This window comes from Bradyrhizobium sp. (assembly GCF_004799405.1).
Classification (GTDB): domain Bacteria; phylum Pseudomonadota; class Alphaproteobacteria; order Rhizobiales; family Xanthobacteraceae; genus Bradyrhizobium.
The window spans coordinates 1-115,343 of record NZ_SSMW01000151.1; the positions used below are offsets into that span (position 1 = coordinate 1).

A 115,343-nucleotide genomic window follows, 5' to 3' on the forward strand; every position below is an offset into this window, starting at 1 on the left:
AGACGTTCACCTGGTTGGTGTTGGTCAGCTTGCCGCTGTTCAGCGACGCCGTCGTGCCCTCAAGGTCCAGCGTCCCCTTGTTGGTGACCTGGCCGCCCGTGATCGACGCCCCGTTCAGGGTCAGTATCGCACCAAGATCGATGGTGACCTGGCCGGAATTGGCGACATCGACCAGAACATTGAGCGTGCCGCCGGATACTTCGATGGTCCCCGAGCTAAAATTCGTGATCGTACTTAGACCTTTGAAGTCGCCGCCATCCTGCAGCGTAAGCTGGCCGTAATTCTGCAGCGAGCTCTGATCCAGCACTTCCATCAAGCCGCCAACGGTGATGGTCCCGTAATTATCGACAATGGAGTCGGCGCCGAGACTGATCCCGACCCCGTCGACGCCGGCGCCAACCGTCAGAGTGCCGTTATTGATCAGCGTCGGAGAATTGGTGAACAGAGTGCCGAAGTCATTCATCGTCAGCGAATTGGCGTACGCCACTGTCGTTGCGTCGATCGTGACCGGGTAATACGGCGTCTTCCCTTGCAGCTGATCGGTAATGATGATGACATCACTGCTTGCGGTCGGAACCGTTCCGGTTTCCCAGTTCGACCCTTCGTTCCAGTCCCCCGGATTGGGTAAGCCGTTTCCAACGGTGTCGATCCAGACAACTGCGGCCGCGTCGGTACCAGTAATCGTGACGACGACGTCCTGAGTGGAAGTTGCGCCCTGTGAATCCGTCACGATCACCGTATAGGTGAGGGTCAGCGTCTCTCCCAAGGGAATGAAATCCGCGAGGAAGGCTTTGAGTTCGGCCAGCTGCCAGGTGATGGTTCCCGTACCCGTTCCCGTGCTGTCGGTGGTGACGGATGCGGAGAGGGCCGTTTCAAAAACCGCGAACGGGCCCGGGAAGTCGGCCTCGAGTGCCGCCAGAGTGAGGGTGGTGCCGCTCAGCGACGCACCCGTCAGGTCCGTCGAAACAATCGTATGGGTGTCGGTCAGGTCGGGGTCGGTGAACGTGAACGTTCCCGACTCTGTATATGTCAGCGTTCCCGGCGCATTGTTCACATTGACGCCAGTGGTCTCCGACGTGGGGGCGAGGTCGCCGCCTGGCGTGAACTTGCCGCCGGCAAAATTGATGGTTTGCGGCCCGGTGGTAATGACCGGAGCGTCATTGGTGCCGGTGATCGTGATCGTGAACGTAACGAGTGTCTTTAAATTATCCGGCGCGAAATTCGAATCGACTTCCGCCGTGTAAGTCAGCGTCAGCGTCTCGCCGGCGGCTAGGAAGTCGAAATTCTTGTCGGCGAGACTGTAAGTCCAGGTCGCCGTACCGACATTGCTGTTCCCCCGGGTGGCAACCACGACAAGCGGGGTTTCCACCGCGACGATGTCTGGGGCGATGTCCGCCAGTACCTGTGCCAACTGCGATGGCGAGAGGTTCGCGGTGTTGCCCTGGTAGGTGAACGAGGTGAACGCTGTCGTGGCCGTCGGATGGTCGCCGCGGTTAATGTCATTAAACTGGATTAGACCGGAAACCGTATCCAGTGCCGGACTGCCGGTAACGTGAACGCCGAGGAGCTCGCTGAAGGCGTTACCGGAGACGAGGACCGTGGGCGCAATAGGGACGTGATTAAGGGTGTTGTCCGGCGGCGTCACGCTTGTGCCGCCCGATGATTTGCCCGTGAAAACGAGAGTGGGGAGCACAACGTCTTGCTGACCGGGGGGGACAAAATTGATTGGTTGCAGCGAAGGTGGCGTGCTCGATCCGGTTCCGCCTGTGCCGGTTGGATTTGCGTTAGGCCCCGCCGCGTAGGAATGGAGCGCCTCCTGCTGGAACTTCCGTAATTCCTCCATTCGCGCGGGACTATTTGCAAGGACGCTGATGGACCCCTTCCCAACGATCACTGTTTGTCCAGGATCATCAAGGGTGTAGTGTCGACCATCCCTCATAAGGAGATCTACTACGCCGTTCAGCTGCAGGTCTTTGGCCGTTATGTCGTCGTCATCCAGGGAATCCGACGGTGGGAGTTGCGCGGCCTCGACTTCCTCCAGAAGCGATAAAATCAGCGCGGTGAGGGACAGCATGCCGATCCCGCCGGTACGGGCGCGGCTCCGAATGGTTCCAACAGGCGTGTCGATACTGACGCAACTGGTCTTGGGAACTTGGCCGACAGCGAAAGCGAAGGACCCTTGGACCAGACTGAGCAGCGAAGAATCGCCCGACCCGTTCGGGTCGTAAGCCGTTTCGTTGAGCACCATTCTCGCGTTCGACGAAAGTTCGAACACAGCATCGGTGAAAGTGATGCCCAGTTGCGAGTCCGATCCAGTCTGGACGATGTCGCCCTTATGAACATTGCAGCCCATGCTCAGGACGATGGACACTCCGTTGCGGATGACAGTCGCGCTTCCGGTGAGTTTCGTTACATGGCCGATGACCTTGGCGGCATCCGACGCGCCTCCTGCCTCGGCGTACTCAACCTGCCCTGTCAACGCGTTGACAAGATCGCCGTTGAGGTGGGCGCCGTCGGGAGACGCCAACGCAGCGCGCTTCTCGCCCTTGAAGTAATCCTGCAGAACCAGTTCGTGGCCGTCCTTGGAAAGAATGAGGTCGACGCCGGACCGCTTGAAATCTGCGTTGAAAAGCAGCTCCGCATCAGAGACGATAATTGCATCCGAAGGAACGGGCGAAACGGTCTCGAAATGGCTGAGCGCGCCGGAATGCGAATGCGCACCCAGACCGTCCTCAGGCAGCTTCGCGTCAAATTTGCCAACGAAGTTCAATGTGACGCCACCGTATAAGGTTAAAATTTATATAATTTTCCCAAGTCTAAAGCTTTCGTACCACCGGGAAACGGATTGCGAAACCATCTCGTGCTTTTTGGAACCCTCGTGCAGACCTATCCTGTAGAACCGCTGGCAAACTGTCGACCCTCGAAACCTAGAACAGACGCGGTATTCCGGACCACTGTCATCAATAGACGACGGTATTGTCAGGAAAAACGAAGTTTAGTGGATTCACTTTAATGTATAAATTAAACGCCAATACTTTTACTAACTTTTCAAACCTCCCCTTGCAAAGGATATTGGGCCGATTTTTCCGATAAAACTGTGATCTGGATAACCAAAAGTGATGATTGCGATTAAATTAGCTATGTCCAACGAAAGCGCTGAAAACAACCATCGCACCGCGACTCCCTGCCTCCCTCATTGGCGGGGGGGGCTTTGGCCTCCGGAACCGAAGGTCCGTAAAATCTTCAACAAATTGGCGAGACTGATTTCAGCCTGTTTCATGCTTTCCGGCCCAACGGAGCAGACTTTAAGCAAAAGAAAAGTTCCGCCGCTCATCATCCGCTGCGAAACGATCCGGTCACGAGCTGGCTAATCAAGGCCTCGCCGATGCTCCGGACATGGGGCGTCAGATGATGGGGATTTTCGGTCATTCGCACGCGTTGCGTGCCGTCATGCTTGCTTTGGGCATCGCCTGGTTCGCGCCAGCAGCGGAGCTTACAGCCGGAACGTTGTTTACGCCCGGCGCGGCGGCCCTGGTCAGGAAGTCGGCCGAGCCCTTCGGAGTGTTTACCACGCACGTGTACGGCGGCGGCTTGCTCGAAAAATGGCTCACTGTCGAGCGCGAACTTGATGACGAAAGGGTGCAACTGGCACTGTGCGACGGCGACCGCGAGCGCTGCGTATCTACCGCCGCGCTTCAATTTCTGGCCATTGTGGACGCCGGAAGGGCTCGGGAGGGCCGTACCCGTCTCGGCGAAATCAATCGCGCGATCAATCTGGCGATCAGGCCGATAAGCGATCTGGCCCAGTGGGGCGAAGTCGATGTGTGGAGTCCGCCGCTGGTCACGTTCGCGCATGGCGCGGGAGATTGCGAGGATTACGCGATCGCAAAATTGGTCGCATTGCTTATGGCCGGCGTTTCGCCCGACGACCTGCGGATCGTGGTCATGCACGACACCATTCACGACGAGGATCACGCCGTCGCCGCGGCGCGGCTAGACGGCCATTGGCTCACGCTGGACAATCGCCACATGGCTATGGTCGAGGACGCGTCCGTCAGGAACTACCGGCCGTTGTTTGTCATCGATCAACACGGCGTCATGCAGTATGTCGACACAGATCTGCAGCTCGCGCAATCCGCAGCGTCTAACTCGGATGTTCAGCGCGACTTGATCTCATCTTCCAACGACGTGATCTCATCCTCCAACTAAGGAAGCCGGATTGGGACGGTCTGCAGCGAGCCGCGGTTAGGCGCCTGAAGGCGGCCGTTCGACGGGATGTTGGCGTAGCAACGCTTTATCGAGGCTTGGTTTACAAGCAAAGCGGGGGCTAGCCGTACTGTTTCTTGCCAAATTGTCTAAGTCTCTGATAATAGGGCGATTTTAGCAACTCTCTGGAGTAAACTCATCTTTTGATGAAGCCGATGAAGTCAATTTGCGGCTATTTGTTGATGAAACATTACTATGCTACAGTCCCGCTGCATATTTTATCGTAAGTTCAGAAGGCTAGGATAGAATCGAATTTTTTGTACCCGATATGCTCCCTTCTCAAGGAGGAGGAGGATCATGTATTTGCATACGATTACCGTGCTGGCCTTTGTTTCGCTTGCCCCCGGTTTTTTACCTGGTCCGGCTCAAGCGCAAAGCGATCCTGCCCAACCCGCCGTTCAGAACGCGGCATCGAGCCCCATTGGAAAAGTTATAGCCGCCACGGGTTCGGTCACAATTGAACATGTAAACGCGGTGGTAGTTCAGGCGAATGTCGGCAGTCAAGCCGGCCAGGCAAAAGTTGGCGATCTCGTCTACCAGGGCGATGTGGTTCGGACCGGAGCCGATGGCCGGGTGAGCATCAACTTTGCTGATGACACCTCATTTAATCTGTCGAACAACGCCAACATGGTTTTGAACGAGTTCGTGTACGATCCAAAGGGGAAGTCCAATTCGACCTTGTTCAACCTGAGCAAGGGAGCGTTCACTTTTGTGGCTGGCAAGATAGCGAAGACTGGCGACATGAAAATTGACACTCCGGTCGCCACCATGGGGATTCGGGGCACCACGCCGCACGTCGAAATTTCGGAGGATGGTACAGCCAAATTCTCGACCCTTATTGAAGAGGGAAAGAGTAAGGTTGCGAAAAAGCTTGGCGCAGCGCCCCCGGCTCAGCAACTCCAGCAAAAACCCGATCAGAAATTGAATTTGAACATCTGTCGAGGGTGCTAGAACTGCCGCTGTGGCGCAGGCAGTTCTCGGTGCGAGAGTTGCCATATACGACGGGCTACAACGTACTGCTTGCCAAAGCCACTATCCGAAGAGTCGGGGAGTTATGGAATCTGTTGCAAGGGGAACAATCATCAACGGCGTGGCGCCTATCCTCATCCTGCTACTGCTTGGGACACCGGCAGCGCCGCAAAACCCTACCACCAGGAGCCTTCTCGAGAACCTCGCGTTGTGCAACGGAAGCGATCGCACCTCGCCTGAACCCCAAATCATTGGCTGCACGGCGGTGATCGATTCGGTGGGCGAACGCGCGCCGGCTGCGGCTATGGCCTACAATAATCGTGGCGATGCCTATACCACAAAGGGGGACTACGACCGCGCCGTTAAGGATTTCGATCAATCGATAAAGCTTAATCCAGCTGACGCCAAGCCCTTCAACAACCGCGGCGTAGCTTACTCGAAGACGGGCGAATACGATCTCGCGCTCAAGGATTTCGAAGAGGCGATCAGGCTCGACCCCAACTACGCAAAGGCCTTTATTAATCGTGCCGAAACCTACGAAAAAAAGAACGCATACGATCTCGCGGCCCGCGACTATGATGAGGCGATTCGTCTTGACCCCGGCTTGAAAGCCGCCTGGAGTGGACGATGTTGGACCCGCGCCATCCTTGGTGAACTGCAGGCGGCGCTGGAGGACTGCAATCGGGCGCTTCAGTCGGAGCCGACCGATGCCGCGACATTTGACTCCCGAGCGTTGACCTACATGAAGATGGGCCGATTCGACCCAGCTATCGACGATTATAATTCTGCACTGCGGCTGGAGCCAAAGCTGGCCAGCGCGCTCTATGGACGTGGTCTTGCCAAGCGCAAGAAGGGCGACGCCGTGGGCAGCGATGCCGACATGTCAGCGGCAAGGAAAATCCGGGCGAAGATTGGCGACGACTTCGCACGCTATGGCGTGCAGTAATCGATCCAGCCTTTTGCTCTGACGCCCAAGCTCGTCGGCGGCTCCTGAGGCATCGGTGGGATTTGCCGCCCCCGATTCACCGCGCCGAAAGTTCTTGGGTCCATGGTTCGCAGCGAAACCAGAACCTGGAATGCTCCGACACCATGAAGCCCGGCGAATCCGCGCTGCAAGTGCGAGGGTTAACAAAGCGTTTCGATCGCCTCGCGGTCGACTCGCTCGACCTCACCATCCGCACCGGCGAGTTCTATGCTCTGCTCGGGCCGAACGGCGCCGGCAAGACCACGACATTGCGCATGGTGGCCGGACTGCTGCGGCCCGACGCCGGTTCGGTGTCGGTACTCGGCATCGACGCTTTGCGCGACTCCGTCGCCGCCAAGCAGGTCACGGCATGGGTATCCGACGAGCCGATGATCTACGACAAGCTGACGCCGCTGGAATACCTCGAATTCGTCGCCGGCCTCTGGGGCATCGATCCCGCGGTGTCGGAACCAGCCGCGCGCGATCTGCTGGTCTCGCTCGGGCTGGAGCTGCATCTGCATGAACGCTGCGAGGGATTTTCCAAGGGCATGCGCCAGAAGGTCGCGCTCGCAGGAGCGCTGGTGCACGACCCGCGCCTGATCATCCTCGACGAGCCCCTCACCGGCCTCGACGCCGTCTCCGCGCGCCACGTCAAGGGCTTGCTGCAGGAGCGCGTGCGCTCCGGCGGCACCGTCATCATGACCACCCATATCCTGGAAGTGGCCGAGCGGATGGCCGACCGCATCGGCGTCATCGCCTCGGGACGGCTTGTCGCCGAAGGCACGCTGACCGAGCTGCGCCAGCAGAACGGTCAGAACGACACCAGCCTCGAGGACATGTTCATCGCGCTGGTCGATGTCGAGGCCGCCGCGGCAAGAGCTCGGCCGCGGCCCTGACCTGGTTTGCCCGGCACGAGATCCGGCTGGCATGGCGCGAATGGCTGGCGATGATGACGGCCGGCCGCTGGAAAAAACGCAGCGCGCTGATAGGACTGATCGTGTTTGCCGCGGTCATGCATCTGCCGGCCTATGCCGTGATCGGCCGCTTTGCCGGCCCGCGAGGGCCGTTCGACAAATCCACCCTTATCGTCATCAGCGCGACCCTGTTCCTGGCCTGGGCCCTGATGCTGTCGCAGGCGATCGAATCCGTGACGCGGGTGTTTTATGCGCGCGCCGATCTCGACCTGATCATGTCGTCGCCGGTCAGGCTGACCAACGTGTTTTCGGTTCGCATAGCGGCGATCGCGCTATCCGTCATCGCGATGGCCCTATTGCTGTCGGCGCCCTTTGTCGATGTCCTCATGATCGGCGGCGGCTTCAGGTGGTTTTCGGCTTTCGGCGTCGTCATCGCCATCGGACTGTCGGCGGCGGCGATCGCGATCGCGGTCACCATCGTGCTGTTCTGGATGATCGGCCCGAGCCGGACGCGATTGGTCGCGCAAATTCTCGCCGCGATCATCGGCGCGGGTTTTGTGATCGCGTTGCAGATCGCCGCGATCCTGTCCTACGGCACGCTGTCGCGGTTTGCGGTTCTGACTTCGGACGCCGCGGCGGCGTTCGCACCGGACCTTGGGAGCGTGATCTGGTGGCCCGCGCGCGCCGCCCTCGGCGACGGCGAGGCGCTCGTGCTGTTGCTGTCCGCCGGACTCGTACTGCTCGGCGTTGTGATGGCGATTTTCTCGCCGCGGTTTGCCGATACCGTCGTCAGCGCTTCGTCGAACGCTTCGCCTGTTCAGCGCGGCTCGCGCGCTGCGCCGTTCCGTGCCGGTTCGCGGCAGCAGGCGCTGCGCTGGAAGGAATTCGTGCTGTTGCGGCGCGATCCTTGGCTGGTGTCGCAGACACTGATGCAATTGCTTTATCTGCTGCCGCCGGCGCTGATGCTGTGGCGGAGTTTCGCCAGCTCCGCCGCCATTGTGCTGGTCACGCCGGTTATCGTGATGGCGGCGGGCCAGCTCGCGGGTGGCCTCGCATGGCTTACGATATCCGGCGAAGACGCTTCCGACCTGGTGGCGACCGCGCCGCTGCAGCCATCGCGCGTGATCCGCGCCAAGGTCGAGGTGGTGCTGGTCGCGATCGGCGTGATATTCGCGCCGCTGATCGCGGCACTTGTATTTGCCTCACCGTTGCAGGCCGCGGTCACCGCGTTCGGCGTCGTGACCGCGGCGGCATCGGCGACCGCGATACAGCTCTGGTTTCGCGTGCAGGCCCGGCGCAGCCAGTTTCGCCGCCGCCAGACCTCGTCGCGGCTGGCGACATTCGCGGAGGCCTTCTCCTCGATCGGATGGGCCGCGACCGCGGCACTGGCGCTGTCGATCCCCATCGCCGCGTTGATTACCGGCCTGATGACCGCTGCAATATTGGCGGCGACCTGGAAGATCAGCCCGCGGCGCGGCTGATCGCAAGACGTCCTCTCCGACAAGTGATTGCCGCCGCAGGATTGCGCGATAGAGTACAGGCCTCACCGCGCGATGGGCCGTTGTCGATGTTGCGATTCTTCCCTGTCGTCCTTGCTGTTCTGGGTTCGCTGATCGCCTCCGCCGCGGCTGAGGATGTCCCGCGCAGCGAGTGTCTGGCGATGGCGAATGCGCCGCCGCGCGTCACGCCGGTCGGTTTTCGGCAAGCCGACGCCAACACCAGCGAAGTCGCAATCACCTATGCCGGTCATTCGACCTATTACATCGATACGCCCGGCGGCGTGCGGATCGTGACCGACTACAACGGCGCCTACACCATCGGCCGCCTGCCTGACGTCGTCACCATGAACCGCGCGCACTCCACGCACTACACGCTGTTTCCCGATCCGCGCATTCCCCATGTGCTGCACGGCTGGAACGATGACGGCGGGCCCGCAAAAATCAACCAACTGATAGGCGACGTGCTGATCCGCAATGTGACGACCGACATCCGCCGCTATTTCGGCGACGATCCGAACGCGGAAATGATCAAGGACGGCAATTCGATTTTCATATTCGAGGTCGCCGGCCTCTGCATCGGTCATCTCGGTCACCTGCATGTCAAGCTCGACGACACCCAGTTCGCGGCGATCGGCCGGCTCGATATCGCGATGGTGCCGATCGACGGCACCTACACCATGTCGCTCGACGGCATTTCCGATATCACGCGCCGGCTGCGCGCGTCCGTCGTGCTGCCGATGCATCGCTTCATGACACCGCTCGACGAATTCATGCGCCGGATCGGCGAGCAGTTCGCGATCGACGTCCGTACCGAGCGGACCCTGCGGATTTCGCGGGAGACGCTGCCGGGCACGCCGACGGTGATTATTCTGGACGGGGTTTGAACCCTCCCCTACAAATCACGCCAACAATAAAAAATCAGGGAGTGACGATTGATGGCCAGCACACTGCCCACCACCAGGAGCGGGCTCTATGCCGATCCGCGCGAGGATTGGCTCGCGCAACACACCGAGGAAATCATCGATCCCGCGCGCCCGATCGTCGATCCGCACCATCATTTATGGGATCGCGGCGGGCAACGCTACCTGATCGAGGAAATTACTGCCGACATCGCATCCGGCCACAACATTGTCGCGACCGTCTATGTCGAGGCGCGCTCGATGTACCGCGCCAGGGGACCCGAAGCGTTGCGCCCGGTCGGCGAGATCGAGTTCGCCAACGGCGCCGCGGCGATGAGCGCAAGCGGCGGCTACGGTCCCGCAGCGATCTGCGCCGGCATCGTCGGCCACGCCAATCTCCTGCTGGGCGAGGGCGCACGCGACGTTCTCGAAGCCGAGATCGCCGCCGGTGGCGGCCGTTTTCGCGGCATCCGGCATTCCTCGGCATGGGATGCCGACGCCGATGTCGCCGGCATGTATGCGACGCGCCCGAAAGGCCTGCTGCTGGACCCGACATTCCGCAAGGGCTTTGCCTGTCTCGCGCCGCTGGCCTTAAGTTTCGATGCGTGGCTGTTTCATCCGCAGATCGGTGAATTGACCGATCTGGCCCGTGCGTTTCCGCAGACGCGAATCGTGCTCGATCATTGCGGCGGACCGGTCGGCCTCGGCGGTTATGCCAACCGCGAGGAGGTTTTCAAGGTCTGGAAAGCGGCGATCCTCGAAATTGCAAAATGCCCCAATGTCGTGGTGAAGCTTGGCGGCCTCGCGATGCGCCTGCTCGGTTATGATTTTCACGAACGACCGAGGCCGCCCTCGTCAAAAGAGGCGGCCGAGGCGTGGCGTCCCTATATCGAGACCTGTATCGACGCCTTCGGCCCCGAACGCGGCATGTTCGAAAGCAACTTTCCGCCCGACAAGGGCCAGTGCAGCTATCAGGTGATCTTCAACGCCTTCAAGCGCCTCGCCGCGCAATACAGCGACGCCGAAAAAACCGCCCTGTTCTCGAAGACGGCAACGGATTTCTACCGGCTGAAGCTTGGGTGATGGCGATCGCGGCGGGCATGACTGCGGCGGGCTAACGCACGATCGCCGTTCGGCGCGCCGCCGCGCGATCGCGACGCCACGTCCCCAGCCACCAGTACAACCCTGCGGTTATCAGCCCGGCCAGGGGATACAGGACCGTGATCGGATCGGCGGCCCAGCGCAGGAAGAACGCCAGGAAAGTCTCTGTCGGCGGTCCCGAATCCGGACCGCTGCCCTTCCATTCCATCAATGTCAGCGGAACGAATACCGCCGCGCCCAGCACCAGGCCGAGCAGGCAGACCCTCATGCCCGTCATTGGCCGCCACCAGGAAAGCAGAAACAGCGAGGGCAGGAACAGGAATATGGTGGTTCCGTAGGAGACGATGCAACTCGGGACCAACAGGATCAGGAACAACAGTGCCGAACGCTCGCCCTGGAAAAAACCCAGCATCGCCGCGCAAAACAACAGCGGCACCGGCAGCGGCGCCAGGATCAGGCCGGTCCAACTGAAGCGCATCGCCTCTGCTACGCCAAGTCCTGGAAGAGCGGGAGCCCGCTGAAATCGTGATCGGACGTGCATTTAAAACTCGCCTGGTCGGCATAATAGTGTCCGAACACAGTCTTCGAGTTCAATAAACCGGCAAATGGCGCGCCCGAAGAGATTCGAACTCCTGACCCCCAGATTCGTAGTCTGGTGCTCTATCCAGCTGAGCTACGGGCGCGTGTTTCGCTGACATTTCAGGGCATAAAGCCCGCCGATGCCGCGTGCATTCGGAAAACATGTGAGAGGCCGCGAAAGCGCGCCATAGCTACCGGCTCCGGCCGAACTTGGCAAGGTCCGGAAGCTGTCATCTCCCGGTCCTTCCGCATCTCAAGAAGCCGCCAAAAAGCGGCAGGCTGCGCCGTGATTACGCCCGTGCCCGTTCATTGCGCACGCTCATCAGTTCCACCGGCCGATCCGGTATGGCGATCCGGAAGGTCGCGCCGATGGTGCCCTCCACCAGATGAATGTCACCGCCATGGGCGCGGACCAGTTCGGCGGCGATCGCCAGGCCCAGCCCGCTGCCGCCGATACGGCCCGAGGTCTGGAACGCCTCGAACAGATGATCGCGGGCCCTGGCCGGCACGCCGGGGCCGGTGTCGGACACCTCGATGATCGCGACCGAGCCCTCGCGGCGTCCGGTGATGCGAATCTGCATGGTCGCGGCATCACCGCGGGGCCGGCCTTCAAGCGCCTGCGCGGCGTTGCGCACGAGGTTGAGCAGGACGCGAAACAGTTGATCGGGGTCGGCATCGATGGTCAGCCCGCGTTCGATCGCGCTGATCCAGGTAATCGACGCATCCGAAGCAAGGCCTGCGGATTCGCGGACCTCGGCCACCACGGGTTCGACCAGGATCATGCGGCGGTCGGGTGCGGCCTCCTGCGCGCGGCCATAGGACAGCGTCGACTGGCAGAACGCGATGGCGCGCTCCAGCGAGCGCATCAGTTTCGGCGCGAAGCGCTGCACCCGCGGATCCGGTACGCTGGCGAGCTGGTCCGACAGCAGTTGCGAGGACGCCAAAAGGTTGCGCAGATCGTGGTTGATCTTCGATACCGCAAGACCGAGTGCTGCGAGCCGGCTCTTCTGATGCAGCATCGACACCAGGTCGCGCTGCATGTCGGACAATTCGCGTTCGGCGACGCCGATTTCGTCGCCGCGCTGGCTCGGCACGATGATCCGCGCCGAGCTTTCAGGATCCTCGTGGAAGCCGACCAGACTTGCGGTCAGACGCCGCATCGGCCGCACGAACAGGTAATGCAGCGCCAGATACACCAGCCCCGCGGTCAGCATTGCGATCCCGAGCGAGACCCCGAGCAGGTTGCGGGAAAACCGGTACATCGCCTGACGCAGCGGCAATTCATCGATCACGACCTCGATGAATTGCGCGCCGCCGGGCGCCGGCCCGATCACGCGGATCGCCTGATTGCCGTTTTCAAGCATGACCTCGAACGAATCGACGATCGCGGACCACACCGTCATGGACCGCATGTCGATGTCGTGATCGATCGCCGGCGGCAGATCGGCGCTGGCCAGCAGACGGCGTTGCTGCCCCATCTTGATGGCGACCGCGCGGGCGCCGATGCTGGTCAGGATTTGCCGCGCCAGCGAATCCGGAACCATGCCCGAGGGCGCGGCATCCAGCACCAGTGCTGCGGTGTTCGCCGCCGCCAGCCGGTCGTTGAGCCGGTTCATCCGGAAATTCGCAATCGCGGGCACGTAGATCAGGAACCCTGCGATCATCACCAGCGGAATGGTCAGCAGCAGGAGCTTGCCGGACAGGCCCAGCCGGCGCGGAGGCAGGGGCCGCCGCGGTGGAATTGTGGCCTGTTCGTCGATCACTGACACGATATCTATCTGCCTTCGACGCCAAATCCGGCTTCAACACCGGATGTTTTCGAGGATGCGTTTTGCACCACAACCGGTCAAATTACGGATCGCTAATGTCCGATGGTTCCAAGCCGCCATCCTCGCACGGAAAACACCGGAAATATTGATATATTCGAGCCAATTGCGCCGTTTCGAAGAACCTTGGCGACGATACCCGGCAACATTGACGAAAACGGGTCGCTCCCGTATAAGCCGCGCCAATTGTCCGCGATGGCCCGGTCCGACCGGGGCGGCTCATTTGGGCCGGAAATGGCCTGTTTTGGGCCGGCCAGCATCAACGGACTTATCTCAATATCAGGCATATTGCCCGGTCAGCGGAGAACGACCCGTGAAGCGGACTTATCAACCCAGCAAACTGGTGCGCAAGCGCCGTCACGGCTTCCGCGCCCGCCTTGCGACCGCCGGCGGCCGCAAGGTCCTCGCCGCGCGCCGCGCGCGGGGCCGCAAGCGTCTGAGCGCCTGAGCCGGGCTTCCCGGAGATTTCACCATGGATCGGTTAAGGCAGCGGGCGGACTTCCTCGCCGTTGCCAATGGCGCGCGGGCTGGCAGCGCTGCTTTCGTGGTGCAAAGCCGCCATCGCGACGATGACGGCCCGATCCGGGTCGGCTTTACCGTTACCAAAAAGAACGGCACCGCCACCGAGCGCAACCGCATCCGGCGCCGGCTTCGCGAATTGGTGAAGCGGCTGGACGTCATATCAATGCGACCGCACAGTGATTATGTGCTAGTCGGCCGTCGTGACGCGCTGACCCGCGACTTTGCGACCATGCTCGACGATCTCCGCTCGGCGCTCGATCGCCTCAAGCGGCAGCCCAAGATGCCGCGTGCCAAGATGCCGCGTGACAAGACACCGCGTGACAGGACCGCAAGCCGCAAACCGACCGAATGACGAGACCTTGAACGATGACCGATAATCGCAACACCATCCTCGCCGTCATTCTGTCCGGCCTCGTGCTGATCGGCTGGCAATACTTCTTCAACATTCCGCAGATGGAAAAGCGGCGCGCTGCGGAGCAAATCCAGAGCGAGTTGGTGAAGCCTACGCCAGACGGAGGCGGAACCACCCCGCAGACCGGTGCGGCGCCGACGCCATCCGCCAACGCCCCCGCGATGACCCAGCCCGCATCGACGGCGCCCGCGGTCAGCCGCGACACCGCCATCGCCGCAGCCCCGCGGGTCAAGATCGACACCCCGCGCCTTGCCGGCAGCATTTCGCTCAAGGGCGCGCGGATCGACGACCTTTCGCTGGTGCAATTCCGCGAGACTGTCGATCCGGCTTCGCCCGCGATCGTGCTATTCTCGCCCTCGGGCACGGCTGAACCTTACTATGCGGAATTCGGCTGGGTCCCAGCCAGCGGTTCGACGGTAAGGCTTCCCGACCAGAATACCGTGTGGCAGCAGGAAGGCTCAGGCAGTCTGGCGCCGAACAGCCCGGTGACGCTGAAATACGACAATGGCGACGGCCTCACCTTCCGCCGCACCATTTCGATCGACGAGCGCTATCTCTTTTCGATCAAGGACGAAGTCACCAATGTCGGCAATGCGCCGGTCACGCTGTATCCGTTTGCGCTGATCTCGCGGCATGGCACCCCGAAGGTCTCAGGCTACTACATCCTGCACGAGGGCCTGATCGGCTATCTCGGCGAACATGGGCTGCAGGAATTCACCTACAAGAAGATAGACGACACCAAGGAAGTCAAACTCGACGCTACCGATGGCTGGCTCGGCATCACCGACAAGTACTGGGCTTCGGCGCTGCTGCCGGACACCAACGCGCAGGTGCAGGCCCGGTTCTCGTCCAATCTCGTCGGCGCCATCCGTACCTATCAGACCGACTACCTGGAGAATCCGCAAACCATCGCGATCGGCGGCACCGGCAGCGCCAACGCGCGATTGTTTGCCGGCGCCAAGGAAGCCAGCGTTGTCGGCATCAACTTTCCGCTCGGGGGTCTCGGCGGCTACAACAGGCAGCTCGAACTCAACCACTTCGATCTCATGATCGACTGGGGCTGGTTCTATTTCATCACCAAGCCGATGTTCCTGGCGCTGGACTTCTTCTATCACCTGGTCGGCAATTTCGGCATCGCCATCCTGCTGGTGACGGTGCTGGTGAAGCTGTTGTTCTTCCCGCTTGCCAACAAGTCCTACGCGTCGATGGCGAAGATGAAATCGGTGCAGCCGCAACTGGCCGCGCTGAAGGAACGCTATCCCGACGACAAGGTGAAGCAGCAGCAGGAGATGATGGAAATCTACAAGAAGGAGAAGATCAACCCGATCGCCGGTTGTCTTCCCGTGGCGCTGCAGATTCCGGTGTTCTTCTCGCTCTACAAGGTATTGTTCGTCACCATCGAAATGCGCCACGCGCCGTTCTTCGGCTGGATTAAGGATCTGTCGGCGCCCGATCCGACCAATCTGTTCAACCTGTTCGGCCTGCTGCATTTCGATCCGACCGTGGTGCCGGTGTTCGGGCATTATCTCGCGCTCGGCGTCTGGCCGATCATCATGGGCATCACGATGTGGTTCCAGATGAAGCTCAATCCGACGCCGCCGGATCCTACCCAGCAGTTGATCTTCAGCTGGATGCCGCTGATCTTCACCTTCATGCTGGCCGGATTCCCCGCGGGCCTCGTGATCTACTGGGCCTGGAACAACACGCTGTCAGTGCTGCAACAGAGCTTCATCATGCGCCGCAACGGCGTGAAGGTCGAACTGCTGGACAATCTCAAGGCCACCTTCTCGTCCAAGAAGGCCGAGTCGAAAACCTGACGACCTGGCGCCAACAGGGCAAGAATCCCCTAAGCCGTCATGGCCGGGCTTGTCTGGCATGACGATGGAAAGCCCTTCGCATGACCACCAACACCGATGCGAAGCTGATTGAACAGGGGCGAAAACTGTTCGCCGGCGACTGGCAGTTTTTCTGGGCCTCGCCGTCGATCGAAACGCTGCCGCCGATGGCGGGCGTGGAGGTCGCGTTTGCCGGCCGATCCAATGTCGGCAAATCGAGCCTGATCAACGCGCTGACCGGGCGCAATGCGCTGGCGCGCACCTCGCATACGCCGGGCCGCACCCAGGAACTGATCTTCTTCGAAGGCCCCGAGAACAAGGGCTTCCGGCTGGTCGACATGCCCGGTTACGGCTACGCCTCGGCGCCCAAGGCCAAAGTCGCGTCGTGGACCGCGTTGATCCATAAATTCCTGCAGGGCCGCAGCAGTCTGGCTCGGGTCTATGTGCTGATCGATGCGCGGCATGGCTTCAAGGACGTCGATCTCGACGTGCTCAACACGCTCGATAAATCCGCCGTGAGTTATCAAATCATCCTCACCAAGGCCGATCAGGTAAAGCCGGCCGAGCTCGAAGCGCGCACCGCCGACACGCTGGCCGCCCTTGCCAGGCATCCGGCTGCCTTTCCGGAGCTGATTGTGACATCCTCCCACACCGGCGCCGGGATGCCGGAACTGCGCGCCGCCATGGTGCGCCTGCTCGGCGAGCGCAATTGATGATGACATCCCGCAGTTTGCGCATTCTCGTCATTCTGGCCGCCGTGATGGGCGGCGACGGCGTCATCCTGGCGGCGGCATCGGCGCATCAGCCCGACGCGACCAGGCTGGCGTCGGCTTCCTCGATGCTGCTGTTTCACGCCACCGCCGTGCTCGCGGTGGTGGCGCTGGCCGAACGCGGCGTCATTCACGGCCGAATCGGGATCGCGGCGGCATTCGGCTTTGTGGTCGCGGCGGTGCTGTTCGCCGGCGACCTGACGCTGCGGCAATACGCCGGTCACAGCCTGTTCCCGATGGCGGCGCCGACCGGCGGAACGCTTCTGATCGTGAGCTGGCTGGTGCTCGCGGTGGCGGCGGCCTGGCCCAGACGCACCTCCTGAAACGGCGGCGGACATGCTTTGCGCCGTGCCCGCCAATCAGATAGAACCCGCCCCATCCTGCTGACCATGAGACCCGCTTCATGACCGACGCGCCATATATCAGTCCGCTCGATCAGGCCCGCATCCTGTCCGAGGCGCTGCCGCATATGCAGCAGTATGACGAGGAAACCATCGTCATTAAATATGGCGGCCATGCCATGGGCGCCGAAGACCTTGCCAAGGCGTTCGCGCGCGACATCGTTTTGCTGGAACAGACCGCCATCAATCCGGTGGTAGTGCACGGCGGCGGGCCGCAGATCGCGCAAATGCTGCAGCGGCTCGGCATCAAATCGGAATTCGCCGCCGGCTTGCGTGTCACCGATACCGCCACCATCGAGATCGTCGAAATGGTGCTGGCCGGTTCGATCAACAAGCAACTGGTCGGCTACATCAATGAGGCCGGCGGCAGGGCCGTCGGCCTGTGCGGCAAGGACGGAAACATGGTGACGGCGTCAAAGGTGACGCGCACCATGGTCGATCCGGGTTCCAATATCGAAAAGGTGGTCGATCTCGGTTTCGTCGGCGAACCGGACAAGGTCGATCTGACATTGTTGAACCAGTTGATCGGCCATGACCTGATCCCGGTGCTGGCGCCGCTGGCGACCTCGAAGACCGGACAGACCTTCAACGTCAATGCCGACACTTTTGCCGGCGCGGTCGCGGGCGCGCTGAAGGCCAAGCGGCTGTTGCTCCTGACCGACGTACCCGGCGTGCTCGACAAGTCGAAGAAACTGATCCCTGAACTGTCGGTAAAGGACGCGCGCAAGCTGATCGCCGACGGCACCATTTCCGGCGGCATGATTCCGAAGGTCGAAACCTGCATCTATTCGCTCGAGCAGGGTGTGCAGGGCGTCGTCATCATCGACGGCAAGACCCCGCACGCGGTTTTGCTCGAACTGTTCACCAATCAGGGTACCGGCACGCTGATACACAAGTGACCCCAGCGATTTCCACGTTCTCATCGTTCCCGCGCCGGCTCGGCGCCGTGATGCGGCGATACTGGAGGCGGACGGCGTTCGCGCTGTCGGCTGCCGTGACCGCGTTCCTGGCTTCGTCAGCGCCCGCTTACGCCGACCTGAAGCTCTGCAATCACATGAGCTACGTGATCGAGGCTGCGATCGGCATCGACGACAAGGCCGCCACCGCCACGCGCGGCTGGTTCCGGATCGATCCGGCCGCCTGTCGCGTCGTCGTCCAGGGCACCCTGACCGCCGACCGCATCCTGCTCAACGCCCGCGCGCTCGGCGTCTACGGCTCGTCTCCGATTCCGCAGAACGGCGGCGATACGCTGTGCATCGCGTCCGACAATTTCGTGATCGCCGCAGCGCGTCAGTGCCGCGCCGGACAAACCCCGGCACCGTTCACCCAGATCGTCCCGACGGCGACCGACGACGGCAACCTGGTGGCCTACCTGGCCGAGGACAGCGAATATGACGACGAACAGGCGAAGCTCGCGGGCATTCAGCGGCTGCTGGTGATCGCCGGCTATGACGCAGCTCCGATCGACGGCGTCGACGGCCCGAAGACACAGGCGGCACTGGCGGCATTCCTGAAAAATCGCGGGCTGACGCCCGATATCGTCCAGGCGCCGAACTTCTTCGCCACAATGATCGACGCGGTGCAATCGCCGTCTTCCACCGGGCTCACCTGGTGCAACGACACGCCGCACAAGATCATGGCCGCGGTCGGCACCGACGACGGCAAGACCGTGATCAGCCGCGGCTGGTATCGTATCGATCCCGGCAAATGCCTGCATCCCGATGTCACCGGTCAGCCCAGGCAGATTTTCAGTTTCGCCGAAGCGGTCGATGGCGAAAACCGCACCGTGAAGTTCAAGGACAAGCCGCTGAACTGGGGCGGCGCCACCCAGCTTTGCACGCGTGAGAGCAAGTTCGAGTTCAACGAACAGGGCGACTGCGGCACTCGCGGCCTCGCCGCAACCGGCTTTGCCGCCGTCGACATGAGCAGCGGCGGCAAGACGCTGCGCTTCGCGATGCCATGACGGAGGCACAACGTCCCTTCACCCATATCGACACCTGGGTGTTCGACCTCGACAACACGCTGTATCCGCATCATGTCAATCTGTGGCACCAGGTCGACGCGCGGATCGGCGAGTTCGTCGGCGCCTGGCTCAAGATACCGGCGGATCAGGCGCGCGTCGTCCAGAAGGATTATTACCGGCGCTACGGCACCACGATGCGCGGCATGATGACCGAGCACGGCGTGCACGCCGACGACTATCTCGCTTATGTGCACCAGATCGACCATTCGCCGCTGCAGCCGAACCCGGCGATGGGCGCTGCCATCGCCAGACTTCCCGGCCGCAAGCTGATCCTGACCAATGGTTCGACCGAGCATGCCGACAAGGTTTTGCAGCGGCTTGGTCTGGCCAGGCATTTCGAGGCGGTGTTCGATATCATCGCCGCCGACCTCGAGCCGAAGCCGGCGCCGCAGACCTATCAGAAATTCCTGCGGGATCACGCGGTCAATCCGCAGGCCTCGGCGATGTTCGAGGATCTGGCGCGCAACCTCGTGGTGCCGCATCAGCTCGGCATGACCACGGTGCTGGTGGTGCCCGACGGCACCAGGGAAGTCGTCCGCGAGGAATGGGAGCTGGAAGGCCGTGGCGCAGCTCACGTCGACCATGTCACCGACGACCTGACCGGGTTCCTGGAAAGGCTGGTGCAAAGCTAGACGTCTGCTTTGCGGAGCATTCGGTCGTCATGCCCGGGCTTGACCCGGCAATGACGAGCCAGTGAGGTTCGACGGGACGACATGCCGGTGAGTCTTGACTCTCCCTCCCCAAATTCCGACAAAAGCTCGCGCCTGCACCACCAATTCCTCCAAGGAAACCGCGATGTCTCTCGCCTCCCTCGAATCCACCGTCAATGCTGCGTTCGATGCCCGCGACGGCGTTTCTACTTCGACCAAGGGCGAAGTCCGCGAGGCCGTCGATCACGCGCTCGAACTGCTCGACAAGGGCGAGGCGCGGGTGGCGGTGCGCGAGGCCGGCGGCAAGTGGAAAGTCAATCAGTGGCTGAAGAAGGCGGTGCTGCTGTCGTTCCGCCTCAACGACATGAGCGCGATCGGCGGCGGCCCCGGCAAGGCATCGTGGTGGGACAAGGTGCCCTCCAAGTTCGAAGGCTGGGGCGAAAATCGATTCCGCGACGCAGGTTTCCGCGCGGTGCCGGGTGCCATCGTCCGCCGTTCGGCTTTTATCGCCAGGAACGTCGTGCTGATGCCGTGCTTTGTGAATCTTGGCGCCTATGTCGATGAAAACACCATGATCGATACCTGGTCCACGGTCGGCTCCTGCGCGCAGATCGGCAAGCGCGTGCATATTTCCGGCGGCGTCGGGATCGGCGGCGTGCTGGAGCCGTTGCAGGCCGAACCCGTCATCATCGAAGACGACTGCTTCATCGGCGCGCGCTCGGAAGTCGCCGAGGGCGTGATCGTGCGCAAGGGCGCGGTGCTGGCGATGGGCGTGTTCCTGGGCGCGTCGACCCAGATCATCGATCGCGACAGCGGCAAGGTCTATATCGGCGAAGTACCGGAATATGCGGTGGTGGTGCCGGGATCGCGGCCGGCGCGGCCGCTGAAAGACGGCTCGCCGGGTCCGGCGCTGTCCTGTGCCGTCATCGTCAAAACCGTCGACGAGCAGACCCGCTCCAAGACCAGCATCAACGAGCTGTTGCGGGACTGAATCGGGCAAGCAATGACTGACGCCCTCTCCATTGCCCGCGACCTCCTGCGCTGCCGATCGGTAACGCCGGCGGATGCCGGCGCGCTCGGCGTGCTGGAAAATATCCTGGGCGCCGCCGGCTTCGAACTCCACCGCGTCACCTTCAGCGAGCCCGGCGCTGCCGATGTCGACAACCTCTATGCCCGTATCGGCGACAGCGCGCCGCTCATCACCTTTGCCGGGCACACCGATGTGGTACCGCCGGGCGACGAGGCCGCGTGGACCCATGGCGCGTTCGCGGGCGATGTGCAGGACGGTTTTCTGTACGGGCGCGGCGCCGTCGACATGAAGGGCGGCATCGCCTGCAGCGTCGCCGCGGCGCTCAACTATCTCGCCGACAACGGCGGCAAGCCCGGCAAAAATGGCAAAGGCTCGATCTCGTTTCTGATCACCGGCGACGAGGAAGACATCGCGGTCAACGGCACCGTCAAGCTGCTGCAATGGGTCGCCGCGCGCGGCGAGAAATTCGACCACTGCGTGCTCGGCGAGCCCAGCAATGTCGAGGAACTCGGCGATTGCATCAAGATCGGCCGCCGCGGCTCCCAGTCGGGCACGCTGTATGTCGACGGCAGGCAGGGTCATGTCGCCTATCCGCACCGCGCGTCGAACCCGGTGCCGGATATCGCCCGCCTGATCGTGGCGATCAGCGACGAGCCGCTCGACCATGGCAGCGCCCAGTTCCAGGCGTCGAACCTCGAATTCACCTCGGTGGATGTCGGCAACACCGCCGGCAATGTGATCCCCGGACAGGCGCGCGCGAAATTCAATATCCGCTTCAACGATCACCACACCCAGGAGACATTGCGGACCCTGATCGAGGAGCGCGTCACCAAGGCGGCGGGGAATCGCATCCACGCAAGGATCGTATGGGAGCCGTCGAACGCCAACGTGTTCGTGACCAAACCGGGTGCCTTCACCGATCTGGCGGTCGCCGCTATCGAGCACGTCACCGGCCGCAAGCCGGAATTGAGCACCAGCGGTGGCACCTCGGATGCACGCTTTATCGCCGGCTATTGCCCGGTGATCGAGTTCGGCCTGGTCGGCCAGACCATGCACCAGATCGACGAGCGCACGCCGGTTTCCGATCTGGAGAAGCTGACCAGGATTTATCGCGGCGTGCTGGATCGGTATTTCGGATAACTCTCTCTATCTCCCTCGCCCCGCACTTGCGGGGAGAGGTTAAGAAGCGCCAGCACCAACTTAATAATCCACCCGCACCAGATAGAGCCCGTCCGGCGGAGCAACAGGTCCGCAGGCGGCACGGCTGCGGGCGGCCAACGCTGCGGCAAGATCGTCGGCGCTCCAGCGGCCTTCGCCGACCCACACCAGCGAGCCGACCATCGAACGCACCTGGCTGTGCAGGAACGAGCGCGCCGAGGTCACGATGTCGAGGGCATCGCCGTTCCTGACGACGTCGAGCTGGTCGAGGGTCTTTTCCGGCGACTTGGCCTGGCACTCGGTGTCGCGAAACGTGGTGAAGTCGTGCTTGCCGACCAGTTTTTGCGCGGCGATGTGCATCGCGTCGGTATCGAGCGGCCGCGGCAGCCGCCAGACATGACCGATGTCGAGCGCCAGATTGGCCCGGCGATTGCTGATGCGATAACGATAATGCCGCCGCCTCGCCGAAAAACGCGCATCGAATGTATCCGGCACGATCTCCGCGGACAGCACCCCGATCGGATGCGGCCGCAGATGCGCGTTCAACCCGTCGCGAAAGCGTCCGGGCACGAAATGCTTGGCAATGTCGCAATGCGCCACCTGTCCCAGCGCATGCACGCCGGCATCGGTGCGCCCGGCGCCATGAACGCGAGCCGGCTCGCCGCAGATCGCCTTGACCGCGTTCTCCAGCGCGCCCTGCACCGACGGACCATTGTCCTGGAGCTGCCAGCCGCAGAACGGCGCGCCGTCATATTCGATGGTAAGTTTGTAACGGGGCATCAGGTGAGCCGTATCGGCGGCTTCAACGGGGTGCCGCGCAGAAATTCTTCCGCTTTCATCACGCCTTTGCCGGCGCGCTGCAGTTCGAGAAACCGCAATGCGCCATCCTTGCAGGCAATCTCAAGCCTGTCATCGAGCAGATCGCCGGGCGTGCCGGAACCGTCCGTCAATGCGCAGCGCAGGATTTTGACGCGTGCCAGTTCGCCCTCGATCGGCATCTCGCACCACGCGCCGGGAAACGGCGACAGCCCGTGAATATGGCGAAGCACCTGGCGTGCCGGTCTGTTCCAGTCGATCCGCGCTTCGGCTTTCTCGATCTTGGCGGCGTAGGTCACGCCGGCTTGGCTTTGCTTGCTGAGCTGCAGCCGGCCGCGTTCCAGTGCGCCCATCGCGCGCACCATCAGATCAGCCCCGAGCGGCGCCAGCGCATCGTGCAGATCGGCCGCGGTCATCGCATCGGTAATACCCAGCCGCTCGGCCATCGCCACGTCGCCGGTATCGAGGCCGGCGTCCATCTTCATCACCATCACGCCGGTCTCGGTATCGCCCGCCATGATGGCGCGGTTGATCGGAGCAGCGCCGCGCCAGCGCGGCAACAGCGAGGCGTGCAGATTGAAGCAGCCGAGCTTTGGTGCATCGAGAATGGCTTGCGGCAGGATCATGCCATAGGCCACCACGACGGCCGCATCCGCGTTATGCGTGCGAAATTCTCTAAGTGCTTCCGGCGCTTTGAGCGTGGCCGGCGTCAGCACGGGAATGCCGAGCCGTCGCGCCTCTGCTGCCACCGGCGTCGGCTGCAATTTCATGCCCCGTCCGGCAGGCTTTGCCGCTCGGGTGTAGACCGCTGCGATCGCATGGCCATGCGCGACAAGCTCGAGCAGCGTCGGCACCGCGAAATCGGGCGTGCCCATGAAGATCAGTCGGAGAGGCATAATGCTGGCTCGGTGCGTTCCCTCCCCCCTTGTGGGGGAGGGTTAGGGAGAGGGGTAAACCACAAGCATCGAACCCGCGGCACCCCCCCTCACCTCTCCCCCACAAGGGGGGAGAGAGCAGACCGAGCAAGGTGCGACACTGATGCTTTTCATTTACTCCGCGCGCTTGGCGGCCTTGGTGAACTTCTTCAGCACGCGGTCGCGCTTCAGCTTCGACAGATAATCCACGAACAGCACGCCGTTGAGATGATCGATCTCGTGCTGGATGCAGGTGGCGAACAGGCCGTCGGCGTCTTCCTCATGCACCTTGCCGTCGAGATCGGTGAAGCGTACGCGCACCTGCGCCGGCCGCTCCACTTCCTCGTAATATTCCGGGATCGACAGGCAGCCTTCCTCATAAACCGACAATTCTTCCGATGACGACAGGATTTCGGGATTGATGAAGACGCGCGGCCGCGGCTGGCTCTCGCCATCCTCGTCCTTCTTGGCGAGATCCATCGTAATCAGCCGCAGCGGCTGCGCGACCTGGATGGCCGCGAGCCCAATTCCGGGGGCGGCATACATGGTCTCGAACATGTCGTCGGCGAGCTTGCGCACCTGCGCCGTGACTTTTTCGATCGGCTTGGAGACGAGCCGCAACTGCTTGTCCGGCAGGACGATAATTTCACGAATGGCCATGTCGGGCGATTTAAGCTGCTGATTTGCCGGGGTCAATCCGGCGCGGTCGCCTGTTAACCCATCTCTAACCATGAATGTTAAGCCGGCATTAACCACGAAAATTAATCCATCATTTACCGGAAACGTTCCCTCTTCGTTCGCGCTTGCCTCCGAATCGGCTACAAGGGCGACATGAACGAGATTCTTTTCATGGTCGGCGACTGGCCGATTCGTACCGGCGCGGCGCTGATCGGCTTCGGCGCGCCGGCGCTGGTGTTGCTGCTGTGCATTGCCATCGCGGTCGCGCGGTCGGGCCGCCGCGGGATGCAACTGGCGATGGCGCAGGCGATGCGCGCCGACGAACTTGAAGACCGCCTGAGCGAAATGCTGCGAGCCCAGAGCGAGGCCACCGGCCGCGTCGATGCGATGGGGCAGGCGCTGGCGGGCCGCCAGGCCGACATGGCGCGCGCCGTCAACGAGCGGCTGGATTCGGTGACCCATCGCGTCGGCCAATCGATGGAACAGACCACGCGCAACACCATGGATAGCTTGCGCGTGCTGCATGAACGGCTCGGCATCATCGACAACGCGCACAAGAATCTCACCGACCTTACGTCACAGGTGACGACGCTGCGCGACGTGCTCGCCAACAAGCAATCGCGCGGCGCGTTCGGCCAGGCGCGGATGGAAGCGATCGTCCAGGACGGCATGCCCAAGGGTTCCTACGAATTCCAGTTCACGCTCTCGTCGGGCAAACGGCCGGATTGCGTGGTTTTCCTCCCGGACCAGCGGCCGCTCTGCATCGACGCGAAGTTTCCGCTGGAGGCGATGACCGCGCTGCACGACGCCCGCTCGGATGAGGAGAAGAAATCCGCCACCATGCGGCTGCGCACCGATGTGATGAAGCATGTCAGCGACATCGCCGAGAAATATCTGATCGCCGGCGAGACCCAGGATACCGCGCTGATGTTCGTGCCGTCGGAATCGGTCTATGCGGAGATTCACGACGGTTTCGACGACGTGATCCAGAAGGCCTACCGTGCCCGTGTGGTGCTGGTGTCGCCGTCGCTGCTGATGCTGGCGATCCAGGTGATGCAGCAGATCCTCAAGGACGCACGGATGCGCGACGCCGCCGATCAGATCCGCACCGAAGTGCTCAACCTCGGCGACGATCTGGGACGGCTGCGCGACCGCGTGCTGAAACTGCAGAAGCATTTTTCCGACGCCAACGAGGATGTCCGTCAGATCCTGATCTCAGCCGACAAGATCGAAAAGCGCGCCGGACGGATCGAGGAACTCGATTTCAGCAAGAGCGAAGGGCCTGCCGAACTCCCGCGCATCGTCAAACCAGGCGCGCCCGAGCTATTCCCGCTGCCGCGCAAGCTGCAGGCTGGGGAGTAGGTCGGCGCAGCACACCAATCCCAGTTGGGACGATCTGTGCCTAAGCATAGCCAGCTCTCAATTTTCCTTATCGTTCTCTCGGTTCCCGTCATGCCCCGCGAAGGCAGGCCATCCAGTAATACGAGGAGGCTGTTGGTGAACTCAGGCTGCGCGGAATGCTGGATCGGCCGCCGGAGCCTGTCGTCCGGCCGGACCGGATGGCGGATGATGACGGCGAACTAGCCGTCAAGCCGGGGGATGACATTGTCATTTGTTGCGTCCGAATCTGCTAGCACTGCGGCATGACCGGTGCGCCCGACGGCCTTCCCGAAATAAAACCTCGTGCCTCGTGGCGCGACAGTATCGCCGTCTACCTGCAGCGCCGGGTCCTGATCGTGTTGCTGCTCGGCTTTTCGTCCGGGCTGCCGCTGGCGCTGTCGGGATCGACGCTCCTGGTCTGGATGCGCGAATCCGGCGTCGATCTCGGCACCATCGGCCTGTTCGCGCTGGTCGGCACGCCCTACACGCTGAAATTCCTGTGGGCGCCGCTGGTGGATGCGCTGCATGTGCCGTTCTTCACGCGGCGGCTCGGCCGCCGGCGCGGCTGGCTGGTGTTCTCGCAACTGCTGCTGATCGGCGCCATCCTGCTGCTGGCGCTGACCGATCCGGCGCGCTCGCCTCTATTCGTGGCTCTCGGCGCGCTGCTGGTCGCCGCGATGTCGTCGACCCAGGACATCGTGGTCGATGCGTTTCGCGTCGAGAGCCTGCCCGAAAGCGAGCAAGCCGCCGGCATGGCGTCCTATGTCGCCGCCTATCGCATCGGCATGCTGGTCTCGACCGCGGGCGCCCTGTTCATGGTGAGCGGCTTCGAAAGCACCGGCATCGCGCGCGCCTCGGCGTGGATGTGGGGCTACGTGGCGATGGCGGCATTGGTGCTGATCGGTACCGTCACGGCGCTGGCCGCCACCGAGCCCGAACCGTCGGTGCGCGCGGAAGCCGCGACGCAGGCGGAGACCGCTTTCGTGCGGGTGCTGCATGCCGCGGTCGGCGCATTCTCGGAATTCCTGGTCCGGAAAGACGCGCTCGCAGCACTCGCCTTCGTGGTGCTGTTCAAGTTCACCGACGCGTTTTCCGGCACCATGACGGCGCCATTCGTGATCGACCTCGGTTTCTCCCGCAACGACTATGCCGCCATCGTCAAGGGCGTCGGCCTGGCCGCGACCCTGATCGGCGGCTTTGCCGGCGGTTTCGTGGCGCGGCGCTATTCGCTGGGCGTCAGCCTGTGGATCGGCGGCGTGCTGCAGGCGCTAGCCAACCTGTCGTTCTCGTGGCTGGCGCTGGCCGGCGTCAACGAATGGGCGCTGGCCTTCGCCATCACCGCCGAGAATTTCACCAGCGCCATCGGCACCGTGATCTTCGTCGCCTATCTGTCGGCGCTGTGCAGGAACCCGCTGCACACCGCGACCCAATACGCGCTGCTGACGGCGCTCGCCGCCGTGGGGCGCACTTATTTGTCCTCGGGCGCGGGCTACGTGGCAAAGGCGACGGGCTGGCCGTTGTTCTTTGCGATCTGCGTCGCGGTCGCGGTGCCGAGCCTGATCCTGCTGGCGTGGCTGCAGCGGCGCGGACATTTTGAGGGGCTGGAGACCAAAGTTTAGCTGTCGTTCGCCTCAATGCTTCGTCACCACGCTCCACTTGGTGACCACGGCTTCGCTGTACTGCCCGGCGTCCTGCGCGCAGGCGACCTCGTCGACTTTCACCGAGACTTCCTTGCCGACGAAACCCTTCAACTGCGCGGCCTGCGCGTCATTGCTGGTGACGATCTGAAAGGTTTCCGGACCGGTCTCCAGACCGCAAAGCCCGTTTGGCGGCGGCAGCCGGCGCGGTTCGCTGGTGAGCTGATAGGTCGCGACGCGTTTTCCCTTTTTGGCACCGCGCGTGCGCAGGGCATTGAGCTGGCCCGAAAGCACGTCACCCGCATTGATCAACCTGGCGCCCTTGGGCGCGCTCTCGGCCTGCTGCCCCAAGGCAGGCGCCGCGCACGCCGCCGCAATGACTGTCACCAAAACCAATCGCCTGCCTAGTCGCCGTCTCGTCATGTCGTTCATTTCCGTCCGTGATTGTCAGAACAATGTGCGCTGCCGCATGGCTGCGGACAGCGTGCCTTCATCGAGATAGTCGAGTTCGCCGCCGACCGGCACTCCATGCGCCAGCCGCGTCACCTTGACGCCCGCCTCCTGCAGGAGGTCGGTGATGTAGTGTGCGGTGGTCTGGCCGTCGACGGTGGCATTCAAGGCGAGGATGATTTCGCTTACCCGCGAATCATGCGCGCGCGCCACCAGCGCATCGATGGTCAGGTCCTGCGGCCCGACGCCATCGAGCGGCGACAGCGTCGCGCCGAGCACGTGATAAAGTCCGTTGGTCGCATTGGCCCGCTCCAGCGCCCAGAGATCGGCGACGTCGGCGACCACGACGATGATCGCCGGATCGCGCCGCGGGTCGGTGCATACCGTGCAGGGATTCTGGGTGTCGATATTGCCGCAGATCTTGCAAACCTGGATCTTGTCGATCGCCACCTGCAGCGCGCCGGCAAGCGGCGTCATCAGCGCTTCGCGCTTCTTGATCAGATGCAATGCCGCGCGGCGCGCCGAGCGCGGGCCAAGTCCCGGCAGCCGCGCCAACAACTGAATCAGACGTTCGATTTCGGGACCGGCAACGGCAGAAGGCATGTTTCAGCCAAGACCCAGGCCCGGCGGCAGCCCGAGGCCGCCGGTCAGCGACTGCATTTTTTCCTGCATCGCGGCTTCCGCCTTGCGGCGCGCGTCGTTGTGCGCAGTCACCAGCAAATCTTCGAGGATCTCGCGCTCGTCCACCTTCATCAGCGACGGGTCGATCTTGACGGCCTTCACTTCCATCTTCGCGGTCATGCGCACGGTGACCAGGCCGCCGCCCGAGATGCCCTCGACCTCGACATGGCCGAGTTCTTCCTGCATCGCCTGCATCTTCGATTGCAGTTGCGCCGCCTGTTTCATCATGCCGAGAAAATCAGCCATCAATCATTCCCTTGGAAATTGCTATTAATCGTCGCTGTCGGAAAGATCCGTCGGGTCTTCACCGCTAACATCGGATTCCGGCGGCTCGGGGGCAAGCTTGCGTACTTCGACCACCTTGGCGCCGGGAAATCGCGCCAGCACTTCCTTCACTCGCGGATCGGATTCGGCGGCGCGCTCGCGCTGGTTCCGCTCGCTCTGGTTCTGCGAACGCAATGTCGGTTGCCCGGCTTCGTTGGACACGATCACGGTCCAGCGCCGCCCCGTCCATTGCTCCAGCTTGCGGGAGAGATCGTTGATCAGCGTCCGCGCAGCACTGCGCTCCAGCGTCACCTCCAGCCGACCGTCCTCGATCCGGACCAGGCGGACGTCGGCCTCGAGTGCCGCCTTGGTCAGGAGATCGCGTTTTTCGCCGGCGAGCGCCACCAGTTCCGGAAAGCTGGCAATTTTCAGCGCCGGCGCGGATTGCACGTCCGGCAGCGGCGCGATCATTTGCGTCCGCGCGGATGCCTCGGCGACGGCACGCGGCGCAGAACTGGCGCGCGCGGGCGAGGATTGCATCGAAGCCACGGGTGCAGCCGGCGCGCTGCGGGGCGAGGCATTTGCCGCGATCACCGGCGAAGCGCCGCCATTCTGGTCGAGCATCCGGATCACCTCATCCGGCGTCGGCATGTCCGCGACATAGGCGATGCGCACCAGCACCATTTCGGCTGCCGCTGCCGGCCGCGTCGCAGCCTGCGCCTCGGTGATGCCCTTGAGCAGCATCTGCCACATCCGCGACAACACTCGCATCGAGAGCTTGGAGGCGAAGTCGCGGGCGCGCAGCCGTTCGGTTTCGCCAAAGGCGAGGTTATCCGCCGTCGCCGGCACGGCCTTGACCCGGGTGACGAAATTGACGAATTCGGCGAGATCGCTGAGCACCACGATCGGATCGGCGCCGGTGTCGTACTGCTCGCGAAATTCCCTGAAGGCGCTCGCAATATCGCCGCGAACCAGCGAATCGAACAGGTCGATGACGCGCGTGCGGTCGGCAAGGCCGAGCATCTGCCTGACAGCGTCGGCGCGCACCATGCCCGCAGCGTGCGCAATCGCCTGGTCGAACAGCGACAGCGAATCGCGCACCGAGCCCTCCGCCGCGCGCGCGATGATGCCGAGCGCTTCCGGCTCGGCTTCGACGTTTTCCTTAGCCGCGATATTAGAAAGATGTGCCATCAACACGTCGGCATCGACCCGGCGCAAATCAAAGCGCTGGCAACGCGACAGCACCGTCACCGGTACTTTTCGAATCTCGGTGGTGGCGAAGACGAATTTGGCGTGCTCCGGCGGCTCCTCCAGCGTCTTCAGGAACGCGTTGAACGCCGCGGTCGAGAGCATGTGCACTTCGTCGATGATGTAGACCTTGTAGCGAGCGCTGGCCGGCGCATAGCGCACGCTGTCGTTGATCTGGCGCACGTCATCGACGCCGGTATGGGAGGCGGCGTCCATTTCCAGCACGTCCATGTGCCGGCTTTCCATGATGGCCTGACAATGCACGCCCGGCACCGGCATATGGATGGTCGGCCCTTTTACCGAGCCGTCGGGCAGTTCGTAATTCAGCGCACGGGCGAGAATCCGCGCCGTGGTGGTTTTGCCGACGCCGCGCACCCCGGTCAGGATCCAGGCCTGCGGGATCCGCCCGGTCTCGAACGCGTTCGAAACGGTACGGACCACGGCGTCCTGGCCGATCAGGTCGTTGAAACTGGTGGGGCGGTATTTCCGCGCCAGCACGCGATAGTGCTTGCCGGCCGCGGGCGGCCCGCCGAGATCGAAGCCGCCTTGATCGGCGCTGTCGGAATCGTTGGGGGGAGTTACGGGAGCGCCAGCGTCGGTCATCGATCGATCCGCAATTGATTGTCTCTCGAAGCCGGCTTTGCGGGACTGACGAGTCAAATTCCGGCGCAAGGACAGATACCGGCTTTTGCGCGATTCGCTCGAAAAAACAGGTAGGAGACTGACGAGCGACCCGATCCGGACCTCGTTAGGGCTGCTTCCTTCCGGACCTGACCCGGTTGGCGAGTGGCTCGTCCACCGCCAATCTCCCGGTTCTTATTTGGGGCCAAAAGCGCCGGAAAGCAAGCGGGGTGGGGACCGCGAACACCATCAGTTTCGTCATGGCCGGGCGTAGCCGTCGGAAGGACGGCGTCGCTTCCGCTCGCCTATGCCCGGCCATCCACGTCTTGCTTCCCAGCTATGTGCAAAAAAGCCGTGGATGCCCGGGCCAAGCCCGGGCATGACGGGTGTTGTTTGCCGAACCACTCTCTGCAAGGCTATCGAACCGAATAGAGAACCGCCATGCCCTCTGACGCTCCCGCCTGGTCGCTGCATTCACGACTCAAGGAAGACACCATCGACATCGGCGACCTGCCGCTGTGCCGCGTGCTGGTGATCAAGGACGCGCACTACCCGTGGCTGTTGCTGGTGCCGCGCCAGGCCGAGGCTGTGGAAATCATCGACCTCGATGAAGTCCAGCAGGCGCAGTTGATGACGGAAATCAGCCGCGTCGCGCGCGCCCTGAAAGAGATCACCAGATGCGACAAACTGAATATCGCAGCCCTGGGCAACCTGGTGCCGCAACTGCACATCCACGTCATCGCCCGCCGCTCAAGCGACGTCGCCTGGCCGCGTCCGGTCTGGGGAGTGATGCCGCCGCTGGCCCATGACGCCGAAGAAGTTCAAACATTCATCAGCGCGCTTCGTCGCAAGATATGGCTTGGTTGAAACCATGAGTGCATTCGATTCATTTCCGTTGGGCCGGCCGGCCTTCGTCACCCATGTGCTAGATCGCGCCGCGCACCTGCGCACCGACGACTCGAAACTGCTGGCGCTCGAAGCGCGCCAGGATTCCCGGGCCTATGTGGTGCATCGCGACTCGCTGGTGGTGAAGAAGGCCGCAGAAGGTCCTCGAGCCTTGCTGACGATCGATGAGGCGCTGAAATTCGGCGCCAATCCCGGCACCATCTTTCTGGGGCTGCGCGACGGCGCGGCGATCTTCGGCATGGGCATCGCAGCACCCGCGGTGGAAAAGCTTTTGACCCGCGACGACGTCGCCGTGACCGAACTGCGCGGCATGGCGATGCAAGGCGTAGTGCCGCCCGACCAGCTCTCGGCGATCGCGATGGCGAAATCGATGGTGACCTGGCATCAGCGCCACGGCTACTGCGCCAATTGCGGAACCCGCACCGCCATGACCCAAGGTGGCTGGAAGCGCGACTGCCCCAACTGCAAGGCCGAGCATTTTCCGCGCACCGACCCGGTCGTGATCATGCTGGTGACCCATGGCGACAAGTGCCTGCTGGGACGGCAGAAGCAGTTCCTGCCCGGGATGTATTCGTGCCTTGCCGGCTTCGTCGAAGCCGCCGAAACCATCGAGGACGCCGTGCGCCGCGAAATCTTCGAGGAATCCGGGATTCGCTGCACCGATGTGACCTATTACATGACGCAGCCGTGGCCCTATCCGTCATCCCTGATGATCGGGTGCACGGCGCGCGCCACCAGCGAGGACATTATCGTCGATCGCTCGGAACTCGAGGATGCGCGCTGGTTCGACCGCGCCGAGGCGACCCTGATGTTCAAAAGACAGCATCCCGACGGTCTTGCGGGGCCGCATCCGTTTGCCATTGCCCATCATTTGCTCGGCCGCTGGCTGCATGAGGGGCCGGACGCGCATGCATAACGGGAACGCGAGCATGGCCCAAGCCATTAACCCCGGACCTTGGTTCCGGCACACCGCGGAACCGGCATGACGGATTCCAGCGTGAATTTCCACGACGGCGCACCCAGGATCCCGCCCCGCATCCTCTGCATCGGCATGCCGGTGCGCGACCTGACCTTCAACGTGCAAGCGGTGCCTGGACGCGGCCAGAAATTCAATGCCGATCGCTTCGCCCAGATCTGCGGCGGCAACGCATTGAATGCCGCGATCGGCATCAGCCGTCTCGGCGGCAAGGCCTCGCTCACCGGCCCGATGGGCGATGCCCGCGAGACCTCGAGCCGGTTCATTTTCGAAGACCTTGCCAGGGAAGGCATCGACACCTCGCATCTGGTGCATATGCCGGGATTGGTCACACCGATCTCCGCAATCATGATGGACCCCTCGGGCGAGCGCACCATCATCTCGTTTCGCGATCCCGGACTTTGGAAGGTGAGCCTGCCCGGCGCCGATCTGCTGCTGCGGGATTGCGACGCCATTCTGATCGAGAGCCGCTGCGCCGGTTTCGCAACCGGCCTGTGCCACGAAGCGCGCAACCGCGGCATCCCCGTCGTCGTCGATGTCGACAGCACGGTTTCGCAGCGTGAGGGGCTGTTGACCGCGTCGTCGCACCTGATCTTTTCCGATGAAGCCTTGCAGTCCACCGCCGGGATCTCCGACGACCTCAAGGCGCTGAAGAAAATCGCGACTCTGACCTCGTCCTTCCTGGCGGTGACGCGCGGCCCCAAAGGCACCATCTGGCTCGACGACAAAGGCGAGCCGCAGGAGACCCCGGCCTTCCCGGTCCACACCGTCGACACGCTCGGCGCCGGCGATATTTTCCACGGCGCGTTCACGCTGGAATTCGCGGGCAGGGCGGACATCAAGCACGCGCTGCGTTTTGCATCGGCCGCTGCGGCCCTGAAATGCACCCGTTTCGGGGGCGCCTTTGCTGCCCCGCAACGTGCTGAAGTCACAGAACTTTTGAGCCGAGCCTAGCCGTTTGATCGGCAACCGCCGACCAGAACTAGCCTTGATTTAGAAGAATTTTCTATATATGGAGGAGATCGACCCTTCTATTGGAAAGTTCTTCTCATGACCGACGCCGCCGTTCACGTTCTCGAACCCAACCGCCGCCTCGACGCCATCGACCGCAAGATCCTGACCGTGCTGCAGGACGACGCCTCGCTCTCCGTCGCCGAGATCGGCGACCGGGTTGGCCTGTCCTCGACGCCGTGCTGGAAGCGCATCCAGCGGCTGGAAGCCGACGGGGTGATCCTGCGCCGGGTCGCCCTGGTCGACCAGAACAAGATCGGGCTCGGCATCTCGGTTTTCGTGTCGGTAGAGAGCGCCGACCATTCCGAAACCTGGCTCAAGACCTTCGCCGAAGCCGTCAGCGCCATGCCCGAGGTGATGGAATTCTATCGCATGGCGGGCGACGTCGACTACATGCTGCGCGTCGTGGTCGCGGACATGCCAAGCTATGACGTGTTCTACAAAAAGCTGATCGGCGCGGTCTCGCTCAAGAACGTCACCTCGCGTTTCGCGATGGAGAAGATCAAATCGGTGACCGCGCTGCCGGTGCCGGCGGCGTAGCCGGACGGGGTCGCGAAACAACCACGGTCGTCGTCACCCGCGAAAGCGGGTGACCCAGTATTCCAGAGACGCCAGCGATGGAACCGAGAAGCCGCGACGTACTGGGTCGCCCGGTCAAGCCGGGCGATGACAGCGGCGGTGATGTCGCGTTCGCGTCTTATATCTTTTGGTTGTACGCGCCGACTTCCGGATGCGTACGCAAAACCTCATCCATCGCCTCGAACATGTCGCGCATGCGCTGTTCGCTGACCGGGCTCTCGACCACCACTACCAGTTCCGGCTTGTTGGACGATGCCCGCACCAGGCCCCAGCTGCCGTCCTCGACCGTGACGCGGACGCCGTTGACCGTGACGAGATCGCGGATCGGCTGTCCCGCAACCTTGCCGCCTCTATTCTGCGTCGCCTCGAAATGCTTCACCACGGCATCGACGACGCCGTATTTGGTCTCGTCGGCGCAGTGCGGCGACATGGTCGGCGACGACCAGGTCTTGGGCAGCGCATTCTTCAGATCCGCCATCGATTTGCCGTGGGCGCGATCGAGCATCTCGCAGACCGCGATCGCCGAGATCAAGCCGTCGTCATAGCCGCGGCCGAGCGGCGCGTTGAAAAAGAAGTGCCCTGATTTTTCAAAGCCCGCCAGCGCGCCCAACTCGTTGGTGCGGCGCTTCATGTAGGAATGACCGGTCTTCCAATAGCTGGTCGTCGCACCCTGCCTCTGCAGCACCGGGTCCGTCACAAAAAGCCCGGTCGATTTCACGTCGACCACGAACTTCGCGTTTTTGGTGATGGCCGACATATCGCGCGCCAGCATCACGCCGACCTTGTCGGCGAAAATCTCTTCCCCGGCATTGTCGACCACGCCACAGCGGTCGCCATCGCCATCGAAGCCGAGGCCGACATCGGCCTTGTGCGCCAGCACGGCGTCGCGGATGGCGTGCAGCATTGCCATGTCCTCGGGATTGGGATTGTATTTCGGGAAGGTGTGATCGAGCTCGGTATCGAGCGGCACCACCTCGCAGCCGATCGCTTCCATCACTTGCGGCGCGAAGGCGCCGGCGGTGCCATTGCCGCAGGCGACCACGGCCTTCAGCTTGCGCTTCAGTTTCGGGCGCTTGGTCAGATCGGCAATGTAGCGCGCCGGGAAATTGGCGTGAAACTCGTAGGAGCCGCCCACCCTGTTGCTGAACTCGGCATTGAGCACGATCTCTTTCAGCCTCGTCATCTCGTCGGGACCGAAGGTGAGCGGACGGTTGGCGCCCATCTTGACGCCGGTCCAGCCGTTGTCGTTATGCGACGCCGTCACCATCGCGACACAGGGCACGTCGAGTTCGAATTGCGCGAAATACGCCATCGGGGTCATGCACAGGCCGATGTCGTGCACCTTGCAACCGGACGCCTGCAGTCCTGATATCAGCGCGTATTTGATCGAGGCCGAATAGCTGCGGAAATCATGCCCGGTCACGACCTCTTGCTTCGCGCCGAGTTCGGATATCAGCGTGCCCAGCCCCATGCCCAGCGCCTGGACACCCATCAGGTTGATTTCCTTGCCGAACAGCCAGCGCGCGTCATATTCGCGAAAGCCGGTCGCCTTCACCATCGGCTCGGATTCATAAGCGTAGGTGTTCGGAACCAGGACGGATTTCGGCTTCGGAAACATCAAAGGCGGCCTCGTCGTAAAACGCGGAACGATTTACCGCAGGTTTAGTGAAAGTAACAACCGGTGTCATCGTCCGCGAAGGCGGACGATCCAGTATTCCGCGAAATATCGTGTATTTCCCCGACAGCCCGGCGTACTGGATGCCCCGGTTTCGCGGGGCACGACGACACTTACTGCTCCAGCACCATCTTGCCGTTAGCGTATTCGAAGCGCTTCAGCTTCGACAGGAACGACAACCCCAACAGGTTTTCCGACAGCGCCTCGTCGGGCAGCACCATGGCGTCGACATCGCGCACCACGAGACCGCCGACATCGACCATCGCAAGCCGCGTGTGCGCCGCCTTGATGGTGCCGTTGGCAGTGGTGACCGTGGCATTGTAGTCGCCGCGCGACGGACGCAAGCCGAACCGTGCCGCCGAGGTCTCGTTCAGCGCGATCATCGACGCGCCGGTGTCGACCATGAAGCCGATGCGCTGGCCATCGATCCGGCCTTCGGTCTGGAAATGACCGCGGCCATCACGGGGAATACTGATGCTGCGGATGCCTGCCGATGCCGTTTCCTGCACCGGCGCCTTTCGGGAGACGGTATTGGCGAGCGCGGGCGTCATCTTTTCCGCCATCTGCGCCATGAAGGTGCCGAGGACAGCCATCGCAGCCGCAAAAATCATCAGGTTACGCATTACGCCACACTCGATGGAAACACCGGCCATATCACCATGCCAGCCGCAAAGTGGCGACTAACGGCAAGGTCGAAGGCTGCCATTTCAATGAAAAGGATGAGCGAAGTGTTAACGCGGGTTCTCCCCGCAAGCGCGGGGCGAGGGAGCGGATCGAGCGAGGAGCGGAACTCTCACGTTCCCCGTGGCTTGACGCGGCGGGTCGGCATTGCGCCGGCCGGATCCTCCGGCCAGGGATGTCTCGGATAACGCCCGCGCAGGTCGGCGCGAACCGCGGCATAGCTGCCGCGCCAGAACCCCGGCAAGTCCCGGGTCACCTGCACGGGCCGATGCGCCGGCGACAGCAACTCCAGCACCAGCGGCACCGCACCCTTGGCGATCGACGGATGGCTGTTGAGCCCGAACAGCTCCTGCAGCCTGACCGCAATGGTCGGGCCCTGCTCGGCCTCGTAGTCGATCGGGAGCATGGTTCCGGTCGGCGCCTCGAAATGAGTCGGCGCTTCCCGCTCCAGCCGCGCGCGCAAATCCCACGGCAGCAGCAGCATCAGCGCATCCGACATCTCCTGCGCGGAAAATTCCTTGAGCGAAGTCTTGTCGGCGAGCGCCGGAACCAGCCATGCGTCACGTCGTGCGGCGAGCGCATCATCGGACAAATCCGGCCAGGGGTCGCCTTCGGCCTTGCGCAAGAACATCACGCGATCGCGCCATTGTTTCAGAGGTTTCGACCACGGCAATCCGTCGAGACCCGAGGCGATCAGGCCATCGGCCAGCACTCGCGCGGTCTCCAGAGATGGCGATAGCGCCATCGGCGCCTCCGACAGCGTGATGGCATGCAGCATCCGCTTGCGCCGCCCGCGCAGGGAGGTCGAAGCGCGATCGAAAGCGATTTCATCGACGTTCTCGATCTGATCGGCAAAACGCGCTTCGATATCGGCTTGCGCGATTGGCGCTGCCAGCAGAATCCGCCCGTTCGCCGCCGTACCCGTCAGTTCGGCAACCGCGATATAGGACGCGCGTGCCAGCGCAGAGGTCTGGTCCACCGCAGCGCCACGGCCATTGGCGAGCACGAAGCTGCCATTGCCGCGGTTGCGCGCGATGCGATCTGGGAATGCAAACGCCAGCATCAAGCCCGTGGAGAGCGACCGCTCTCCCCGGCCCTCTCCCACAGGGAAAGAGGCAGAGGGAGGCGCGGCTGCCTTCTCGGTAGCTTCAACCTGCGACGCCCAACGCTGCGCCAGTGCGCGGGCACTGCTGGCGCGTTGCGAGCGGTCGCGGCGGAATTGATCGAGCCGCGCCCCGAGATCCACGCTGTCGCCGCCAAGCCCTCGCTCGGTGAGCACAGCTGCGATCGCCGCGGCCTCCTCGCCCGCACCCAACCGATGCGAATCCACGATCATCCGCGCCAGCCGCGGCGGCAGCGCCAGCGCACGAAGGCTTTTGCCTTCGGCTGTAATCCGGCCGTCCGCATCGAGCGCGCCAAGTTCACGCAACAGACTGCGCGCCTCCTTCAGCGCCGGCGCCGGCGGCGAATCGAGAAATGAAAGCGTTGCGGGGTCGCTGACACCCCATTGCGCGAGGTCGAGCACCAGCGACGACAGGTCGGCGCTGAGAATTTCGGGCTGGGTATAGGCGGCAAGCGACGCAGTCTGCGGTTCATCCCATAGCCGGTAACACACGCCGGGCTCGGTGCGGCCGGCGCGACCGCGGCGCTGATCGACTGCGGCGCGCGACGCCCGCACGGTTTCAAGCCGGGTCAGGCCGATATCAGGCTCGTAGCGCGGCACCCGCGCCACACCGGAGTCCACGACAATGCGTACGCCTTCGATGGTCAGCGACGTCTCCGCGATCGATGTCGCCAGCACCACCTTGCGCCGCCCTTTGGGCGGCGGCGCGATGGCGCGGTCCTGTACCGCAGCGTCGAGCGCACCGAACAGCGGCACGATTTCGATCGAGGCATCGTGGATGCGCTCGCCGAGAAAATTCTGGGTGCGGCGGATTTCGGCCGCCCCCGGCAGGAACGCCAGCACAGAACCCGGATCGGCGCGCAGCGCCATCGCGATGGCATCCGCCATCTGGCGCTCCAGCGGCACATCCGCCTTGCGGCCGAGATAACCCGTCTCGACCGGAAAGGCGCGGCCTTCGCTGGCGATGACGGGCGCATCGCCCAGCAGTTTTGCGACCCGCGCGCCGTCGAGTGTCGCCGACATCACGAGAATTCGCAGGTCCTCGCGCAAGCCGGTCTGCGCGTCGCGCGCCAGCGCAAGCCCCAGATCGGCGTCGAGCGAGCGTTCGTGAAACTCGTCGAACAGCACCGCGGCGACACCAGACAGTTCCGGATCGTCGAGAATCTGCCGCGAAAAGATTCCTTCCGTGACGACTTCGATCCGGGTCGCGCGCGACACTTTCGAACCGAAGCGGACGCGATAGCCGACGGTTTCGCCGACACGCTCTGCCAACGTATGCGCCATCCGCTCGGCGCTGGCGCGCGCCGCGATTCGCCGCGGCTCCAGCACGATGATTTTTTTGCCTTGCAGCCACGGCGCATCGAGCAGCGCCAGCGGCACCCGCGTGGTCTTGCCGGCGCCGGGCGGCGCCACCAGCACGGCGGCGTTGTGGCTCGCGAGCGTGTGTCCCAGTTGGTCCAGCACGGCGTCGATCGGGAGCGGGATATCGAAGGTGCGCACGAATTTACCCAAAGCCGCCGGTGTTGCCCCTCTCCCCGCCCTTGCGGGGAGAGGGTTGGGGTGAGGGGCTGCTGCGCCAAACTCTGACATTTCGGATGCGGAGACACCCCCTCACCCGAAATTCGCTCCCCGAATTTCGACCTCTCCCCGCAAGCGGGGCGAGGTGAAGAAGGCGCCGCTAAACCTTTCCCCGGCCGACACTCTCGTAAATAAACCCGAGCGCCGCCATGTCCTCGGGGCGATAGATATTGCGGAGATCGACGACCACGGGCTGCGCCATCTCACCCCTGAGACGCTCGAGGTCGAGCGCGCGGAACTGGACCCACTCGGTCACGATGACAAGCGCATCGGCACCCCGGGCGCAGGAATAGGGATCGTCGCAATAGTCGATATCGGGCAATTCGCGCCGCGCCTGCTCCATGCCGACCGGGTCATGCGCGCGCACCTTGGCCCCCATGTCGAGCAACCCGGTCACCAGCGGGATCGACGGCGCCTCGCGCATGTCGTCGGTGTCGGGCTTGAAGGTGAGGCCGAGCACGGCAACGGTCTTGCCGCGCAGGCTGCCGCCGGCGGCGTTGGAGACCTTGCGCGCCATCGCGCGCTTGCGATTGTCGTTGACGCCGAGCACGGCCTCGACGATCCGCAGCGGCACGTCATGATCGAGCGCGATCTTGAGCAGCGCGCGGGTGTCCTTGGGGAAACACGAGCCGCCGAAACCCGGGCCGGCGTGCAGGAATTTGGCGCCGATCCGGTTGTCGAGCCCGATGCCGCGCGCGACTTCCTGCACATCGGCGCCGACCTTTTCGGCAAGATCGGCGATCTCGTTGATGAAGGTGATCTTGGTGGCGAGGAACGCGTTGGCGGCGTATTTGATCAGCTCGGCGGTGCGCCGCGCGGTGAACATCAGCGGCGCCTGGTTGAGCGACAGCGGCCGGTAGATGTCGCCGATCACCTTGCGGGCGCGCTCGTCGTCGGTACCGACCACGATGCGGTCCGGAAATTTGAAGTCGCGGATCGCCGCACCCTCGCGCAGGAATTCCGGATTGGAGGCCACCACCACATCGGCCGAAGGATTGGCCTCGCGGATCAATCGGTCGACCTCGTCGCCGGTGCCGACCGGCACGGTCGATTTGGTGACGACCACCGTAAAGCCTTTGAGTGCGGTGGCGATCTCGCGCGCCGCGGTATGAACGTAAGACAGATCGGCATGGCCGTCGCCGCGGCGTGACGGCGTGCCGACCGCGATAAACACCGCGTCGGCATTGGCAACCGCTGCCGCAAGCTCGGTGGCAAAATCCAGCCGCCCGGCCTTGGCGTTGGAGGCCACCAGCGCGTCGAGGCCCGGCTCGAAAATCGGGATTTCACCGCGGCGCAACGCCGCGATCTTGTCGGCATCCTTGTCCACGCAGGTGACGTGGTGGCCGAAATCCGCGAAGCAGGCGCCCGACACCAGCCCCACATAGCCCGTGCCGATCATGGCGATGCGCATCTCACAATCCGTCGATAATGGTTAACGCTGATTCCGGTCTTGGGGGCGGGTCTTAAAGCATTTCCCGGCAAAGAGGAAACCGGAAGGTTCCGAAAAGCCGGCATAAAAACCGGCATGTCATTTGAATGAATAAAGCAGAATGAAACCCATCCGGCCGAAGATGCGGCGCCATCGCGCCGAAAAGGGACACCGATGACCGTAAACGGCACATTTGCCATCACCGAGCGTATTGCGCCGTCAGCGCCTGGACGCGTCGAGTGGGTGGACTATGCCAAAGGCATCTGCATCGTCATGGTGGTGATGATGCATTCGGTGCTGGGGGTCGAACTGGCCGCCGGCCAAACCGGCTTCATGCATCCCCTCGTCGCCTTTGCCAAGCCGTTCCGGATGCCGGATTTCTTCCTGATCTCGGGCCTGTTCCTGTCGATCGTGATCGACCGCGACTGGCGCACCTATCTCGATCGCAAGGTGGTGCATTTTGCCTATTTCTACGTGCTGTGGATAACGATCCAGTTCTGCTTCAAGGCGCCGGGCTTCGCCGCGGAGATGGGCTGGACCCGTGTCGGGCTGCTGTACCTGGAATCTTTCATCGAACCGTTCGGCACGCTGTGGTTCATCTATCTGCTGCCGGTGTTCTTTGTCGTCACCAAGGCGACGCGGCGGATGCCGCCGCTGGCGATCTGGGGCGTCGCGGCCGTGCTGGAGATGGCGCATGTCGCAACCGGCTGGACCGCGATCGACGAATTCTGCGCGCGCTTCGTCTATTTCTACTCCGGCTACCTGTTCGCCGGCTATGTGTTCGCTTTGTCCGACCGGGCGCGGGCGAGGCCCGGCCTGGCGCTGGCGGCATTGGCGCTCTGGGCGCTGATCGACGGCGGCCTGGTCGCATCAGGCTCCAGCGAATGGCCGCTGGTCTCGCTCGGGCTCGGCCTCATGGGCGCAAGCGCCGTCGTCACGTCAGGCACGCTGCTGGCGCGAATGCACTGGCTCAACTTCCTGCGCTTTTGCGGCGAGCATTCCATCGTCATCTACCTGGCGTTCTTCCTGCCGATGGCGGCGTCCAGGACGCTGCTGGTGCATGCCGGCTTGATCCGCGACATCGGGATCATGTCCCTGATCGTCACCATCGTGGGCGTCATCGGCGCGCTGGCGCTATGGCGGATCGCACTTTTGGCCGGTGCAAATTTCCTGTTCGAACGCCCCGCCGCATTCTGGATCGCGCCGAAAAAGGCCGGCCCCGCGCTGCAGGCGGCGGAGTAGGCTCTCAAGCAGCGACCACCACAACTGTCATCGCCCGGCTTGACCGGGCGATCCAGTACGCCGTGACGCCAGTAATATATCTCGACTGCTCTGGAATACTGGGGCCCCGGCTTTCGCGGGGGACGACAACCTTTCGGTTTGCCGGCGCGATGGCCCACTCAATCGATCTTCACGCCGTCCTTCGTCTGCTTCATCTTCTCCCGAAACCCGTCGGCGTCGCCGAAATCGGCGAATCCCCGATAATGCGGGTGCGGGCCGAGGATCCGGCGGGCGTGTTTGATCGGGCACCAGTAAACTTCGGTGCGCGACGCCACTTCGCGCACAAACGCGATCGCGCCGTTGCAATAGGAGCAATAGGCGCAATTGATCTTCTCGATGGTGTTGAGATAGGCCAGATGGTGGCGATCGAAGATCAGGTAATCGCGGCGGCGCACCTTCGGGATTTTATAGGCCGGAAAGCAGATCGCCTGATACGCCATCACCCAGAGGTCTACCAGCGCGATCGGCACGATCAGCGAATAGATCACCGGCGCGGTCAACACGATCAACGGATTGGCGTCGATGAAATAGCGCGCCGAGCGTATCTTGAGCGCGCGGTGGAGGCGCTTGACCTTCTCTTCGAAAACGATCTTGTGTTTTTCGATCCGGAACCGGTATGCCTCCCGCTGCTTGGTCAATTCGGCCTCGATCTCGGCTTCGACCGATCGCAGCTTGTCCATCAAGAGGTCGAGTGTTGCGGTCATGAGGTTGTCCTTCCGGCCAAGGTTGCCGCAGGGGGTCATGGAACAGCCGCGGATGCAACTCAATCCGGGCCGCCGGGTCAGTGCAAAAATCACGGCACATCGTCTCGCGGAGGCTGTCAATCACCGCGAAAATCCCTAAGTTGCGGCCATGCCGAAAACATCCGAACAAGCTGCCGCAAAGCCTGCCGCCGCCAAGGCCCCCGCCAGGATTCCCGGCAAGGGCGACCACGTCTTTCTGGTCGACGGTTCCTCCTATATTTTCCGCGCCTATCACGCACTGCCGCCGCTGAACCGCAAATCCGACGGCCTGCAGGTCAATGCCGTGCTCGGCTTCTGCAACATGCTGTGGAAGCTGCTCCGCGACATGCCGCCGGACAACCGGCCGACGCATCTGGCCATCATCTTCGACAAGTCGGAAGTCACCTTCCGCAACAAGCTCTACCCCGATTACAAGGCGCACCGGCCGCCGGCGCCGGACGACCTGATTCCGCAGTTTCCGCTGATCCGCGAAGCCGTGCGCGCCTTCGACCTGCCGTGCCTCGAGCAGGCGGGGTTCGAGGCCGACGATCTGATCGCGACCTACGCGCGGCTGGCCGGCGAGCGCGGGGCGACCACGACCATTGTCTCCTCGGACAAGGACCTGATGCAGCTGGTCACCGACAAGGTGATCATGTTCGACACCATGAAGGATCGCCGCATCGGCATCCCTGAAGTAATCGAGAAGTTCGGCGTGCCGCCCGAAAAGGTGGTCGAGGTGCAGGCGCTGGCCGGGGATTCCACCGATAACGTGCCGGGCGTCCCCGGCATCGGCATCAAGACCGCAGCGCAGCTAATCGTCGAATACGGCGACCTGGAAACGCTGCTCAAGCGCGCCGGCGAGATCAAGCAGCCGAAACGGCGCGAGGCGCTGATCGAGAATGCCGAGAAGGCGCGGATCTCGCGGCAACTGGTGCTGCTCGACGACAAGGTTGCGCTCGACACCCCGCTCGATGAGCTCGCGGTGCGCGAGCCCGATGCCCGCAAGCTGATCGCATTTTTGAAGGCGATGGAATTTTCCACCCTGACCCGGAGGGTAGCGGAGTATTCGCGGATCGACCCGGCCGATGTCGAGGCGGACGCCGGCAACAAGAGCCGTGGGGCAAATGCTGCTTCGCCTGCATCTGCCGAAAAAACACAATCGACGGCAGCGAATGGCGATCTGTTCGCCGGTGGCGGCGCCCCCGCCGCCGCGACTTCTCCCGCAAGCAGCGGCGGCCGCAAAGGGGACAAGCCCAACAGCTTCAAAGGCACGCCAATATCGCTCGCGGCCGAGCGCGCGGAAGCTGTGCGAAAACTCGCTTTCGATCGCGGCAAATACCAGACCATTCGCAGCCTCGATCAACTCAAGGCATGGACCTCGCGCGTGCACGATGTCGGCCAGATCGCCGTTGAGGCGATGTCGGACTCGATCGATCCGATGCAGGCCGAGATATCCGGCATTGCGCTGGCGCTGGCGCCGAACGATGCCTGCTATGTCCCGCTCGGTCACAAGCAATCCGGCGGCGGCGCCGGGCTGTTCGATGCAGGCCTGGCACCCGACCAGATCAAGACGGATGACGCATTGGCGATATTAAAGCCGCTGCTGGAATCGGCCGGCATCCTCAAGATCGGCTTCAACATCAAGTTCAATGCCGTGATGTTTGCCCAGCATGGCATCACCATCCGCAACCAGGACGACGCGCAGCTGATGTCTTATGCGCTCGACGCCGGCCGCAATGCGCACGGGCTGGAGGCTTTGGCCGAGCGATGGCTGAGCCACGCCGTCGTCAACTATGGCGTACTCATCGGCAGCGGCAAGAACAAGCTTAGTTTCGACCAGGTCGCCATCGACAAGGCGGCCGAATATTCCGCCGAAAGCGCCGACGTCATCCTGCGGCTTTGGCGCATGCTCAAGCCTCGCCTCGTCGCCGATCGCATGACATCGGTCTATGAGACGCTGGAGCGGCCGCTGATCAGCGTGCTGGCGCGGATGGAACGGCGGGGCATCTCGATCGACCGCCAGGTGCTTTCAAGGTTGTCCGGCGAATTCGCCCAGACCGCCGCACGGGTTGAAGCCGAGCTCCAGGAGATCGCCGGCGAGCCGATCAACGTCGGCAGCCCGAAACAGATCGGCGACATCCTGTTCGGCAAGATGGGACTGCCCGGCGGCAGCAAGACCAAGACCGGCGCGTGGTCGACCTCGGCGCAGATTCTCGATGAGCTCGCCGAGCAGGGCCATGAGTTTCCGAAGAAGATCCTGGAATGGCGGCAGGTGTCGAAACTGAAATCGACCTATACCGACGCGTTGCCGACCTACGTGCATCCAGAGACCCATCGCGTCCATACCACTTACGCGCTGGCGGCAACCACCACCGGGCGGCTGTCGTCCAACGAGCCGAACCTGCAGAACATTCCGGTGCGCACCGAGGACGGCCGCAAGATCCGCCGCGCCTTTATCGCTTCCCCCGGCCACAAACTGGTGTCGGCGGACTATTCGCAGATCGAATTGCGGCTGCTGGCCGAGATCGCCGACATTCCCGTGCTGAAGCAGGCGTTCCGCGACGGGCTCGACATTCACGCCATGACGGCGTCCGAAATGTTCGGCGTGCCGATCAAGGACATGCCGGGCGAAGTGCGCCGCCGGGCCAAAGCGATCAACTTCGGCATCATCTATGGCATTTCGGCGTTCGGGCTCGCCAATCAGCTCGGCATCGCCAGGGAGGAAGCCTCGGCCTACATCAAGAAATATTTTGAGCGCTTCCCGGGCATCCGCGCCTACATGGACCAGACGCGGGATTTCTGCCGGGCGCACGGCTATGTCGAGACGCTGTTCGGCCGGAAGTGTCACTATCCCGACATCAAGGCCTCCAACGCCTCGATCCGCTCCTTCAACGAGCGCGCCGCGATCAACGCGCGCCTGCAAGGTACGGCCGCCGACATCATCCGCCGCGCCATGATCCGGATGGAAGAGGCGCTGGCGGAGAAGAAACTCTCGGCGCAGATGCTGCTGCAGGTTCACGACGAACTGATCTTCGAGGTACCCGACGACGAGGTGGCCGCGACCTTGCCGGTGGTGCAGCACACCATGCAGGACGCGCCGTTCCCGGCTGTACTGCTGTCGCTGCCGCTGCAGGTCGATGCGCGGGCCGCCAACAATTGGGACGAGGCGCATTGATTTTTTCCTTGCCTCTCCCGCTTGCGGGGGAGGTCGCCGCGCAGGGCGCGCACTTGCGCGCCAGAGCGCGGCGGGTGGGGAAATCTCCACAACAGCGGCGTCCGTTGCTGGGTTGGCACCCCCCACCCCACGCTCCCCCGTAAGCGGGAGAGGGAGCGCGCTGCCAGCGCGCAAATCGCTCCGAAATATTCGGTCAACAATGACGCCTATTACGAAATGGCATGGCGATGCCGTGTGCATTAAACTATTCACATCCCGCACGAGAATCATGATGCCCCATCTCTCCTCTTTGCTCGGCTTCGCGCTGGTCTCGCTTGGCCTGGTGCTGACACCAGGTCCCAACATGATCTATCTGATCTCGCGCTCGCTGGCGCAGGGCTCGGCCGCCGGGATGGTGTCGCTCGGCGGGGTTGCCCTCGGTTTCGTGTTCTACATGCTGTGCGCGGCGTTCGGCATCACCGCGCTGCTGTTCGCGGTGCCCTATGCCTATGACGGGCTCCGGCTTGGCGGCGCGCTGTATCTGTTGTGGCTGGCCTGGCAGGTGTTGAGGCCGAACGGCCGTTCGCCGTTTCAGGTGCGGGAATTGCCGGTCGACAGCCCATACAAACTGTTCGCGATGGGTTTTGTCACCAACCTCTTGAACCCCAAGATCGCGATGCTGTATCTGGCGCTACTGCCGCAGTTCATCGATCCTGCACTGGGCAGCGTGCTGACGCAGTCGATCGTGTTCGGAACGATCCAGATCGTCATCAGCGTCAGCGTCAATGCGATGATCGCGCTGACCGCGGGTTCCATCACCGGATTTCTTGGCTCCCGCCCGGCATGGCTGAGGGCACAGCGCTGGCTGATGGGCACCGTGCTGGCGGGCTTTGCGCTGCGCATGGCATTCGAGGCGAAGCGGGCGTGAGGTTGTTCCTTCACCTCTCCCGCTTGCGGGGGAGGTCGACGCGCTCGACAGCGCACTTGCGCGCCAGAGCGCGGCGGGTGGGGGAATTCTCTCGGTTGGCGCCGGGGCTTGCGGAGGCACCCCCACCCCGGCCCTCCCCCGCAAGCGGGAGCGGGAGAAAAACTCAATCGAGCTTCGCCTCCATGCCGCGCTTGACGCCCGGCCGCGCCATCAGCGCGTCGTACCAGCGGCCGACATTGGGGAAATCCGCAAACGACACCTTGTGGCGCTCGTGCCGCCAGGCCCAGCCGAGAATCGCAAAGTCGGCGACCGACAATTTGTCGGCGACGAACTCGTAGGCAGCGAGGCGGCGATCCAGCACGCCGTAGAGCCGGCGCGTCTCCGCCATGAAACGCTTGAGGCCGTAGGCGCGGTCCTGCTCGTTCTCCAGCGCGATGAAGTGATGCACCTGCCCCGGGATCGGCCCGAAGCCGCCCATCTGCCACATCAGCCATTCCAGCACCGGGATGCGCTCGATCAGCGGCGTGGGGAGGAATTTGCCGGTCTTCTCGCCGAGATAGAGCAGGATCGCCCCGGATTCGAACACACTGACGCGCTGGCCGCCGGGACCGTCGGGATCGACGATGGCCGGGATCTTGTTGTTGGGGCTGATCGCGAGGAATGCCGGCGCCATCTGCTCGCCCTTGGTGATGTTGACCGGGAAAACCTTGTAAGCCAGCCCCATTTCCTCCAGCGCGACGCTGATCTTGCGGCCGTTCGGCGTGTTCCAGGTGTGGAGTTCGATGGTCATGTTGGTCATCCCACTCTATTGGCGCCGCGAAATCGGGGTATTCAGTAACCCGGAACCTCGTGGTCTTACAACCTGGGCTTTCCGCGGGTGGTCCCCGCTGTTGACGGCGCGATATCGGCGCTGGAATGTGCGGCAAACCGCCGATAGATTGCCCGCCCCAGCCCCGAGAAATCAGCCTTGTCCAAATCAGCCTCCCGCGCCCGCCTCGCCGAGATCATCCGCAAGCGCTCGTTCGGCCGCGGCGAAATCACACTCGCCTCGGGGCGCAAGAGCGATTTCTACTTCAACCTCAAGCCGACCATGCTCGATCCCGAAGGCTGCGCTTTGCTGGCGGAGCTGACCTTCGAGGCGCTGAAGGACGACGGTCTCGATTACGTCGGCGGGCTGGAAATGGGCGCGGTGCCGCTCGCCGGCGCGATTGCGCAACTTTCCTGGCTCAAGGGCCATCCGATCGCGGCCTTCTTCGTGCGCAAGAAACCAAAGGAACATGGTGCCCGGCTCGCCGTCGAGGGACTGGCGAAGGGCGAGAGCCTGCAAGGAAAACGTGTCGTGATCGTCGAGGACGTCACCACCACCGGCGGCTCGGCGCTGAAAGCCGTCGAGGCGGTGCGCGATGCCGGCGGCAAGGTCGTGCTGGTGTTCACCATGGTGGACCGCGACGAAGGCGCGACTGAAACCTTTGCCCAGGCCGGGCTGCCGTTCCGTTCGCTCTACAAGGCCGGAGAATTCCTGAAGGATTGATTCTCCTCCCTCCCTCGCAAGCGGGAGAGGGAGCGGAGTTCGATTTCTTTTCGGCAATCCGGCGCTTGCTCATAGCTCGTTTACCATCCCGCACTAAGGTGAAACCGTGCTGAGGCGTTGATCGCACCAGCCGGTTTTGTTGCGTTGGGGTGGAGTTAGCGTTGCGTAAAGAGTTCGCTTGTCAGCGCATGCGGCGCCGCATGATGCTTGTTGCCGCCGTCGTGCTCGCAGCGCCCGTTGCGCTTGCGCCGCGCGTGGCGGCTGCCGAAGGCCTCTTCGACTTCCTGTTCGGCGGGGTCCTCAAACAGCAGCAACAGCAGCATCAGGCCCCTCCGCAAGCCAGTTTCTTCGCCGATCCGTTCGGCCTCACCCAGCAGCCGGCTCCGCCGCCACGCCCGGTTGCCTCGGCCGGCTCCGGGCCGGCATTTTGCGTCCGCAGTTGCGATGGCCGGTATTTCCCGCTCTGGCGGGGCAACGCGACGCCGGTCCAGATGTGCCAGGCGTTTTGTCCGGCCAGCCCGACCAAGGTCTTGTTCGGCAGCACCATCGAGGGCGCAGCCTCCAGCACCGGCGAACACTATGCCGACATGGAGAACGCCTTCGCCTATCGCAAGGCGCTGCGCGCCGACTGCACCTGCAACGGCCGCGACCCGGCCGGCCTCGCCCCGGTCGACCTTTCGCTCGACACCTCGCTGCGTTCCGGCGACGTGATCGCTACCGCCAGCGGGCTGGTGGCGTATTCCGGCGTCAGGGTCGGCGCCAACCAGACCGCTGAATTCACTCCGGTTGCCTCTTATCCGGGCCTGACCGCCGATGTCCGCGCGCGGCTCGGCGAGATGAAAGTGGCGCCGGTCAGCGCGGAAACGGTCGCCGAGGAGACGCCGTCGCGCGAACTGAGCCGCGACGTCACGCTGCCCGCGACCGTGGCGCCGAAACCCGTCTCGCCAAAGGCCAAGCGGGCTGAGCTGAACTAGGCTCCTTCCCTCATGGGGAGGAGCGCGCCACCTGTGCGCATTTCGGACCGTCTGAGTTTGCAGCTCAGCGTCCGACGATCACGCCGATCACGTTCGGCGCCGACAGATATTTCTCCTCGATGTCGGCGCGCGCCGCCGCCCGGTTTTCCGGCGTCAGGAGGCCGCGTTTCTCGGCGAGAATCATCCAGCAATAGCCCCACCAGTCGGTCAGCATGCCGTTGTCATCGACGAGGTCATAGCCCTGCTCGGCGGCGAAGATGCGCGCATGGGCTTCGTCGAGCGTATCGAGCCAGAGGTGGTCGGCGGCGGAAAACAAATCGTCGCTGAAATCGTCGGTGGTGTAGCCCCACACCGACATGCAGACCGCGTTGAACTCACGGTCGATCTGGTCGTCATCGACCGGCCGCCGGCGCGAGGCCAGATGCAGCCGCGACAGCGAGCGGGCAAAGTCGGCGATGCGGGTGAGCGCGAATTGATCGAAGGCGATGGTGGACATGTAGTCCTCTAAAGCTTGGATAGACCATAGATGTTGTGTCGGCATGACAACGAATCACTATGATATATCAAAGACTTGCTAAAGTGTTCTTAATTTGTTCCAGCGATTGAATTCGATATTAAGCGTGCTGTTTGACACTGGCTTGGTTTGCAAGGGAAACACGGCCCGATATTTTATGGCCATAAAAATTGTGAGATTCCTGGGAGAGCAAATGAAAATATTCGCCTTGGTCTTGATTGCCGCGGCCGCTCTAAACGGCAGCGCCGCCCCGCGCTTACGATGCACAGGGGTCCGGAAAAATTTCCGACGGCAACTGCAACTGTAAAAGCCAATGCGACCAGTTCGCCAAAGCGGGCCAGCTTGCGGGGGCGAAACTGGCGCAGTGCAAATCCGACTGCCAGCAAAAATTTGCCGGCTGCAACAAGGGCTCAGCACGGTGATCTACCCGTGCGGTCGCCGTCGGAGAGCCGCCTGAAGTTGGCGGCTTTGTGATTTCCTTTCACATCGCCGAGAGCAGTCTGTCTCCGCAATAATTGGCGTAGAATTTTCCGCCGCATTGCCGGCGGATCGCCGCACAACGCGCCGCGGGCGTGGCGGATTTCGCGACGCTGAAGGAGCAGCCCAGGCCATCCGCGCTTCGGCCGGCCTTGCCGGCGGCGAACGCCGCGCTGGTGGCGCTGATGCAGAATACCAGCAATGCAGCGGCGGCAATCTCGATCGTCAGTCTCATGGTCCGGTCTCCCCAAAGCTTCTTGCCAAAGTCATCCCGGCTAACATCGCGGGTTTACGCACTCTCACTATAGCACCAAGGCAGAACCCGCGCTGGTGCCGGAAAATCGGCCCGGTCCTTGCATCAAATCATGGCATCGCGCTACACAGACAGCACCGCGGGGCGGGTTTCGGACGGAACGTAACGCGCGTATCATTCCAACCGGACTTAAAGGAATTCTGGTTTGTCAGATCCATCGTTCAAGGGAAGCTTTCCGGCCGCCAATCAGCCTATCGATGAACTGGCGCTGGCCGAAATCAAGGGCGCCATTCTCGCCAAGCTGCGGCTTGCGATCGGCAAGGATACCGGGGCTGCCACCCGGCACGACTGGTACAAGGCCGCCGCATTGGCGTTGCGCGACCGCATCGTCCACCACTGGCTGACGGCGGAAAAGAAAAGTTACGACGCCGGCCGCAAGCGGGTCTACTACCTCAGCCTGGAATTTTTGATCGGCCGCCTGTTCACCGATGCGTTGAACAATATGGGGCTGCTGCCGGTATTCGCCGCCGCCCTGGGCGATCTCGGCGTCGATCTTGCCGAACTTCGCAAATGCGAGCCCGATGCGGCGCTTGGCAATGGCGGCCTTGGACGGCTGGCGGCGTGCTTCATGGAGAGCATGGCGACGCTGGCTATTCCCGCCATCGGCTACGGCATTCGCTATGATTTCGGCCTGTTCCGCCAGATCATCGCCCAGGGCTGGCAGCACGAATATCCCGACGAATGGCTGGGTTTCGGCAACCCCTGGGAATTCCAGCGCCCGGAGGTGGTCTATCAGGTCAATTTCGGTGGCAGCGTCGAACATGTCGACGACAAGGGCCGCGATCGCGCGACCTGGCGCCCGTCGGAAACCGTGCAGGCCGTCGCCTACGACACCCCGATCGTGGGCTGGCGCGGCCAGTACGTCAACGCGTTGCGGCTATGGTCGGCGCGCTCGCCTGACCCGCTCAAGCTCGATGTGTTCAACACCGGCGATTATCTCGGTGCTACCGCGGAGGAAGCACGCGCGGAATCGATCTGCAAGTTCCTCTATCCGAACGACGAAAGTCCGGCGGGGCGCGAACTGCGGCTGCGCCAGGAATATTTCTTTGTCGCCGCCTCGCTGCAGGACCTGATCAAGCGGCACCTCACCTCCGACGGCCAGTTGCGCAACCTGGCATCGAAGGTCGCGGTGCAGCTCAACGACACCCATCCAAGCCTCGCCGTCACCGAACTGATGCGGATATTGGTCGATCTGCACAATTTCCGCTGGGACGAAGCCTGGCAGATCACCGTGGCCGCGCTTTCCTACACCAATCATACCCTGCTGCCGGAAGCGCTCGAGACCTGGCCGGTCGAACTGTTCGAACGGCTGTTGCCGCGTCATCTGGAGATCGTCTATCGCATCAACGCCGCGCATCTAGCACTCGCCGATGCGCGGTGTCCCGGCGACGTCGATTTCAAGGCTTCGGTGTCGCTGATCGACGAGAGATCCGGCCGCCGGGTCCGGATGGGACAGCTCGCATTCGTCGGTTCGCACCGTATCAACGGCGTCTCGGCGATGCATTCGGACCTGATGAAGGAGACCGTGTTCCACGACCTCAATCATCTTTATCCGGGCCGCATCACCAACAAGACCAACGGCATCACCTTTCGCCGCTGGCTGATGCTGGCCAACCCGAGGCTGACCGATCTGTTGCGCGAAGCCTGTGGCGAAGCCGTTCTCGACGATCCCTCGCAGCTTGAATTGCTCGAAGCCCGCGCCAGCGACAACGCGTTCCAGCAGCAGTACCGCAACGTCAAGCATCACAACAAGCTCGCGCTGGCGCGGCTGATCGGCGAACGCAACAACATCAAGGTCGACGCCGGGGCATTGTTCGACGTCCAGATCAAGCGCATCCACGAATACAAGCGGCAATTGCTCAACATCCTGGAAACCGTGGCGCTCTATCAGGCGATCAGGGACGAGCCGCAACGCGACTGGGTGCCGCGCGTCAAGATCTTCGCCGGCAAGGCGGCGGCAAGCTATCGCTATGCCAAGCTGATCATCAAGCTGATCAACGACGTCGCCGAAATCGTCAACAACGATCCGGTCATCGCCGGACGCCTCAAGGTCGTGTTCCTCGCCGACTACAATGTCAGCCTCGCCGAGGTGATCATTCCCGCCGCCGACCTGTCCGAGCAGATTTCGACCGCCGGCATGGAAGCCTCCGGCACCGGCAACATGAAGCTCGCGCTCAACGGCGCGCTGACGATCGGCACGCTCGACGGCGCCAATATCGAAATCCGCGATCACGTCGGCGCCGAAAACATCGCGATCTTCGGCATGGAGGCGATGGACGTGGTGGTCCGGCGCAAGCAGGGGCTGGATGCCACCGATGTGATCACGCGGTCGCCGCGCCTGGCGCGCGCGATCACCGCGATCGACAGCGGCGAATTCTCGCCCGACGATCCCGGCCGGTTCGCTTCCGTCGCGCATGCGTTGCGCTATCTCGACCACTACATGGTCAGCGCAGACTTCGACTCCTATTTCGACGCCCAAAGGGGCATCGACGCACGCTGGCAGGTGATCCCGGCGTGGACGCGGGCCTCTGTCCTCAATGTCGCGCGGATGCCGTGGTTCTCCTCCGACCGCACCATCCGCGAATATGCCCAGGATATCTGGAATGTGCCGGTGCGCGGGACTGCGCCGCAGGCGCTTGAGCCGGGCGTGCAGCGCGGGGCGACGCGCTGATTGGAGCGCGCATCCGCCGGCCCGGCCCGACCAATCGATAATCCGCTACCTCCCAAATCATTGAATTCGTCCGCGGAGCAATGATACTGCGGCGAAGATTCGGAAGAATGTCATGCTTGCCAACAACCGGCACCTTTTCGATGAAGCCACGCGGGTGACCGCCGGCGACAGTTGCTGGCAAGGGCAGACCAGCGACGATTATTGGGCCTTCGTCGGTCCGTTCGGCGGGGTGACCGCCGCCACCATCCTGCGGGCGCTGATCGACCATCCGCAGCGGACCGGCGATCCGCTCGCGCTCACCGTCAACTTTTGCGCAGCGATCGCCCAAGGCGCGTTCGATCTCGATATCCGCCTGGTCAAGGCCAACCGCTCGACCCAGCACTGGTCGGTCGAGATGACACAAGGCGCCGAGGTCGCGACGCTCGCCACCGCCGTCTTTGCCGAACGCCGTCCGTCGTGGTCGCACCAGCAGGCGAAATTCCCGCAAGCCACGCCGGTCGAGCAGACACTGCCCTATACCAAAGTGTCGATACCCTGGGTCAAGCAATACGATTTTCGCTTTGTCGAGGGCGAACCTGATTTCAGCGGCAGGCCGCAGGCTGCGCCGGCAAGCACATTCTCCAAATTATGGATCGGCGACCGCATCCCGCGAAAGATCGACGCGCTGTCGCTGATGTCGATGTCGGATGCGTTCTTCGGCCGCGCCTTTCATGCCAGGCGCGAACTGATGCCGTTCGGCACGGTGTCGCTGACGACCTATTTCCACGCCGACGCCGACGACATTGCGGCCGAGGATGCTAGCCGCGTTCTTGCGCTCGCCGACGCCAAGATCTTTCACAAGAGCTACGGCGACCAGACCGGCGAGTTGTGGTCGCCCAATGGGCGCCTGCTCGCGACGACAACGCAGATTGCGTATTTCAAAGCATAGGGAAGGCCTGATGTCCGAACCCGACGCATCGAAAAAACCGCGCATCGCCCTGCTCGGCGTTCCCATCGAAATCGGCGCGTCGCAAATGGGTACGCTGATGGGGCCGGATGCGTTGCGGACGGCGGGTATCGGCCGCTTGCTGGAGCAGCTCGGATTTTCTGTCGAAGATCACGGCAACCTTGCCGCGCCGGGACCTTCGGCGGCCGAAAGCCCGCCGCCCGCCAATGCCAAATATTACGAGGATATCAAGGGCTGGATCCGCGCGATCAGCGAACGCGCTCTTGAGCTTGCGCGTTCCGGCGCGATCCCGATCTTCATGGGCGGCGATCACAGCCTGTCGATGGGATCGGTGAACGGCGTGGTGCGATACTGGCAGCAGGAAATGAACCGGCCGGTATTCGTGCTGTGGGTCGACGCGCATGCCGACTACAACACGCCGGAGACCACGCTAACCGGCAACATGCACGGCATGTCGGCCGCGTTCCTGTGCGGCGAACCCGGACTCGACGGCTTGCTCGGCAACCAGCCACGGGGCTCCATCGGTCCCGATCAGCTCGATCTGTTCGGCGTCCGCTCGATCGATCCCCTGGAACGCGAGCTGGTACGCGATCGCCGCGTCGCCATCGCCGACATGCGCGCGATCGACGAGTTCGGTGTCGGCGTGCTGATGCGTCGGGTGATCGAAAGGGTCAAGGCGCGCAACGGCGTCCTGCATGTCAGCTTCGACGTCGATTTTCTCGACCCGAACGTAGCACCCGGTGTCGGCACCACCGTGCCGGGCGGGGCCACCTATCGCGAGGCGCATCTGATCATGGAGTTGCTGCACGATTCCGGCCTGGTGCGGTCGGTCGACATCGTCGAGCTCAATCCATTTCTCGATGAGCGCGGCCGCACCGCGCGGACCATGGTCGAACTGCTCGGCAGCCTGTTCGGCCTGCAGATCACCGATCGTCCGACGCCCACCAACGCGGTATTCCCGGACGGCTCGTGAAGAGGCTACGCCGTCACTCCGCCGCGAGTTTCACTTCGGGTGCCGCGGCGCGCACTTCCGCGTCGACCTGCGCCTCGAACTTGGCAAAGTTCTTCTGGAACATGCCGACCAGAGCGCGCGCGGTCTTGTCGAACTCGGCCTTGTCGGCCCAGGTCTTGATCGGATCGAGAATATGCGGCTCGACGCCGGGCAGCGAGGTCGGCACCGCGAAGCCGAAATATTTGTCGGTGCGGAAATCGGCCGATCGCAGCGAGCCGTTCAGTGCGGCCGTCAGCAGCGCCCGCGTCACCTTGATCGGCATGCGGCGGCCGGTGCCGTATTTGCCGCCGGTCCAGCCGGTGTTGACCAGCCAGCAATCGACATTGTGTTTGGCGATCAGGTCGCGCAGCAGATTGCCGTACACGGAAGGGTCGCGCGGCAAAAACGGCGAGCCGAAGCAGGTCGAGAATTCCGGCTGCGGCTCCTTGCCGAGGCCCCGCTCGGTGCCCGCCACCTTGGCGGTGTAGCCGGACAGGAAGTGATACATCGCCTGCGCCGGCGTCAGTTTGGCAATCGGCGGCATCACGCCAAAGGCATCGGCGGCCAGCATCACCAGATTTTTGGGGTGCCCGGCGCGGCCGCTTCTCGACGCATTCGGGATGAAATCGAGCGGATAGGCCGAGCGGGTGTTTTCGGTCTTGGACCCGTCGTCGAAATCAGGCGCCCTGGTGTTCGGATCGAGCACCACGTTTTCCAGCACCGCGCCGAAGCGCTTGCTCGCCGCGTAAATCTCGGGTTCGGCTTGCTCCGACAGCTTGATGCATTTGGCGTAGCAGCCGCCCTCGAAGTTGAAGATGCCGTCCTTGCCCCAGCCGTGCTCGTCGTCGCCGATCAGCGTCCGTTTCGGGTCGGCGGACAACGTGGTCTTTCCCGTGCCCGAGAGGCCGAAGAAAATGGCCGCATCGCCATCGGGGCCGACATTGGCCGAACAATGCATCGGCATCACGCCCTTTTCGGGCAGGTAATAGTTCAGCGTGGTGAACACCGACTTCTTCATCTCGCCGGCATAATGAGACCCGCCGATCAGGACGATCTTGCGGGCGAAATCGATCGCGACAACGTTTTCCGACCTGCAGCCATGACGTTTGGGATCGGCCTTGAAACTCGGCAGATCGACCATGGTGAGTTCAGGCACGAAGCTCGCAAGCTCGGAGGCGTCGGGACGAATCAACAGCGTGCGGATGAACAAAGAATGCCAGGCCAACTCGGTGTAGACGCGGGTCTTGATCCGAAGGCTGGGATCGGCGCCGCCATAGAGATCCTGCGCGAACAGCGTCATGCCCTCGGCGTGCTTGAGGAAATCCGCATAGAGCGCCTGGAACTGTTCCGACGTGATCGACTGGTTGCCTGCCCACCACATGTTCTTTTCGGTGGTGGCGTCGCGAACCGTGAACTTGTCCTTTGGGCTGCGGCCGGTGAATACGCCGGTTTCCGCGCACAGCGCGCCATCCGATGTCACCACGGCTTCGCCGGCATTCAGCGCGTGCTCATAGAGTTGCGGCGCGCCGAAATTCCAGTTCACGCCGCCAAGATTTTTGAAGCCGAATTTATCGGCGCCGAAGGCACCGTTATGCACGCCCGTCTCTCGCACGGAAGATTCCTCCTCGAACCCGCTTGTCTCGATCGCGCTGATGTCACCAACGCGCGTCCGTCGCGGTGATCGTCAATATAGCCTTCCGGCTGCGGTCCGGCGACCTAATACTGACGAACGCCGGGCTTGCCAAGCCGATCCCGCAGGTTTTGGTTTTTTCGGAGGGGGTCATGACAGCGCTCCCATGGATGCTGCAGCGCGGGCCTGATCGGCAAGCTCGCTCAGCACCTGCCGCAGTGCGGCAGGAGTGACGATCCGCCGCGGAAAATCCAGCCGCAGCGTTATCGTGCCGGACTGCAGGTCCATTCCGTCGGGATCGCAGCCGGTGCAGTGCCAGTCTCCGGTTTTCGCGCCAAGCAGCCGCGTCGCGTAGAGGTTCATCACCTCGCGATGATCGGCATTCATGTGATCGATGGCGCCTTGTTCAGCCTCCAGCAGCGCTCCAGCATCGGAAATGTCGGTCAGAAACTGCTCAGACCCGAGGTCCACGATCCGCCCAAAACCCGCCACCACATGAGCGGCTGCCGGGATAATTCGAAAAAAGGAAAAATCCTTAAAATTTACAAAGACTTCCGCGGACGGATGAGCGTTGAGGTAGCGGCGGCGCAAAATCGCCATTTGATCGCCGCTGGCCTGCTCCGCCCGGCCCGCAAGCATGATTCGCGATCCTTCCAGCGGATCGCCTGGCCCACGCTCGTCCAGCATCAGCGAGACCCTGGCATCGGCGAGGATGTTCCTGGTATGCAGCGCGAGCCGCGAAATCAGCAGAATCGGCGAACCGTCGGCGTGGCTCGCAACGTTGACCAGCGAGCAATAGGGATCGCCGCTGCCGGCCATCAGGGTCGCCAAAGCCCCCTGCCGGCTGCGCCTGAGCAGCGAGCGGGCCAACCTCGCGGCATCGAAATCAGTGGTGGGCTGCATCGATCATTCCGGTACATCTCATTGCAATAAAAGCCTTTTTTCGGCTAAATCGATGTCTATATAGGCTCGGAACCATGGTTCGCTTAGGCGTTTTATGGGAACTCGGTCACACTTCAGCCCAGCTTGCATTGCTCGTTGACCTTGTTCGAAGCCGGTTTATACGGCGCATCAATGGATTACTCACCTTCCAGCCACTCCGTTTCGGAAAGCAGGCTCATGCCCACAATCGCCCTGGTCGACGACGACCGCAACATTCTCACATCGGTCTCGATCGCGCTGGAAGCCGAAGGCTATCGCATCATGACCTACACCGATGGCGCTTCGGCGCTTGACGGCTTCCGCACCAGTCCACCGGATCTTGCGATCCTCGACATCAAGATGCCGCGCATGGACGGCATGGAAACGTTGCGGCGACTGCGGCAGAAATCCGATCTGCCGGTGATTTTTCTCACCTCCAAGGATGAAGAAATCGACGAATTGTTCGGCCTCAAAATGGGCGCCGACGATTTTATCCGAAAACCGTTCTCGCAGCGCTTGCTGGTCGAGCGGGTGAAAGCGGTATTGCGCCGCGCCGCGCCGAAAGAGCCCGGCGCCGTACCGAAGGAAACCGACGCCAAGGCGCTGGACCGCGGGCTGCTGCGCATGGATCCGGAGCGTCACACCTGCACCTGGAAGAACGAGCCGGTGACGTTGACGGTGACGGAATTCCTGATCCTGCAGGCGCTGGCGACCCGCCCCGGGGTGGTGAAAAGCCGCAACGCGTTGATGGACGCGGCCTATGACGATCAGGTCTATGTCGACGATCGCACCATCGACAGCCACATCAAGCGGCTGCGCAAGAAGTTCAAGGTGGTCGACGACGATTTCGAGATGATCGAGACCCTGTACGGCGTGGGCTACCGCTTCAAGGAAACCTGATCTGGGGGCGTTTCACCGCGGTTTGTTTAACTGACGCCGCCGCCTGTCTGGGGTAGACTGCGAAAGCACCATGCTTCGCAGGACGCAACCCGCAACAACCGGCAGTTTTGGCCATTGCTTGATCGAACGCAGCCTGATCCGGGCCTGAATGCCGAGGACGCCTCCGCGTCGCTGGCGCCGGAAGCCGCTGCCCCCGAGAATCCATCTCCGCTCGGTTGGCAACGTCCGATGGACTGGCTGCGCCGGACCGGGCGGTTTTTCTTCGCGCTCAGCTTCTCCAGCCTGACCCGTCGCATCGTTTCGCTGAATCTGGCGGGCCTGATCGCGCTGGTGGCGAGCATTCTCTATCTCTCGCAATTCCGCGCCGGCCTTATCGATGCGCGGGCCGAAAACCTGCTGTCGACCGGCGAAGTCATCGCGCGGGCCATCGCCGCCACCGGCACCACCGAGAACAACGGCATCACCATCGATCCGGACCGTCTGCTCGACCTGAAACCCGGCGAGACTTTCGGCCCATCCGACGATGCCTTGTCCGGCCTCGATTTCCCGATCAATCCGGAACGGGTCGCGCCGGTGCTGCGCGGCCTGATCCAGCCAACCAAAACCCGCGCGCGCATCTACGATCGCGACGGTGTGCTGATCCTCGACAGCCGCAGCCTGTACGGTCGCGGCGACGTCATGCGCTTCGAACTGGCCCCGCCGTCGGTCGAAAAGCCGGGCCTTGCCGAACGGGCCCTGATCGCCGTCCGCACCTGGCTCAATCGTGGCGACCTGCCGCTCTATCGCGAACTGGGGCCGGAGAACGGCAAGGGCTACAATGAAGTTGCTCGTGCGCTCGACGGCATCAAAGGCTCGATGGTGCGCGTCAACGATCGCGGCGAAGTCATCGTCTCGGTGGCGGTGCCGGTGCAACATTTCCGTGCCGTCAACGGCGCCTTGCTGCTATCGACCCAGGGCGGCGATATCGACCACATGGTGACCGCGGAACGGCTTGCGATCCTGAAGATCTTCGCGGTCGCGGCCGTGGTGATGATCGTACTGTCGCTGCTGCTCGCGAGCACCATCGCCGGGCCGGTGCGGCGGCTGGCCGACAGCGCCGAGGGTGTGCGCCGACGCATCCGGACCCGGGTCGAGATTCCCGATTTCACCCGCCGCCGCGACGAGATCGGACATCTCTCCGGCGCGCTGCGCGACATGACCGATGCGCTCTACAATCGCATCGAGGCGATCGAGATGTTTGCCGCCGACGTCGCCCATGAATTGAAGAATCCGCTGACATCGTTGCGTTCGGCGGTCGAGACGCTGCCGCTGGCGCGCAACGAAACCAGCCGGGCGCGGCTGCTGGCGGTGATCGAGCATGACGTCAAGCGGCTCGATCGGCTGATCTCCGACATTTCGGATGCAAGCCGGCTCGACGCCGAACTGCAGCGCCAGGATATGGCGCCGGTCGATCTTCGCCGCCTGCTCAATACCCTCACTTCGGTGGCCAACGAAACCCGGCTCGGCCACGACGTTAGCGTCCAGGTCCGTTTCGAAAGCCGAACCCCCGATACTTTCTCGGTGCCGGGCCACGATTCGCGACTGGGACAGGTGATCTCCAATCTCCTGGTCAATGCGCAGTCGTTTTCCCAGGCCGGCGGCAAGGTGCGCATCGTCTGCCGCCGCGTGCGATCGGAAATTGAAATCATCATCGACGATGACGGACCGGGGATTCGTGAGGATGCGCTGGAGCGAATTTTCGAGCGTTTTTACACCGACCGGCCGCATCAGGGATTTGGGCAGAACTCGGGGCTCGGGCTGTCGATCTCAAAACAGATCATCGAGGCCCATGGCGGGCGCATCTGGGCGGAGAATCGCGCTGGCCCGCCGGACGCCGACGGCCAGCCCACGGTGGCCGGCGCACGCTTCGTGGTCAGGTTGCCGGCGCCATGACCGGCGCCCGGGTTGCGAGCGTCCACGCTTCGGCGGTCCTTACGGGCAATCGTGCGGTGCTGATCCGCGGACCCTCCGGCGCCGGCAAATCGCGGCTGGCGTTCGATCTCATCCTGGCGGGCCGCTCCGGGCAGATACCGCCGTCGCTGCTGGTCGGCGATGACCGCGTTCATCTGGAGGCCCGCAACGGGCAGCTCGTGGTCCGCCCGGCGCGCGAATTGGCTGGCCTGATCGAGATTCGCGGGCTCGGCATTCGCCGTTGCGACTTTGCCGGGGAGGCCATTGTCGGCCTGGTCGTCGACCTCGATGCCCCGGATGCCGAGCGGCTGCCACCCCCCGAAGCACTGGCGGCGAGGATAGATGGTATCGAAATACCTAGGATTCCAGTGGGCGCCGGCCATGCAGCGCTACCGTTGGTCATCGCCGCGCTAACGATGACCGCGAGTTCATCTTCCGATCGACCTTCGGCTGATTGCTCGAAGGGGATTGGTAACCATATAAGCTCCACACTCGCGACCGAATAGATCGGCGCCGGCTCCCCTCTCCGTCCTTAAATTCCGGGAGAATCGCGAAGATCCCCTCTTGCGCGGGGGCTCCGGATGGTCAAAGTGGCGCGTTCGTGCGGTGCACCAAAAAGCACCCGCGAGGAGTTTTCGATGATTGGTCTAGTACTTGTGACCCATGGGCGCCTTGCCGACGAATTCAGGGCGGCGCTCGAACATGTCATGGGCCCGCAAAAGCAAATTGAAGCGGTGACGATCGGAGCCGAAGACGACTCCGATTTGTGCCGCAGCGATATCATCGAGGCGGTCAATCGCGTCGACAGCGGCGATGGCGTCGCCATCCTCACCGACATGTTCGGCGGCACGCCATCCAATCTTGCGATCTCCTGCATGAGCCGCCCGAAAGTGGAAGTGCTCGCGGGCATCAATCTTCCCATGCTGGTCAAGCTTGCCAAGGTTCGCGAAGAACGGTCGCTTCCCGACGCCATCGCCATGGCTCAGGAAGCCGGCCGCAAATACGTCACCATCGCCAGCCGGGTTCTCGCCGGCAAATGAGCGGCGACGACGCGTCGCCTGAAAACGATGCCGGGCCGGTTGTCCCGCCGGGCGCTATATCTCGCGAACTTCCCATCATCAACAAACGCGGTCTTCACGCCCGCGCCTCGGCGAAATTCGTGCAAACGGTCGAGCGCTTCAATGCCGAGGTCTGGGTGACGCGCGGCGGCGAAACCGTCGGCGGCACCTCGATCATGGGATTGATGATGCTCTCGGCGGCGCCGGGGACCACCATCATTGTTTCCGTGGCCGGCCCCGAGGCGAACGCCGCGCTCGAAGCAATCACCGAACTGGTCGCCAGCAAGTTCAACGAAGAATCGATGTGACCCCGCCGTGGTGAAGGCCGGAACCTAGTTCGCCGGCGGCACGACATAGACCTGCCAGACGTTGGCCGGGCCGGGATGCCCCTGCAAGAAGCGCCGCGTCGTCATGGTGATATGCTCGGCATGTTCCCCATTCGCCGCCATCCACGCCTCGCAGGTCGGCAGCCTTGCATCCGATTCGTCGCAGATGCCGATGAAGCCCAGCCGCCTGGCCTCTTCGAGCGACGTCAGTCCCGACGGCCAAGGTGTATCCGGCTCGAGCGGCGCCGGATGATCCGGGCTGTAGAAGGTCGTCGGGTCGCCGATATCCGTCGCGCCCGCAACCACGGCCCATCTCGACAAGAACCGCGTGTGCCAGGCCCGGGTCAGTTCGCGCGCGAGTTCGGCGCGTGCGATGTAATTGGGCGCGGAGCCAGGAATTTTGCTTATCTCAAGCACGGGAATGTACGGCGATGCGGCAAGCACCACGAGCGCCGTCACAAGCCAGATCGCGGCGATTCGAAACAGCGCGATCTTTTGAACGCGCAGCGGCGGAATCGCAACCAGCGCCAATGGCGTCAGGAAGAACAGCGGGATTCCCCAATCGGTCTTCATATAGATCTTGAAAATCAGGCCGCCGAGCGGCGGCCCGAGCGCGACCACGATCTGGATGATCCAGATATTGAGCGCCTGTGAAGGATTCACGCCCGGATTCGCGCCATGTGACCAGAGGCGCGTCAGCGGCCCTCCCCATCGGTTCCGCCATGCCAACGCAAGTGCCGCGAGCGCCACCGGCAGCATCAGCAGCGCGATATTGTGACCGATATAATTGAGCATCGGTTGCAGGCTCTGCGCACGACTCGACGTCGTATAGAGGTCATCGGCGTAGGTCAGCGCCGCGAAATCCACTTCTTTCAGCCACCACAGATGCGGCAGCATCGCGATCGCCATTGTGACGATCGCAACCCACGGCGCCGGCGAGCGCAGGAACAGCAGCCGGTCGGGATGCAGCAGCGCGGCGATACCGACGGCGCCGATCATGGTCAGCGCCCAGTATTTCGTCAGCAGCGCCAGCGCACCGGCGAGCCCGAGCCAGAGGCCGGATCGCACGCTCCGTTTCTCGAATGCGTGCTGATAGGCCAGCACCACCAGCGGCAGTGTCACGAGCTGCAGCAGATCCGGATTGTACTTGAAGCCCTTGAAGTTGAAGATCGGATAGATCGCCAGCATCACGACCGTCAGGAAGGCGCGACGGCGGTCGACCACGCGCAATGCGATGAACCAGCAGATCACCAGCCCGCAACCGACCGTCGCCATCGCCAGCGCATAGGTAGCCCAGTCGGCGACCGGAAACAGCCTGAACCAGAGGCCGGCGACCCAACCCGACAGCGGCGGATGCTTGCCATAGCCCCAAAGGAATTTCTGGCCCCAGGCGTAGGCTTCCGCGACATCCGAATGGATGTCCTGCGCCGTCTTGAGATAGCTCAGGATGATGGTCCAGAGCACGGCATGTGCGGCGGCAAAGCCGATGACCAGCGACAGGCTCTGCTTTGGATCGCTGGCGAGCGCGGCAAGCCACGCCGCCACCCGCCGGATCGAGGGCTTGCGGCGCGTGCGCGAAGTCGCGGGCAAAAACGATGCAGTCGGCATGGTGCTGTGCGTAGCGTGTTTTCGGCAAAAGTGGAATCAGCTTGACGTGAACGGGCGCCGTTAAAATGCAGCAATATGGTTGCCGCACGGGGATGCGAATGCTATCCCGCGCCCATGACATCCATCCCTATTTCCAACATCCGCAACTTCGCCATCGTTGCGCATATCGACCATGGCAAATCGACGCTGGCCGACCGCCTGATCCAGACCACCGGCGGCCTGCAGGCGCGCGAGATGAAGGAACAGGTGCTCGATTCCATGGATATCGAGCGCGAGCGCGGTATCACCATCAAGGCCCAGACCGTGCGGCTGACCTATCTGGCCAAAGACGGCAAGACCTACATCCTCAACCTGATCGACACGCCCGGCCATGTCGATTTCGCCTATGAGGTCTCGCGATCGCTGGCCGCCTGCGAAGGTTCCTTGCTGGTGGTCGATGCCAGCCAGGGCGTCGAGGCACAGACGCTCGCCAACGTCTATCACGCACTCGATGCTGGGCATGAGATCGTGCCGGTGCTCAACAAGATCGACTTGCCGGCTGCGGAACCGGACCAGGTCAAGCAGCAGATCGAGGATGTGATCGGTATCGATGCGTCCGACGCCGTGATGATTTCGGCGAAGACGGGTCTCGGCATCGACGACGTGCTGGAAGCCATCGTGCACCGGCTGCCGCCGCCGAAAGGCGACCGCGACGCCTCGCTGAAGGCGCTGCTGGTCGATAGCTGGTACGACGTCTATCTCGGCGTCGTGGTGCTGGTGCGGATCGTCGACGGCGTGATGAAAAAAGGCCAGCGCATCCGCATGATGGGCACCAACGCCGCCTACGACGTCGAGCGCGTCGGCTTCTTCACTCCGAAGATGCAACAGACCGACGAACTGGGCCCCGGCGAGATCGGGTTCATCACCGCCGCGATCAAGGAAGTGGCGGACACTCGCGTCGGCGATACCATCACCGACGACCGCAAGCCGGTGACCGACATGTTGCCCGGTTTTAAGCCGGCGATCCCCGTGGTGTTCTGCGGCCTGTTTCCGGTCGACGCCGACGATTTCGAGACGCTGCGCGCGGCGATGGGCAAGCTGCGCCTCAACGACGCCAGCTTCTCGTTCGAGATGGAAACCTCGGCGGCACTCGGCTTCGGTTTCCGCTGCGGCTTCCTGGGGCTGTTGCACCTCGAGATCATCCAGGAGCGGCTGCATCGCGAATTCGATCTAAACCTGATCGCGACCGCGCCGTCCGTGATCTACAAGATGCATCTCACCGACGGCCGCGAGATCGAGATTCACAACCCGATCGACATGCCCGACGTGGTGAAGATCGCCGAAATCGAAGAGCCGTGGATCGAGGCCACGATCCTCACCCCCGACGAATATCTCGGCAGCGTGCTGAAACTGTGCCAGGACCGGCGCGGCTCGCAGAAAGAGCTCACTTACGTCGGCAATCGCGCCATGGTGAAATACGAGCTTCCGCTCAACGAAGTGGTGTTCGATTTCTACGATCGCCTGAAGTCGGTCTCGAAAGGCTATGCGTCGTTCGACTATCACCTGACCGACTACAAGCCGGCCGACCTCGTCAAGATGCAGATCCTCGTCAACAACGAGCCGGTTGATGCGCTGTCGATGCTGGTGCACAAGACGCGCGCCGAAGGCCGCGGCCGCGCCATGGTCGAAAAGATGAAGGAACTGATCCCGCCGCACATGTTCCAGATTCCGATTCAGGCGGCGATCGGCGGCAAGGTGATCGCGCGCGAAACCGTGCGTGCGCTGCGCAAGGACGTCACCGCGAAATGCTACGGCGGCGACATTACGCGCAAGCGCAAACTTCTGGAGAAGCAGAAGGAAGGCAAGAAGAAGATGCGGCAATTCGGCAAGGTCGACATCCCGCAGGAGGCGTTTATCGCGGCGTTGAAAGTGGATAGCTGAATTCTGTCATTCCGGGCTCGCTCGTTTCACTTGCACCCCGGAATGACGACTGAAAGCCGGACCAATTGCCGATGGCGCCCATGCCGAGCTCCATTCCGTCAGGCCAATCCAACCCTCCTCGATCTTGATCCAGAGCGTCAGATGGACCACCATGCCGACGTCGCCAATCAGAACCCCGAAAAAGGGCGAGGAAACGCATGAACAAGCTTCCCGATGTCGGTCTGGTCGAGCGTGCTCGCGCGCTGGCGCCGCTGATCGCTAGCGAGGCCGACGAGATCGAGCGGAGCCGCCGTCTCACCCAGCCGGTGGTTTCCGCCCTGATCGAGAACGGGCTTTATCGGGCGCTGATGCCGCAAAGCGTTGGCGGCGCCGAATCGCAGCCCGAAGTCTTCATGCAGATGCTGGAGGAAATCGCCAAGGCCGACGCCTCCACCGCGTGGTGCCTCGGCCAGTGCAACGTCTGCGGCATGACGGCAGCCTATCTCGATGCCGACGCGGCGCGCGAGATTTTCAGTGCGCCCGACAGCGTTCTGGCCTGGGGGGCGATTGCGCACGCGGTGCAGGTGGTTCCCGGCGGCTATCGCATCACCGCGCGCTGGGATTTTGCCAGCGGTTCCCGCCAGGCGAACTGGCTCGGCGCCCATGTCCAGGTCCTCGAAGCCGACGGCACCCGGCGGATGAAGCCGAATGGGGTACCGGAAATACGCACCATTGTGTTTCCGGCGGCTGATGCCACCATGCACGATGTCTGGGACGTGATCGGCCTTTCCGGTACCGGTACCGACTCCTATTCTGTCGACAACCTGTTCATCCCGGAAAAATTCTCGGCGCTGCGCGATGACGTCGCGGCGCTGCGCGAAAAGGGATTGCTGTACCGGTTCACCACCTACACCATGTTCGGCCTGGGATTTGCCGCGGTCTCGCTCGGCGTCGCACGCGCTACCCTCGACGCGGCGACTGATCTGGCGCGCGGCAAGACGTCGGTCGGTCAAAAAGCGATGCGCGAGAACAATGCCGTTCAGGGGTTGATCGGCCGCACCGAAGGCAACTGGCGGGCGGCGCGCGCCTATATCTACGGGACCGCCGCCGAGGTGTGGGCCGATGTGAGCCGCACCGGAAATCTCACCGAGGAGCACCGTCTGGCGCTTCGCCTTGCGTCGACCTGGACCATCCATCAGGCAATCTCGGTGGTCGACGCCGCCTACCACATGGCGGGCGCCACCGCGGTGTTTCGCTCCAACCCGTTCGAACGCCGCTTCCGCGACATGCACGCCATCGCGCAGCAGATCCAGGCCCGCGATACCCACTACGAAGACGCCGGCAGGGCGATCCTCAGCGGCAGTCCGGTGGCGCGCGGACCGACGACTTAAGCCCCCGCAAGATCATCTGAACCAGCGCAAAGCCGGGCGCGCGAGACAATCGTCGGTACAGCCGGCACGCTTCCGCTAGTTCGAAATCTCGATTCGCGTGTTGCGCGATCCATTGCGCTCGACCAGGGCAAACAACGCCGCGGCATGCGAGGGATGCAGCCTGACGCAGCCATGCGAGGCGGGACCGCCGAGCCGCGAGATGTCGTTGGTGCCGTGAATGGCGAAGCCGTAATAAAAGAAGATCGCGTGCGGCATCGGTGCGTTGTAATATTTCCGCGAGAAATAATGCCGCGCCATGCTCTGCGGATGGAAGGTGCCGCTCGGCGTGCCATAGCCGTCGCGGCCGGTCGAAACCGGCCAGTTGTACCGCATTTCGCCGTCAACGCTCACTGCCATGCGCTGGGACGACTTGTCGATCTGCACCACAACCTCGGCGCGTACAGGCGTCAGCGCTAATCCCGATACCATCACAAAACTCGCGAATGCCAGCCTCGCGAGCCCCATGCCCGACAGCCAATTCATGATCGTGCCCCTGCCGCTCAAATCTTGATGAGTCATGATGGCTTTTCAAAACGTGAATTGTAAAGGCCTGTCCCCGGTTAACGTTTTCGCTATAAACTGGCCCGATGAACCCGCGGCTGATTCTGATCCTGACTTTTCTGCTGTCCGCTCTCCTGTCCGCCCTTGGCGCCACCGGCGCGCTGGCGCAGGACAAAGGCACGGTCGATCCGAAACCGCTGCCGCCGCTGGCCAATCCCAAGGATCCCAAAGTGGCCGCCAAGGAGCTGTTCGCGCGCAAAGTGCTGCCGGCGGCGATGCCGACGCGCGTGATTGGCTTTTATTCCAAAGGCTGCATCGCAGGCGCCGAAGAGATGCCGGTCAATGGCGACACCTGGCAGGTGATGCGGCTGTCGCGCAACCGCAACTGGGGACATCCTGCCCTGATCGCGCTGCTAAAGCGGCTGTCGGTCAAGGCGCACAAGGATGCCGGCTGGCCGGGAATACTGGTCGGCGACATCGGCCAGCCGCGCGGCGGCCCGGCACTGAGCGGCCACGCCAGCCATCAGATCGGGCTCGATGCCGATATCTGGCTGACGCCGATGCCGGACCACATGTTGTCGCGCGAGGATCGCGAGGAAATGTCGGCGGTGATGATGGTGCGCGACGATCGGCTCGACATCGACCCCAAGGTCTTCACGCCGGGTCATGTTGCGGTGATCCGCGATGCCGCGCAGGAACCGGGCGTGCAGCGTATTTTCGTCAACGCCGCGATCAAGAAGGCGCTGTGCCGCGAGGCCAAGGGCGACCGCAGCTGGCTTTCGAAGGTCAGGCCGTGGTGGGGCCATGATTATCACTTTCACATCCGCATGGCCTGCCCGTCCGGCAACAGCGAATGCAAGGGCCAGCCGCCGCAGTCGGGCGGCGAAGGCTGCGGCGCGGGCGATCTCGCTTACTGGTTCAAGGATTCGATCATCCATCCGAAGCCGCCGAAAGAACCGCCGAAGCCGAGCCACGGAATGACGATGGCGGCATTGCCCTCGGCCTGCCGCCAGGTTCTGGCCGCGCCCGACGCCAAGCAATAGCTGCCTCAACATCGCCGCCCTCAAAGGTGCGAAGCCGATTTCATTCGGCCAAGGGATGCGCTAATATTGAGTATCGCTGCGCCGTAAGCGCCGGTGAATTTTCGGGACGATGGTCCCTCTCCCTATTTCACAGCGGGCGATCCTGCCGTCCGAATAGACAAAGGGTTACTTTACCCAGGTTTCCAGCCTGTTATTGTCTTGGTTTGCGATATCCCGATCGGCCGTAAGTCGCAGGGATTCCCGGAACGGTGCTTCCGCCTGTCGCATCCATACCCAACCAACGCCTGAGTTGCGCGCGCGATTTGCCGCAAACCCGCACGGAGCGCTCCCATGCATCGTCTTGCCGGACTTTTTGCCGCCTTCATCATCCTGTGCGGATCGAGCTACCCGCCCGCCCAGGCGCAGGACAAGACTCTCACGGTGTTTGCCGCGGCCTCGATGAGGAATGCGCTCGATGATGTCGATGCCGCCTATACCGCAAAGACCGGCGTCAAGATCGTGGCGAGCTATGCCGCAAGCTCGGTACTCGCCAAGCAGATCGAACAGGGCGCGCCGGCGGATATTTTCGTGTCCGCCGATACCGACTGGATGGACTACGCGACCTCCAGGAAGGACATCGACGAGCCGACCCGGGTCAACCTGCTCGGCAACAGCATCGTGCTGATCGCGCCGAAGGATTCCAGGATCGGGAATGTCACGATCGGGCAACGCTTCGACCTCGCCAAGCTCGCCGGCGACGGCAAGATTGCGACCGGCGACGTGAAGGCGGTCCCGGTCGGCAAATACGCCAGAGCGGCACTTGAAAAGCTCGGCGCCTGGCAAGCCGCCGAACCGAAATTCGCGATGGCGGAAAGCGTGCGCGCGGCGCTGACGCTGGTGGCGCGCGGTGAAGCGGCGCTTGGGATCGTCTATTCGACCGACGCCAAGGTCGAACCCGGCGTGAAGATCGTCGGCACCTTCCCGGTCGATTCGCATCCACCGATCATCTATCCGGTCGCGGCGACGACGACCGCCAAAGCCGAAGCCGCCGATTATCTCGCCTTCCTGCGCTCGTCGGCGGCCAAGGCCATCTTTGACAAATACGGTTTCAGCTTCCTGATCCGCCCGACCTCCTGACGCGAGCGTGTTCGACATTTCGCCAACGGAATGGACGGCGATTCAGCTTTCGCTGCGGGTCGCCATCGTCGCAACGCTGATCGCCACGCCGCTCGGAATAGCTGTCGCGTGGCTGCTGGCGCGGCGCGATTTCTGGGGCAAGTCGGCCGTCGATGCGTTGATCCATCTGCCGCTGGTGCTTCCGCCGGTTGTCACCGGCTATCTGCTGCTGCTGACCTTCGGCAAACGCGGGCTGTTGGGCGCGTGGCTCGCCGATCACCTCGGCATCGTGTTCGCGTTTCGCTGGACCGGGGCCGCGCTGGCCTGCGGCGTGATGTCGTTTCCGCTGCTGGTGCGGCCCATCCGGTTGTCGATCGAAGCCGTCGACCGCAGGCTCGAACAGGCCGCGGGCACGCTGGGAGCGGCGCCCTGGCAGGTGTTTCTCACCATCACCCTGCCGCTGGCGTTGCCGGGCGTGCTGGCCGGCATGGTGCTGGGCTTTGCCAAGGCGATCGGCGAATTCGGCGCCACCATTACCTTTGTGTCGAATATTCCCGGCGAAACCCAGACCATCTCGTCGGCGATCTACTCATTGATCCAGACCCCTGACGGCGATACCGCAGCACTGCGGCTGGTAGTCGTCTCCATCGCGATCGCGATGACGGCGCTGGTCGCCTCCGAAGCATTCGCGCGCCGCGCCACCCGGCGGCTGCATGGGAATTGACCATGTTGCGCGTTGACGTCTCAAAGCAGCTCGGCGAATTCTCGATCGAGGCGTCCTTCATCAGCGAGGGCCGCGTTACCGGGCTGTTCGGCGCCTCCGGCGCCGGCAAGACCTCGCTGATCAATATGATCGCAGGATTGCTGCGGCCCGATCGCGGCACCATCGCCGTCGACACCGAGACGCTCGACGACACCTCCGTGCACATACACATCCCGGCATATCGCCGCCGGATCGGCTATGTATTCCAGGATGCCCGGCTGTTTCCGCATCTCGATGTCAGGCAGAACCTTGATTACGGACGGCGCATGAATCGTCTTGCCGACGATGCTGCGCAGCGAGCGCGCGTCATGGACCTGCTCGACATCGGCGGCTTGCTCGATCGCCGCCCCGGAAAACTGTCCGGCGGCGAGCGCCAGCGCGTGGCATTGGGCCGCGCGCTACTGGCGCAACCGAGATTGCTGCTGCTCGATGAACCCTTGGGGTCGCTGGACGAGGAGCGCAAGGTGGAGATCCTGCCCTATCTGGTGCGGCTGCGCGACGAGGCCGGTATCCCCATGGTCTATGTCAGCCACGACCCCGATGAGATGCGCCAATTGGCGACGCAGATCGTGATGCTCAAGCGCGGGCGTGTGACGGCGTTTGGGGGGCCTGAGGTGTTGCCGGCCACCTCCTCACCGGCGTGATTCAGACGACCGCGCGCGCGCGCAGATCCGCGATCGCGTCGGCATCATAGCCAAGCGAGTGCAGCACCTCATCGGTATCGGCGCCGAGTTCGGGCGCCATGCGATCCAGCCTGCCGCCGCCATGCGCCAGCTGGAAGCCGCTGCCGGCAAAACGCAGCCGGCCATAGGGCGTGTCGATCTCCTGAACGGCGCCGCGCGCCGATATCTGCGGATGATCAATGACCTCCTCGATCTTCCAGATGCTCGCGCAGGGCGCGCCTGCAGCCTCGAGGATGTTTTCCCACTCGCGCGGATTCTTCTTCGACAGCGCTTCCTCGATGATGGCCCGTAGCGCCGGCTCGTTCTCCTGCCGCGCGAACCAGTCGGCGAAACGCGGGTCTTCCAGCGCATCGGCGCGGCCGAGCGCGGTCATCAGCGACCGGTATTGCTTCTCGCTGTTGACCGCTAGCAGCAAGTAGCCGTCGCCTGCCTTGAACAAATTGGCGGTCGGCCTGCGGCTCACCGCCTGATTGCCGGACAGTTGCTGACGATGACCGGCCACCGAGTAATCCGCTACCTGCCCCGACAGGAACGCCAGTGTCGCCTCCAGCATCGAGACGTCGACCATCTGCCCTTTGCCGGTGTGACTGCGCTGGAACAGCGCGCTTGATACGCCGAACGCCGCGGTGGCGCCGGACAGCACGTCGCAGATCGCGAAGCCGGCGCGCGTCGGCCCGGTCTCCTGGTGACCCGTGATCGCCATGATGCCCGACATCGCCTGGATCTTGCCGTCATAGCCGGCACCGAGGCGCTCGGGGCCGGTCTGGCCGAAGCCGCTGATGGCGCAATAGATCAATCTCGGATTGATCGCCGAGAGCGCGGCATAGCCGATGCCGAGCTTGTCCATCACGCCGGGGCGAAAATTTTCCATCACCACGTCGGCCTCGGCAGCGAGTTTTTTGACGATGGCGATCGCTTCGGGCTTCTGCAGGTCCAGCGTCAGGCTGCGCTTGTTGCCGTTGATCGCCTGCCAGCCCGGAGCGAGGCCGCGATCGGCCCATTCGCGGCTCAGCGGGGTGCGGCGCATGTCCTCGCCTTCGCGCCGTTCCACCTTGATGACGTCGGCGCCGAGCAGGGCGAGCTGGTAGCTCGCGTAAGGGCCCGCCAGCACCTGCGTGAAGTCGAGAATCTTCACGCCTTCGAACGGTCGGGTCACCTGGACGTCCTCCTGCTTCTTCCCTCTCCCCTTGTGGGAGAGGGTGGCTGCGATGCGAAGCATCGCAGACGGGTGAGGGGTCTGTCTCCACGAAGACCGAATGCGCTGTGAGATACCCCTCATCCGGCGCTTCGCGCCACCTTCTCCCACAAGGGGAGAAGGAAAACGAAGTCAGGCCGCCCGGTTGCCGCGCGCGATCTCTTTTTGCTTGTCGAATTCGGCCCGGCGCAGCGCCAGTTCTTCCGGACTCATTTGCGCGATGTTGTTGTAGTCGAGCTTCCAGGCCGCGTCCTCGCTCCAGCGCAGCGGCGACTGCATCGTGGTGCGCGCGCCGGGTGCCCGCTCCAGCAGTTCGAGCGCCAGTTCGAGTGTCAAGGCTTGCGACTTTGTATCATGCGGCTTGCCGGCGGAGTTGCCGAGCGGGAAATCGCTGAACAGAAAACGCGGCACGGCGGCGTGCTCGACGATGTCCTTGGCGCATCCCATCACCACGGTGGCAATGCCATTGGCTTCGAGGTGGCGCGCCACCAGGCTCGCGGTCTGGTGGCAGACCGGGCAGTTCGGCACCAGCACGGCGACATCGACCTTGTCGGCGAGGCAGCGGGCCAGGATTTCCGGGGCATCGACATCGATCGTTACCCGGTGGCTGCGATTGGTCGGCGCGCCGAAGAAGCGCGGCGCGACCTCGCCGATCCGCCCCGAGGCCGCGGCCTTCTGCAGTTGGGCTAACGGAAACCAGGTGCCGCTGTCGGTCGCGGTGGTGTGCTTGCGGTCGTAGCCGATATGCGAGATGCGCAGATCGTGCTGCTTCGAGGTGTCGCCGTCATAGACCTTGTAGAACTTGGCGCTGCCGTTATACGCCGCACCCGGTCCCTGGTCGCCCTTGGCCGGATCGTAGGGCGCGGCGGTGGTGACGATCGTCACCCGCGATTGCGCCAGAGGCGTTTTCAGCGGCTGGAACGGCGCATCGACATAATGCGCCCAGCGGTAGGGGGTGGTGTAGCCGATCGCGGCGTAGTAATCGCGGGTCCGCTGCATGTAGGGGATCGGAGAATCGTAATCGGGCGCAAAGCCAAGTTGGTCGTCGGCCATGATCATGTCTCTCCTGCGATTCTCGCCTTAATATCGGATCGGATTTCGGCCAGACTAGACCCACTCCGCCCATGCCTCAACAGCGGATAGCGCGCCTAAATCCCCGCCACCGACGACCACACCTCCGACAGCCTGCGCTTGAACGCCTCCACCCGGGTCTCGGGCGGCACTTCTTCCTCATCCTCAGGCAATCGAAGCCCGACCACATTGACCCGGCCGCCGCCGATGCTACGCGCCACCAGCACGATGGTATCGAGTTCCAGCGTGGCGCCTTCCTTCGGCGCATGGTCGAGATGGATGTCGAAATAGTCCGCCAGCGTCAGCCTCGCCTGCTCGTCATCCACCTTGACGCCGTAAATCTCGGCGAGTTCGCCGAGCGTGTGCTCGCCGGACACGGTGAAATCCCCGAGCAGATGCGGATCGGGCGCGGAATTCGGCGGCATGTCGACAAAGAAGCGATCCAGTGCCTCGGCCTTTTCCGGCGGCGCCAGCAGATAGAGGTAGTCGCCCGCTTCGACCGGATCGGCCTCGGCGGGCGAAAGAATGTGCTGGTCGCGGATCACCAATGTCGGCTTCGACCAGGATGGAATAAGCCCGCGCCGGAAATACAGGCTTTTCGGACGAACGGAATAGCCGACCAACTGCTGCTCGAGCTGGCCCGGCAGATCGAGTTCGACCCGCCGCGGCCCGCGGTCCGCCCGCGGCAGCGCCACATGCAGCCGCCGGGCGGCTGCGGCCAGCGTCCAGCCCTGCAGCAGCAGCGAGATGATGACGACCACGAAGGCGACATCGAAATAGAGATAGGCCTTGGACAATCCGACCAGCATCGGGATCGACGCCAAGAAGATCGCGACCGCCCCGCGCAGGCCGGTCCAGGCGATGAAGATTTTCTCCCGCCAGTTGAAGCGGAACGGCGCCAGGCAGAAGAACACCGCCAGCGGCCGCGCCACCAGCATCAGCACCAGCGCCACGATCACCGCCGGGACAATGCTGACCACCAGCCGTTGCGGCGAGACCAGAAGGCCGAGCAGCACGAACATCACGATCTGCGCCAGCCAGGTCGCGGCGTCGAGAAACGTCACCACCGAATTGTGCGCGCGGGTCGGCCGGTTGCCGATGACGATGCCGGCCAGATAGACGGCGAGAAACCCCGAGGCGTGCGTAATCTGCGCGCCGCCGAAGATCACCAGTGCGGCGGTCGCCACAAACGGCGCGTGCAGGCCCTGCGGCAGCGCCACCCGATTGAGCGCCAGCACCACCAGCCGGCCGCCGATCACGCCGACGACGGCGCCGAGCACAGCCTCGCGGCCGAATTCCAGCGCGACATGCCATGCCGAGCTTTCGCCGACCGAAATCAGTTCGACCAGCATCAGCGTCAGAAATACCGCGAACGGATCGTTGGTGCCGGATTCGACCTCCAGCGTGGCGCCGACGCGCGGCCGCAGCCGCAAGCCCTGCGCGTGCACCAGAAGAAACACCGCCGCGGCATCGGTCGACGCCACCACCGCGCCCACCAGCAGCGCCTCGGTCCAGTTCAGGTCGAGCACATATTTGGCAACCGGTGCGGTAATCAGCGCGGTCAGCAGCACGCCAACGGTGGCCAGCGCCATCGAGGGCGCTAGCACCGCGCGGATGCTTTGAAACCGCGTTCGCAAGCCGCCATCGAACAGGATCAGCGCCAGCGCCACCGATCCCACCAGATACGTGGTGCGCACGTCGTCGAAGCGCACATGGCCGGGGCCGGAATCGCCGGCCACCATGCCGATCAACAGGAACACCAGCAGCAACGGCGCGCCGAAGCGCAGCGCCAGCAGGCTCGACAGAATGCCGGCCATCACCAGAACCGAGCCGAGAAGAATGGCTATGCTGACCGAGTCGAGCGACGTCATGGGCTTTCGCAAAATCAGGCGCAAATACCTGCAATTGCATCCTTATCGTCGCCACAGTTCGACGCCAACCCATTTCTGCCGGCCAGCGGCAATGTGCCCGCTTTGCGCCCTTAACCGATTGCAACCGCCATGTCGTATCGATAGCGCCGGGGCTGCGGTTGTGAGAATCTGCCGGATATTCGAATCAAATTTGCCTGCCAGGTTCCGCCCCCGGACGAGATTTCGACGATGGAAATGAACGACGTCACTAATTTCCTGCACACCGCCGCCCGCTCGGTCGGCGCCGAAGTCACCTCGCCATGGTTCTATCTGCAGCTCGGCTTCGTACTGGCCGCCGCCGGGGTCGCGTTTGCCGTGGGCGCCGCCATTCGTTCGCGGATCGACATGACCACGCTCGCTACACGCTGGCCGGCGCCGGTGCAGTTGTTGATGCAGACGCTGGCGGACCGCACCGCGACCGCGGTATTCGCGGTGCTGATGACGCTGGCGCGCGGCGTGATGCTGCATTCGACCTGGCCCAGCCGCAGCTATCTGCTCTCGGTGGCCGCCAACCTCGCTTTCGCATGGCTGATCATCCGCCTCGCCACCTCGTTTATCCGCAACGACTTCACCGTCCGCCTGGTCTCGCTGTCGGCATGGATCGTGGCGGCCTTGAGCATTCTCGGCCAGCTTGAGCCGGTCATCGATGCGCTCGACTCGGTCTCGGTCGTGCTTGGCGGACTTCGACTGACGCCGCTGCTGCTGATCAAGCTCGGCGTGCTGCTGATCCTGGCGCTGTGGCTGTCGGTGATCGCGAGCAATTTCATCGAGAGCCGGATCACGCGGTCCGGCGACCTGACGCCCTCGCTCCAGGTGCTGCTGGTCAAGATGATCCGGCTGGCGCTGATGGTGTTTGCCGTCGCGGTGGTGATGAGCGCGGTCGGCATCAATCTGTCGGCGCTGGCGATCTTCTCCGGCGCGGCCGGCGTCGGCATCGGCTTCGGCCTGCAAAAGATCGTCGCCAATTTCATCAGCGGCATCATCCTGCTGGCGGATAAATCGGTGAAGCCCGGCGATCTCGTCACCATCGGCGACAGCTCGGGGCGCATCAGCGCGATGAAGACGCGCTATATTTCGGTCGCCGCCGGCGACGGTCGCGAGTTCCTGATCCCGAACGAAGATCTGGTGACCCAAAAGGTCACCAACTGGACCTATACCGACAACAACACGCTGGTGAAGGTCAATTTCGGCACCAATTACGAGGCCGACCCGCGGCTGGTCTGCAAGCTGGCGATCGAGATCGCGGCCGCCGCACCGCGTGCGCTGAAGGGCAAGCCGCCGAACTGCATCCTGACGGAGTTCGCCGAAGCCGGCATGAAGTTTTCGCTCACCTTCTGGATCGCCGACCCCGACGGCATGGACAATGTGAAGAGCGAAGTGATGCTGGCGCTGTGGGAAGCGTTCAAGCGCGAGAGCATCCAGGTGCCCTACCCGGTGCGCGAAATCCGCGTCCGCGGCGGCGCGCTGCCGGTGGAGACCGTGATCGAAGCTTCCGGCTGACGCGCATGCGCTTTGCTCGCGCCCGTCCTGACTTGCTTTGACCGCTCCGATCATTAAATTAGGGGCTTCCAATCCACGGTTCCCCAACTCCCGCCGGTACATGACCCGCCCATGAGCTATATCGAAGCCACCGAAACTTCCCTGCGCAAAACCGGGCAGATCAAGCTGCATGGCCCGAGCGGATTCGCCGGCATGCGCAAGGCGGGCGCGCTGGTGGCCGAGTGCCTCGATCAACTGACCGATATCGTCAAGCCGGGGATCATGACCTCGCGGATCGACGATTTCGTCCGCGACTTCGCCTTCGGCCATGGCGCCTATCCCGCCACCCTGATGTATCGCGGCTATCGCTATTCGACCTGCACCTCGATCAATCACGTGGTTTGCCACGGCATGCCCGGAGACCGGGTGTTGAAGGAAGGCGACATCGTCAACATCGACGTCACCTTCATCGTCGAGGGCTGGTATGGCGACTCCAGCCGGATGTATGCGGTCGGTCCGATTTCCCGCAAGGCCGAACGGCTCAACGAGGTGACCTACGAGGCCATGATGCGCGGCATCGCCGCGGTGAAACCCGGCGCCACCACCGGCGACATCGGCCACGCCATTCAAAGTTTCGTCGAACCGCAGGGCATGAGCGTGGTGCGCGACTTCTGCGGCCACGGGCTGGGCCGCATGTTCCACGACGAGCCGAACATCATTCATATCGGCCGGCCCGGCGAAGGCGTGGTGTTCAAGCCTGGCATGTTCTTCACCATCGAGCCGATGATCAACCTCGGCAAGCCGCACGTTAAAATATTGTCCGACGGCTGGACCGCGGTAACCCGCGACCGCTCGCTATCGGCGCAATTCGAGCATTCGGTCGGCGTTACCGCCAACGGTTTCGAAATCTTCACGCTGTCGAAACGCCACGGCGAGAAGCCGCCGGTGGCGGCCTGATCGCATGGACTCGGGCGTGCGATAATCTCGTCCCCGCGCACGCGGGGGCCACAAATAATCTGTTCGCGTGGATTTCGAATTTCAAACAGCCAAATCGTCTTAGCTTTACCCTCCCCTGGAGGGGGAGGATCGACGCGAATGCAATGAGCGGCGGGGTGGGGTGACAGTCTCTCGCCGCTAACGGTGCACCTGTTGAGACACCGTCACCCCACCCGGTCTCACATTTCGCTGCGCTCATGCGAGCCGACCCTCCCCCTCCAGGGGCGGGTAAGCACAAGTCCGCATTCCCGCGACGCGCCGGGCGATTCACGATTGCAAAAACTGGCCGCTGCGGCATGGTTGGGGCCATGCCGGCGAAAACCAGCGATATCGACGATCAATCCACCGAGACGCCGCATTACCACGGCCACCGCGAGCGGCTGCGCGAGCGCTTTCACAGCGCCGGGTCGGATGCCCTGAGCGATTACGAACTGCTCGAACTGGCGCTGTTTGCCTCGATCCCCCGGCGCGACACCAAGCCGTTTGCCAAGGCGCTGCTGAAGAAATTCGGCTCGTTCGCCGAGGTCGTTCACGCACCGGCGGCGCGCCTGCGCGAAGTCGACGGGATCAGCGACGCCTCGATCAACCAGATCAAATTGATCGCCGCGGCGACCCATCGCATCGCCAAAGGCGAGATCAGGAAAAGCGTTGCGCTGTCGTCGTGGAACGACGTGATCGGCTATTGCCGGGCCGGCATGGCGTTCGCCGACAAGGAGCAGTTTCGCATCCTGTTTCTCGACAAGCGCAACCAGTTGATATCAGACGAGGTGCAGCAGACCGGCACCGTCGACCATACCCCGGTCTATCCGCGCGAGGTGATGAAGCGGGCGCTGGAATTATCGGCCACCGCCATCATCCTGGTGCACAACCATCCCAGTGGCGATCCGACGCCCTCGCAGGCCGATATCCAGATGACCAGGGCCATAATCGACATCGCTGGCCCGCTCGGCATCTCCGTGCACGATCACATCATCGTCGGCAAGAACGGGCATGCGAGTTTGAAGGGGCTGAAGCTGATTTAGCGCCCGGGATGCCGCCACCGAACGAAGCGATTGCAACAGCTGGTATGCGGACCATAGGTCGCTGGCAGGTCCAGCCATGGCGCACCCGAGCGCAGAACCCAAAAGATGCCATTGAGCACGCGACGGTCATTTACCCGCCGAACGCCGCGCGGCTTGTTCGGCATCATAATCGCTGAGTTCATAGCGCATCGTCAGAGGCTCTGGTTTGGGAGCTTGAATCACGTCCACAACAATACCATCAAGCCGCAATAGCTGGCCGCAAGGCCGCTAGTGCTCTAAATTTACTGCCGCTTTCGGCGGCATAGCGGACATAACCAGACCTGCGGCTGGTGCGCCCCTGTAGCGAACGACCTATATCGGACATTCTCGCAAAGGGGTAGCTTTCGGACGGCAAGCTTTCGCATTGACCCAGATCATTAGAAAGTCATGCAGACAGGGAGACGGACGAAATGGCAACAAACGTCAAGCAAATGATGGAGGCCGCCCACGCCGCAGTGCCAAAGATCACACCGGCTCAGGCGCGCGAAATGATCGCGAAAGGCAACACCCTGGTGGTCGATGTGCGCGATGCGCCGGAGGTGAAGAAGAGCGGCATGGTTGCCGGTGCTGTGCATGTCTCGCGCGGCATGCTGGAATTCCGCGCCGACCCCGAGTCACCCTACTACGACAAGAATTTTGCCAAGGACAAGACCGTCATCCTCTATTGCGCTTCTGGCGGGCGCGCAGCGCTCGGCGGCAAGGTGCTCAAGGATATGGGCTATGACCAAGTGTACAACGTCGGCGCCTTCAAGGATTGGGCTGAAAGCGGCGGTGCGATCGAAAAACCGATCGACACCGGCACGTGAAAACACGTTCAGCTTCCCAGTCTTCTTCTGGCATCGCGTCATTTCGCTGCGACGTGGAATTTGATCGCTATGGGGCATAGCGGCTCATCTCCACCTTTCGTGATCGGGAAAGGACTCGCCGGCTTTTCTTCGAAGTTAAGTCATTTGCCCGGCATGCCATCTCGCACTTTGACCCGAAGCGGACATGACGACCTGTCGGCTCGGGGCGACATTTGATAGGATCCCGGCAGGTCATTCAAACGCAAGGCCACGAACATGAAGATCGCAGTCATCGAAGCAGGAAATGTCGGCAGCGCGCTTGGAACTGGTTGGGCCAAGGCGGGTCACGGCATCATTTTCGGCGTGCGAGACGTGAACAAGCCAAACGTGAAAGCCCTGTGCGCGCAAATCGGCGCGACGGCCACGTCACCGGCAGACGCGGCAAGACAAGGCGACGTGGTGATTCTGGCGTTGCCATGGGGTGTGGCCGAAAATGCCGTAAAAGCGCTCGGCGACCTCAAGGACAAGATCGTCATCGACAGCATGAACCCGCTTGCAATGAAGGATGGCTCGCTTGGGCTCGAGCGTGGGTACACTACGTCGGGGGCGGAGACCGTTGCATCCTGGCTTCCCGGCGCGAAGGTGGTGAAGACGTTCAACCAGGTCGGCGCTGAAATGATGATGGCGGGGGCCAGTTTTGCAACCCGCCCGGTGATGTTCGTTGCCGGCGACGACGATAGCGCCAAATCGACGGTAACCCGGCTGGTAAGCGAACTTGGTTTTGAAGCGCTCGATGCGGGTGCGCTTAAACAGGCTCGCATCCTCGAGCCGTTTGCGATGGTTTGGATAAACCAGGCACTGTTTCGTGGCCTGGGACGGAATTGGGCATTCGGCGTGATACGGGCTCAAAAATAAGCTGCTGGCTTTATCAGGGGGACGGAGGTGGCTGGGCCGTACGGTTAGAACAGGATTGAGCGATGCGATCGGAGAGGTGCGGGCTGTGTTAAAGGTCACCGACGCGATTGAGGCGCATCCAGTCATTCGTTGGCTGATGACCGACGGGCGACGGCTAGTCGACCCGAGCGAATTCCTCGAAGCGTTTGCGCACGAGCTTCGCGCGGCAGGCGTCGACGTCTCGCGTATCACGACCGGCGTACCGATCCTGCATCCGCAGATTTTTTCGTTTAGTGGTCTGTGGCAGCACGGAAAGGGCACCACCGAGCGTCGATACCGTACTGAGCCGGATACCCCGGCAACACTCTTGAACAGCCCTATCGGGATCGCCTACCAGGGCCGTGGCCCGGTCCGCTGCGATCTCACCGCGCCCCCGCAAGACGGGGAATTCGTCATCCTTGCCGATCTGCGTCGTGAAGGCTTCACCGATTACATCGTGCACTCGATTCCGTTTGCCGACGGCAGCCACAAGGCGCTTTCGCTCGCCACCAGCCGTCGCGGTGGTTTCACTGCGGACGAGCTGGCGCTGTTCGAGGCCATGATCCCTGCGTTCGCATTCAATCTCGAAGTACAGGCGCTGCGCCGTACCGCGCGCACATTGCTGGATACCTATGTCGGACCGCAAGCTGGTGGCCGAGTGCTTGAAGGTCAGATCCAGCGCGGCACCGGTGAAACCATCGGCGCGGTGATCTGGCTGTGCGACCTCGCAGGATTCACCGGCCTGTCCGAAACCCTTGAGCGCGATGTGCTGATCGACCTGCTCAACTGCTATTTCGGTCCGATGTGCAATGCCGTCACCGAGCAGGGCGGCGAAATCCTCAAATTCATCGGCGATGCGATGCTGGCTATTTTTCCGATAGGACACGATGCCGCAGCGACTTGCGGCGCGGCACTATCCGCCGCCGGGCGGGCGCAGGCGGCATTGATCGACGAGAACCTGCGCCGGAAACCGTCAGGCTTGCCGCGCATCGATTACGGCCTGGCCCTGCATGTCGGCGATGTGATGTATGGCAACATCGGCAGCGACACCCGGCTCGATTTCACGGTGATTGGACCCGCCGTTAATCTCACGGCGCGTATCGAATCGATGTGCCGGCAACTCGGTTCGCCGCTCCTGCTTTCGTCGGATTTCGTGCGAGCCGCAGGTATTGTGGCCGAATCTCTTGGCAAGTTCTCGCTCAAAGGCGTCGGTGTTGAACAGGAACTCTTCGTTCCAGTCCGGATCGGTTGACCTGCTGAAGAATAGGCATGCCGGCATGAAGGGGCTGCGGCTGAATATAGCGCCCTCCCAGAAAACCAGGACGGCTAGAGCAAGATGGTTTTGGGTTGAATCGGTCTGGTCTTCGGTTCACCTCTCCCCAGCGGGGAGAGGTAAAATTTCCATCGCGTCCCCGCTCAATCAAACCTCATCTCATCACGCTTTAGTTCGGCGTGGTCCGGCGCGGCGGGCCGGATGGCGGCATGGTGCGCACAAAGCTCGGCCGCGCCGCGTGCCGGTCGTAATAGGCGGCGAGACGACTGGCCGCGGCGAGCGCCTTGGCGCCTTCGGGAAATTGCCCAACCCGGTGCAGGATCGGCAACAGGTTGATGTCGGCGAAGGTGAACGCGTCGCCGACGAGATAGCCGGTGGCAGCGACGGCCTGGTCGAGAACTCCCAACTGCGCCTGCACCGCCGGCATCACGGCCTCGATCGCCTTGCGGTCAGGCTCGTCACCCGACAGCATCGGGACGATATAGGCGAAGATGTAAGTCCGGATCAGGGTGCGATCCATCACGGTGTTGACCAGCGAGACCCATTGCTCGGTCAGCGCGGCGTGATGGGGATCGGCCGGAAAAACATGCGGAGCCGGAAAGACGCGATCGAGATAGGTGGCGATGGCCTTGGATTCGAACAGCTCGACATCGCCATGGCGCAGCACCGGCATTTTACCGAAAGGATGAATGGCCTTCAGTTCCGGCGCGCCCAGCGGCTTCTCCGTCAGGACATACTCGATCCCCTTCTCCTCGCAGACCATGCACACGACGCGCGTGTAGGTCGAGCGCACCGAGCCGATGATCTCCGGTTTCGGCATGGTTGTTCTCCGCGCGTTGCACCTTGGTCCGTTGTCGACCGGACAACGTGAATGGCTACTGCCGCAGCATGATCAGCGGATCTGCAGCGTCGGGCACCCGGCGCCATTGCGCGTTGTCGTCGGCCTCGAACTGCCAGACCTCGCCGCTGGCGGACATCAGCAACATCTGGCCGTGCTCGAGCCGCCATTGCGTCGGGGCGAACGCTGCGATCGCGGGGTCGCATTTCGGCTTGAGGAAGACCTGGAAATTGTCCGCCGTCGCTTCGGTATTGGTCAGGGTCAGGCCGCAGATCGCCTGGCCGTTACCGCGAACCATCGCCCAGTCGCCGATCATCTGGTCCATCGATTTCGCCAGCGAGCGGGCGGCGGCGAGATTCTGCAGGATGTAGATGCCCTCGCCCTGTCTCAGCCCCTCGAAAATCCCGCTTTCGACTTCGGTAAAATCGATCACCGCCTGGCCCGCGGCGTCCTGCAGCCGCACGATATCGCCGAGCCCCTTGATGCTCCAGCCCGCGATATCCTTGGTGAAGGGCAGCGCCGCGGCGCAGCCGGGTTCAAGCTCAAGCTTCAACCCCTGCGGCGCCGAATCGTTTTTGAGCGTGACCACGCAGGTCTTGCTGCGCTCGGTGGTCGAGAGCTCCCACTGGCCGATCATGTCCTTCCGCAAGGTCGAGGCATCCTGGGCCCGGGCTTGCGATCCGCAAGCGAGCGACGCCAGAAGCGTCGCAAGCGCGACAGCGAGGCGACGGCCGATCATCAGCGGCTCTTCACCGGGGTTTCCGCAACCGGCGTCAGCGGCGGCTTTCCGGCGAACCAGGCCTTGAGATTGTCGACCACGAGTTGGTCCATGGCGTTGCGGGTCACCACCGACCCGGAGCCGATATGCGGCAGCAGCACCACGTTCTGCATCGCGCGAAGTTCATCCGGCACCGTCGGCTCATTGGCGAACACATCGAGGCCCGCGGCCAAAATGGTCCCGGACTTCAGCGCCGCAATCAGCGCCGGCTCATCGACCACGGTGCCGCGCGCCACGTTGATGATGACGCCGCGCGGCCCCAGCGCCTTCATGACATCGGCGTTGATCATCTTGGTGGTCGAAGGTCCGCCGGGCAGGATGAGGATCAGCGTGTCGACCGCCTTCGCCATCTCGATCAAATCGGGATAATGCTTGTACGATACGCCGGGCGCCGGATTGCGCGTGTGGTAGACTACGGGAACGCGGGATGCATCGAGCCGGCGCGCGATGGCTTGGCCGATCCGGCCCATGCCGACCATCCCGACCTTGCGGTCGCGCAGCGAACCGACGCTCAAGGGAAAATTCTGCGTCATCCAGAGGCCGGAGCGCAAGTAGCGGTCGGCCTTGACGAATTCGCGCAAGGTCGCGATCAGCAATCCCATCGCGACATCGGCGACCTCTTCGGTCAGCACGTCCGGCGTGTTGGTGACGACGATATTGTGGTCGCGCGCATACGCCGCATCGACATGATCGTAGCCGACGCCGAACGCGGCGACGATCTCGAGCTTCGGAAACCGCGCCAGCGTCTTGCTGTCGCCGCGCACGGTATTGTAGGTCACCGCGGCGCCGCGGATTTTCTCGGCGACCGCCGGCGTCAATCGCTCGAGATCGGCGGTGGTCTCAAAGGAATGCAGCACGAACTGGTCGGAAAACCCGTTCTCGACGATCGGCTTGGTCGGCCCGTAGATCAGCAAGTCGATTTTCTCGGATGAAATAGTCGCCGCCACCATCAGTTTTCCTTTCCAAGCGCACTCTCGTGCCAGCGCCGCAATACCAGATGCGAGGTTAGCGCCAGCAGCCCATAAATGACAATCCCGGCGGCGGACAGCAACAGCAGCGCGGCAAACATGCGGGGAATGTTAAGGCGATAGCCGGATTCCGCGATTCGATAGGCCAGGCCGGAACCCGCCCCGGCGGTGCCCGCCGCGATTTCGGCGACCACGGCGCCGATCAGCGACAGGCCGCCGGCGATCCGCAATCCGCCGAGGATGAACGGCAGCGCTGCCGGCAATTTCAGATACCGTAATGTCTGCAGCCGCGAGGCGCCATAGAGTTGAAACAATCCGGCCAGGTTGCGGTCCACCGAATTCAGCCCGAGTGTGGTGTTGGACAGTACCGGGAAGAAGGCGACGATCCAGGCGCAGACGATGACGGCGGTCTCTTGCGGAAGGTAGATCAGCAATAGCGGCGCGATCGCAATGACAGGCGTGACCTGCAGGATCACGGCGTAGGGAAACAGCGAATATTCCAGCCATTTCGATTGATTGAACAGCAGCGCCAGCACGATCCCGCCGACGGCTGCGGCCACAAAACCCTCGAGCGTGGTCAGCAAGGTGACCAGCAGCGATTTTGACAAAACCTGCCAATCGCCGATCAGCGTCTGCAACACCGCGCCCGGTCCCGGCAGAACGTAGGGCGGAATGTTGTTGATGCGCACCACCAGCGCCCACACCGCGATACCCGCCGCGAGCACGGCGATGGGAAGCAGAATTCGAACCAGGCGAACCGTGCGGCTCTCCGGCGAACCCGGCTCGGCGGCCAATGGCGGTGTTGGCAAGGCGTCCATCAGCCGGCGGCTCCGGAATAGGACGGCGCCAGCGCGCCGGAGACCGTGCGGCAGTAGCCGGCATAATCGGCCGAGGTTCGAAAATCCTCTCCCCGCGGCTCGGGGGCGGCGATGCGAAACTCGGCGCCGATCCGTCCGGGCCGCGACGTCATCACGATCACGCGCTGCGACAAGTACACCGACTCGAATACCGAATGGGTGACGAAGATGACGGTCTTGCGCAAATTGCGCCACAACGCCAGAAGATCGTTGTTGAGCCGGAAGCGGGTGATTTCATCGAGGGCCGCGAACGGCTCATCCATCAGCAGGATATCCGGATCGGTGACCAAGGCCCGCGCCAGCGAGACCCGCATCTTCATGCCGCCGGACAATTCGCGCGGATAGGCGTCGGCGAATTCGGCGAGGCCCACTTGCGTTAACGCCTCGCCGACGCGTGAGTTTGCTTCGGCGGCGGGCTGATGCGCAAGTTTCAGCGGCAGCCGGACGTTTTCGCGCACGCTCGCCCACGGCATCAGCGTCGGCTCCTGGAACACAAAGCCGATCGAATGCGTACCGCGCGCCTGATTGGCGCGGCGTGAAACGCGTACGGTGCCCGAGGTCGGTGCGTTCAGCCCCGCGATCAGCCGCAAGGCGGTCGACTTGCCGCATCCCGACGGCCCGAGCAGCGAGACGAACTCGCCTTTGTCGACGTCGAGATCCAGCGGCCCCAGCGCCGTCACGCCGCTGCCATAGACCTTGGTGACGCCGCGCAGGCTCACCGCGAGATCCGCCGTGCCGATTCCGGTTTCGGACAAGGTTTTGGGCTCGGCCATCGCGCCCTAGTTCTTTGGCCGCAGGTTCAGGCCGACGCCCTTGTTGATAAACCGCAGCGTGTAGGCTTTCCGGAAGTCGATGTCGCGGCGCACGACGCCGGCCCGCACCATCTTGTCGAAGAAGCTTGCGTAGCGTTCGTCGGTCATGGCGCCGATGCCGTCGCGCAGGGTATCGCCGGAATCGACAATTCCGTATTCCTTCATCTTGGCGATCGAGTAGACCAGCAACTCGTCGGTCATTTCCGGATTGAGTTTCTTGATCGTGGCGTTGGCGGCTGCGTTGTTGCCGTAGAGATAGTTGTACCAACCGACGATCGAGGCATCAACGAAGCGCTGAACCAGGTCCGGCTTGTTGTTGGTGAGGTCGCGGCGGGTTTCGATCACGGTCGAGTAGGCATTGAAGCCGTAATCCGCCAGCAGAATGATGCCCGGCTTGAAGCCGGCGCTTTTCTCGACCGCGAACGGCTCCGAGGTGACATAGCCCTGCATCGCGCTTTGCTTGTCGACGACAAACGGCTGCGCATTGAAGGTGTAGGGCCTGACCTTGTCCTCGCTGAAGCCATACTCGGACTTCAGCCACTGAAAGTAACTGGACATACCCTCCTTGGAGACGAACAGCGTCAGCGGCTTGAGGTCTTCGAGCCTCGCGACTTTCGATTCGGGATGGGTCAGGAAGACTTGCGGATCCTTCTGGAAGATGGCGGCCACCGTAACCAGCGGCACGTTGTTCGCCACCGCGTCGAACGATTGCAGCGTGTTCGCGCTCATGAAGAAATCGAGCTTGCCGGCGGTCAGCAGCATGCGGTTGTTGCTGTTCGGGCCGCCCGGCACGATGGTAACGTCGAGCCCGTAGCTCTTGTAGGTGCCGTCGGCCACGGCCTGGAAGAATCCGCCGTGCTCGGCCTCCGCGACCCAGTTGGTGCCGAACGAGACCTTGTCCAGCGTGGTCTGGGCTCCCGCCGAGGCGATGGCCATGACCACAAGGCCCGCCGTTAACGCTCGCAGCAAAAGAGCCGGGTTCATGGTTGGACTCCGTCGATCGTTCTGGCCCATGATGGGAGGCGATATGGCCGGCTAAGGGCATCAATGCCCGCACCGGGACCGAATACAGATACAATGCAAATCCGTCCAAAGAAACGTTTGGCTCGATGACTTCCCTGCTTCCGCCCCGCGACTGGACCGACATCCACTGGCCTGACCTCGCCGCATCGGGGCCGTCGCGATGGATTGCGGTATTGCCGCTGGCGGCGACCGAACAGCACGGTCCGCATTTGCCTCTCGGCACCGACGTCATGATCGCGCAGGCCTATCTGGCGCGGGTGCGCGAGCTTCTGCCGGAAAACATTCCGGTGACATTCCTTCCGCTCCAGCCGGTCGGAATTTCCACCGAGCATATCGGCTATCCCGGCACGCTGACGCTGCCGACCGAAACAGCGCTGCGGACATGGATGGCGCTCGGTGAAAGCGTGGCGCGCGCCGGCGTCAAAAAGCTGGTGATGGTCACAAGCCACGGCGGCAACAGCGCGGCCATGACCCTTGTGGCGCAGGATTTGCGCGCGCAACACCGGCTTCTCGTCGTCACCACCGGATGGTCGCGCCTCAGTGCTGCGGAGGAATTGTTTTCCGCCGAAGAACTGCGCCATGGCATTCATGGCGGCGCGGCCGAAACCTCGATCATGCTGGCCCGCTACCAGCAGCATGTCCGTCATGAGGCGGTTGCCGATTTTCGTCCCGCCAGCATGGCGATGGAAAAAGATTACCGCCGGCTTTCGGCGCATCGGCCGGCGCCGTTCGCGTGGCAGGCCCAGGACCTTCATGCCAGCGGCGCGGCCGGCGACGCGACGCAGGCCTCCGCGGAGAAAGGCCAGCGCCTGCTCGATCACGGCGCGGCGGCGTTCTGCGAGTTGCTTGCGGACATTGATCAATTCGATCCGGCTACGCTCGCCGACGGACCGGGGATTTGACGGCTCTTCTCGTAACTATATGGAATAGTTGCGAAATTATCATTACCCGGAATTAATAGAGGCGATTCGAACCGGATTCCAGGAGGCTTCGTCCAACTGGCACGCGGACCACAACGGACCCGCTGCAAAACAGGATGGAGTTTCCCATGTCGATCAAAACCAGAATTGCCGCTCTCGCTCTCGCGACGCTCGCCGTCACCGCTTCCATCGCATCAACCACCCCGGCGGAAGCCAAGGGTTTCGGCCTCGGCTGGGGCATCGGAGCCGGCCTGGTCGGCGCCGCCGTGGTCAGCAGCGCGATCGCCGCCAACGATGGCTACTACTATGACGGCTATCGCCGCTGCGGCTGGGTTCGGCAGTTCGATGCCTACGGCAACTACCTCGGCCGCGTTCGCACCTGCTACTGATCGGCTGATGCATTTTCGCCTTGCGCGCTTTCTTCACGCGCGCCGGCACCCACTTCGCTCGAAAACGCTCTCTTCGTGGATCCTGCGTCCGGCACGGGCGCCTCATCCACCCCCGTGCCGCACCCGACCCGCCCGGTTGTCCCCCCGGGCGGGTCATCTTTTTTCCGGTTGATTCATCGGCGTGCGCTGTTGCACGCCCGTCACAATACGATGCCATCCAGCAGCTCCCTGGTATTCATCCTTCCAACTGCGAACAATTTGCAATAAGGCAGGAATAGATTGCGCCTTGCCTTGATCTGGCTTTTGACCGCTGGAAACGGCAAGAAGCGGCAAGTCCGAATCGTCGTGGACTGATGGCTTCATTTGTTTTCCTTGATGGCAGCGCGCCGGCATACTTGCAGTGACCACAACAGAGAGCGGCAATGCTCGCGCTGGAAATATTCACGGGATGACCCACCGCAGCCGATCCAGGGAGCGCGTGTTCGCGGGCTTTGGGCTCGGCCTGCTGGTGACCGGCCCGGCGGCCGCCGATGACCTGCCCACGAGCCTTCCCGTCAAGGCGCCCGTGGCCTACGTCGCGAAAGCCGCGCGGCTGCAGGAAGCAAAAGGTTACGACTGGAGCGGCTGGTATGTCGGCGCCCACATCGGGGTGATCCGAGGCTCGTCGAACTGGTCTGCAACCCAACCCGGGTTCGGCGGGCCGGCTTTGAACGGCTCATTCGATCTTCCGTTCAATTTCGATTTCATGGCCGGAACGGGCAGTTATGTCGCCGGGCTGCAGGGCGGATATAATCACGTTTTTCCGTCGCATTGGCTGCTGGGCTTCGAAGCCGACGCCAGCTTTCCCAATTCGGACGTGCTGATCCCTTATGCGGTGCGCGGCAGCCAGACGGTGACCTCGCCCCTCGCCGGTGAAGTGACCTATGGCGAGGCGGTGATCCATTACGGCAGCGCCCGCGCCCGCATCGGCTATGCCTTCGATCATTTGCTGCTCTATGGAACAGGCGGGCTGGCCTGGACCTACGACCAGGTGACGCGGACCCAGGTCGCCGGCGTCCCCGTCGCCGGTTTCGCGACACCGGGGACGGTCGATACCGCGCTGATGTGGCGATTGGGGTGGGCGGCGGGAATCGGCGTCGAGGTTCCGGTCGCCGGCAACTGGAGCGCCAGGGCCGAATTTCTGTGGACCGGATTCGGCCGTTTGGGAACGATCTTCCCGGCGGGAGCACAAAATTACAGCTCCGACCTCAACATGCAAAGCCTCCGGCTCGGCCTGAACTACAAGATCGGCGATGACACCCACATCCCGGACTTCCTGACCAAGGGGGCCTCCGCGCTGGAGACCGACCGCGTCGCGTTCCATGCCCAGGCCACCTATCTCAACCAGTATGACCCGCCGTTTGCGGCTCCTTACAGCGGCAAGAACAGCCTCGCGCCGAACATCGGCCGCGAGACCGCGGATATCACTCTGTACGCCGGCGTCCGGCTGTGGCAGGGCGCCGAAGCATGGATCACTCCGGAAATCGATCAGGGCTTTGGCCTGAGCGGATCGGTCGGCGCTGCCGGCTTCCCGAGCGGCGAGGCCTACAAGGTCGGGGCGGAATATCCCTACACCCGCCTGCAGCGTGCGTTCCTGCGCCAGACCATCGACCTCGGCGGCGAAGCCCAGAAAGTCGATGCCGGGCTAACCCAGTTTTCCGGGACGCAGACGGCGGACCGGCTGGTGTTCACGATCGGGAAATTCAGCGTCGGCGACATCTTCGACACCAATAAATACGCCCATGATCCTCGCGTCGACTTCATGAACTGGACCATCATCGACACCGGGACGTTCGATTACGCCGCCGACGCCTGGGCCTATACGGTTGGCAGCGCCGTGGAGTGGTATCAAGGCCCGTGGACCGTGCGAGCAGGCATCTTCGACCTTTCGACCGCGCCGAATACGACCACGCTCGATTCGCATTTCGACCAGTTCCAGCTGGTCGGCGAGATCGAGCGGCGCTATTCCATTGCGGATCAACCCGGCAAGCTGGCGATCACCGGATTCCTGACCCGAGGCCGGATGGGAAGCTTCGAGGACGCCATCCAGTTGGCCGCCATAACCGGCGGACCTGCCGATATCGCGGCCGTGCGGCAATACCAAAGCCGCGGCGGCATCAGCATGAACCTGGAGCAGCAACTGATGCCCAATGTCGGCTTCTTTGCCCGCGCCGGCATCGCCAATGGCAATATCGAGCCTTATGAATTCACCGACGTCGACCGCACCGTCGCCGCAGGCCTCTCGATTTCGGGAAAGCAATGGGGGCGGGACGACGACACCTTCGGGATTGCCGGCGTCGTCAACGGCATTTCCAGGGTCCACCAGGCGTTTCTCAATGACGGGGGACTGGGAATTCTGGTTGGCGACGGCATGCTGCCCAACCCCGGCAACGAAAAAATCCTGGAGACCTACTACAGCTTTCCGGTGTTCGCCGCCAAGGTCACGCTGGACTACCAGCTCATCGTCAACCCGGCCTACAATCGCGACCGGGGACCTGTCTCGGTGCTCGGTTTCCGGCTGCATACGCAATACTAGAGCGTTTTCGAGCGAAGTGGATACCGGTTCGCGTAAAGAAAACGCGTCAAAACAAGAATCCAGAGTCCCGTTCCGATTCGATCGGAACGGAAATGGCTCTGGCGCCCGTTATTGTTCTCACCCGGCCGCCGAGAAACTTTCCGCCCGCGCCAGCGCCCAGGCCTCGCGGAAGCGCGGATCGCCGGTGCCGTCGATCAACTCTCCCGGACGAAGCGTCGGATAGAGTTTGGCGAACGACTGGACTTCGGTGGTCGAGGTCCGCTGCGAGAAATGGATCGGGCGAATTTCCTGCGGATGTTCGAGGCCCGCCGCCGCAATCAACTCGGTCAGCGCATGCAGGGTGGCGTGGTGATAATTGTAGACCCGCTCGATCTTGTGCGGCACCACCAAGGCGCGGCTGCGGGTTGGATCCTGCGTGGTCACACCGGTCGGACAGCGATCGGTATGGCAGCTCAGCGACTGGATGCAGCCCAGCGAAAACATGAAGCCGCGCGCCGAATTGCACCAGTCCGCGCCGATCGCCATGGCGCGCGCCATATCGAACGCGGTCGCTATCTTTCCGGCGGCGCCGATGCGGATGCGGTCGCGCGCGTTGATGCCGATCAGCGCGTTGTGGACGAAATTGACGCCTTCGCGCATCGGCATGCCCAGATGGTCCATGAATTCCACCGGCGCCGCGCCGGTGCCGCCCTCCTTGCCGTCGACCACGATGAAATCGGGATAGATTCCACTCTGCAGCATCGCCTTGCAGATCGCCAGAAACTCCCAGGAATGGCCGATGCACAATTTGAATCCGGCGGGCTTGCCGCCGGATAGCCGCCGCATCTCGCCGATGAAGGCCATCATTTCCAGCGGCGTCGAAAAGGCGCTGTGCGAGGCCGGCGAGATGCAGTCCTCGTCCATCGAAACGCCCCTGATCCTTGAGATTTCTTCCGACACCTTGGCCGCCGGCAACACGCCGCCATGGCCGGGCTTGGCGCCCTGGCTGACCTTGAGCTCGACCATCTTGATCTGATCGTCGCAGGCCATCCGTGCGAATTCTTCCGGATTGAAGGAGCCGTCGCGATTGCGGCAGCCGAAATACCCGGAGCCGACCTCCCAGATCAGGTCGCCGCCGTTCTCGCGATGATAGGGACTGACGCCGCCTTCGCCGGTGTCATGCGCGAAGTTTCCTTTTTTCGCCCCCGCATTCAGCGCGCGCACCGCGTTGGGACTGAGCGCGCCGAAGCTCATCGCCGAAATATTGAAGACCGAGGCCGAATACGGCTTGGTGCACTGCGGACCACCGATGGTAATGCGGAATTTTTCGTCGGCATGCGGCTTCGGCGCCACCGAATGATGCATCCACTCGTAACCCTCGCGATAGACGTCCTCCTGGGTGCCGAACGGGCGCTTGTCCAATACCATCTTCGCGCGCTGATAGATCACCGCGCGGGCGTCGCGGGAAAACGGCATGCCGTCTTTCTCGCTCTCGAAGAAGTATTGCCGCATTTCCGGCCTGATCTCTTCGAGCAAAAAACGCAGGTGGGCCGATATCGGATAGTTGCGCAACACCGCGTGACTTTGCTGCATGAGGTCGCGAACGCCGAGCAGCGTCAGCGCGCCGAAAATCACGATCGGAATCAGGACAACATCGAATGTCCTGTGATCCGCGATCCCGATGCCGAGAAGCAGCGCGGTGACGACGGCGCAGATGGTCAGAACGATGAAGCGTGGCGAAAACGGAAGCAGCAGCGTTTCCATAGGACCCCTGAGGCAGATTCTGTCGTATTATTCTTGGCGGCCGCAGCCTAACCCAACTATCCGCATAAGCTCTACACGATATAGAGCGTACAGGTCAGGGATGTGACAGCGGGCCGCTTTCGAGGCAACCGAATTCGGCAGCGCAGAATCAATCCGCCCCTGTGGCGTACCATATCGCCCGGGACGCGAGTTTTGCGGTGCAACGTAGCTTGGTAAAATCCCGACTGCTCAGTGGTCATGCGGGCGCATCGAGTGCGGGATCGTGCGCTGCTCCAGGCCGCCTTGCGCCAGCCAGGCGTCGGTGTTCCTGATCGCGCGTTCAATGTGATCCGCGGTTCGCGAGAAATCGTAAGGCGATCCCACCAGCGGACATAGTGGCGGCACCACGAAGTACTCGATGCCGGCGCCGAGGTCTTCCAGTTCGCTGACCATCTGCCGCGAGATCAGGAGCGTCAGCGCATGCAGCGCATTTGCGACTGCGCCGACCGGAGGCTCGTGGGTCGAACAGGCGTATCCGGTCGGCAGCACGATCAGGCGGTTGGCGCCTTTTGAGACGGCGACCTTGATCGGCGTATTGCTCGAGATCGCACCGTCGGCCAGATAGAAATCCTTGTAGCGGACCGGCGCGAAAGCACCGGGAATCGCGGTCGAGGCGATGATCGCCTGGGCGGTGGGACCCTCCGACAACACCACGCTGTCACCCGAGATAATATCGGTTGCCACGATATGAAGCGGCAGCGTGGCATCCTGCAAGTTGCGAAACGGGATGTGATCGTCGATCAGCTTCTGGATCCCGTCATGCGGGATCAGGAAATCACGGTGCCGGATAAAGCTCAGCACGGTGCGCCACGTGATCGGGAAAACGTCCTGGCGTATCAGCCCGCGCCAGATGGTTTCGAGCCGCAGCACGCCCTTCAGCGTGGGATCGCCGGCATAGAACGCCCCGTTCAGGGCGCCGACGCTGGAGCCGACCACCAGATCGGGGCAAATATCGTGCGCGGCGAGCGAATGCATCATGCCCACCTGAATGGCGCCGAAGCTGCCTCCACCTGCGAATACAAAGGCCGTCTTGGTCGGGCCGCTAGGGTCGGATATGGACAAAGCCTCGCTTGCTCCCTTAACGCCGCGTCGGCGTCGCGGCGTTTTGCAAGGCTTATAGCAGCCGAAGGGCAGGCGGCGCCATCGACAAACTCGTCATTCCGGGGCGCGCGTCGTCGCGCGAACCCGCAATGACGGCGTGACGTCAGCGCTCCACGAACGCTTTTTCGATGACGAAATGGCCGGGCTCGCTGTGGCTGCCTTCGAGAAAACCGCGCGTTTCGAACATTTCGCGCAGCTCTTCGAGCATGCCGGGGCTGCCGCACATCATGATCCGGTCATGCGCGATATCCAGCGGCGGCAAACCGACATCGTCGAATAATTGCTCGGAGGCGATCAGGTCGGTGATGCGGCCGCGGTTGCGGAACGGCTCGCGGGTGACGGTCGGATAATACACCAGCTTGCCGGTCAACAGCGGCCCGAGAAATTCGTCATCCCGCAACTTCGCCACCAGCTCTTCGCCATAGGCCAGTTCGGATACCTGCCGGCAGCCGTGAACCAGAACGATGGTCTCGTACCGCTCGTAGACTTCCGGATCCTTGATCAGGCTCGCGAACGGCGCCAAACCGGTGCCGGTCGACAACAGCAGCAGTCGCTTGCCCGGTATCAGGTTATCCGCGATCAGCGTCCCGGTCGCCTTGCGCCCGACCAGGATGGTATCGCCCTTTCGGATTTGCTGAAGCCTCGAGGTCAGCGGCCCGTCGGCAACCTTGATGCTGAAGAATTCCAGCGAATCTTCGTGATTGGCGCTCGCCATGCTGTAGGCGCGCAGCAAGGGACGGCCATCGACCTCAAGGCCGATCATCGCGAACTGCCCGTTCTGGAATCGAAAGCCGGAATTGCGGGTGGCGGTGAAGCTGAAAAGTGTATCGGTCCAATGCCGGACGGAAAGAACTTTCTCTCGATGGAATGCGCTCATGTGTTTTGATTTATCCGATCTCACTTGTGTAGAACGATCGGGTTGTCCGGTCCTTGATGAAGCGAAAAACCCTTGGGATCATTGGCGATTTAGCGTGTGACCGCCGCCGCTATCAGAGATAGTCGATAAGCCCTGGAGCGCAATTGAGGGCTCAAAAAGGCGGACAAATTATTTTGCAAAAAAGTTCGACACGTCGTTATCGCGCTTCGTCGCATGCGCAATTAACTTGCTGAGATCGGCATCCTTCTGGCAGTTAATTACGGCGCAGGAAACAGGCAGATCGGAATCGACACCGCATGCGAAGCCTCGGGGATTTTCGATCGGGCAGACCGGGCTCCTATCCAGACCAGGCGGTGTATGCGGAATATGCCTGCGCCGAACTCGGACTGGCGTTCGCCGATATCGATGGCGGAACGGGACTCGTATTCAGCGTCGCTTCAACGACCAAAAGCATCCATTTCGGCGCGGGGCGCTGCTCATGGTATCCGCAAAACAACGCCACCGCCTCGACGCTGGCATCGGACAAGTATTTCACCAACAAGATTCTCGAGCGTGCCGGCGTCCCCACCCTGGGCGGCGAGTATTTCTTCCTGCACCAGCGACACCGTGCGCATCGCCCGTCGGGGCATGAACGGGAAAACGCGCTGGAATATTTCAGGAAGCTGGGGGTAAGCGCCTTCGTCAAACCTCTGCTCGGCTCGCGCGGCGATTTCGCGCAAGCCCTTCACGGCGAAGCGGCACTCATTCGATACTTGGACGAAGTGGCCCGATACTACGATTCGATCCTGATCCAGCCGGTCGTCTCGGGAATCGAACACCGGATTTTCGTCCTCGACGACGAGGTGGCTTATTCGGCGCGCAAATATCCGCCCTTCGTGCTGGGCGACGGCGGGCGCACGATCCGCGACCTGCTGGCCGCCCACAACGAAGCATTGCGGTCCCACGGGCTTTCGCCGGCTGCCGTCGACGGTGACGCTTCGCTCGACATCGTGTTGCCAAGCGGCGCGCGCTGGGAGATTCCCGGACGGATGAACCTGAGCGCAGGGGGAACCATGGTGCTCGAAACCCCGCGCCCCGAACTCGCCGCATACGCGCTGGCGAAAAGGGCGGCCAAAGCGCTTGGGCTGCGTGTTGCAGCGGTCGACATGTTCACGGAGTTGACCGGCGATCCGCACGCGATGGCGATTATCGAGGTGAACTCCAATCCGTCGATTCGGTTGCTGGAACAATCGGGCCGCGACGACCTGATCCTGAAAATCTGGCGCCACACGTTTTCGGCGATGGGACTATTGGGTGTTTGACCTTCCGAAATACGGCGACGGCGTTTGCCTGGCGCGGATGGCGTTGCTGCTCGACGCGTTGTCGGTGGATCGCGCTCGGCTGCGACGCATGTCGGTCGTGGTGACCGGCTCCAACGGCAAAGGCAGTACCGCGGCGTTCTCCGCAAATATCGCCCGCGCCTACGGCTTGCGAACCGGCCTGTTCACTTCGCCGCACTTGTTTCGTTTCAACGAACGCTTCCAGGTCGACGGCACCCCGATCTGCGACGATGCACTGAAGCGACTGGTGGCGCGCGTGAAAGCCGCTATCGCGGAAATTTCGCAGCGCTGCGGCGAAAGCTTCGGCGCGTTCGAAGCGCTGTTCGCGCTGGCCTGCCTGCACTTTCAGGACAGCCAGTGCGATTTTGCGGTGTTCGAGGCCGGTATCGGCGGCCGCTATGATCCGGTGCGTCTGGTCGGCGCGCGCTTTACCTGTGTGACGTCGGTCGACTACGAGCATGTCGAACTGCTGGGAAACACGCTGGAACTGATCGCTTCCGACAAGAGCGACGCCTGCGCTGCCGGCGGCAGCATTGTCTATGGCGAGAATTGCCGAAAGCTGCGGTCGCATCTGCTCGAATACAATCGCCATCGCGAGATCGCCTCGCTGTTTGTGCGCGACGACATCAGGGTCGGCGGTGAAACCGTCTCGACCACCGGGCAGCGGTTCGACTTCCGGTTCGAGGCCTGGAGATTCCAAACGCTCGAGATCGGCCTGCCGGGCGCATTCCAGTTCAACAACGCGGCCATCGCCATCGCGCTGTTCCTGCTCTGGCTCGGACAGGCGCGGCCGAAACAAAAATCTGCGACGATCGAATCCGCCGTGCGATCGGGCCTCCGCGACACCCGTTGGCCCGGGCGGCTCGAGGTCATCCACCGCGATCCGCTCACGATCATCGACGTCGGCCACACCCCCGACGCCATCCGGCAATCGCTTGCGAGCCTCAAGGCGATTCATGGCGCCGACAACTGGCTTCTCGTGATCGGCATTTCCAGCGACAAGAAAGCGACCGAAATCGTCGGCGCGCTGGCGCCATCGTTCGACACCATCGTCTGCACCACGGCGCGTCACAAGGGCGCCGATGCCGGGCGCATTGCGGAGGCGGCGCGGAAAGCCAATCCGCATGCAGACATTGAGGTCGCGGCAACCATCGAGGCCGCGGTCAGCCTCAGCCGCACGCTCGCCACCTCGCGGCGACGGAGGATTTATGCGGCCGGCGGATTATTTTCGGCCATCGAATACGCAACCGTCGCGCGCGGTGGACGCGCGCAGGATCTGAATTTCTTTTGACGCCGTGAACGGTCGATCCAGCGCGTTAACGGCGCGTTAACCATGACCGACCGATGGTTCCGTACCGGAGCATCGCATGACCGACATATCGTCCGTGACCTCGTCTGCAGCCGCGATGGTGGCAAAACAGGCCGCCGGCCTGAACAAGGCCGCGAGCGCGGCAACGACGAGCTTCGCCGACACCCTGTCCAGGGTCGGACGCGCGGTCGGCATCAAACCCAGGACAGGCTTTCCCAGGACAGGCTTTACGGCCGGTCCGACCTATGAAGCCGGCACCCTGGCCGGTCAGACCAAGGCGGCCTTCAGCCACACGCTTGGCGCGACCCAAGCCGCGCTCGGCATCAAGCCCTGAAAGCTAGTTACTCGCTCCTTCGGTATCGTCGAGCGCCTTGAAGGCGTCCTCCAGTTGCGGCGACATCGCGACGTTGAGCCGCTCGCCGGTGGGCAGGCGCGACATGAACCATTTGTTGTAAAGCGGAATCAGGTCGTGATTCGAACCCAGCTTGCGGAAGGCGCGTTCGACCACCGCGGTCAATTGCGGCTCGCCCTTGCGATACATGATGCCGTAGGGGTCGTAGGACAGGTAATCGCCGGTGACGCGAAACTTGTCCTGCGACTTGTGCCGCGCGATCAACCCGTACAGCAGGATGTCGTCGGTCGCGAACGCGTCGGCCTTGCCGTCCACCAGCATCTGGTAGGATTGCTCGTGATCCGGCGACGCCACGATATTGAGGCCGAGCGCGAACTTCTTGTCGACGGCGTGCATGGCCTGTTCGTTGGTGGTGCCTTTGGTGACCACCACGGTCTTGCCTTGCAGGTCTTTCGGGGCCGAGATGGTCGAGGCCTTCGGCACCATCAGCTTGGTGCCGGCCACGAACATCAGAGGTGAGAACGCCACCTGCTTGCCGCGTTCTGCGTTCGCCGTGGTCGATCCGCATTCGAGGTCGATCTTGTTCTGCACCACCGCGGGAATACGGTCGTCCGAGGTGACCTTGACGTATTCGATCTTCAGATTGGCATCGTCGACCTCGACGCCGATCTCATCGACGACGGCCTCGCAAAGCTCGAGGCTGTAACCGATCGGCCGGTTGGCCTGATCGAGAAACGAGAATGGCGGCGAGCTTTCGCGATAACCCAGGCGCACGACATGGGTCTGCTTGATATTGGCGAGCGTCGGGCTAAGCCCCTCGCCGCCGGTCTGGGCCGTCGCAGCCGTTGCCAGCAGACACGCTACCAGCAACAGGCCGCCACCCCAGATCGATCGCCTCGAACCTTGGCGCATGCATCGCTCCCGTCAATGGCCGGCCATCGCGGGAATTTCGCCGGGGATCATATCCGGCGGAACGGCGTCGTCGGGTCCAAGCGCGTGCTCGGGCGCCAGTTCGCCTTCCCACTGCGCCACGACGGAGGTGGCGAGCGAGTTGCCGATCACGTTGGTGGCGCTGCGTCCCATGTCGAGGAAGGTGTCGATCCCCATGATCATCAGCAATCCAGCCTCGGGAATGCCGAACTGACTGAGGGTCGAGGCGATCACCACCAGTGAGGCGCGCGGAACGCCGGCGACGCCCTTCGAGGTAATCATCAAGGTCGCCAGCATCGCCAGCTGGGTGCCGAGCGACATTTCGATGTGGTAGGTCTGCGCGATGAAGATACTGGCAAAGGTGCAGTACATCATGGTGCCGTCGAGATTGAACGAATAGCCGAGCGGCAGCACGAAGCTCGAGATCCGCGGCGACGCCCCGAACCGGTTGAGGCCCTCCAGGGTCTTGGGATACGCGGCCTCCGAACTGGCGGTCGAGAACGCGATCATCAGGGGTTCGCGAATCAACCGCAGCAGGTGGCTGTAGCGCGGCCCGATGACCACAAAGCCGACGACGACCAGGATGGCCCACAGGAGCATCAGCGACAGATAGAAGCCGCCCATGAACACGACGAGTTTCCAGAGCACCAGCAAGCCGTTCTTGGCCACCGTTGCCGTGATCGCCGCCCATACCGCGAGCGGCGCGAACAGCATGACGTAACCTGTCACCTTCAGCATGATGTGGCCGAGGTCGTCGATCAGCTCCAGCATCCGCTTGGAACGCTCCGGCATCGCGCCCAGCGCGACCGAGAAGAACACCGCGAACACCACGATCTGCAGGATCTCGTTCTGTGCCATCGCATCCGCGATCGAGGTCGGAATCAGATGGGTCAGGAATTTCTCGATCGAGAACGCCGACACCGGCAGGCCGGTCGATTGCGCCTTGTCCGGCAGGGTGCCCGGGAAATTGGCGCCCGGCTGCAGCAGGTTGACCATCACAAGGCCAAGCAGCAGCGACACGAACGAGGCGCTGACGAACCAGCCCATGGTCTTGGCGAAGATGCGCCCGAGCCTGGCGCCGCTGCCCATATGGGCGATGCCGCCGACCAGGGTGGCGAACACCAGAGGCGCGATGATCATCTTGATCAGGCGCAGGAACAGCATCGCGATCAGGTTTACGTCCGCGGCGATATCCGCCCTTATGTCGGGAAGATAGTTGAAGACCAGCGTTCCCATCACGATGCCGAGCCCCATCGCGATCAGGATGTATTGCGTAAACCTGTTGGACATTTTCTTACCCCCGTAAGTTTGACTGCCGGCGAGTTTGGCAGATTTTGAGGGCGACGCAACACGCTTCGAACATCCGATGCGTTTGCCACAATGTTCCCGTTGTGGAATGGACGTGCGCCGACTAGCGTCGGGCATAGCGCACAATGTGTGCAGTTGCGCGTTTCGCGCGCGGTCAATTGCATCAGGAACGGCCAGATCGGGAGGGAATGCCATGAATGACAATGTCAATCGGCAGGTTTTGCTGGTCGAAAAACCGGCCGGGAAACTTGGACCCGAGCATTTCAAGATGTCGCAAGCAGCCATCCCGGAACCAAAGGACGGCGAAGTTTTGGTGCGGGTGCGCTATATTTCGCTCGACGCCGCCAACCGGGCCTGGATGCACGGCGCGACCTATCGCGCGGCGGTCGAGGCCAACACCGTGATGGCCGGCGGCGGCATTGCCGAAGTGGTGTCGTCGAAAGCGCCGGGTCTTGTGCCGGGCGACATCGTGTTCGGCGATACCGGCTGGCAGGACTACGCAGCGCTACCGGCGAAGCACCTGAGCAAGATGCCGAGGGTCGAGTCGATGACGCATCTTCTCAGCGTCTACGGCATCGCCGGGCTGACCGCCTATTTCGGCCTGCTCGATGTCGGCAAGCCAAAGGCCGGCGAAACCGTGGTGGTTTCGGCCGCCGCCGGCTCGGTCGGATCGATCGTCGGCCAGATCGCCAGGATCAAGGGCTGCCGCGTGGTCGGCATCGCCGGCGGCAAGGACAAGTGCCACTGGCTCACCAGCGAACTCGGCTTCGATGCCGCGGTCGACTACAAGGACGGCGCGGTCTTCAAGGCGCTGAGGGCCGCAGCACCGAAGGGCATCGATGTCTATTTCGACAATGTCGGCGGCGACATCCTCGAAGCGTGCCTCGCGCAGATGAACAATCGCGGCCGTATCGCCTGCTGCGGCGCGATCTCGCAATATGACGGCGTGCCGTCGACGACCGGGCCGCGCGGCGTGCCCGGCCTGATCGTGGTCAAGCGCCTCATCATGCAGGGCTTCATCGTGATGGACTTCATGGACCAGCGCGGCGAGGCCTTGAGCGACCTGCAATCATGGGTCTCTGCCGGAAAACTGAAGGTGCAGGAAGACGTCATCGACGGCCTGGAGAACACGCCGAAGGCGCTGATCGGACTGCTGGCCGGCGAAAACCGCGGCAAGCGGATGATCAAGGTGTAATTTCAAAATCCCGCGGCCGCAAAATCGCCGTCAAATTTGCTGACTGACGCCCGCCAATTCGGTATTCTGCAACCAGGCCCCGCTGATAGGGCCGAATGCGGTTCCGGGGCGTTCCAGGAAGGTTATCGTTCAGATGCTTCTCGCACGCCGCTTTAGTGCTGCGACGGTGTTGCTGATCGCGAGTGGATGTTTCATCCTGCTTCTTTCGATCATGGGGTCCCCGGCCGAAGCGGCATCCGGCAGCTGCGGTGACGTGGCCGAACTCACGGTCTTGCCCTCGCCGATCACGCCATGGAAAGGCGCGCCGCTGCGCGTGATGATCGTCACCGAAAAACCGCTGCAAGGCGTGTTTTCGCTGATTGCGCCCGATGGCAGCGTCGCGGCCAGGTCGCCCGACCGGCACGGCGGATCGCCCTATTCCTGGTACGCCGAGGTCGCGACGCCGGTCGCGGGCACCTGGCATGCGGCGCTGGCGCTCGACGACATGCCGGCGGAATGCAGCACCATCACGCACGACATCGCCGTGAGCGCCCGCAAGCCGGATCCTCCGCGCACCCCGCCGGGAAGCTTCTGGCAGGTGCGCAGTAGCTGGAACCACACCACCGAATCGCTGTTTTCGGTGTGGATCGAGAAGCTGTTCGACGCGCCGCCCGACCAGGATCTGTCCTGGAAAGTCTGGCAGGACGTGCTGCGCGATCAGTCGCGCAATTTTCTGTTCAACTATCTGGGCGCCGGCGAGGACACCCCGAAGAACGGCCTTCGTCCCGACTGCGCCGATTTCGTCTACTTCCTGCGGGCCTATTTCGCCTACAAGATGGGGCTGCCGTTCGGCTATTCGAGTTGCTCGCGCGGCATGGCCGGCAAGCCGCCCAAATGCTCGCAGTGGTTCGACATCGAGCATCCCGAGCTGACGCGTCCACCGCCGCCGCCCGATCAGGACATCGCCTCGGCCACCGCCGCCGCTCCTCCGACGGCGCCAACGCCCAGGTTTATGGGGTTGTTTGGCCGGTCGCAGCCGGACGAGCCTGCCGTTGCGCCGGCCGCCAAGTCAGCCCCGCCGAAGCCGAAGCGCCCGACGACGTTCGGCGAATATTTGCGGGACGTCGGCGACGTCGTCCACACCGGCGCCGTGCGCGTGGTGGCGAACGACGACAACACCGATTTCTACACGGTCCCGCTGACCCAGCAGACGCTGCGCCCAGGCACGGTGTACGCCGATCCCTACGGCCACGTTCTGATGCTGGTGCGTCGCGTGCCGGAACAGAACGGCACGCCGGGCGTCTTCCTCGCCGTCGATGCCGAGCCCGACGGATCGATCACGCGCAAGCGCTTCTGGCGCGGCAATTTTCTGTTCGTGCACGATGCTGCGCTCGGCAGCCCCGGCTTCAAGCACTTCCGCCCCATCCTGCGCGACAAGAACGGTCCGCTGCGGCGGCTGACCAATGCCGACATCGCCAGGAACCCGCAATACGGCGATTTTTCGCTCGATCAGTCGCAGATGAGCCCGGAGGATTTCTACGATCGTATGGACGACGTGATGTCGCCCGAGCCGCTCGATCCGGTGAAGGCGATGACGGACGCCATCGCGAGCCTCAACGAGCAGGTCAAGACCCGCGTCACCTCGGTCGAAAACGGACGAAAATATCTGGAGAAGCAACCCGCCGAGATCGGGATGCCGAACGGCGCTTCGATCTTCGAGACCACCGGCGCGTGGGAAGACTACTCGACGCCGGCGCGCGATTTCCGTCTGTTGATCGCGATCGATGTGGTCCGCGGATTCCCCGATCGCGTGGCGCGGCGTGCGGCGCGCTACGCGATGCCCCCGGGCAAGAGCATCGAGGACGTCAAGAGCGAATTGCAGGGCGTGCTCGTCTCCGAGCTCGCCTCGCGCAAAATATCCTATACCCGCAGCGACGGTTCGCAGTGGACGCTGTCGCTCAAGGACGTTCTCGACCGGACGGTGGATTTCGAAATGGCCTACAATCCGAACGACTGCGCCGAGCTGCGCTGGGCAGCACCCGCCAACAGCGAGGAGGCGTCGACCTGCAAGCGGCACGCCCCGCAGGCGCAGACCGCGAAGATGTCGTCGGATTACCGCGGCTGGTTTCGCGAGCGGCACTGGCCGACGCACGCTTAGCGGTTGGCGCACGTTGCCGTGGACGCGGCGGGGCGTCCAGCCGGCGCGCGGTGTTTACGGCAGCCAATATTCTTGCGTTTCGGCGTGGCGCCAGCACGCCAGGCGCTTGACATCGCTGCCCGCTCCCCCTGTGATGGCGGCCAACAAAAAACAAGAAACACAATGCACAATTTCCAGGGAGGCTTTAATGCCAGTGCGTAAGGCTGCCCGCCTGTTTGGCGGGCTGATGGTCGCGGGTGCGATGCTGGGGATAGCGGTTTCCGCCCAAGCCCAGGACAAGAAGATCAAGATCGGCGTCATCTTCGACCTGACCGGCCCGCTCGCGGGTGGCGGTTCGGAGCTGGAATATATCGGCGCCAAGATCATGCTCGACCAGTACGTCAAGACCGGCGTGGAAGGCTACAAGGTCGAGGCGGTCTATGCCGACGCCCAGAGCAAGCCCGATGTCGCGATCAACGAGTCGGTGCGCCTGCTCGAGCAGGAAAAAGTCGACATGTTGCTCGGCTTCTTCTCGTCGGCGCAATGCGTGCCGGTGGCCGCGCGCGTCGAGCAGCTCAAGAAATTCATGTGGATGACCACCTGCATTTCCTCGGGCGTGTTCGAGAACAAGAATTACAAATATGTCTTCCGGCCGCAGGCCAGCGGCGATCAGTTCGGGCTGATGACGATGGACTTCATCGCCCAGAACTCGCTGTCGAAGTTCGGCAAGGAACCCAAGGACCTGCGCGTCGCCATCATCCACGAAGACGGCGCCTACGGCGTCGACGTCGCCAAGGGTAACGAAGCCGGCGCCAAGAAGGCCGGCTTCAACGTGGTGCTGAAGGAAGGCTATTCGGCGACCGCTCCCGATCTGTCGGCGCTTGTCACCAAGCTGAAGCGGGCCCAGCCGGATGTGATTTTCCACACCGGCTACAATCCCGACATCACGCTGTTGTTCCGGCAGGCGCGCGAACAGGGCCTGAAGTTCGGTGCCATCGTCGGTCATGGCGCGGGTTACGGCGTCTACGAGAAGCTGAAGGAAGGCCTCGGCCCCGACGCCAATTACATCTTCGACACCGATCCGATCTCGATCTGGCTGGCCAATCCCAAGGGCCTCGATCCAAAGCTGTTGCCCGTCATCAAGATGGTCGGCGACGAGTTCGACAAGATAAAGCCCGGCGTCGCCATCCGCTCCGCCCATGTCGGCATTGCCGCCTCGAACAGCTATGTGTTCCTCAACGACGTGCTGCCGCGCGCGATCAAGAAATACGGCGGCGTCGATCCCGACGCCCTGCGCAAGGCTGCGATGGACACCGACATTCCCGAAGGCGGCACCATGCTGGGCTTCGGCGTCAAGTTCTACGCCGAGGGTACCGTGATGGCGGGCCAGAACGAGCGTTCGTTCCCGGTCGTCATTCAGTACATTGACGACAAGTCCTATGTGGTATGGCCGAAGGGCCAGGCGGCTCGCGAGCCGGTGCTGCCGCTGCCGGCCGGCACCACCTACAGCTACAAGTAGGCGGTTCTGAACCGACGGAAGGGACCGCCGTGCTGGTAGTCGAGGGCCTGGTAAAGCGGTTTGGCGGCTTCAAGGCCGTCAACAACGTGTCGTTCAAGGTCGATCAGGGCGAGATTCTCGGCCTGATCGGCCCGAATGGCTCGGGCAAGAGCACGATCTTCAACATGCTGTCCGGCACGTTTCCGCCGACCTCGGGTTCGATGACGTTCGACGGCGCCGAGATCTCGGGCCTGCCGCCGCACCGGATCATCAATCGCGGCATCGGCCGCACCTTTCAGATCCCGCGGCCGTTCCATCGCCTGACGATGTTCGAGAATGTGGCGCTGGCGGGTTATTTCGGGCAGTGCCGGCACAGCCGCGCGAAAGCCGATGAAGCCGCCGAACGCGCACTCGCCATGGTCGGCCTGCCGGCGGACCGCAGCATGAGCGTCGACGGACTCGGCGCCGCCGGGTTGAAGAAGCTTGAACTCGCCAAGGCGCTGGCGACCGGGCCGAAGCTGCTATTGGCCGACGAGAGCCTGGGCGGGCTCGACGATACCGAGATGGAGCAGGCCGCCGACATGCTGCGCAAGATCCGCGACGAGCTCGGCATCACCATCATCTGGGTCGAACACATCATGGGCGTGCTGATGCGTGTGGTCGATCGCGTGATGGTGCTCGACCACGGCGAGAAGATATCCGAGGGCCTGCCGAGCGAGGTATCGAGCGATCCGCGGGTGATCGAGGTCTATCTCGGCACCGACGCCGATGCGACCCAGGCCGCGGCGGCACAAGCGCGCCGTCCCGGAGCGGCCCATGCTTGAGCTGAGATCGGTCGATGCCGGCTACGGCACGTTCCAGGCGCTGTTCGGCGTCAATCTCGACGTCAAGGCCGGCGAAGCGGTCGGCGTGATCGGGCCCAACGGCGCCGGCAAGACCACCCTGATGCGGGTGATCTCCGGCCTGATCCGGCCCCGCGCCGGGTCGATCTCGATGCGGGGCGTCGATATCCTGAAAACGCCGGAACATCGCATCGTCAGCCTCGGCATCGCGCATGTGCCGGAGAATCGCCGGTTGTTTCCCCGTCTGACGGTGGAAGACAATCTCAAGATGGGCGCCTTCATGCCGGAGGCGCGCGCGCGCTATGCTGAACGGCTGGCGTTCGTGTTCGATCTGTTCCCGCGCATGAAGGAGCGCCGCCACCAGCTTGCCGGCACCATGTCCGGCGGCGAACAGCAGATGTGCGCGATCGGCCGCGCCTTGATGTCCGATCCGAAGCTGCTGCTGCTCGATGAGCCCTCGGCCGGCCTTGCGCCTGTCGTGGTCCAGCAGGTTTTCGAATTGGTGAAGCGAATCCGGGCCGGCGGGCTGACCGTGCTGATCGTGGAGCAGAACGTGCAGCAGGTTTTGCGCGTGGTCGATCGCGCCTACCTCCTGGAAGCAGGAACCATCCGCGCCTCGGGCAGATCGAGCGAGATGCTCGCCAACGACACCATTCGGCAAGCCTATCTTGGAGTCTAGGTGAAACCATGATGGATATTTTCGATATCTACCTGCTCGAAGCGATCGTGAACGGCATTCTGCTCGGCGGCCTGCTGGCACTGCTGGCGCTCGGGCTGAACCTGATCTTCGGCGTCATCGACGTGACCTGGATCTGCTACGCCGAACTGGTGATGATCGGCATGTACGGCATGTACTACATGGTCCAGTATTTCGGACTGTCGTATTTTATCGCAGCCCCGCTCACCATCCTGCTGGTCGCCGCATTGGGCGCGCTGTTGCATCTGCTGGTGATCGCGCCATTGCTCTCGGCGCCGCCTATCAACCAGCTTCTCGCCACCGGCGGCGTATTGTTCGTGCTGCAAAGCTTCGCCACCGTCGCGTTCGGCATCGACTTCCGCAACCTCGGCATCCGGCTGCCGGTGCTGCAATTCGCCGACATGCATTTCAGCTACGCCCGCCTCTTGGCCTTTGCCGCGGCGCTGATCGGCATGGTGCTGGTCTATCTCTTCATGAAGCGGACCTATGTCGGCACCGCGATCCGCGCCATCGCCCAGGATCGCCAGATCATGGCGCTGATGGGCGTCGACACCCGCCGCATCTATATCATCACCTCGGCGCTAGGGGGTGCGCTGGCCGGTCTGGCGTCCTGCCTCTTGGTGCTGCAATACGACATTCATCCCTTCGTCGGCCTGTCGTTCGGACCGATCACCTTCCTGGTCTGCGTGCTGGGCGGGCTCGGTAATTTCGTCGGCGGCTTCGTGGCGGCGTTCGTGTTCGCCGAGATCATCTCGGTCGGCGGGCTGTTTTCCGATCTCGAATGGGGTTACGTGCTGGCATTCGCCTTCTTCATCGTCATGATGTTCATCCGGCCCGCCGGGCTGTTGGCGAGGCGCTCGTGACGCTTCGCCAAATCGCGCCCTGGATCGCCGGTATGATAGCGCTGATCGCGCTGCCGTTCGTCTATCGCGACCCCTACCACCTGCACATCCTGATCCTGATCCTGATCTGGTCGTTTGCCTATACGTCGTGGTCGATGATGGGCCGCTTCGGCCTGGTGTCGCTGGGCCATGGCGGGTTCATGGGGGTCGGCGCCTATGTCACCGCGCTGTTGTGGAATCATCTCGGGGTGTCGCCGTGGCTCGGCATTCCGGTCGCGATGACCGCGGCGGCGGCGCTGGCGCTGATCGTGGGCTATCCGTGTTTCCGGTTCCGCATCACCGGCCACTATTTCGTGCTGGTCACATTGGCGCTGTCCGGAATCGTGCTGCAGGTCATCACCGCGACCCGCGACTACACCGGCGGCTCGCTCGGCTATACGCCCGACCGCACCAAGGGCAGCCATCTGCTGGCGCTGCAATTCGACGACAAGGTGACCTGGTACCTGATCGCGCTTGGCGTCTGGGCCCTCGGCCTCGTGATCTGGCGCTGGGTCGACGCCAGCATGGATCGCTATGCGCTGGAGGCCATCTCCGAGGATGAGGATGCCGCGGCCGCCGCAGGCGTCAACGTCACCAAGGAAAAACTCAAGATCACGCTGATCAGCGCGCTGATGACGGCATTCGCCGGCGCGCTCTATTGCCAGTACCAGATGTTCATCTCGCCCGACACGGTGAGCGGCATTTCGGTATCGTTGCAGATGGTCTTTGCCGTCATCGTCGGCGGTCTCTATATGTCGCTCGGGCCGACGATCGGCGCCATCATCACCATCCTGCTGGCGGAAATATTGCGGATCGGCTTCGGCACCAGGGCCGTCGGCTGGGACAATCTCGTCTACGGCGTGCTGCTGGTGCTGTTCATCATCTTCCTGCCCAAGGGCATTTTGGGCAGCCTGGTCGAGCGGCTGCGAACGCAGCGCAAGTCGTAAGGCAACACCCCATGACTCCCTGCTAAGCCTCGACGAAGGCCAGCAGCGTCCCGTTGGCCGCCGCCGGTGCGACGCAAACCGCGTTTCCGCTGCGGACACCGGCGCCGCCGAACGTCTTCTCCGCGGCGACCAGGTCTGAAGTCGCAATCACAAGACCGGCGCCACCGCTCTCCGGCAGTCCCGCCAGCGAGACTGCAGGATATCGCCGGCCCAACTGTTCCCTGGTGAGGAACATAAAGTCGGCGCGATCTGAACCTGACGGCACCGCGACCGCGCCATCCGGCTCGGCTCTGACCTCGCGATCGATCATGCGCGCCAGATGTGCGGCATCTTTCGCCGGCTCCGTTGCGACCACCAGCACCTGCCTGAGGCGCCTGGCGCCATTGGCGTGGTGTTGCAACGCCGGGATCCAGACGGTTTCCCGGGTCTTGTGCTGGCACGCAAAAATGCGAAGGCCGGCGGGCGCCTCCTCGATCGGCCATTGAAAGATCCTGAATTTGGCCGCCGACTGAGCGCCGTCGGGCATGGTGACGGGCCGCTCGAAATCGGTCGGGCCGAGCGCCGCATAGCCGCGGGCGCGAATTTCCTCGGCCCCGGCGGCCAAATCGACCGCGGTGAATGCGACGCGTTCGATGCCTTCGCCGCGCCGCGCCAGGAATTTGCGGCTCGGAACATTGTGTTCGGTTTCGACCAGCACGCCGAGCAATTCGATATAGTCGGGGTCGAGCATGATCGTAATGTTGCCCGTTCCCATCTTGGCGCTGTGGGTGCCGCGCGGCGACACCGTAAAGCCGAGGCGTTGCCAGTTCGCGGCGGCCTGATCGAGATCACGGACCACGACGACGGCATGGTCGATTCCGACGATGTTCCTGAGCGCCACGCGTTTGTTTCCCCGGCAGGAATTGACATACTAGACTAACCGGATCGGCGGAGTGCCCGCAAGCTGACCCAATCCGGACTCACGATTTGCTCGTCGATCGGCAGGAAACAACGATGAAAGATGCCGCAGAGGTCCGCTGGCCTCGCTCGCTATGGGCCGCGATCACCCCGCCCGGTCCCGACCTGCCCGACCTGACCGGGACCGTCGAAGCCGATGTCGTCGTCATCGGCGGCGGCTTTACGGGTCTTTCGACCGCGCTTCATCTGCGCGAAGCCGGCGTCGACGTCGTCATCGTCGAAGCGATGGAGCCGGGCTGGGGCGCATCGGGACGCAACAACGGCCAGGTGATCCCGACCCTGTCGCGGCCGGACCCGGACGACATTATCGCCAAACACGGCGCGGCCGGCGAACGCTTCGTCGCGCTGTTGCGCGACAGCGCCTCGACCTTGTTCGACCTTGCACGGCGCTATCAGATCCAGGCCGAACAGGAGCAGACCGGATGGATACAGCCGGTGCATTCGCCGGGGCGCATCCGGATCGCCGAGCGCCGGGTGCGGCAATGGTCGAAATTCGGCGCTGCCGTCGAGTTGCTGTCGCGCGACCAGACCCGCCGGATGCTGGGATCGGAGGCCTGGTTCGGCGGCTTCTGGAACCGAAGCGGCGGCCACATCAATCCGCTGGCTTTGTCGCGCGGCCTGGCGCGCGTGGTGCTCGAGCGCGGCGGACGAATTTTTGCGCGCTCCGCCGCCGTCAGCTTCAGGCGCGACAACGGCCGCTGGGTGGTCACGACGGACAAAGGACGGGTCAGTGGCCGCGCGCTGGTGGTGGCGACCAACGCCTATACCGGCGAATTTTCCAAATCCCTGCTGCCGGCGATGGCGCATGAAGTCATGCCGGTATTTTCCTGGCAGATGGCGACGCAGCCTTTGTCCGAGGCGGAGCGCAGCACCGTCATTCCCGGCCGGCAGGCGATGTCTGATACCCACGGTGAACTTTACTTCGCGCGATACGACGCCCGCAATCGCCTGGTCACCGGAGGCGCGGTGATCGGACCCGGCAACAAGCCCGAACGGTTGAAAGCCATCGTCGCCGCGCGCCTGCAGCGGCTGTGGCCGCAGATCGGGCGCGTCGAATTCGACTACGTCTGGAACGGCTATGTCGGAATGACCACGGATTTCCTGCCCCGCATTCACCGGCTCGGGCCGGACGCCTATGGCTGGACCGGCTGCAACGGCCGCGCGGTCGCGTTGTCGATCGCACTCGGCGACGAACTGTCCAAGGCCGTGCGTGGCTTTCCCGAAAGCGATCTGGCGCTACCGTTCTCGGAACCCGCGCCGCTTGTCGCACACGGATTGCTGCGCCGGCTCGCACCCCTGATGCTGATGGTCTATCGCCGGCGCGACGCGCGGGAAATCACCTGAGGGCGTTGTCGATGATCTTGCGAACACGAAGGCGTTAGCCGAATCGCAATTTCGCGCATTCCGATGGAATAGCCTGTTAGGATACCGACCACGTAATCACCACGGAGGCGTTCATGAAACGGCGTGAGTTCATGATTCTGATCGGCACCGCGGCGATGACTGCGCCCCGTGCGGGCATCGCGCAGGCGCCGGCCAGGGTCTACCGCGTCGCGGTGGTTACTCCCCGTGGACTTCTGCCTGAATCCGCCCCTTACGCGAAGCTGCTTCTCGATGGACTGGCGCAGCGTGGCTACACGCTTGGACAAAATCTTGGCTTGGAAGGACCTCGCGAGGCGGCAGGGCAGCCCATCGAGCTTCCGCGTTTGATGGAAGAATTGAAGGCAAGCAAGGTCGACGTCATCGTGGTGGTCGGCTATCCGACGGCAGTCGCGGCCAAGGACGCCGGTATTCCCACGGTCGTGGTGAATGGTGTCGGCGATCCGCTCGCGACCGGCCTTGTTGTGAATCTTGCGCGACCGGAAGGCAACATCACCGGCATCTCGGATGTGGCGACCACGCTCAGCACCAAGCGGCTCGGCCTGCTCAAGGAGCTGTTGCCGAAACTTCATCGCGTCGCGATGCTGTGGAACAAGGACGACCTCGGGATGTCCTTGCGCTACGCCGCGTCGGCAAAGGCGGCCGAAGCGATGGGAGTCGCCGTGCAAGCGGTCGGCGTGCGCGAGCCGGACGATTTCGACGAGGCGTTCGCGGTGATGGATCGCGAGCCGCCGGACGCGATTCTGATGGTTTCCGACTCGCTCACGATCCTCAACCGCAAGCGCGTGTTCCAATATGCCGCCACCCATCGCCTGCCGGCCATCTACGAATATGACCCGCTGGTTCGCGAGGGCGGCTTGATGTCGTACGGGCCGGATTTGCAGGAATCGTTCGACCGCGCCGCCTCGATGGTCGATCGTCTCTTCAAGGGCGCCAGGCCCTCCGATCTGCCGTTCGAGCAACCAACGCGCTATTTGTTTGTGATCAACCTGAAGACTGCGAAATCGATTGGCCTTGAAATTCCACCGAATGTCCTGGCGCTTGCCGACGAGGTGGTCGAATGAGGCCTGGCACTTCCGTTGCCGGCGCTTTTACGCCATGCCAACCGCTCTGACGCCCCTTGTCGGAGAAGGCCGGAAGTGATCGATGCCCGGTCAAGAACCTGCCGGCGTGACCGTTTGCGCGCCGGGTGTTTTGCCTTTTCGCTCCGCGAGCCAGTTCTCGAACCGTTGCACCACGACAAAGAAGGTCGGAACGAACAGCACGGCGAGGCAGGTCGAGGCGATCATGCCGGAGAACACCGTGATGCCGATCGACTTGCGGGCGCTGGCGCCGGCGCCGGTCGCGAGCACCAGCGGCACCACGCCAAGAATAAAGGCAAACGACGTCATCAGGATCGGCCGGAACCGCGCCCGTGCCGCCTCGACCGCCGATTCGAGCAGCGGCTTGCGGTCGCGGACATGAAGCTCGAGCGCCACTTCGACGATCAGAATGGCGTTCTTGGCCGACAGCGCGATCAAGAGGATGATTCCGATCTGCGTGTAAAGATTGTTCTCGATCCGAAGGGCCATCAGCACCGCCATCGGGCCTAGCAGTGAAAGCGGCACGGCCAGGATGACCGAGACCGGCGCGTACCAGCTCTCATATTGTCCGGCCAGCACCAGGTAGACCAGCAGCAAAGCGAGGCCAAAGGCCCAGTAGATCTGGCCGCCGACCACCTTCTCCTGATACGACATCGCCGTCCACTCATAGCCCGTCCCCGGCGGCAGGGTTTTGGCGGCGATCTCTTCCATCAAGGTCATCGACTGGCCGGAACTGTAGCCGGTCGCCGGCAGGCCGATCACGGTCGCCGACGGATAGAGATTGTACAGGCTGATCAGCGAAGGGCCGACCGACGGCGTGATGGTGACCACCGTTCCGAGCGGGACCATGTCACCCTGGCTGTTGCGCACCATCAGTCTTTCGATGTCGCGCACCGTCAGGCGAAACTGCGCGTCGGCCTGGGCATAGACCTGGAAGGTGCGGCCGAACTTGGTGAACTGGTTGACGTAGGACGAGCCCAGATAAGACGACAGCGTCGAGAAGATCTGGTCGGTCGTCACATGCAGGGTCTGGGTCTTGACCCGATCCACATCGACGTCGAACTGCGGCACCATCGAGCGGAATGACGAACTGACCCGCTGCAACGCGCTCTGGGTTTGCGCATTGGCGACAATGGCGCCGGTCATGGCCTGCAGTTTGCCGAAATCGGAATTGCCGTCGCGCAACTGGACCTGCATGGCAAAACCGGCGGCATTGCCGATGCCCTGGATCGGCGGCGGCGGTATCACCAGGATCCGCGCTTCCGCAATGGCCGACATCTTGTCGTTCAATCCGACGAACAGCGAACGCAGGTCCTGGCCCGGGCCACGCTCGCTCCACTCCTTCAGGATCAGATAGGCGACGCCGGCATTGGCCAGGCTCGAACTGTTGTCGAGCGCCGAGATGCCGGCGATGCTGATCACCTGCTCGACGCCCGGCGTCTTGCCGGCGATTTCGCTGATCCGGTCGAGCACGCGCTGGGTGCGATCGAGCGACGCGCCATCGGGCAACTGCGCCGCCACCAGCAGATAGCCCTGATCCTCGATCGGAATAAAGCCGGTCGGCACCCGCGACAGGCCGTAGCCCGCGATGCCGATCAGGATCAAAGCGATAATTACCGACAGATTGGCGTGCGCGGTCATGCGGGTCATCAAGCCGGCATAACCCCGCTCAAGCCGGTCATAGACCGAGTTGAAGCCGCGATAGAAGAAATTGCGCTGTTCCGGCGGCACCGGCCGGCGCAGCCACAACGCGCATTGCGTCGGCTTCAGCGTTGCCGCATTGACGGCGCTGAGCAGCGCGGTCGCGGCGATCACTAGCGCAAATTGCGAATACATCCGCCCGGTCAGTCCGGGCAGGAAGGCCGAGGGCAAAAACACCGAGACCAATACCAGCGTGATGCCGACGATCGGCGCGAACAGCGCATCCATCGCGGCGATGGCGGCGTCATGGCTGGACATGCCCTTCTCGATATTGTGGGCAGCGCCCTCGACCACGACGATGGCGTCGTCGACCACGATGCCGATCGCCAGCACGATGGCAAACAGGGTCGAGATGTTGACGGTGAAGCCGAGCGCGGCCATCGCCGCGAAGGCTCCGATGATCGTCACCGGCACCGTCGTCGCCGGCACCAGCATCGCGCGCCAGTCCTGCAGGAAGATCAGGATCACCACCAGGACCAGCAGACCAGCCTCGAACAGCGTCTTGTAGACTTCATTGATCGAGGCCGAGACGAACTTGGTGGTGTCGAACGGCGTGTCGTACTTGACGTCCTGCGGAAACTGCGCCGCAAGCGCCGCCATCTTTTTCTGCACCGCCGCCTCGACCTCGAGCGCGTTGGCGCCGGGCGACTGGAACACGCCGATGCCGGTGGCCGGCTTCTTGTTGAGCGAGAAGACCTGGCTGTAGGTCTGGGCGCCGAGTTCGACCCAGCCAACATCGCGCACGCGGGTGACGTCGCCGTTGTTGCCGGTCTTGACGATGATGTCCTCGAACTGGCTCTTGTCGTCGAGCCGGCCATTGAAGTTCAGCGTGTACTGGAACGCCTGTCCTGCCGGCGTCGGCGGTGCGCCGACCTGGCCCGCGGTGACCTGCTGGCTCTGCTGCTGGATCGCCTGGATGACGTCCTGCGGCATCAACCCGCGCACCTGCAGCTTGTTCGGATCGAGCCAGACCCGCATCGAATACTGGCCGGCGCCGAACACCGTTACATTGCCGACACCGGGCAAACGCGACAACTCGTCCCGCAGATTGATGGTGGCGTAGTTGCTGAGAAACAGGCTGTCATAGCTGGCGTTCGGGGAAGTCAGCGTTACGAACAGTAAAATCGCGGTGGATTTCTTCTGGACGGTGACGCCCTGGTTCTGCACCGCCTGCGGCAGCGACGACAGCGCGCTCGACACCCGGTTCTGCACCAGCACCTGCGCAAAGTTGAGGTCGGTGCCGATCTTGAATGTCACTGTCAGTGAATAAGTGCCGTCGGCACCGCTGTAGGACTGCATATAGAGCATGTCCTCGACGCCGTTGACCTGCTGCTCGATCGGCAACGCGACGGTGTCGATCACGGTCTTGGCGCTGGCGCCGGGGTAGCGCGTGGTCACCTGGACGGTCGGCGGCACCACATCGGGATACTGCGCGACCGATAAACGAAGCAGGCACACTCCGCCGATCAAAATCATCAGAATCGCGATGACGTTGGAAAGCACCGGCCGCTCGATGAAGAATTTCGAAATCATGACCGGTCCTATTTGGCCGATGCCGGCGATGATTCGACCTTCTGCAGTTGCGGATCGACTTTCTGGCCGGGGATGGCGCGCAACAGGCCTGCGATGACGACCCTATCATCGGCCTTCAGCCCGCTGTCGATCACGCGCAGCTCGCCGTCGATCGGCCCGGTCACGACCTTGCGCTGCTCGACGACATTATCGCCGTTGACCACCAGCACGTAGCGTCCGGACTGATCGCTGCCCAGTGCAACGTCAGGCACCAGCAATGCATCCTGCTGCTGATCGAAGGGAACGCGGACGCGAACATAATAGCCGGGCAGCAGCACCCGATCGGGATTCGGCAGGACGCCGCGCACGGCAAGCGTTCCGGTCGACTGGTTGATGGTGGGGGCTGCATAATCGAGCTTGCCCTGGTGCGGATAGCCGCTCTCGGTCTGCAATCCGACCTCGATCGGCAGTTGCGTCAGCTGGCTCGACGTCATTCCCCGCCGCCTGGCTTCGGCCCGGATCCGCAGCACATCCTGTTCGTTGACGTTGAAGTTGACGTAGATCGGGTCGAGTTGCACGATGGTGGCAAGTTGCGTCGGCGACGCCGCGCCAACCAGTTCGCCGACCGACACCAGATGAGCGCTGACGATGCCGTCGAACGGCGCGACCACGTTGGTGTAGCCGTAATTGACCGCCGCGATCTTGGTGTTGGCCTGGGCCTGCTGCAGGTTGGCCTGGGCGTTATCGCGTGCGGACGTGGAGGTATCGAGCGTCGCCTGCGAGACGGCTTGCCTTGCAACCAGATCGACCTGACGCTTGTAGTCGGCCTCGGTCTGCTTCAGCGACGCCTGCGCGCCGGCCTCGGCGGCCTGGGCCTGGTCGAGCTTCAGCTTGTAGGTGTCGGGCTCGATCGTGAACAG

103 protein-coding genes, 1 tRNA gene, 1 other RNA gene and 1 pseudogene (1 of these 106 running past the window's edge) are annotated in these 115,343 nt (G+C 62.9%); 63 read left to right on the forward strand and 43 right to left on the reverse strand.

All coding sequences use genetic code 11. From position 1 onward, the window contains the following. A partial coding sequence (locus E7813_RS23695) for a VCBS domain-containing protein (protein ID WP_291577709.1) occupies positions 1-2,770 on the reverse strand: 2,770 nt, incomplete at its 3' end. Positions 2,771-3,396: 626 nt separating this feature from the next. Here E7813_RS23695 and E7813_RS23700 point away from each other — a divergent pair. From E7813_RS23700 to E7813_RS23730, 7 genes are all read left to right on the forward strand, one after another. Continuing rightward, on the forward strand, positions 3,397-4,209 hold the full coding sequence (locus E7813_RS23700; protein WP_291577710.1) for a transglutaminase-like cysteine peptidase: 813 nt from the start codon (positions 3,397-3,399) through the stop codon (positions 4,207-4,209). Positions 4,210-4,563: 354 nt separating this feature from the next. Then, complete coding sequence (locus E7813_RS23705) at positions 4,564-5,217, forward strand: FecR family protein (protein WP_291577711.1); 654 nt, start codon at positions 4,564-4,566, stop codon at positions 5,215-5,217. A gap of 103 nt (positions 5,218-5,320) precedes the next feature. Next, the gene (locus E7813_RS23710) at positions 5,321-6,181 is read left to right on the forward strand and encodes a tetratricopeptide repeat protein (RefSeq protein ID WP_291577712.1); all 861 of its coding nucleotides are present in this window, start codon (positions 5,321-5,323) and stop codon (positions 6,179-6,181) included. Positions 6,182-6,324: 143 nt separating this feature from the next. Beyond that, positions 6,325-7,095: an ABC transporter ATP-binding protein gene (locus E7813_RS23715; RefSeq protein WP_291577713.1), complete on the forward strand. Its 771-nt coding sequence runs from the start codon at positions 6,325-6,327 to the stop codon at positions 7,093-7,095. Between the two features lie 53 nt (positions 7,096-7,148). Continuing rightward, positions 7,149-8,594 carry a permease gene (locus tag E7813_RS23720; RefSeq protein ID WP_291577714.1) on the forward strand — a complete coding sequence of 482 codons (1,446 nt, stop codon included), beginning with the start codon at positions 7,149-7,151 and terminating at the stop codon, positions 8,592-8,594. An 86-nt stretch (positions 8,595-8,680) separates the two neighbouring features. Beyond that, on the forward strand, positions 8,681-9,496 hold the full coding sequence (locus E7813_RS23725) for an MBL fold metallo-hydrolase (protein ID WP_291577715.1): 816 nt from the start codon (positions 8,681-8,683) through the stop codon (positions 9,494-9,496). Positions 9,497-9,544: 48 nt separating this feature from the next. Next, positions 9,545-10,594 (forward strand): amidohydrolase family protein, encoded by a 1,050-nt coding sequence (locus E7813_RS23730; protein ID WP_291577716.1) that lies wholly within the window; start codon positions 9,545-9,547, stop codon positions 10,592-10,594. A gap of 31 nt (positions 10,595-10,625) precedes the next feature. Here E7813_RS23730 and E7813_RS23735 read toward each other — a convergent pair whose 3' ends face one another. The 3 genes from E7813_RS23735 to E7813_RS23745 all read right to left on the reverse strand — a co-directional run bounded on the left by E7813_RS23735 (position 10,626) and on the right by E7813_RS23745 (position 12,960). Continuing rightward, complete coding sequence (locus E7813_RS23735; RefSeq protein ID WP_291577717.1) at positions 10,626-11,090, reverse strand: hypothetical protein; 465 nt, start codon at positions 11,088-11,090, stop codon at positions 10,626-10,628. 128 nt (positions 11,091-11,218) lie between these two features. Further along, a tRNA-Arg gene (locus E7813_RS23740) sits at positions 11,219-11,295 on the reverse strand. 186 nt (positions 11,296-11,481) lie between these two features. Beyond that, positions 11,482-12,960: a HAMP domain-containing sensor histidine kinase gene (locus E7813_RS23745; protein WP_291577718.1), complete on the reverse strand. Its 1,479-nt coding sequence runs from the start codon at positions 12,958-12,960 to the stop codon at positions 11,482-11,484. A gap of 370 nt (positions 12,961-13,330) precedes the next feature. Here E7813_RS23745 and rpmH point away from each other — a divergent pair, with 370 nt between their 5' ends. The 10 genes from rpmH to dapE all read left to right on the forward strand — a co-directional run bounded on the left by rpmH (position 13,331) and on the right by dapE (position 21,800). Continuing rightward, positions 13,331-13,465 carry a 50S ribosomal protein L34 gene (gene rpmH, locus E7813_RS23750; protein ID WP_008542748.1) on the forward strand — a complete coding sequence of 45 codons (135 nt, stop codon included), beginning with the start codon at positions 13,331-13,333 and terminating at the stop codon, positions 13,463-13,465. A gap of 24 nt (positions 13,466-13,489) precedes the next feature. Then, complete coding sequence (rnpA, locus tag E7813_RS23755; RefSeq protein ID WP_291577719.1) at positions 13,490-13,891, forward strand: ribonuclease P protein component; 402 nt, start codon at positions 13,490-13,492, stop codon at positions 13,889-13,891. A gap of 14 nt (positions 13,892-13,905) precedes the next feature. Then, a complete protein-coding gene (gene yidC, locus E7813_RS23760; RefSeq protein WP_291577720.1) occupies positions 13,906-15,768 on the forward strand; it encodes a membrane protein insertase YidC in 1,863 nt (620 codons plus the stop codon). Between the two features lie 80 nt (positions 15,769-15,848). Then, positions 15,849-16,499, forward strand: coding sequence for a ribosome biogenesis GTP-binding protein YihA/YsxC (gene yihA, locus E7813_RS23765; RefSeq protein WP_291577721.1), 651 nt, complete (start codon positions 15,849-15,851; stop codon positions 16,497-16,499). Beyond that, the gene (locus E7813_RS23770; RefSeq protein ID WP_291577722.1) at positions 16,499-16,879 is read left to right on the forward strand and encodes a DUF423 domain-containing protein; all 381 of its coding nucleotides are present in this window, start codon (positions 16,499-16,501) and stop codon (positions 16,877-16,879) included. Before yihA ends, E7813_RS23770 begins: the two co-directional genes overlap by 1 nt. Before the next feature lie 80 nt (positions 16,880-16,959). Further along, positions 16,960-17,856: an acetylglutamate kinase gene (gene argB / locus E7813_RS23775; RefSeq protein WP_291577723.1), complete on the forward strand. Its 897-nt coding sequence runs from the start codon at positions 16,960-16,962 to the stop codon at positions 17,854-17,856. A 50-nt stretch (positions 17,857-17,906) separates the two neighbouring features. Further along, complete coding sequence (locus E7813_RS23780) at positions 17,907-18,920, forward strand: DUF1036 domain-containing protein (RefSeq protein ID WP_291577841.1); 1,014 nt, start codon at positions 17,907-17,909, stop codon at positions 18,918-18,920. Beyond that, on the forward strand, positions 18,917-19,612 hold the full coding sequence (locus E7813_RS23785; protein WP_291577724.1) for a pyrimidine 5'-nucleotidase: 696 nt from the start codon (positions 18,917-18,919) through the stop codon (positions 19,610-19,612). The genes E7813_RS23780 and E7813_RS23785 overlap by 4 nt, the downstream gene beginning before the upstream one ends. 163 nt (positions 19,613-19,775) lie before the next feature. Beyond that, complete coding sequence (dapD, locus tag E7813_RS23790; RefSeq protein ID WP_291577725.1) at positions 19,776-20,621, forward strand: 2,3,4,5-tetrahydropyridine-2,6-dicarboxylate N-succinyltransferase; 846 nt, start codon at positions 19,776-19,778, stop codon at positions 20,619-20,621. A gap of 12 nt (positions 20,622-20,633) precedes the next feature. Beyond that, positions 20,634-21,800 (forward strand): succinyl-diaminopimelate desuccinylase, encoded by a 1,167-nt coding sequence (gene dapE, locus E7813_RS23795; protein WP_291577726.1) that lies wholly within the window; start codon positions 20,634-20,636, stop codon positions 21,798-21,800. A gap of 60 nt (positions 21,801-21,860) precedes the next feature. Here dapE and truA read toward each other — a convergent pair whose 3' ends face one another. The 3 genes from truA to def all read right to left on the reverse strand — a co-directional run bounded on the left by truA (position 21,861) and on the right by def (position 24,208). After that, entirely contained in the window at positions 21,861-22,598 is a 738-nt protein-coding gene (truA, locus tag E7813_RS23800; RefSeq protein WP_291577727.1) for a tRNA pseudouridine(38-40) synthase TruA, read from the reverse strand. After that, entirely contained in the window at positions 22,598-23,530 is a 933-nt protein-coding gene (gene fmt, locus E7813_RS23805) for a methionyl-tRNA formyltransferase (protein WP_291577728.1), read from the reverse strand. Before fmt ends, truA begins: the two co-directional genes overlap by 1 nt. 153 nt (positions 23,531-23,683) lie before the next feature. Next, complete coding sequence (gene def / locus E7813_RS23810; RefSeq protein WP_291577730.1) at positions 23,684-24,208, reverse strand: peptide deformylase; 525 nt, start codon at positions 24,206-24,208, stop codon at positions 23,684-23,686. Positions 24,209-24,379: 171 nt separating this feature from the next. Here def and rmuC point away from each other — a divergent pair, with 171 nt between their 5' ends. After that, positions 24,380-25,588, forward strand: coding sequence for a DNA recombination protein RmuC (gene rmuC / locus E7813_RS23815; protein ID WP_291577731.1), 1,209 nt, complete (start codon positions 24,380-24,382; stop codon positions 25,586-25,588). Positions 25,589-25,869: 281 nt separating this feature from the next. Beyond that, positions 25,870-27,225 carry an MFS transporter gene (locus tag E7813_RS23820; protein ID WP_291577732.1) on the forward strand — a complete coding sequence of 452 codons (1,356 nt, stop codon included), beginning with the start codon at positions 25,870-25,872 and terminating at the stop codon, positions 27,223-27,225. A 12-nt stretch (positions 27,226-27,237) separates the two neighbouring features. Here E7813_RS23820 and E7813_RS23825 read toward each other — a convergent pair whose 3' ends face one another. The 5 genes from E7813_RS23825 to ffs all read right to left on the reverse strand — a co-directional run bounded on the left by E7813_RS23825 (position 27,238) and on the right by ffs (position 30,696). Then, entirely contained in the window at positions 27,238-27,666 is a 429-nt protein-coding gene (locus E7813_RS23825) for a hypothetical protein (RefSeq protein WP_291577733.1), read from the reverse strand. A 24-nt stretch (positions 27,667-27,690) separates the two neighbouring features. After that, on the reverse strand, positions 27,691-28,296 hold the full coding sequence (gene recR, locus E7813_RS23830; RefSeq protein WP_291577734.1) for a recombination mediator RecR: 606 nt from the start codon (positions 28,294-28,296) through the stop codon (positions 27,691-27,693). A gap of 3 nt (positions 28,297-28,299) precedes the next feature. Continuing rightward, complete coding sequence (locus E7813_RS23835; protein WP_291577735.1) at positions 28,300-28,620, reverse strand: YbaB/EbfC family nucleoid-associated protein; 321 nt, start codon at positions 28,618-28,620, stop codon at positions 28,300-28,302. A gap of 24 nt (positions 28,621-28,644) precedes the next feature. Further along, a complete protein-coding gene (locus E7813_RS23840; RefSeq protein ID WP_291577736.1) occupies positions 28,645-30,489 on the reverse strand; it encodes a DNA polymerase III subunit gamma/tau in 1,845 nt (614 codons plus the stop codon). 110 nt (positions 30,490-30,599) lie between these two features. After that, positions 30,600-30,696, reverse strand: an RNA gene (gene ffs / locus E7813_RS23845) — signal recognition particle sRNA small type. A gap of 252 nt (positions 30,697-30,948) precedes the next feature. On the opposite strand from ffs, the gene E7813_RS23850 reads away from it, so the two are divergent. The 4 genes from E7813_RS23850 (at position 30,949) to E7813_RS23865 (ending at position 33,940) form a co-directional block, all read left to right on the forward strand. Further along, entirely contained in the window at positions 30,949-31,374 is a 426-nt protein-coding gene (locus tag E7813_RS23850; protein WP_291577737.1) for an HIT family protein, read from the forward strand. A 4-nt stretch (positions 31,375-31,378) separates the two neighbouring features. After that, positions 31,379-32,329 carry an NAD(+) diphosphatase gene (gene nudC, locus E7813_RS23855; protein ID WP_291577738.1) on the forward strand — a complete coding sequence of 317 codons (951 nt, stop codon included), beginning with the start codon at positions 31,379-31,381 and terminating at the stop codon, positions 32,327-32,329. 66 nt (positions 32,330-32,395) lie between these two features. Continuing rightward, complete coding sequence (locus E7813_RS23860; RefSeq protein ID WP_291577739.1) at positions 32,396-33,343, forward strand: sugar kinase; 948 nt, start codon at positions 32,396-32,398, stop codon at positions 33,341-33,343. Positions 33,344-33,439: 96 nt separating this feature from the next. Beyond that, positions 33,440-33,940 (forward strand): Lrp/AsnC family transcriptional regulator, encoded by a 501-nt coding sequence (locus E7813_RS23865; RefSeq protein ID WP_291577740.1) that lies wholly within the window; start codon positions 33,440-33,442, stop codon positions 33,938-33,940. A gap of 157 nt (positions 33,941-34,097) precedes the next feature. On the opposite strand, the gene E7813_RS23870 is transcribed toward E7813_RS23865, so the two are convergent. From E7813_RS23870 to E7813_RS23885, 4 genes are all read right to left on the reverse strand, one after another. Then, a complete protein-coding gene (locus E7813_RS23870; RefSeq protein WP_291577741.1) occupies positions 34,098-35,597 on the reverse strand; it encodes a phosphomannomutase/phosphoglucomutase in 1,500 nt (499 codons plus the stop codon). A 170-nt stretch (positions 35,598-35,767) separates the two neighbouring features. After that, the gene (locus E7813_RS23875; RefSeq protein ID WP_291577742.1) at positions 35,768-36,277 is read right to left on the reverse strand and encodes a TIGR02281 family clan AA aspartic protease; all 510 of its coding nucleotides are present in this window, start codon (positions 36,275-36,277) and stop codon (positions 35,768-35,770) included. A gap of 170 nt (positions 36,278-36,447) precedes the next feature. Continuing rightward, complete coding sequence (gene hrpB / locus E7813_RS23880; protein ID WP_291577743.1) at positions 36,448-38,958, reverse strand: ATP-dependent helicase HrpB; 2,511 nt, start codon at positions 38,956-38,958, stop codon at positions 36,448-36,450. 178 nt (positions 38,959-39,136) lie between these two features. Continuing rightward, positions 39,137-40,447 (reverse strand): UDP-glucose/GDP-mannose dehydrogenase family protein, encoded by a 1,311-nt coding sequence (locus E7813_RS23885; protein WP_291577744.1) that lies wholly within the window; start codon positions 40,445-40,447, stop codon positions 39,137-39,139. Positions 40,448-40,639: 192 nt separating this feature from the next. Here E7813_RS23885 and E7813_RS23890 point away from each other — a divergent pair, with 192 nt between their 5' ends. Then, positions 40,640-41,707 (forward strand): acyltransferase family protein, encoded by a 1,068-nt coding sequence (locus E7813_RS23890; protein WP_291577745.1) that lies wholly within the window; start codon positions 40,640-40,642, stop codon positions 41,705-41,707. Between the two features lie 158 nt (positions 41,708-41,865). Here the strand turns inward: E7813_RS23890 and E7813_RS23895 are convergent, their stop codons facing one another. Continuing rightward, on the reverse strand, positions 41,866-42,450 hold the full coding sequence (locus E7813_RS23895) for a hypothetical protein (protein WP_291577746.1): 585 nt from the start codon (positions 42,448-42,450) through the stop codon (positions 41,866-41,868). A 148-nt stretch (positions 42,451-42,598) separates the two neighbouring features. On the opposite strand from E7813_RS23895, the gene polA reads away from it, so the two are divergent. Next, positions 42,599-45,643, forward strand: coding sequence for a DNA polymerase I (gene polA / locus E7813_RS23900; protein ID WP_291577747.1), 3,045 nt, complete (start codon positions 42,599-42,601; stop codon positions 45,641-45,643). Between the two features lie 271 nt (positions 45,644-45,914). Further along, entirely contained in the window at positions 45,915-46,550 is a 636-nt protein-coding gene (locus E7813_RS23905; protein WP_291577748.1) for a LysE family translocator, read from the forward strand. 163 nt (positions 46,551-46,713) lie between these two features. Here the strand turns inward: E7813_RS23905 and E7813_RS23910 are convergent, their stop codons facing one another. Further along, positions 46,714-47,340 (reverse strand): glutathione S-transferase family protein, encoded by a 627-nt coding sequence (locus E7813_RS23910; RefSeq protein ID WP_291577749.1) that lies wholly within the window; start codon positions 47,338-47,340, stop codon positions 46,714-46,716. A 177-nt stretch (positions 47,341-47,517) separates the two neighbouring features. Between E7813_RS23910 and pyrE the strand changes: the two genes are divergently transcribed. Together pyrE and E7813_RS23920 are read left to right on the forward strand one after the other, a co-directional pair. Beyond that, a complete protein-coding gene (gene pyrE / locus E7813_RS23915; RefSeq protein ID WP_291577750.1) occupies positions 47,518-48,081 on the forward strand; it encodes an orotate phosphoribosyltransferase in 564 nt (187 codons plus the stop codon). A 203-nt stretch (positions 48,082-48,284) separates the two neighbouring features. Further along, positions 48,285-49,055: a DUF2865 domain-containing protein gene (locus E7813_RS23920; RefSeq protein ID WP_291577842.1), complete on the forward strand. Its 771-nt coding sequence runs from the start codon at positions 48,285-48,287 to the stop codon at positions 49,053-49,055. A gap of 64 nt (positions 49,056-49,119) precedes the next feature. On the opposite strand, the gene E7813_RS23925 is transcribed toward E7813_RS23920, so the two are convergent. Then, positions 49,120-49,551: a hypothetical protein gene (locus E7813_RS23925; protein ID WP_291577751.1), complete on the reverse strand. Its 432-nt coding sequence runs from the start codon at positions 49,549-49,551 to the stop codon at positions 49,120-49,122. Positions 49,552-50,050: 499 nt separating this feature from the next. Beyond that, positions 50,051-50,281, reverse strand: coding sequence for a hypothetical protein (locus E7813_RS23930; protein ID WP_291577752.1), 231 nt, complete (start codon positions 50,279-50,281; stop codon positions 50,051-50,053). A 223-nt stretch (positions 50,282-50,504) separates the two neighbouring features. Between E7813_RS23930 and E7813_RS23935 the strand changes: the two genes are divergently transcribed. The 3 genes from E7813_RS23935 (at position 50,505) to rocF (ending at position 54,949) form a co-directional block, all read left to right on the forward strand. Beyond that, complete coding sequence (locus E7813_RS23935) at positions 50,505-53,030, forward strand: glycogen/starch/alpha-glucan phosphorylase (RefSeq protein WP_291577753.1); 2,526 nt, start codon at positions 50,505-50,507, stop codon at positions 53,028-53,030. Between the two features lie 112 nt (positions 53,031-53,142). Next, entirely contained in the window at positions 53,143-53,958 is an 816-nt protein-coding gene (locus E7813_RS23940; RefSeq protein ID WP_291577754.1) for a thioesterase family protein, read from the forward strand. Between the two features lie 10 nt (positions 53,959-53,968). Next, positions 53,969-54,949, forward strand: a complete 981-nt coding sequence (gene rocF / locus E7813_RS23945; protein WP_291577755.1) for an arginase — start codon at positions 53,969-53,971, stop codon at positions 54,947-54,949. A gap of 13 nt (positions 54,950-54,962) precedes the next feature. On the opposite strand, the gene E7813_RS23950 is transcribed toward rocF, so the two are convergent. Both E7813_RS23950 and E7813_RS23955 read right to left on the reverse strand, forming a co-directional pair. Continuing rightward, complete coding sequence (locus E7813_RS23950; protein WP_291577756.1) at positions 54,963-56,579, reverse strand: phosphoenolpyruvate carboxykinase; 1,617 nt, start codon at positions 56,577-56,579, stop codon at positions 54,963-54,965. Between the two features lie 168 nt (positions 56,580-56,747). Continuing rightward, positions 56,748-57,500 (reverse strand): DUF2470 domain-containing protein, encoded by a 753-nt coding sequence (locus E7813_RS23955; RefSeq protein WP_291577757.1) that lies wholly within the window; start codon positions 57,498-57,500, stop codon positions 56,748-56,750. 216 nt (positions 57,501-57,716) lie between these two features. Between E7813_RS23955 and E7813_RS23960 the strand changes: the two genes are divergently transcribed. The 5 genes from E7813_RS23960 to E7813_RS23980 all read left to right on the forward strand — a co-directional run bounded on the left by E7813_RS23960 (position 57,717) and on the right by E7813_RS23980 (position 61,734). After that, the gene (locus E7813_RS23960; protein WP_291577758.1) at positions 57,717-58,418 is read left to right on the forward strand and encodes a response regulator transcription factor; all 702 of its coding nucleotides are present in this window, start codon (positions 57,717-57,719) and stop codon (positions 58,416-58,418) included. A gap of 114 nt (positions 58,419-58,532) precedes the next feature. Next, a complete protein-coding gene (locus E7813_RS23965) occupies positions 58,533-60,350 on the forward strand; it encodes a sensor histidine kinase (protein ID WP_291577759.1) in 1,818 nt (605 codons plus the stop codon). After that, positions 60,347-60,874 carry an HPr kinase/phosphatase C-terminal domain-containing protein gene (locus E7813_RS23970; RefSeq protein ID WP_291577760.1) on the forward strand — a complete coding sequence of 176 codons (528 nt, stop codon included), beginning with the start codon at positions 60,347-60,349 and terminating at the stop codon, positions 60,872-60,874. The genes E7813_RS23965 and E7813_RS23970 overlap by 4 nt, the downstream gene beginning before the upstream one ends. A 132-nt stretch (positions 60,875-61,006) precedes the next feature. Then, positions 61,007-61,408 carry a PTS sugar transporter subunit IIA gene (locus E7813_RS23975; RefSeq protein WP_100420226.1) on the forward strand — a complete coding sequence of 134 codons (402 nt, stop codon included), beginning with the start codon at positions 61,007-61,009 and terminating at the stop codon, positions 61,406-61,408. Further along, complete coding sequence (locus tag E7813_RS23980; RefSeq protein WP_291577763.1) at positions 61,405-61,734, forward strand: HPr family phosphocarrier protein; 330 nt, start codon at positions 61,405-61,407, stop codon at positions 61,732-61,734. The genes E7813_RS23975 and E7813_RS23980 overlap by 4 nt, the downstream gene beginning before the upstream one ends. 24 nt (positions 61,735-61,758) lie before the next feature. On the opposite strand, the gene E7813_RS23985 is transcribed toward E7813_RS23980, so the two are convergent. Then, positions 61,759-63,360 (reverse strand): glycosyltransferase family 39 protein, encoded by a 1,602-nt coding sequence (locus tag E7813_RS23985; protein ID WP_291577764.1) that lies wholly within the window; start codon positions 63,358-63,360, stop codon positions 61,759-61,761. Positions 63,361-63,474: 114 nt separating this feature from the next. On the opposite strand from E7813_RS23985, the gene lepA reads away from it, so the two are divergent. Both lepA and E7813_RS23995 read left to right on the forward strand, forming a co-directional pair. Further along, positions 63,475-65,280, forward strand: coding sequence for a translation elongation factor 4 (gene lepA, locus E7813_RS23990; RefSeq protein ID WP_291577765.1), 1,806 nt, complete (start codon positions 63,475-63,477; stop codon positions 65,278-65,280). 197 nt (positions 65,281-65,477) lie between these two features. After that, entirely contained in the window at positions 65,478-66,650 is a 1,173-nt protein-coding gene (locus E7813_RS23995) for an acyl-CoA dehydrogenase family protein (RefSeq protein ID WP_291577766.1), read from the forward strand. Positions 66,651-66,725: 75 nt separating this feature from the next. Here E7813_RS23995 and E7813_RS24000 read toward each other — a convergent pair whose 3' ends face one another. Further along, complete coding sequence (locus E7813_RS24000; RefSeq protein WP_291577767.1) at positions 66,726-67,208, reverse strand: L,D-transpeptidase; 483 nt, start codon at positions 67,206-67,208, stop codon at positions 66,726-66,728. Between the two features lie 68 nt (positions 67,209-67,276). On the opposite strand from E7813_RS24000, the gene mepA reads away from it, so the two are divergent. The 4 genes from mepA (at position 67,277) to modC (ending at position 70,735) form a co-directional block, all read left to right on the forward strand. Next, on the forward strand, positions 67,277-68,233 hold the full coding sequence (mepA, locus tag E7813_RS24005) for a penicillin-insensitive murein endopeptidase (protein WP_291577768.1): 957 nt from the start codon (positions 67,277-67,279) through the stop codon (positions 68,231-68,233). 330 nt (positions 68,234-68,563) lie between these two features. Then, positions 68,564-69,349 (forward strand): molybdate ABC transporter substrate-binding protein, encoded by a 786-nt coding sequence (modA, locus tag E7813_RS24010; protein ID WP_291577769.1) that lies wholly within the window; start codon positions 68,564-68,566, stop codon positions 69,347-69,349. 7 nt (positions 69,350-69,356) lie between these two features. After that, positions 69,357-70,052, forward strand: coding sequence for a molybdate ABC transporter permease subunit (modB, locus tag E7813_RS24015; protein ID WP_291577770.1), 696 nt, complete (start codon positions 69,357-69,359; stop codon positions 70,050-70,052). A 2-nt stretch (positions 70,053-70,054) separates the two neighbouring features. Next, positions 70,055-70,735: a molybdenum ABC transporter ATP-binding protein gene (gene modC, locus E7813_RS24020; protein WP_291577771.1), complete on the forward strand. Its 681-nt coding sequence runs from the start codon at positions 70,055-70,057 to the stop codon at positions 70,733-70,735. 1 nt (position 70,736) lies between these two features. Here the strand turns inward: modC and E7813_RS24025 are convergent, their stop codons facing one another. The 3 genes from E7813_RS24025 to E7813_RS24035 all read right to left on the reverse strand — a co-directional run bounded on the left by E7813_RS24025 (position 70,737) and on the right by E7813_RS24035 (position 74,911). Next, a complete protein-coding gene (locus E7813_RS24025; RefSeq protein WP_291577772.1) occupies positions 70,737-71,930 on the reverse strand; it encodes a CoA transferase in 1,194 nt (397 codons plus the stop codon). A 171-nt stretch (positions 71,931-72,101) separates the two neighbouring features. Beyond that, a complete protein-coding gene (locus E7813_RS24030; RefSeq protein WP_291577773.1) occupies positions 72,102-73,022 on the reverse strand; it encodes a glycine reductase in 921 nt (306 codons plus the stop codon). Positions 73,023-73,117: 95 nt separating this feature from the next. Further along, positions 73,118-74,911 (reverse strand): potassium/proton antiporter, encoded by a 1,794-nt coding sequence (locus tag E7813_RS24035; protein WP_291577774.1) that lies wholly within the window; start codon positions 74,909-74,911, stop codon positions 73,118-73,120. Between the two features lie 228 nt (positions 74,912-75,139). Here E7813_RS24035 and E7813_RS24040 point away from each other — a divergent pair, with 228 nt between their 5' ends. The 3 genes from E7813_RS24040 (at position 75,140) to radC (ending at position 78,447) form a co-directional block, all read left to right on the forward strand. After that, positions 75,140-76,450 (forward strand): mechanosensitive ion channel domain-containing protein, encoded by a 1,311-nt coding sequence (locus E7813_RS24040; protein ID WP_291577775.1) that lies wholly within the window; start codon positions 75,140-75,142, stop codon positions 76,448-76,450. Positions 76,451-76,561: 111 nt separating this feature from the next. Beyond that, positions 76,562-77,386 (forward strand): type I methionyl aminopeptidase, encoded by an 825-nt coding sequence (map, locus tag E7813_RS24045; RefSeq protein ID WP_291577777.1) that lies wholly within the window; start codon positions 76,562-76,564, stop codon positions 77,384-77,386. Between the two features lie 347 nt (positions 77,387-77,733). Further along, a complete protein-coding gene (radC, locus tag E7813_RS24050; RefSeq protein ID WP_291577778.1) occupies positions 77,734-78,447 on the forward strand; it encodes a DNA repair protein RadC in 714 nt (237 codons plus the stop codon). 11 nt (positions 78,448-78,458) lie between these two features. Here radC and E7813_RS24055 read toward each other — a convergent pair. Beyond that, positions 78,459-78,629: pseudogene (locus tag E7813_RS24055) on the reverse strand (transposase); the annotation flags it as partial. 267 nt (positions 78,630-78,896) lie between these two features. Between E7813_RS24055 and E7813_RS24060 the strand changes: the two are divergent. From E7813_RS24060 to E7813_RS24070, 3 genes are all read left to right on the forward strand, one after another. Further along, complete coding sequence (locus tag E7813_RS24060) at positions 78,897-79,292, forward strand: rhodanese-like domain-containing protein (RefSeq protein WP_291577779.1); 396 nt, start codon at positions 78,897-78,899, stop codon at positions 79,290-79,292. Positions 79,293-79,547: 255 nt separating this feature from the next. After that, positions 79,548-80,186: an NADPH-dependent F420 reductase gene (locus E7813_RS24065; RefSeq protein ID WP_291577780.1), complete on the forward strand. Its 639-nt coding sequence runs from the start codon at positions 79,548-79,550 to the stop codon at positions 80,184-80,186. A 55-nt stretch (positions 80,187-80,241) separates the two neighbouring features. Beyond that, positions 80,242-81,456, forward strand: a complete 1,215-nt coding sequence (locus E7813_RS24070; RefSeq protein ID WP_291577781.1) for an adenylate/guanylate cyclase domain-containing protein — start codon at positions 80,242-80,244, stop codon at positions 81,454-81,456. 190 nt (positions 81,457-81,646) lie between these two features. On the opposite strand, the gene E7813_RS24075 is transcribed toward E7813_RS24070, so the two are convergent. Genes E7813_RS24075 through E7813_RS24100 form a run of 6 tightly spaced genes read right to left on the reverse strand, consistent with a single transcriptional unit; the run spans position 81,647 to position 86,714 of the window. Continuing rightward, complete coding sequence (locus tag E7813_RS24075; protein ID WP_291577782.1) at positions 81,647-82,297, reverse strand: glutathione S-transferase family protein; 651 nt, start codon at positions 82,295-82,297, stop codon at positions 81,647-81,649. A 55-nt stretch (positions 82,298-82,352) separates the two neighbouring features. Then, positions 82,353-83,054: an AprI/Inh family metalloprotease inhibitor gene (locus E7813_RS24080; protein ID WP_291577783.1), complete on the reverse strand. Its 702-nt coding sequence runs from the start codon at positions 83,052-83,054 to the stop codon at positions 82,353-82,355. Continuing rightward, positions 83,054-84,043 carry a 2-hydroxyacid dehydrogenase gene (locus E7813_RS24085; RefSeq protein WP_291577784.1) on the reverse strand — a complete coding sequence of 330 codons (990 nt, stop codon included), beginning with the start codon at positions 84,041-84,043 and terminating at the stop codon, positions 83,054-83,056. Before E7813_RS24085 ends, E7813_RS24080 begins: the two co-directional genes overlap by 1 nt. Beyond that, positions 84,043-84,879, reverse strand: a complete 837-nt coding sequence (locus tag E7813_RS24090; RefSeq protein ID WP_291577785.1) for an ABC transporter permease — start codon at positions 84,877-84,879, stop codon at positions 84,043-84,045. Before E7813_RS24090 ends, E7813_RS24085 begins: the two co-directional genes overlap by 1 nt. Beyond that, a complete protein-coding gene (locus E7813_RS24095) occupies positions 84,879-85,691 on the reverse strand; it encodes an ABC transporter ATP-binding protein (RefSeq protein WP_291577786.1) in 813 nt (270 codons plus the stop codon). The genes E7813_RS24090 and E7813_RS24095 overlap by 1 nt, the downstream gene beginning before the upstream one ends. 6 nt (positions 85,692-85,697) lie before the next feature. After that, positions 85,698-86,714, reverse strand: a complete 1,017-nt coding sequence (locus tag E7813_RS24100; RefSeq protein WP_291577788.1) for an ABC transporter substrate-binding protein — start codon at positions 86,712-86,714, stop codon at positions 85,698-85,700. A 125-nt stretch (positions 86,715-86,839) separates the two neighbouring features. Between E7813_RS24100 and E7813_RS24105 the strand changes: the two genes are divergently transcribed. Beyond that, the gene (locus tag E7813_RS24105; RefSeq protein ID WP_291577789.1) at positions 86,840-87,655 is read left to right on the forward strand and encodes a creatininase family protein; all 816 of its coding nucleotides are present in this window, start codon (positions 86,840-86,842) and stop codon (positions 87,653-87,655) included. Between the two features lie 146 nt (positions 87,656-87,801). Continuing rightward, positions 87,802-88,062 (forward strand): hypothetical protein, encoded by a 261-nt coding sequence (locus E7813_RS24110; RefSeq protein WP_291577790.1) that lies wholly within the window; start codon positions 87,802-87,804, stop codon positions 88,060-88,062. A 153-nt stretch (positions 88,063-88,215) separates the two neighbouring features. Here the strand turns inward: E7813_RS24110 and E7813_RS24115 are convergent, their stop codons facing one another. Beyond that, positions 88,216-88,425 carry a hypothetical protein gene (locus tag E7813_RS24115; protein ID WP_291577791.1) on the reverse strand — a complete coding sequence of 70 codons (210 nt, stop codon included), beginning with the start codon at positions 88,423-88,425 and terminating at the stop codon, positions 88,216-88,218. 85 nt (positions 88,426-88,510) lie between these two features. On the opposite strand from E7813_RS24115, the gene E7813_RS24120 reads away from it, so the two are divergent. Continuing rightward, positions 88,511-90,637 carry a carbohydrate porin gene (locus E7813_RS24120; protein ID WP_291577792.1) on the forward strand — a complete coding sequence of 709 codons (2,127 nt, stop codon included), beginning with the start codon at positions 88,511-88,513 and terminating at the stop codon, positions 90,635-90,637. A gap of 117 nt (positions 90,638-90,754) precedes the next feature. On the opposite strand, the gene E7813_RS24125 is transcribed toward E7813_RS24120, so the two are convergent. The 3 genes from E7813_RS24125 to E7813_RS24135 form a co-directional block, all read right to left on the reverse strand. After that, positions 90,755-92,380, reverse strand: a complete 1,626-nt coding sequence (locus tag E7813_RS24125; protein WP_291577793.1) for an FMN-binding glutamate synthase family protein — start codon at positions 92,378-92,380, stop codon at positions 90,755-90,757. 228 nt (positions 92,381-92,608) lie between these two features. Beyond that, a complete protein-coding gene (locus E7813_RS24130; protein ID WP_291577795.1) occupies positions 92,609-93,481 on the reverse strand; it encodes a patatin-like phospholipase family protein in 873 nt (290 codons plus the stop codon). 142 nt (positions 93,482-93,623) lie between these two features. Further along, positions 93,624-94,397, reverse strand: a complete 774-nt coding sequence (locus tag E7813_RS24135) for a ferredoxin--NADP reductase (RefSeq protein WP_291577796.1) — start codon at positions 94,395-94,397, stop codon at positions 93,624-93,626. Between the two features lie 296 nt (positions 94,398-94,693). Between E7813_RS24135 and E7813_RS24140 the strand changes: the two genes are divergently transcribed. The 3 genes from E7813_RS24140 to E7813_RS24150 all read left to right on the forward strand — a co-directional run bounded on the left by E7813_RS24140 (position 94,694) and on the right by E7813_RS24150 (position 97,359). Then, the gene (locus tag E7813_RS24140) at positions 94,694-95,698 is read left to right on the forward strand and encodes a hypothetical protein (RefSeq protein WP_291577797.1); all 1,005 of its coding nucleotides are present in this window, start codon (positions 94,694-94,696) and stop codon (positions 95,696-95,698) included. Beyond that, positions 95,691-97,007, forward strand: coding sequence for a cyanophycin synthetase (locus E7813_RS24145; RefSeq protein ID WP_291577798.1), 1,317 nt, complete (start codon positions 95,691-95,693; stop codon positions 97,005-97,007). The genes E7813_RS24140 and E7813_RS24145 overlap by 8 nt, the downstream gene beginning before the upstream one ends. 76 nt (positions 97,008-97,083) lie before the next feature. Further along, the gene (locus E7813_RS24150) at positions 97,084-97,359 is read left to right on the forward strand and encodes a hypothetical protein (protein WP_291577799.1); all 276 of its coding nucleotides are present in this window, start codon (positions 97,084-97,086) and stop codon (positions 97,357-97,359) included. A gap of 3 nt (positions 97,360-97,362) precedes the next feature. Here E7813_RS24150 and E7813_RS24155 read toward each other — a convergent pair whose 3' ends face one another. Together E7813_RS24155 and E7813_RS24160 are read right to left on the reverse strand one after the other, a co-directional pair. Continuing rightward, positions 97,363-98,289 carry an amino acid ABC transporter substrate-binding protein gene (locus E7813_RS24155; protein ID WP_291577800.1) on the reverse strand — a complete coding sequence of 309 codons (927 nt, stop codon included), beginning with the start codon at positions 98,287-98,289 and terminating at the stop codon, positions 97,363-97,365. 12 nt (positions 98,290-98,301) lie between these two features. Continuing rightward, positions 98,302-99,597, reverse strand: coding sequence for a dicarboxylate/amino acid:cation symporter (locus E7813_RS24160; RefSeq protein ID WP_291577801.1), 1,296 nt, complete (start codon positions 99,595-99,597; stop codon positions 98,302-98,304). 211 nt (positions 99,598-99,808) lie between these two features. Here E7813_RS24160 and E7813_RS24165 point away from each other — a divergent pair, with 211 nt between their 5' ends. From E7813_RS24165 to E7813_RS24195, 7 genes are all read left to right on the forward strand, one after another. Next, the gene (locus E7813_RS24165; RefSeq protein ID WP_291577802.1) at positions 99,809-100,810 is read left to right on the forward strand and encodes an NADP-dependent oxidoreductase; all 1,002 of its coding nucleotides are present in this window, start codon (positions 99,809-99,811) and stop codon (positions 100,808-100,810) included. Positions 100,811-100,943: 133 nt separating this feature from the next. Next, positions 100,944-102,947 carry a hypothetical protein gene (locus tag E7813_RS24170; RefSeq protein ID WP_291577803.1) on the forward strand — a complete coding sequence of 668 codons (2,004 nt, stop codon included), beginning with the start codon at positions 100,944-100,946 and terminating at the stop codon, positions 102,945-102,947. 187 nt (positions 102,948-103,134) lie between these two features. Further along, positions 103,135-104,445: an ABC transporter substrate-binding protein gene (locus tag E7813_RS24175; protein ID WP_291577804.1), complete on the forward strand. Its 1,311-nt coding sequence runs from the start codon at positions 103,135-103,137 to the stop codon at positions 104,443-104,445. A gap of 29 nt (positions 104,446-104,474) precedes the next feature. After that, a complete protein-coding gene (locus E7813_RS24180; RefSeq protein ID WP_291577805.1) occupies positions 104,475-105,248 on the forward strand; it encodes an ABC transporter ATP-binding protein in 774 nt (257 codons plus the stop codon). Then, positions 105,241-105,945: an ABC transporter ATP-binding protein gene (locus E7813_RS24185; protein WP_291577806.1), complete on the forward strand. Its 705-nt coding sequence runs from the start codon at positions 105,241-105,243 to the stop codon at positions 105,943-105,945. Before E7813_RS24180 ends, E7813_RS24185 begins: the two co-directional genes overlap by 8 nt. Before the next feature lie 8 nt (positions 105,946-105,953). After that, the gene (locus E7813_RS24190; protein ID WP_291577807.1) at positions 105,954-106,826 is read left to right on the forward strand and encodes a branched-chain amino acid ABC transporter permease; all 873 of its coding nucleotides are present in this window, start codon (positions 105,954-105,956) and stop codon (positions 106,824-106,826) included. Positions 106,827-106,858: 32 nt separating this feature from the next. Next, positions 106,859-107,791, forward strand: a complete 933-nt coding sequence (locus E7813_RS24195; RefSeq protein WP_291577843.1) for a branched-chain amino acid ABC transporter permease — start codon at positions 106,859-106,861, stop codon at positions 107,789-107,791. A 22-nt stretch (positions 107,792-107,813) separates the two neighbouring features. Here the strand turns inward: E7813_RS24195 and E7813_RS24200 are convergent, their stop codons facing one another. After that, positions 107,814-108,671, reverse strand: coding sequence for a VOC family protein (locus tag E7813_RS24200; RefSeq protein WP_291577808.1), 858 nt, complete (start codon positions 108,669-108,671; stop codon positions 107,814-107,816). 113 nt (positions 108,672-108,784) lie between these two features. Between E7813_RS24200 and E7813_RS24205 the strand changes: the two genes are divergently transcribed. Further along, positions 108,785-110,092 (forward strand): FAD-dependent oxidoreductase, encoded by a 1,308-nt coding sequence (locus E7813_RS24205; RefSeq protein WP_291577809.1) that lies wholly within the window; start codon positions 108,785-108,787, stop codon positions 110,090-110,092. Between the two features lie 113 nt (positions 110,093-110,205). Continuing rightward, a complete protein-coding gene (locus tag E7813_RS24210) occupies positions 110,206-111,192 on the forward strand; it encodes an ABC transporter substrate-binding protein (protein ID WP_291577810.1) in 987 nt (328 codons plus the stop codon). Positions 111,193-111,282: 90 nt separating this feature from the next. On the opposite strand, the gene E7813_RS24215 is transcribed toward E7813_RS24210, so the two are convergent. Further along, a complete protein-coding gene (locus tag E7813_RS24215; RefSeq protein WP_291577811.1) occupies positions 111,283-114,444 on the reverse strand; it encodes a multidrug efflux RND transporter permease subunit in 3,162 nt (1,053 codons plus the stop codon). Between the two features lie 8 nt (positions 114,445-114,452). Next, on the reverse strand, positions 114,453-115,343 hold the 3' portion of the coding sequence (locus E7813_RS24220; protein WP_291577812.1) for an efflux RND transporter periplasmic adaptor subunit. The gene runs 309 nt beyond the window's last position; only the last 891 of its 1,200 coding nucleotides appear in the window; the start codon falls outside the window, past its right edge — the gene reads right to left on this strand; it ends in the stop codon at positions 114,453-114,455.

Bases quoted from the DNA above. Each gene is read 5' to 3' on its own strand.
- E7813_RS23700 (WP_291577710.1), top strand. From the start codon at position 3,397: ATGGGGCGTCAGATGATGGGGATTTTCGGTCATTCGCACGCGTTGCGT.
- E7813_RS23705 (WP_291577711.1), top strand. From the start codon at position 4,564: ATGTATTTGCATACGATTACCGTGCTGGCCTTTGTTTCGCTTGCCCCC.
- E7813_RS23710 (WP_291577712.1), top strand. From the start codon at position 5,321: ATGGAATCTGTTGCAAGGGGAACAATCATCAACGGCGTGGCGCCTATC.
- E7813_RS23715 (WP_291577713.1), top strand. From the start codon at position 6,325: ATGAAGCCCGGCGAATCCGCGCTGCAAGTGCGAGGGTTAACAAAGCGT.
- E7813_RS23720 (WP_291577714.1), top strand. From the start codon at position 7,149: ATGACGGCCGGCCGCTGGAAAAAACGCAGCGCGCTGATAGGACTGATC.
- E7813_RS23725 (WP_291577715.1), top strand. From the start codon at position 8,681: ATGTTGCGATTCTTCCCTGTCGTCCTTGCTGTTCTGGGTTCGCTGATC.
- E7813_RS23735 (WP_291577717.1), bottom strand. From the start codon at position 11,090: ATGCGCTTCAGTTGGACCGGCCTGATCCTGGCGCCGCTGCCGGTGCCG.
- rnpA (WP_291577719.1), top strand. From the start codon at position 13,490: ATGGATCGGTTAAGGCAGCGGGCGGACTTCCTCGCCGTTGCCAATGGC.
- yidC (WP_291577720.1), top strand. From the start codon at position 13,906: ATGACCGATAATCGCAACACCATCCTCGCCGTCATTCTGTCCGGCCTC.
- yihA (WP_291577721.1), top strand. From the start codon at position 15,849: ATGACCACCAACACCGATGCGAAGCTGATTGAACAGGGGCGAAAACTG.
- E7813_RS23770 (WP_291577722.1), top strand. From the start codon at position 16,499: ATGATGACATCCCGCAGTTTGCGCATTCTCGTCATTCTGGCCGCCGTG.
- argB (WP_291577723.1), top strand. From the start codon at position 16,960: ATGACCGACGCGCCATATATCAGTCCGCTCGATCAGGCCCGCATCCTG.
- E7813_RS23780 (WP_291577841.1), top strand. From the start codon at position 17,907: ATGCGGCGATACTGGAGGCGGACGGCGTTCGCGCTGTCGGCTGCCGTG.
- E7813_RS23785 (WP_291577724.1), top strand. From the start codon at position 18,917: ATGACGGAGGCACAACGTCCCTTCACCCATATCGACACCTGGGTGTTC.
- dapD (WP_291577725.1), top strand. From the start codon at position 19,776: ATGTCTCTCGCCTCCCTCGAATCCACCGTCAATGCTGCGTTCGATGCC.
- dapE (WP_291577726.1), top strand. From the start codon at position 20,634: ATGACTGACGCCCTCTCCATTGCCCGCGACCTCCTGCGCTGCCGATCG.
- truA (WP_291577727.1), bottom strand. From the start codon at position 22,598: ATGCCCCGTTACAAACTTACCATCGAATATGACGGCGCGCCGTTCTGC.
- fmt (WP_291577728.1), bottom strand. From the start codon at position 23,530: ATGCCTCTCCGACTGATCTTCATGGGCACGCCCGATTTCGCGGTGCCG.
- def (WP_291577730.1), bottom strand. From the start codon at position 24,208: ATGGCCATTCGTGAAATTATCGTCCTGCCGGACAAGCAGTTGCGGCTC.
- rmuC (WP_291577731.1), top strand. From the start codon at position 24,380: ATGAACGAGATTCTTTTCATGGTCGGCGACTGGCCGATTCGTACCGGC.
- E7813_RS23820 (WP_291577732.1), top strand. From the start codon at position 25,870: ATGACCGGTGCGCCCGACGGCCTTCCCGAAATAAAACCTCGTGCCTCG.
- E7813_RS23825 (WP_291577733.1), bottom strand. From the start codon at position 27,666: ATGACGAGACGGCGACTAGGCAGGCGATTGGTTTTGGTGACAGTCATT.
- recR (WP_291577734.1), bottom strand. From the start codon at position 28,296: ATGCCTTCTGCCGTTGCCGGTCCCGAAATCGAACGTCTGATTCAGTTG.
- E7813_RS23835 (WP_291577735.1), bottom strand. From the start codon at position 28,620: ATGGCTGATTTTCTCGGCATGATGAAACAGGCGGCGCAACTGCAATCG.
- E7813_RS23840 (WP_291577736.1), bottom strand. From the start codon at position 30,489: ATGACCGACGCTGGCGCTCCCGTAACTCCCCCCAACGATTCCGACAGC.
- E7813_RS23850 (WP_291577737.1), top strand. From the start codon at position 30,949: ATGCCCTCTGACGCTCCCGCCTGGTCGCTGCATTCACGACTCAAGGAA.
- nudC (WP_291577738.1), top strand. From the start codon at position 31,379: ATGAGTGCATTCGATTCATTTCCGTTGGGCCGGCCGGCCTTCGTCACC.
- E7813_RS23860 (WP_291577739.1), top strand. From the start codon at position 32,396: ATGACGGATTCCAGCGTGAATTTCCACGACGGCGCACCCAGGATCCCG.
- E7813_RS23865 (WP_291577740.1), top strand. From the start codon at position 33,440: ATGACCGACGCCGCCGTTCACGTTCTCGAACCCAACCGCCGCCTCGAC.
- E7813_RS23870 (WP_291577741.1), bottom strand. From the start codon at position 35,597: ATGTTTCCGAAGCCGAAATCCGTCCTGGTTCCGAACACCTACGCTTAT.
- E7813_RS23875 (WP_291577742.1), bottom strand. From the start codon at position 36,277: ATGCGTAACCTGATGATTTTTGCGGCTGCGATGGCTGTCCTCGGCACC.
- E7813_RS23885 (WP_291577744.1), bottom strand. From the start codon at position 40,447: ATGCGCATCGCCATGATCGGCACGGGCTATGTGGGGCTGGTGTCGGGC.
- E7813_RS23890 (WP_291577745.1), top strand. From the start codon at position 40,640: ATGACCGTAAACGGCACATTTGCCATCACCGAGCGTATTGCGCCGTCA.
- E7813_RS23895 (WP_291577746.1), bottom strand. From the start codon at position 42,450: ATGACCGCAACACTCGACCTCTTGATGGACAAGCTGCGATCGGTCGAA.
- polA (WP_291577747.1), top strand. From the start codon at position 42,599: ATGCCGAAAACATCCGAACAAGCTGCCGCAAAGCCTGCCGCCGCCAAG.
- E7813_RS23905 (WP_291577748.1), top strand. From the start codon at position 45,915: ATGCCCCATCTCTCCTCTTTGCTCGGCTTCGCGCTGGTCTCGCTTGGC.
- E7813_RS23910 (WP_291577749.1), bottom strand. From the start codon at position 47,340: ATGACCATCGAACTCCACACCTGGAACACGCCGAACGGCCGCAAGATC.
- E7813_RS23920 (WP_291577842.1), top strand. From the start codon at position 48,285: ATGCTTGTTGCCGCCGTCGTGCTCGCAGCGCCCGTTGCGCTTGCGCCG.
- E7813_RS23925 (WP_291577751.1), bottom strand. From the start codon at position 49,551: ATGTCCACCATCGCCTTCGATCAATTCGCGCTCACCCGCATCGCCGAC.
- E7813_RS23930 (WP_291577752.1), bottom strand. From the start codon at position 50,281: ATGAGACTGACGATCGAGATTGCCGCCGCTGCATTGCTGGTATTCTGC.
- E7813_RS23940 (WP_291577754.1), top strand. From the start codon at position 53,143: ATGCTTGCCAACAACCGGCACCTTTTCGATGAAGCCACGCGGGTGACC.
- rocF (WP_291577755.1), top strand. From the start codon at position 53,969: ATGTCCGAACCCGACGCATCGAAAAAACCGCGCATCGCCCTGCTCGGC.
- E7813_RS23955 (WP_291577757.1), bottom strand. From the start codon at position 57,500: ATGCAGCCCACCACTGATTTCGATGCCGCGAGGTTGGCCCGCTCGCTG.
- E7813_RS23960 (WP_291577758.1), top strand. From the start codon at position 57,717: ATGCCCACAATCGCCCTGGTCGACGACGACCGCAACATTCTCACATCG.
- E7813_RS23970 (WP_291577760.1), top strand. From the start codon at position 60,347: ATGACCGGCGCCCGGGTTGCGAGCGTCCACGCTTCGGCGGTCCTTACG.
- E7813_RS23975 (WP_100420226.1), top strand. From the start codon at position 61,007: ATGATTGGTCTAGTACTTGTGACCCATGGGCGCCTTGCCGACGAATTC.
- E7813_RS23980 (WP_291577763.1), top strand. From the start codon at position 61,405: ATGAGCGGCGACGACGCGTCGCCTGAAAACGATGCCGGGCCGGTTGTC.
- E7813_RS23985 (WP_291577764.1), bottom strand. From the start codon at position 63,360: ATGCCGACTGCATCGTTTTTGCCCGCGACTTCGCGCACGCGCCGCAAG.
- lepA (WP_291577765.1), top strand. From the start codon at position 63,475: ATGACATCCATCCCTATTTCCAACATCCGCAACTTCGCCATCGTTGCG.
- E7813_RS23995 (WP_291577766.1), top strand. From the start codon at position 65,478: ATGAACAAGCTTCCCGATGTCGGTCTGGTCGAGCGTGCTCGCGCGCTG.
- E7813_RS24000 (WP_291577767.1), bottom strand. From the start codon at position 67,208: ATGACTCATCAAGATTTGAGCGGCAGGGGCACGATCATGAATTGGCTG.
- mepA (WP_291577768.1), top strand. From the start codon at position 67,277: ATGAACCCGCGGCTGATTCTGATCCTGACTTTTCTGCTGTCCGCTCTC.
- modA (WP_291577769.1), top strand. From the start codon at position 68,564: ATGCATCGTCTTGCCGGACTTTTTGCCGCCTTCATCATCCTGTGCGGA.
- modC (WP_291577771.1), top strand. From the start codon at position 70,055: ATGTTGCGCGTTGACGTCTCAAAGCAGCTCGGCGAATTCTCGATCGAG.
- E7813_RS24030 (WP_291577773.1), bottom strand. From the start codon at position 73,022: ATGGCCGACGACCAACTTGGCTTTGCGCCCGATTACGATTCTCCGATC.
- E7813_RS24035 (WP_291577774.1), bottom strand. From the start codon at position 74,911: ATGACGTCGCTCGACTCGGTCAGCATAGCCATTCTTCTCGGCTCGGTT.
- E7813_RS24040 (WP_291577775.1), top strand. From the start codon at position 75,140: ATGGAAATGAACGACGTCACTAATTTCCTGCACACCGCCGCCCGCTCG.
- map (WP_291577777.1), top strand. From the start codon at position 76,562: ATGAGCTATATCGAAGCCACCGAAACTTCCCTGCGCAAAACCGGGCAG.
- radC (WP_291577778.1), top strand. From the start codon at position 77,734: ATGCCGGCGAAAACCAGCGATATCGACGATCAATCCACCGAGACGCCG.
- E7813_RS24060 (WP_291577779.1), top strand. From the start codon at position 78,897: ATGGCAACAAACGTCAAGCAAATGATGGAGGCCGCCCACGCCGCAGTG.
- E7813_RS24065 (WP_291577780.1), top strand. From the start codon at position 79,548: ATGAAGATCGCAGTCATCGAAGCAGGAAATGTCGGCAGCGCGCTTGGA.
- E7813_RS24075 (WP_291577782.1), bottom strand. From the start codon at position 82,297: ATGCCGAAACCGGAGATCATCGGCTCGGTGCGCTCGACCTACACGCGC.
- E7813_RS24080 (WP_291577783.1), bottom strand. From the start codon at position 83,054: ATGATCGGCCGTCGCCTCGCTGTCGCGCTTGCGACGCTTCTGGCGTCG.
- E7813_RS24085 (WP_291577784.1), bottom strand. From the start codon at position 84,043: ATGGTGGCGGCGACTATTTCATCCGAGAAAATCGACTTGCTGATCTAC.
- E7813_RS24090 (WP_291577785.1), bottom strand. From the start codon at position 84,879: ATGGACGCCTTGCCAACACCGCCATTGGCCGCCGAGCCGGGTTCGCCG.
- E7813_RS24095 (WP_291577786.1), bottom strand. From the start codon at position 85,691: ATGGCCGAGCCCAAAACCTTGTCCGAAACCGGAATCGGCACGGCGGAT.
- E7813_RS24100 (WP_291577788.1), bottom strand. From the start codon at position 86,714: ATGAACCCGGCTCTTTTGCTGCGAGCGTTAACGGCGGGCCTTGTGGTC.
- E7813_RS24105 (WP_291577789.1), top strand. From the start codon at position 86,840: ATGACTTCCCTGCTTCCGCCCCGCGACTGGACCGACATCCACTGGCCT.
- E7813_RS24110 (WP_291577790.1), top strand. From the start codon at position 87,802: ATGTCGATCAAAACCAGAATTGCCGCTCTCGCTCTCGCGACGCTCGCC.
- E7813_RS24115 (WP_291577791.1), bottom strand. From the start codon at position 88,425: ATGAAGCCATCAGTCCACGACGATTCGGACTTGCCGCTTCTTGCCGTT.
- E7813_RS24120 (WP_291577792.1), top strand. From the start codon at position 88,511: ATGACCCACCGCAGCCGATCCAGGGAGCGCGTGTTCGCGGGCTTTGGG.
- E7813_RS24125 (WP_291577793.1), bottom strand. From the start codon at position 92,380: ATGGAAACGCTGCTGCTTCCGTTTTCGCCACGCTTCATCGTTCTGACC.
- E7813_RS24135 (WP_291577796.1), bottom strand. From the start codon at position 94,397: ATGAGCGCATTCCATCGAGAGAAAGTTCTTTCCGTCCGGCATTGGACC.
- E7813_RS24140 (WP_291577797.1), top strand. From the start codon at position 94,694: ATGCGAAGCCTCGGGGATTTTCGATCGGGCAGACCGGGCTCCTATCCA.
- E7813_RS24150 (WP_291577799.1), top strand. From the start codon at position 97,084: ATGACCGACATATCGTCCGTGACCTCGTCTGCAGCCGCGATGGTGGCA.
- E7813_RS24155 (WP_291577800.1), bottom strand. From the start codon at position 98,289: ATGCGCCAAGGTTCGAGGCGATCGATCTGGGGTGGCGGCCTGTTGCTG.
- E7813_RS24160 (WP_291577801.1), bottom strand. From the start codon at position 99,597: ATGTCCAACAGGTTTACGCAATACATCCTGATCGCGATGGGGCTCGGC.
- E7813_RS24165 (WP_291577802.1), top strand. From the start codon at position 99,809: ATGAATGACAATGTCAATCGGCAGGTTTTGCTGGTCGAAAAACCGGCC.
- E7813_RS24170 (WP_291577803.1), top strand. From the start codon at position 100,944: ATGCTTCTCGCACGCCGCTTTAGTGCTGCGACGGTGTTGCTGATCGCG.
- E7813_RS24175 (WP_291577804.1), top strand. From the start codon at position 103,135: ATGCCAGTGCGTAAGGCTGCCCGCCTGTTTGGCGGGCTGATGGTCGCG.
- E7813_RS24185 (WP_291577806.1), top strand. From the start codon at position 105,241: ATGCTTGAGCTGAGATCGGTCGATGCCGGCTACGGCACGTTCCAGGCG.
- E7813_RS24190 (WP_291577807.1), top strand. From the start codon at position 105,954: ATGATGGATATTTTCGATATCTACCTGCTCGAAGCGATCGTGAACGGC.
- E7813_RS24195 (WP_291577843.1), top strand. From the start codon at position 106,859: ATGATAGCGCTGATCGCGCTGCCGTTCGTCTATCGCGACCCCTACCAC.
- E7813_RS24205 (WP_291577809.1), top strand. From the start codon at position 108,785: ATGAAAGATGCCGCAGAGGTCCGCTGGCCTCGCTCGCTATGGGCCGCG.
- E7813_RS24210 (WP_291577810.1), top strand. From the start codon at position 110,206: ATGAAACGGCGTGAGTTCATGATTCTGATCGGCACCGCGGCGATGACT.
- E7813_RS24215 (WP_291577811.1), bottom strand. From the start codon at position 114,444: ATGATTTCGAAATTCTTCATCGAGCGGCCGGTGCTTTCCAACGTCATC.